The sequence below is a fragment of the Algoriphagus aurantiacus genome (genome assembly GCF_035156405.1).
In the GTDB taxonomy this organism is placed as follows: Bacteria; Bacteroidota; Bacteroidia; order Cytophagales; family Cyclobacteriaceae; genus Algoriphagus; species Algoriphagus aurantiacus.
Map to the genome: position 1 here is coordinate 173,015 of NZ_JAXRUT010000004.1, position 115,343 is coordinate 288,357.

Consider the following 115,343-nt stretch of genomic DNA (forward strand, 5'->3'; position numbering starts at 1 on the left):
AACCATTTAGTGCAGGTCTTGGACAAAGGGAATCCTGTGGATTTTGAAAAATCGTACATGAAGAAATTACTTCGGGAATCACACATTCGAGTTCACTTGGAACTCAATACAGGTGAAGAAGAAGGTATAGGATGGGGTTCCGATCTTACCACAGACTATGTAATGTTCAATTCGGTATATACGACTTAACCGATTGTTTTTGAATCAAATTGTTGTCCTGCTTCTCTTGAAGCAGGATTTTTTTGTCCAGATAAATTTATATCCTGACCAAATCAGTATTATGGAATCGGAATCAATCTATTTTCTCAAAAAACTCTTCCAGATCAATCTCAAAACCAGCGATACAATCTGACTTTAAAATATCACCGTGGGTGAAAAGTCGGGAAGGAACATAATTGCCATCTATAAGCTTATTGATTACTAACGTCTCCTCATCTGGGTGAATGACCCAATATTCTTTTACTCCGGACTCTTCATAAACTTCATATTTGTTCCTTAATTCCTTTTTATTGTTTCCAGGAGAAAGCACTTCTACTATTAAATCCGGGGCTCCGATGCATCCAGCATCATCCAATTTGGACCGGTCACAAACTACACAGATATCCGGCTGAACCACCGTAAATATCTCCTCGTTCTTTTTGGATTTAACTGGTAATCTCACATCAAAAGGAGCAATAAATACCTTACAATTCTTTCCGTCCAGATGTATCAAAAATCGAGAATGTAGTAATCCAGCTATTTCCTGATGCTTTCTCCTAGGGGCAGCAGCTACAGATCGAAATACTTTTCCCTTTATAAGCTCGACCATTTCATCTATCTCCCAAGTCAGATAGTCCGCATAAGAATACACTCCGTATTCTGTAAACGGCTCTTGTACAGTGTCTTTCTCTTCAGGTTTCATGATAGCAATTTAATAAAATGGCGGGCAATTATATCCGTCTATGGCAAAACTCATTTCAGTATGAATTATAGTTGGCTAGATCGAAATGTGATTTTTCAACTAGATATTTTCATTGAATGATTGTAAGAAAAATCACTCTATTCTTCCAAAAAACCCTTCTAGGTCAACTTCAAATCCACCTATACATTCTGATATGACAATATCACCGCGGGTAAAAAGTCGAGATGGTACGTATTTTCCCTTGACCAGTTTATTGATCATCACCGTCTCTTCGTATGGAGAAATAATCCAGTATTCTTGAATGCCCGATTCCTCGTAAACATCGTACTTGTTTTTTAATTCTTTCTTATTGTTTCCAGGAGAAAGCACTTCTACGATTAAATCCGGTGGGCCGACACATCCTGCCTCATCCAATTTTGTGCCGTCACAAACGACGCAGACATCTGGCTGAACCACTGTAAAAATCTCCTCGTTCTTTATAGATTTGACAGGTAATCTTACGTCAAAAGGAGCGATAAATGCCTCGCATGGTTTCTTATCAAGAAACTGTAACAGTTCTGATCCTAATCGTAATACGATTTGTTGATGCTTTTTTCTGGGCGCTGCAGCAGACCGAAACACTTTTCCTTTGATGAGTTCGACCATTTCATCTATCTCCCAAGTCAGATAGTCCGCATAAGAATACACCCCGTATTCTGTAAACGGCTCTTGTACAGTATCTTTCTCTTCATGTTTCATTATAGCAATTTAATGAAATGGTTCAGGTTTTATAAAAAAAAGTCCTTCGAAGTTTTCAAAACCTCGAAGGACTAAGTCTCAAGTACCATAGTTCATTTTTAGCTATATCGCCCCACTTCAAATCCTGTCAATTCCAATGAGGTGTCTCTATGCTGATGCAATTCGCTGATGATTTTACCTGAGGCTGGAGCAAGGCTGATACCCATCATGGAATGACCGCTGTTTACCATCACATTAGAATAGGCGGGAGCAAATCCAATGTATGGAAGACCATCCGGTGAGCAAGGTCTTAGTCCTTTCCATATGTTGTTTTCGTCAGGGAATTTTGCTTCAAATTCTGGGTAATAGCGATTGATGGATTCGTAAATTCCCTTTACTCGATTGAGGTTGATTTTTTGATTGGTACCAGCGATTTCCATCGTGCCCCCAAAGCGAATTTGCTCCCCATAAGGGCTTACTGCCACTTTCATTTCGGTCAGAATTGAGGATTGCATAATCTCCGGCTTATTTTCTTGTAAGAAAGAATAGCCTTTTCCACCCATCATAGGAAGAGTAAAACCTAATAAATCAGCTAATTCCCCGGACCAAGAGCCTCCACAAAGGATTACCTTATCCGCTTCGATTTTCCCTTGATCTGTCAATACCGCTTTTACAGAGTTTCCGACTTTCTCAAAACCCTGAACGCTAGTGTTTGGCTGGAATTTCACACCTTTTTCCTGAAGGAAGCGTTTCAAAAATCCATAAAGCTTTCCTGGATCCAAGTGCGCATCTCCTGGGAATCGAACCGCTCCACGAGCTTTCACTTCCAAGTTTGGTTCAAACGTCCGGATATCTTCAGGACTTAGGATATCTGCCTCCAGACCGTGTTTTCTTGCCAGGTGAGCAAATTCAATTTCTTCTTTTTCAAGGGCATCAGTTTGATAAATCATCATTAATCCTTTCTCCTGCAAAGCAATTGATGAATCGGGATGCTCATCCCGGAATTCCTGATAAAGTGCTTTGCTAAGCAAACTCAGATTCTTTAAAACAGGGACACTGCGCTTCACATGTTCAGGATTTGCAGCTTTATAGAATTGGTAACACCATTTTATAAGTTTGGCGTCCATTCGAGGATGAATGTAGAAAGGGCTTTTGGAAGAAAACATCCATGAAATACCCTTACTGATCATACCGGGAGCAGCCAGAGGAATAATATGACTCGGAACGATCATGCCGGCATTGCCCGTGGAGCAATTCACTTCCATATCTCCCTGATCGATTACAGTGACTTCAATTCCTTCTTTTTGAAGAAAATAGGCTGAGAAAAGTCCCACTATTCCGCCGCCGATAATGATGGTTGGTTTCATGAATAAGTATCAAGTAGTTAGTGTCAAGATGAAATACAATGCATGTTGGGAGTCTTGATACTTAAGTCTTGTTTCTAATGTCTTTTTATATCACTTGGAACCCATGTACATACGGATCATCGTCATCAAGGATGATGGTGTTATATCCGTAAACTTTAGCCCAACCTTCTATACTTGGAATAATGGCAGGTTTACCTGAAATCTCCGTTACTTCTTCGATTCTTCCGATAAACTTGGAGCCTATGAAACTCTCATGAATGAAGTCTTCACCTTGTTTCAGAAGCCCTTTGGCGTACCATTGAGCCAATCTTGCTGATGTGCCCGTACCACACGGGGATCGGTCAATCGCTTTTTCTCCGTAGAAAACCGCATTGCGAGCAGTACTCGTTGGATCTATCGTTTTTCCTGTCCAAAGTATGTGGGAGATACCTTTGATCGCTGGATGCTCTGGGTGCACAAAATCATATTTCTCATTCATCTTCTGGCGAAGGGAACGAGCCATAGCGATCAATTGCTCAGCTTTGAAATGTTCTAGTCCCGGGAAATTATCCTGAGGATCTATAATGCAATAGAAGTTCCCACCATAGGAAACATCCACTCTCAATTTACCCAGGTCCTCGGATTCAATTTCCAATCCTTCTGCGGCTAGAAAGCTTTTTACGTTCGTCAGCTTTACGGATTTCACCTTTTTCCCATCTTGCTTATACTCGACTAGAACCAAACCTGCCGGGGTTTCCAATCTTAGCTTGCCTTGAGTTTTTGGATAGATCAGCCCTTCCTCAATCGCAATTGTCACTGTCCCTATTGTACCATGTCCACACATAGCCAGACAACCGCTGGTTTCAATAAATAACACAGCCACGTCATTTTCAGGATTGTGGGGAGGAAAAAGCATCGAGCCAGACATCATATCATGACCTCGTGGTTCGAACATCAAACCGGTTCTGATCCAATCCAAATTGTCCAGGAAATATTGGCGTTTTTCAAGCATATTCTCTCCTTTTAGAAAGGGAACTCCGCCTGAAACTACCCGCACTGGATTGCCACAAGTATGGGCATCAATGCAAGAAAAGGTGTGTCTTGTAGACATGTTTTAAATTAATATTGGATGACCTTGTCCGCCGTAACTCTTAATCCTTAGATTTTCTCAGCGGTAAACTTCCCATTTATCTGTCTTGTGATTCCAAGTGGATTTTCGTTTTTCAATGCATCAGGAAGCAAAGCGGCTGGCATATCCTGTAAAGCAATTGGTCGAGCAAATCGCTTTATTGCATGAGCCCCAACTGATGTGGTATTTGCGCTGGTAGTGGAGGGAAAAGGTCCGCCATGCTGCATCGCGTAACCAACTTCTACCCCGGTAGGAACGCCGGCAAAAAGTAATCGTCCACATTTCTCTTCCAGTAGACTGATCAGTTCAGTGTTGGCTTTTAGCTCAGACGAATCGGCCCAAAGGGTAATGGTAAGCTGTCCATGAAGTTTTTTGGCGACTTCTTTTAGCTCGGCTTCATTTTCATACACTACCATCAAGGCGAAAGAGCCAAATACTTCCTGCTGGAAAAGATCATCTGCGATCCAATCAGCTGCTTTGATCTCAGCCAATGCCGGGCTTACATTGATTAAATGACTTGCATCTGGCACTTTTACCCAATTTAGCTCTGGTCGCGCTTTAAGATTGTCTAGCGCAGTGTAGTAGGAGCTTGCAATTCCTTCGTGAAGCATAGGGCTATCTGCAGCTCCTTTCAACGCTTCCGATATCGCATTTTCAAATTTAGATGCCAGTTCTTTCGGTACAAAAATCAACCCCGGATTGGTACAGAATTGCCCTGCTCCCAAGGTAAGTGAGCTGACATAGCTTTGAGCCATGGGTACTAATTCATTGTTTAAGCGCTGTGCAAAGGTAAAAATCGGGTTTACTGATCCCATTTCAGCATAGACTGGAATAGGTTCGTCACGATCACCTGCTATGTTAAAGAGAGATTTCCCCGCTCCATAGGATCCAGTAAATGCTACTGCTTTTGCCAGAGGATGCTTCACTAGATCCTGACCCATTTTTACTCCACCTTCCACGTGAGTGAATACTCCCTCAGGTAAACCAGATTTTTTAACCGCTTTAGAAATGCATTCGGCTACGAATTTTGAAGTATCGGGATGTGCTGGGTGGCCTTTGTAGATCACTGGGCATCCTGCTGCCAAAGCTGAAATGGTATCTCCGCCTGCAGTGGAAAATGCCAATGGGAAATTACTCGCTCCAAAAACTACAACTGGACCGATTGGAATTAGCATTCTACGGATATCTGCTTTTGGCAAAGGGGATCTTTTTGGATCTGCGGGATCAATGGTTGCTTCCACCCAACTACCTTCTCTTAGTAGATTAGCGAAAAGCTTTATTTGTCCTGTAGTTCGTCCTAATTCCCCATTAATTCTACCTTCTGGAAGATTCGATTCTTTCACTGCTATAAGCACAATTGCACTTCTATTCTCTTCGAGGATTTCGGCAATTTTTTCAATAAAATCAGCTTTTTTTGTCCCTGAGAGGGTTTTATAAGATAAAAATGCTTCTTGAGCAGCTGAAAATATAGTATCGAGATTCATAAGATTGTAAAATTTATAAGATGAAAGATTAGCGAGTTTTTAGTATTAAGCCTAAAGAAAATAGGTCATGGAATAAATGCTCTTCTGCTTTAATTACAAGGCCTCTTATCTAAACACTCTAAATTACAATTTAGGTCTTTTCGCCAAGCCATCAGTAATGATTTTCTCAATTCTTGCTCTTTCTTCTCCGATCAAAGTCAATCTAGGTGCGCGAACGTGCTCTGAACCTATACCGCAATGTTGCTCGGCAAGTTTGATGTATTGAACCAACTTTGGATGAATGTCAAGTTCCAAAAGTGGCAAGAACCAGCGGTAGATTTCTCTTGCTTCTTCATTTTTGCCTTCGTTGATCAGGTTGAAAATTGTCACCGTTTCCTTCGGGAAGGCGCAAACTAAGCCAGCCACCCAGCCATCTGCACCCATGACCAATTCTTCCATCGCAAGAGTATCTACACCACAAAGCAATTTGAATCGATCTCCAAAGCGATTACGCATGCGAGTTACATTGGAAATATCACGAGTGGATTCTTTGATTGCCTGGATGTTTTCACAGTCTACTAGTTCTGCGAACATATCTAAGGTTACCAAAGTCTTGTAATCCACCGGATTGTTATAAATCATGATTGGCAGCTTCGTGCTGGTAGCGACTGCTTTGAAGTATGCCACAACTTCTCTTGCGTCAGCTGCATATCTCATTGGAGGCAAAATCATCAAGCCCTCAGCACCTAATTCTTCCGCTTTTGCAGCCCAAAAAAGCGCATCTTGAGTAGCTCCTTCTGCGATATTCAAGATTACAGGGACTTTGCCTCCAAGATAATTGACAGTTTCTCGGGTCAATGTGATTTTCTCTTCTTGAGAAAGAACAGAGCTTTCTCCCAGTGTACCACCAAGGATAATTCCGTGCACGCCGGATTCCAGTTGGAAGTCAATATTTTTGAAAAATAACTCCATATCCAAACTTCCGTCAGCATGGAATTTTGTTGTCACAGCGGGGAATACACCTTTCCAGTTCATATCAGTTTTTTCTTTCAAAATTAGATCAATCACTAATTTCATGAAAGGAGTTATTTAGTAAATAATGACTCTATTTTGATCAAAAAATGATTATAATTGAGATTGTTCAGCAATTCAAGCCTATTTTAACATATGAGTAAGGTAATATCGTTTCAGATTCCGAAATCTGAAAAAACGTTTATTCAGTATCAGCAGGATAGAGGGAAGCATTTTTACGATAACCTTCACCAACATCCCCAGGCGCAGTTAACGCTTATTGTAGAAGGGCGCGGCCAGCTTCTAGTCGGTGATTATGTTGGGAGGTTTGAGCCCGGCGAAGTGTATTTGTTGGCAGAAAGTATCCCACATGTTTTTCGGAGTGATGCGGATTATTATAAGGAAGATAGTAATCTCAAGATAGCAGGAAATACAATTTTCTTTGATTTTAGGGCCATGAGTAGAGCTTTTTCAGAAGTGGAAGACTTTCTTGATCTCATACATCTAAATGAAAAAATTTCAGGATGCTTTAAAATTACCGGAGAAACAAGGGATAATTTAACGGAGTTGCTTGCTGGGTTTGGAGAGTTTTCAGGATTGACTAGACTTCGGCATTGCATTCATATTCTATCGCTTTTGGATTTTAATTCTGATAATATGGTGGCACTTAATCAAATTCCAGTTCTTAAGACCATGACCGAGCGAGATGGCCGTCGAATGGATCAGGTGATGAGATTTATCCTGGAGAATAGCAATAGACAGATCAGTTTGGAGGAAGTGGCTGAGCAGGCATATATGAGTAAAGAAGCTTTTTGCCGATTTTTTAAGCTAAGGACGAGAAGGACTTTTACGCAGTATGTACAGCAGCTAAGAGTTACCGAAGCCAAGAAATTACTCTTAGAGACTGATTTGAGTATTTCTCAAATTTCCTTTCAGGTAGGTTTCCAGACATTATCCCATTTCAACAAAACGTTTAAAAGCCTTACTGAAATGACTCCTAAAGATTGGAGGAAGTTGGAGTGATATGGATGGAATACTGGCTCAGTTGAGAAGAATAATCCCCAAGTTAGGGTGGTGATAGTGGATCTGCTTCAATTGTATTATTGTTTGCAGGATTAAGTTAAAAGCTGTTAATGGCCTATAAATGAGAAGTTGGTCAATTTTTGATAAAAATGTATTCGTTTGTGGCATTTGGTTTGGCTATACAGTGAAAAAATTAATCAACTATGAAAAAATTACTATTGTCGCTAACTTTAATGACGGCAGTTTTTGCAACTTACGCGCAGACTACCCGAGATATTGAAGATATTAATGAAGAGAATTCCTGGTTGAAGCTAGGTCTTAATCTTGGAGTTCCGGTGGGAGAAATAGGTGACTATTCTTCTTTTGCTTTTGGGGTTGAAGCAGCAGCACAGTTTATGAGAACTGATAACTTTGGACTTGGTCTGGTCACTGGTTATACCAAATATTTCAAAGATTCAGAGGTAGCTGGAGCACAGGATTTTGGTGCAATTCCTCTTGGCTTGATGCTAAGGTATTATCCTGAGCCAACTGGATTTTTCGTAGGAACTGATTTGGGCTATACCTTTTTAACTGGAGATAGCGCCAGTGATGGAGGTTTTTATATTCGTCCGCAAGTGGGTTACCATAATTACGAATGGAATATTTTTGCCTTTTATAATCAAGTAATTACTTCTGAACCATTTGCTGATGTCCAGACCATTGGAGTAGCAGCGACTTATAATATTAGATTCAAATAAATTAGTTGAGTATCCGCATGAATGCAGGTATCAGAATTAAGGAGAGATTAATAGGGAAAAGTTTCCTGATCTCTTTTGCAACTAGTAGACAAACTAGACGCTTAGCCCTTGATGAAAATAAGGTGCCTGTAGGTATATGGATGCACGGTTAAAAATATTAGATTCAAATAAAAACCAAGTAACCATGAAAAATCAATTGAAAAAGTATTCGCAGAATGTATTTTTATTTGTAATGACTATGTTCTTTTCGGTCGCAGCATTTGCTCAAGACGGCGGTTTAAACATCGATGTCAATATTGGTAAAGAGGAATGGTACCAACAGCCTTGGGCTTGGGTAGTAGGAGGAGCTATATTTGTTTTGATACTAGTAGCGCTACTTCGAAAGAAAAGATAGTATTAAAGGTCGTTTCAATTTGAAACGACCTTTTTTTTATTCGACTTCCACACTGATCGTATTGTCGTCGGGAATTCGATCAATCAATTTATTGTATGGATCTATTCCAGCTTTTGCAGGCTCACCTTTTACTCTGATGGTAAGGGTAGTCTCTCCGGGTTTGAGTTTATACTTTTGAACAAAAAGTGGGTTCACCCGATCTTTTCCATTCTCATCCAGATCATCTGCTGCAAAGATTCCCACATCGATGTAATCGCCTTCATATTCTGCATTTGATTCTTGTCCGGCTGAATCTGCATAGAGTTTTTGAGACTTCAATCTGAGCGTTATCTCATATTCTCCTTCAGATACCTTAGTAGCCGTAGCTTCCTCTACTTTGTTATCATACAAAGCGATTTTGTTCCAAGTGTCATCCAAATAGTATTTCAAACTATCAGGTGTCTGAGCATCCAAATGTCGATACAAGTCTGCACTTCCAGGAAATGGAGGAGTAAGCTTCAAGCCAAACTCAGCATTGAAATTGTACAGTGCACTGTCAATCGCTTCTTCCCCTATCAAATCCCGCAATCCATATAAAATCAGACTGCCTTTTTGATACCATTGATAGGAGCGATTTGTGTTGATAAACACATTCTCTTTTTTGCTCTCACTCGATCTTCCACGCAGATATCCGTCCAGTTCATCTTTCAGGAAGCGTTTCATATTCTCTTTTCCATATTTCCGTTCCGATAAGATCAGCGCAGAATATTCGGCCAAAGCTTCAGAGATCAAATTAGATCCACGCGTATAATTTGGCGGAATCTGATGCCCCCACCACTGATGCGCTAGTTCGTGAGCTGTCACATAATAGACATAATCAAAACTATTGGGATCAGAGAAGTCAGCCACCCATCCGAAGCTCTCTGCAAAGGGAACCGTATTAGGAAAGGATTGTGCAAACCCTGCGTAGCGCGGGAATTCCAGAATCCGCATTTGTCTAAATTGAAATGGACCGTATGTCTCGGAAAAATAGGTTAAACCATCTTTGTATGACTGAACAAATCGATCTAGATTATACTCATGCCCTTTTTGGTAATAAATCTCTATATCAATTTCCTGTCCGCTTGGCAAGGTGGTTTTATCCTTGAATAGTTCATATTCTGCAGATAGTACGGAGAAAAATGATTGAATAGGTGTATCCTGAATGTAATGAAAATACCTTCTATCACCCTCAATCCATTCTTTTTGTAAATAGCCAGGCGCTATGGCGGTTTGACTCGGAATGGTACTTACTGTAGCTTCAAATTGAATAAAATCAGCTTCATCTGAAAACAAAAGCGTTCTTCGCCCATAAGGATCATCGTGTGGAGGTAGATCTTCCGGTTTTTCTGGTAGATCGTATTCCCTTCGCTTTTCATCACTATCCATTTCATTGCCCGATGAATAGCCAATGTCAGGCATGCCGCCTGCTATGAAAGTGCCGTTATAAACTAATTCTCTTCCAAAGCCTGAATTCGGGAATTTATCGTTGATCACTTTACTTTTGATCATTAGCTCAAGTGTGTCACCAGGCATCAGAGTCTGAGGAAGTGCGGTGATCTTATACCATTCCCGTTCTTCTTTTTTGCCAAAAATCTGAAACTTCGCTGGCTCATATACAAGCGGGAATCGGAAAGGTAATTCACCGTCATTATACAAAACCTCAAATGAGGTAAGTCCCGTACTATTGAAATGAACAGAATCTATGGGAGAATCAGTTTTATTCACTAATTCTATCTGGGCTTCGAAATAAGCATCTCTTTCCAGGGGATAGAGATCGGCTTTGAGATTGACTTTGGTAATTTTTGGCTGAGGCAAAAATTCATATTGCTTCAGCTGCTTCTCATAGGCTACCTGTCTTTTTTCACCTTCCTTGGATGTCCTGTAGGTATTCACATAGACTGTGGAATAGTAGATGTATGCTCCTGATAGAATTGCAACCAGCAGGAATACATAAGAAACTAGTGCGTTCTTTTTGCCCAGTTTTTTGCGAGCCGTATTGAATCTGTTTTTTATAGAATTCTCTGTTCCTCTACTGAAGAAAATACTGAAGAATAAGATCAGGAAGATGCCAAAAGCTGTCCAATACAGATTAAACCAGAATAGAGGCTCCCCAAAATGACCCAATCCGTTCATATCGCTCCAGCGATATGCAGGTTTATAGGAAAAGAAGAAAAGATTGAAATTATAATTTGCAAAATCCCGCAGAATGATAATCAATACCCAAATGCCTATAGCTACCGCATGTCCAGCGAATTTGTTATTCACCACTAGATGCACCGCAAATACAAGCATGACCATTTGCAGGTAATCGGGGAGTGAAATAAGGTAGCTATCAACCAGATAAACCCCGAGGTCATAATTGAAATAGCCTTTCAGCGTCTGTATGATGATCCCAACTAGAATGGGAAGTGTAGTGAGCAGCAAGCAAACAAATGCCATCCCGGAAAACTTGGATGCGATCACCGCCCCATCTTTTACGGGGAAGGTGTCATTGATGACCGAGTAGCCAGAAGCCTTGTCTCGATGGAGCGTTTCTCCTGTGAAAAAAACGATGATGATGAATACGAAGATATTGTAATCAAAAGTCTTGTATTCCATGAGGAAGGAAGTGGAAGGGAAATTCGGAACACTATATAGCGTATTTCCAATCCAAAAATCTAAGATTAGAAAGACCATTCCGCCTAATAAAATTGACCTGAAATAAACGTCTTTCGTTATATTCTGGACTTCAATTTTTGTGAGTGTCAGGAAGCTGTTCCATTGATAATTACCTGCAAAGTTGGCTTTGGAATTTACTTGCGAGAGACTGCCTGCGAAAGGTTTGGAGTCCTCTTTTTTTGTTTTTTTCTGGACAGTTTTGAAGAAATAGCTAAAACTGAATCGGAAATATGCAGCTATGAAAAACGCCAGCCCTATCCCTGACCAAAGCAGTCTGTTTAATAGGAGATTTCCCGTCAAAGGAAGAATAAAGTTATTCTGTTCGAAAGGAGTTAAATACCGAGTTTGATAATCGAACGTATTTAGTCCAAATGGATCCAGCAGCTGGACGAGATCTCTGTTCTCTATATCGTTTGCCAAGAAATTGGCTAGTAAATAGGCGATGAAAACTACAATTCCACCAGAGTAAATCGATTTAATATTGCGTGTGAAGACAATCAGTGCAAAGAATAAAGTAGCTGCAAACCAGAGGTTGGGTAGCGTAAGCGTCAGCCAGGGCTGAAGGTAGTTCATCAGTTCATTCGGACCATATCGCAGTGCATCTGTGCCAAAAGTAGGGCCGAGTAAACTTCCCAAGAAAATCCCAATCAAACTTCCTAAGGAAATAAACAGCAGGGTGACAAAAGATCCCCAAAACCTACCCATGAAATAGGCAAATTTGGAAATAGGATAACTGAATAGAAAAGTCCCGGTTTTATGTTCCAGATCTCGATAAAGAGGAACTCCCATGACTGCCGAAGCTATCAGGATTCCAAAAAGAGAAATCAAAAGCTGCAGATTAGCGATGACTATAGGTGCATTGTGATATACTTTTTCGGAAGCAGGAGTATTTCCGAACCCGATCAATAGCAAAGCTACGACCAGCAAAAGTCCAAAGTAGATATAGGTAGCAGGCCGACCAAACCGGTATCTCAGCTCAAAAATGAAGATGTCTAAAAACATAGCTGAATTCTTAGATAGTAATTGGATCTACTTTCTTCGAGATATTACTGAAGTACACATCTTCAAGATCTGCCGGCACTGTCTCAAAACCATTCGCAGGATCAGTGTCACTTTCGATTCGTAAGCTTAGCCGTCCTTCTATCAATTTAGTAGAGATGACTTGGTATTCATTTCTATAGCTAGCCAGTTCATCTTTGTTGATGGCCTTTTTGTAGATTTTCCCTTGCACCATGGCTAATCCATCTTTTGGTTTGCCCTGCATCAGCAGTTCTCCTTGGCAGATGATAGCCATGTTTGAGCAAAGCGTATTTACATCTTCCACAATATGTGTGGATAGAATAACGATGGTGTTTTCGCCGATTTCTGACAGCAAATTGTAGAATCTGTTCCTTTCCGAAGGATCAAGTCCAGCAGTAGGCTCATCCACAATGATCAATGAAGGGCTGCCGACCAAAGCCTGTGCAATTCCAAAGCGCTGGCGCATTCCACCTGAAAAAGTGCCGAGTCCTTTTTTTCGGTCATTGAAGAGATTCACTTTTTGTAAAAGGCTTTCTACCAAGTCTTTTCGTTCAGATTTTTTGCCGATTCCTTTCATCTGGGCTATGTGATCTAGCATCACTTCTGCACTGATTCGAGGGTATAATCCAAAGTCCTGTGGCAAATAACCAAGCCTTTCTCTCACAGCTTGTTTATCTTCTAAGACATTGATTTCATCGAGCATTATGCTTCCGCTGTCTGCATCTTGGAGCGTAGCGATAGTACGCATGAGGGTAGATTTGCCTGCCCCGTTTGGTCCCAGCAAGCCGAACATTCCTTGAGGAATAGTCATCGAGACATCATTTAAAGCCTTAACTCCGTTCGGATAAGTCTTTGAAAGATTAGAAATCTTTAATTCCATAATGATGAGATTTTGTTAGAATTGCTCATTCTTAGGCTAAAAAATTGCCCTGTACAGAAGGAACAATAGGTAAAAATTAGATACTAAATCATTGGTCAAATGCTTCCAAAAATTGCTGTTTGCTTCAATTCAAGAAAAGCATTGAGTTCGGATCAAGGTCAATATAAGTATTTGAGCATAAATTGCTTGTGCGTTTCTGCTAAAAATCATTTTACCGTTAATCAAACAAATGCTTTCGGAGGCCAATATGAGTGGGTGATTAGAAGGATTTTAATACAAAAGATTTAATTTAAGGCTCCACTTTCGCCATCCTTATGAAGAAACTCTATTTACTCCTGATTTTATGTTTCATCTCTACTTTGGGTTTTTCGACGGAGTTAGCCCAAACCATTCAGACCTATCAAGCCGATTATGGCGCTCTACGGAGATTGTATTCCAACGCACTATCTGACGAGTATTTTTTCAGAATTCAAACATTGAATCAGAACTACCTGACTGATCTTGGCAAGGTGAATTACGGCTCACTTTCTGAAGATGGAAAAATTGACTATGTACTTTTTCGGAATTATCTGGAAAAAGAACTTGCAGAATTGGAGATAGAAAAGGCATCCTTTGATGAGGTTTCAGGAGTTCTAGCTTTTGCTCAGCCTCTGGAAGAGTTTTATACAGGAAGGCGTAGAGCGAAGAAGCCTGAACCTCAGGCACTCGCAGCCACTTGGAATCAAGTAGCACAGCAAGTAGATACGCAACTGAAAAACCTTGCTTCAACTCCAAAGTACACGAGCTGGCAAAAGGCGGATCTTGCCGCAAGCGCGGTAGAAGCTATGAACAGGGCGACTGGTGAGGCATATAGCTATTATTTTGATTATGATCCCATGTTTACTTGGTGGATGCCCGAGCCTTGGAAAAAGCTGGATGAAAGTATGAAGGCTTATGCTAAAGAGTTGCGTGAGCACTATACAAACTCGGTGAAAGACGATGGAAGTGGAATCATAGGAAGACCGATTGGCAGAGATGCGTTGGAAAAACAATTGGCTTTTGAGATGATCGCTTATAGTCCAGAAGAACTGATCGCTGAGGCTGAAAAGCAATTTGCTTGGTGTGAGAAAGAAATGCTGAAAGCCTCTAACGAACTGGGGTTTGGAGATGACTGGAAAGCTGCTTTGGAAATGGTGAAAGAATCCTATTTACCGGAGGGAGAATGGCCAGCTGAAGTGATTCGATTTGCTGAAGAAGCTACTGATTATGTAGAATCTAACGATCTGATTACTGTCCCGCCTTTGGCAAAAGAAACTTGGCGGACAGTCATGATCTCAGCTGAGCGCCAACGGGTAAGTCCATTCTTCCTTGGAGGAGAGTCCATACAGATTTCTTATCCTACATCCGAAATGAGCCATGAGGATAAAATGATGAGTATGCGGGGGAACAATCCTCATTTCTCAAGAGCGACAGTTCATCATGAACTGATTCCGGGCCATCATCTTCAGCAATTTATGAATCAGCGGAATATGACTCATCGGCGCATGTTTGGAACGCCATTTTGGACTGAAGGCTGGGCGTTATACTGGGAGTTTATCCTGTGGGACAAAGATTTCCCTAGAGACGCTAAGGATAAAGTGGGAATGCTTTTCTGGAGAATGCACCGTTGCGCACGAATCATTTTCTCCCTGAATTATCATTTGGAAAATATGACTCCTCAAGAGTGTATTGATCTATTAGTGGATAAAGTAGGCCATGAGCGCGCAAATGCTGAGGCAGAGGTGCGAAGATCATTTGAAGGTGGATATGGTCCATTGTACCAAATAGCCTACATGATCGGTGCCTTGGAGTTCTATTCTTTACGAGACGAAGTGGTGAATTCCGGTAAGATGACAGAGAAAGAATATCATGATCTGGTCATGAGCCAAAACGCCATGCCTGTGGAAATACTAAGAGCAAAAGTTACAGGACAAACACTGAAAAAAGACCATAAGGCGAGCTGGAGGTTTTTGGATTGAAGAACTTTATAACATGCCGGGAGTTTAATATATTTATAAGTAGACTTAAATAAATGACTATGAGAAAGGATAAGGCGATAGAAGTATTGAATGAGCTGCCAGTTGAATTTGATGTTGAATTATTAATTGAGCGACTTATTTTTATTGAGAAAGTTGAAGCTGGACTAGAGCAGATTAAGAAGGGAAAAGTTATTCCTCATGAATCTGTTAAGGATATTACCCAAAAATGGTAAAGGTAATTTGGACTGAACTAGCACTTGAGGATTTGAAACAAGTTCATGAATATATAGCAAGGGATTCTAAAAAATATGCCAAAAGGCAAATTGCCAAAATTATTAATAAGTCAGAACAGCTCCAAAATCAACCTCTTTCTGGAAGAATTGTTCCAGAGTTCTCAGATAAGTCTATTCGTGAATTATTTGAAGGTAATTATAGAATTGTGTACAGCATTAGTGAGGAAGTCGTTTTTATTGCAAGAATTCATCATTCTTCAAGATTGCTGACAGAGATATAAATCAAAAAAATGAGCCTGAATCTTCAGACTCCTTTTTCCAATTTAGAAAACCATTAACAATATTAATTTTTAGGGTCTTTCTTCAGCTTGATGATGATTACTCCGTTTTCACCTTTTTCACCAAAGACATCGATTGCAGATTTGTCTTTCAACACTTCAATGCTCTTTATATCCTCTGGATTAATGTCTTTTAAATCCTTCACTTGTTTCATGCCGTCTTTGTCTTCCAGCATGTAGATCGGAGCATTTTCTTGCCCGAAGCCAGCTATCTTTAAAGACATAAGAGGCTTAGCTGTCGCATTGACAGAAGTAGCTGCTTTACTATTAGGATACCAAACTTTATCATTGGACTCAGAAAACTTTGGCACAGTGCCCATTCCTACTACTTTTCCATTAAGGATTTGAGTTAAAGTACCATTATTAGTAGCAAATAAAGATTGCTTCTGCAAAATTTCCTGCTGTTCGAAGCTTAATTCATTTTTGATGGAAACCATTGTGCTGAGCTGTTGTTTTTTCAGTGAGTTTTCCAGGGCTAGCACCTTGTCCATTTGCTTTTGTACTGTCACCTCATCGATTTTTGATTCATCCAGCAGATCCTTCAGCTTAGCAGTGGCATCATCCAGGTCCCATTTCATGGTGCTGAATTTGCCTGCATTTTCGCTATGGATTTTTTTGATCTTGGAGGCCTGGGCCTCTGTGAGCGCTAGCTCATTACGCATATCCATTACCCTGTCTGCGGAGTACAGGTTTCGCTGGAAGACATCTTGATCTGATGATTTTAGATTTTGTACGTAAGCCTGCTGTCCTTGGGCAAAGCCAGCAAAGCAAAGTAGATAAATAAGGAGTATTTTTTTCATGAGTTGAATGTTAATATTCTGTCAATAGTGAAGCAGTAGGTGATTCCCAAGTGTCCAGGAATGTGCTCTCTTCAATGGTGAAATGTTGGTTTTGATTCTCATCTTCCAGTAGCGTAATGATCACCACTTCTGGGGATTCACTTTCTACTGGAGCGGGTTCTTGGATGAATAGAAAGGCAAAGATCATGGAAGCAGCTATTCCTGCAGGAATCCAAAATCCTAATTTCCGTGTTTTGACTTCTGGAAAAGCTGGGATTTCTATGAGCTCATCCTGCTTTTTCATCTGATCAAAAAAGCGTTCTAGTTGTTCGTTATTTTCCATATTCTTCCTGGATTTGAACTTTCGTAATTAATTCTTTGAGTTTCTTTTTCCCGCGGTCGTAATGTGTTCTCGCAGTTCCCAGACCGATTTGTAGGATTTCGGCACTTTGAGCGATGGTCATCTGGTGATAAAAGACCATCAAAATGACTTCCCGCTGCATCTCTGGTAAGTGCTTGATTATTTCCTCATAATCTGTCGTATCTACTTCCTGGTGAAACTCTACTGAATCGTAGGAATCGGAAAGAGAAACAACTTTACCAGCCTTTCTTAGTTCATCAATTGCTGTATATCTGATGATGGAAAAGAGCCAGGTTTTTGCCTTTGAGGCATCCTTAAGCTTGGCCTGCCCTTCCAATATCTTCAAATATGTTTGCTGAAGCACATCCTTTGCCATTTCATCCTCAAAAGAGCAACATTGCCTGGCCCAGAGGTATGCATCCCTGTGGTGGGCTTTTAAGATATGATCTAGCTGGCTGCGATTCATTTACATAGGTTAGTCGGGAAATGAATCCAATATATGACACTCAGAAATAAAAAAAATGAAAACAGTGGAGTTTCAAAATTGAACCGTCCGTAGAAAGTTTAATCTTTTAGCTTTTCAATTTTAGATTCCCTAATCCTGAAAAGGTAAGCCAAGGTAAACTCCAAATTAGTCGAACTCATATCAAAAATACGTTCCTGCCCCTCAGGGTTAGTGAAATCATAAGAAAACCGTACTTCTCCGGCTAAAGTGCTTTTGCCAAAAAGTTTTGAGATTCCTGCCCCGGCTGTGAGTCCATACATGATTTTTCGTGGATTATCGTTTGCACCTCCGTAAGTAGGGATTTCTGAAGGAGTCATATCAGAAAATTCTCGTGTAATATCTTTGGCCTGAAGCATGTAGCCTAGATGTGGCCCTGCTTTGATCTGGAATCTTCCTGATTTTCCAATGAAAAAGCTGGAAAGAATAGGGATTTTTAAATAGTCAAATTGTGTTTCATTGGTTCGTATAGGTTCGAATTCTTCCTCAATTTGTGAAAACCCAATGCTAAGAAATTGCAGGTTGACTTCGATTCCGGCATTTTTGGAATTAAAGTGTTCAAATACCAATGCAAAAGTAGGGGTTCCAATGCCATCTACGGAGACACCTCTACTGCTTGGGGAAGGGCGGTAAGAATAGTTAGAAGTTACATAGCCACCACGGATTCCGACACTGGTCTGAGCCAATGCCACGAAAGATACTAAAATGAAAACGCCTGTCAGCAATACTCTATTCATGTTCAAAAGTAACCAATTATCGATTTTGATAAGATTTAATTAATGATGTTTAAGAACTTCTCAATAAGCTTAGGTAAAGTTGCATTAAAAAAAGCTCCACTGGGGAGCTCTTCAAATGAATGTTAAGTAAAAACTGATTTTAGGATTTCTTCTCCTTTTCATCAGGTTTCAAATCGTCCCTGTCCTTAAGTTTTTTATCCTCTACATTCTTATTGAGAAACTCGTTGATTTTATCAATAGAGAAGGAAGAGGAAATCTCACCAAAGGAGTTGATATTCATTTTGAAGCCATTCAAATCTTCATGCACCTTTGGGTCTTCGTTTTTCTTTTTCTTCTTAGTCATAGCTTGTGTTTTTAGCTTATTACTTCTAGAGTAGCTAACGCAAATCTGATACGTTTGGCCACTTCTTCAGTTCCTAAAATAGCAAAAATCTCCATCAAATCCGGCCCTGCGCCAACTCCCGTTACAGCAAGACGTACCGCCTGCATCACTTTTCCCAACTTAATTTCTTTGGCTTCAGCGGTTTCACCCAGCATAGCTTTTGCCTTTTCTGCGTCATATTCTCCGGTATATCCTTCCAACGTCTCTGCATAAGCAGTCAGTACAGTGACAGCATCCGCATTCCAGCGTTTACCCGCAATCCCTTCATCAAATTCAGCAGGAGCTATTACCACGAATTTACATTCCTGCCATAACTCCTCAGGAAAGGTTACGCGTTCTTTGGTCAAGGACACCATGGCTTCGGCTGTTTCTTGAATGATAGTTATTCCTTCTGCTGAAGCACTTTTGATCACATAGGGAGCTAATTCCGAATTCGTTTTTGCTTTCAAATATTGCTCATTGAACCATTTTGCCTTGGCAATGTCAAACTTGGTTCCTGACTTGCCGATTCTTTCTACCGAAAATGCTTCGATCAATTCTTCCAACGAAAAGATTTCACGATCATCTCCAGGATTCCAACCCAAGAATGCCAAGAAATTCAAGAATGCATCAGAGAAATAGCCTTGCTCACGGAAACCAGCCGCTGTCTCGCCAGTTTCTTTGTTTTCCCAATTCAAAGGGAAAACTGGAAACCCCAATTTATCTCCGTCTCGCTTGGAAAGTTTACCGTTACCGTCAGGCTTGAGAAGCAAAGGCAGGTGAGCAAACTCAGGCATGGTATCTTCCCAACCAAAGAACTTATATAGCAATACATGCAATGGAGCGGATGGAAGCCACTCTTCTCCACGGATCACATGAGTGATGTTCATCAGATGATCATCGACAATATTTGCCAAATGATAGGTAGGCATGCCGTCAGATTTCATTAATACCTTATCATCTAGAGTGGAGGAGTGAACCATCACCCAACCACGGATCATGTCATTTAGACGTACTTCTTCCTTTCTGGGAATTTTTACCCGGATTACATAGGGCTCACCTGAGGCTAATTTTGCTTTCACTTCAGCTTCCGGAAGCGTCAATGAGTTTTTCATCTGCGTTCTGGTAATGCTATTGTATTGAGGCTGGACTACTCGTGCAGCTGTCAATCGCTCACGCATGGCTTCCAGTTCCTCGGAAGTATCAAAAGCATAATATGCGTGTCCGGCTTCTACTAAGTCCAGGGCATATTGCATGTAACTGGGCTTGCGCTCCGACTGTCGGTAGGGACCGCAGTCACCCGGATTCCACGGACTTTCGTCAGGAGAAATCCCAAGCCAGGCCAAAGACTCTTGGATGTATTCCTCTGCACCCGGTACAAAACGTGCCTGATCTGTGTCTTCGATTCTCAAAAGGAATCTCCCGCCCATTTTGCGGGCAAAAAGATAATTGTAAAGCGCTGTACGTACACCGCCGATATGTAATTGCCCTGTGGGTGATGGGGCAAATCTTACGCGAACTTCTCTACTCATGGATTTCTTAGTCAAAACCCCCACAGCAAAGTTGAGGGCTTGTTTTGATTTTATGATCGGGGTGCAAAGATAGGGAATTGTGATGGATGCGGAGGGATTCTGCTAGCTTACTCAGTTAAAAAGTTAAAAGGAAATCCCTAAAATCTTTAATCCTTCCCCTCTACTCAGTTTTTTGCCTTCAACCCATAGTTATTCTTTCGCTAACCATCGTTAAAAAACGATTTGTTGCACAAGATATAAAGCCATTGGATTCGTTGTCAATTGATTCTGAACTCTTATCTCCTTCCCGTGTTTATTAGCAGGGAAAAGCGTCTAGAATTCAATCGTTAGAATTCATAATGCACTAACTTTACCCCACCAACCTACTATTAAAATCACAAGCTATTGGATCGTCAGGACTTTCTTTCCATTTACAAATCAGACCCCATTTTCCAGACCATCGCACATGAAATTTCAAGTGGCGATAAGCTCACACACCAAATTAAGGGGTTATCCGGCAGTTTGGATATGGTGCTATTTGCTGCTCTTTTCGAAACAAAGGGGGGCATTCACCTTATTATAGCCCAAGACAAGGAGGAGGCTGCTTATCTCAATTCTGATCTTCAGAATTTGATGAATACGGAATCCCATATGATCTTCCCGTCCAGTTTTAAACGTGCCTACCAATACGAAGAAATTGATAATGCCAATGTCTTGATGCGCTCGGAGATACTCAATCTAGTGCTGGAGGAGAAGGGGAAATCACGCATTATCATCACTTACCCAGAGGCAATTTATGAGCGTGTAATCAATAAGCGTTCCCTGCAGGAAAATACCTTTTCAGCGAGAGTAGGGGAACAAGTGGACATGGAATTTGTGTCTGAGATTTTGGCAAGCTACGATTTTGAGCGCACGGATTTTGTCTATGAGCCTGGGCAATTTGCTATTCGAGGTGGAATTTTGGATGTGTTTTCATTTTCCAATGAGCACCCTTACAGACTGGAGCTTTTTGGAAAAGAGATAGAAAGCATCCGGACCTTTGACCCGGAGGCGCAACTTTCCATTGCTAGCGTAGAGCAGATCGCGTTGATTCCAAATGTGCAAACCAAGCTACTTCAGGAAGTGAGGCAATCATTCTTGGGATTTTTGCCGGAGCAGACGATAGTTTGGATCAAGGACTATCAGCTGACGTTGGATGTGATGGACGAGTGTTTTCACAAGGCTTCTTTGGCTTTTGATCAAATCATCAAAAATACAAACAATACAAAAATTGTCCTCGGTCCAGAGGACTTGTTCGATAAAGGATCTGACTTTGCTTTGCTTTCCGCCAATTTCTCAAGAGTTGAATTTGGCAGGCAATTTTACCTTAAAAATGCCAAACAATCCACATGGGAATCTCAACCACAAGCTTCGTTCAACAAGAACTTTGACTTACTGGTCACTCAGCTTTCTGACAATGAAAAGAAGGGCTATGTAAACGTTCTGACAGCCGAAAATTCCAAGCAAATCGATAGACTGCTCGGCATTTTCAAGGAGTTGGATCCGACTTTGCATGTACAAAGTATGCTGCTTGGACTTCGGGAAGGTTTTGAAGACAGGCAATCAAAAATTGCTTGCTTCACAGACCATCAGCTTTTTGAGCGTTTTCATCGCTACAAGACCCGTGATAAAGCCAGTAAATCCAAAGCACTTACGATTAAGGAATTGAAAGCTCTTCATCCTGGTGATTACATTGTTCATGTGGACTATGGGGTTGGTCGTTTTGCGGGGCTTGAGAAAGTGGACGTGTCGGGCAAAATGCAGGAGGCTGTTCGATTGGTATTTAGAGATGATGATTTACTCTATGTGAACATCCACTCCTTACATAAAATTTCAAAGTTTTCCGGGCAGGAAGGCAGTGTTCCATCCATGTCCAAACTGGGGTCTCCTGACTGGGAAAACAAAAAATCCAGAGCAAAAAAGCAAGTTAAGGACATTGCAAAGGATTTGATTGCGCTTTATGCCAAGCGAAGATCTGCTTCAGGATTTGCCTTCCACTCAGATTCTGTGCTACAGATTGAACTGGAATCGTCATTCATCTATGAGGATACCCCTGATCAGGCTATCGCCACTCAGGATGTTAAAACTGATATGGAAAAGTCCTATCCAATGGATCGCTTGGTCTGTGGAGATGTGGGTTTTGGAAAGACTGAAGTAGCTATTCGAGCCGCTTTCAAAGCTGTAAATGACAGAAAACAAGTTGCCATATTGGTTCCGACGACCATTCTGGCCATGCAGCATTTTCAGACTTTCAGTGAGCGATTGGAAAATTTCCCGGTGAAAGTTGAATATATTAATCGTTTTCGCACCGCCAAAGAGATTAAGGAAATCATAGCTCAGGTGAAAACCGGAGAGATTGACATCCTCATAGGTACCCATAGGATTGTCAATAAGGACATTGTCTTCAGAGATTTGGGGCTTTTGGTAATTGATGAGGAGCAAAAGTTTGGTGTGAAAGTAAAGGATCAATTGAAAAATCTTCGTTTAAACGTAGATGTGCTGACTTTAACTGCCACGCCGATTCCGAGGACATTACATTTTTCCTTGATGGGAGCTAGAGATTTATCTGTGATCGCCACTCCTCCTCCTAATCGCCAGCCGGTGACTACTGAAGTCCAAACCTTCCAAGAAGAGGTGATTCGAGATGCCATTTCCTATGAGTTGAGAAGAGGCGGACAGGTTTTCTTTGTTCACAATCGTGTGGGAGAGATCGATTCTATTGCCAACTTGATAATGAAGCTTGTTCCAGATGCCAGAGTGGTCGGTGCTCACGGTCAGATGGATGGGAAAAAGCTTGAAAAAGTCATGGTAGAATTTATCCATCACGAGTATGATGTTCTGGTTTCTACCAACATCATTGAATCTGGACTGGACATTCCTAATGCAAATACAATTATCATCAACCGCGCACACATGTTTGGGATGAGTGATTTGCACCAGATGCGCGGTCGGGTGGGGCGAAGTAATAAGAAAGCCTTTTGCTACCTGCTCACTCAGCCCATGTCTGGACTGACAGCAGAAGCACGGAAGCGTATGCAAACATTGGAAGAATTCTCCGATTTGGGAGACGGATTCAAGGTGGCGATGAAGGACTTGGATATTCGAGGCGCAGGAAATCTTCTAGGTGCAGAGCAAAGTGGGTTCATCACTGATTTGGGTTTTGAGATGTATCACAAAATTCTGGATGAAGCTGTACAGGAATTGAAAGAAAATGAGTTTGCGGCTTTATTTGAAACGGACTTGGCTGAGAAAGTTAAGGTGCTGGTTCAGGATTGTACCATTGAAACTGATTTGGAACTCTTAATTCCAGAAGAGTACGTAGGGAATATCAGTGAAAGACTGGGGCTGTATTCTAAACTTGATGCGATCAAGAATGAGGAAGAGTTGGCTAAATTTTCTACAATGCTACTGGACAGATTTGGCCCATTGCCAGATTCTGTGGAAGATTTGATGGAGACTGTTCGCCTGAGATGGAAAGCTGAACAGCTTGGTGTTGAGAAGCTTGTATTGAAAGGCAACTTGATGAAGTGTCATCTACTTCCTTCTACACGTGATGATTACTATTCTTCAGATATTTTCCAAAAAATTATGCGATTTGCACAGATGAATAGTAAATTTTGCAAAATAAAGGAGTACAAGAATCGTTTGATTCTTACATTATCGAATGTTTCTACTATTTCCAAAGCACAGATTAAGCTTAAAGAGATGAATGAAGCATGATTTTGAAAAAAATTTAATGGCATAAAAATTGCAGATTTGCCTACCGATTTTGTTGATTTTCTGGGTTTTTGGCTGTTTTTTGTCAAAAGGTTTCCGAGGACTTCATCTTAAATCATTGGAAGTGCTTGACAATGCAATTATATTAGCACACTGAAAAGGACCTAAAACAATTAGAAATATGCGTCTGAGTAACAAATCTTGGGGAATGTGGGTAGCAGCTTTGGCGATAGTTGGAAGCTCTATCTTGACCTCTTGTAACAAAACTCCTGGGTACGGCAGAAGAACTGCTAATAAGCCTGGCAAGAAAAGTGCTACCACTGGAGCAGAATTCAGTTTTGATGAAAATGATTCTACTCAATTTTTTGTAGCCAAAAATGCCGAGCAAATCCCTGGGCCAAATTTGAAATTTATCCAAGGAGGAAGAGCTGTACTGGGTTCTCAAGAAGAGGATGTAATGGCATTCAGAGATAATCAGGAAAGAACTGTAACGCTTTCTAACTTCTATCTGGATGAAACAGAAGTGACTAACAACGATTATAGAGAATATCTTTTCGATATGAAGAAAAAAGTTAGTTCTGACTCACTTCTCAAACTTGAGCCTACCGACAACGTTTGGGCTGGCGGAGAAATGTCATTCAATGACATGTACCAGTCATACTATTTTAGATTCCCAGGTTTCAACTTCTACCCAGTAGCTGGTGTATCATGGGTTCAGGCAAATGCTTATTCTAAGTGGAGAACTGAATACGTTCAGGAAATTATCAGAGAAGATAGAGGAATTGATTCATCTTTCACTAAAAGTCAACTAATCGAAAGAGGGGTTGCCCTTGCTGATTATAGACTTCCTACAGAAGCTGAGTGGGAATATGCAGCCAAAGCAATGATAGGTACTCAATATCTCGATGAAAATCAGGAATATGGCCGAATCTATCCATGGGATGGAAGAGGAGTTAGAAATCCCTATAACGTAAAAAGAAAAGGTAAACAAGGTGACTTCCTTGCCAACTTCAAAAGAGGACGAGGTGATTACGGTGGGATCTCTGGTGGAGAAAGAAACGATGGTGACATCATTCCTACCAACGTGTATGATATGGCACCTAATGATTTTGGATTGTATCATATGGCTGGAAATATGAATGAATGGGTTCAAGATATTTACCGTCCACTTTCTTACCAGGATGTTGACGACCTTAACCCCGTGAGAAATTCTGGTATAGGTGACGAAGAAGATACATACATGACTTCAATGCTTACAGATGAGCTCAGAGTGTATAAGGGTGGGTCTTGGAGAGATGTAGCCTATTGGCTTGCTCCTGGTACAAGAAGATTTATGCACCAAGACTCTGCTACCAACCATATTGGTTTTAGATGTGCGATGATCTCCATTGGAGAAAAAGGCAATTAAAATTACATAGAGCATTTGGCCCCGTAGAAGAGAATTCTATGGGGCTTTTTTTTTGTCCAAGATGTCCGTATCATCTTGAAAAAATATATTCCGAGTCGGGTGATTATTAGTCGTCAATCAAACCGGTTAATTTTTAATCTGCTCTATATCAGTTGAATAATGTCAGTTTTTTGTAACTTAATAGTGCAACAAAACCCAAATGACATGGAAGCTATATCAAAAATTGAAACTTGGGCGGATCGCCATCATCCTAAATGGATTGATTTTCTCCGCATCCTATTAGGACTCTTTATCCTATACAAAGGCATTCTTTTCATTTCTAATACTAGCGCCTTAATGGAACTGATGAATAATAAGGATCTTCAGTTTTTTAATCTCGGTTTGGCACACTACGTTGCGTTTTCGCATTTGGTAGGAGGATTTCTTATTGCTATGGGGCTAGTGACAAGATTTGCAATACTCTTTCAAATTCCCATTCTCCTCGTCGCTGTATTCTTTGTCAATATCGACTCAGGATTTCTCTCAGTATCAAACAATCTAGAGTTCGAACTATCACTATTAGTTTTGATTTTGTTATTCGTTTTCTTGATTTATGGATCTGGCAAATTCTCTTTGGATAACTATATGAAAGAACATCCAACATGGTAAACATCAAGAGATGAGTTGGTTGCAAGATTTGACTATTCCAGTTCAAAAAAAAGAAGCAATTCTAAATCTGGTGCTGAGTAATTTCAGCACCATTTTTATTCTTCCGACCTTTATTCTACTCTCAGATTAGTTGACATTACACCGGCTTTTATTGCTAACGGCATGTCATTTTCCCTAGGGGGAATAGGACAGGCATAGCCTGTTGCATAGGCACAATATGGATTGTAAGCCTTATTGAAATCCAGTTCAATCGTATCTCCGGAAGGAATTCTCAAGTCCATATATCGTCCTCCACCATAGGTTTCGACCCCATTGGATTCATCAGTAAACGGCAAAAAAAGATAATCCTTGTATTTTTCCTGGGTTCTTAACTGATGACTTTGGTAGATGTTCAGTTGGTATTCCTTTCCATTCAAGGAAAACGTCGCAACTCCATATACATCATAGTCTTTAATTGAATTAGCGGTAGTCCTCATTTGAAATGGACTTTGTGGAGGAAGCTTTTCGAATTTGGCGATTACATGGTATTTTTCATCGATTGGGAAAAAGTTATGCCCTTTAAATGTTTTCCTTTCCTTATTAGATAAGGGGGATTCTTCTGGATTTTTATATTCTTCATTCAACTCATGTTGAAATGCCAGAATAGTCGCTTTGTAGGCATCCTGGGCATGCAGGGGTAGGGAAAGTCCTAATATAGTTAGTGATAAAATCAGAAATGCTTTCATGGGGAGTTAAGAATTGAGCATAAATAATGGAGCTCCCAAATTAGTTTTAGCAGGAACTTATCGGTGTATGATATTCAATTTGATATAAAATTATAATCTTTTCATTTTTAATGGTTAATCAAATCTCATTAAATTAAAATTCTGAATTTTTAACTTTTAATCTCAATAATCATGGAAATCAAAAATGGATTTTTGAAAATGAGTATAGCCGAATTTATTCCTTGGATTCAATCACAGCGAATCGCCCGAACAATTCTTACTGTGCAACAGCATCACACCTGGAGTCCAAACTACACGCATTTCAATGGAAGAAATCATTTCGAAAGGCAATTGGCAATGAAAAATCACCACGTAAGAAATAATGGATGGAGTGATATTGGTCAGCATTTTACCAGCTTTCCAGATGGCACAATTGTGACTGGAAGATCACTGGAATCTACCCCTGCATGTATTTTTGGCGCTAATCGCGATTCAATTTGTATAGAGCATTTAGGCAATTTTGATAAAGATGGAGATACAATGACGAATGAGCACCGGCTTGCCATTCTCCAAATGACGGCTGCATTATGTGATAAATTCAGGTTACCAGTAAATACATTCAGTATCATTTATCATCATTGGTTTGAGTTGAGTACCGGAATAAGAAATAATGGTATTGGGGGTAATAAATCTTGCCCTGGAACCACTTTTTTTGGCGGAAATAAGGTTGAGGACTGCATGACCAATTTTCTGCCGCTGGTTGCCCAGCAACTTCAAAGAACTTCCATTCCTGACAAACCAGTTGGAATTGAAAAGTATGTCGCGGTGACGGCTAATTTACTTAATGTGCGTACTGAACCGCGGGGATCCGCCTCCAAGGCCTCGGATAGAGAAGCTGCACAGTTGGGTGCAATATTGAGAGTTTATGAAGAATCAAATGAATGGCTTAAAATTTCAAATAGTCAATCGCATTGGGTATATGGAAGATATACCACCGATGTAAGAAGAGCCACCGTAAATGCCAACGTACTTAGAGTAAGAAGTGGTCCGGGTACTGAATATGCCATTGTAGATAACCTAATGAAGTCTGAGGAGGTATTTATTTCTGAAGAAAAAGATGGCTGGTGCAAAATGAGTTTAGAGGAAAAATGGCTAAGCAAAGACTTTTTAGACTTCAACTAATCACTAGATAATATACCTGGTATTCTTCCCGATTTTGCGCGTGAATTTCTCAGGTTGTGGAAAAGATATAGATACACTTCACGTTTGAATCCTGTCTTAATGGCTGCTAGGCGGGATTCTTATTTTGGAACAGTGTTGGTTCATTTACTAGTGCTTCCAAACCGAAGCTGCTTTCAGGTTTAGAAAGTAATTGCCAACTTAACCACTAGTATTATGAGTTTATTAAAAGATGTAAGAGTAGCTATTCTTGCTACGAATGGATTTGAAGAATCAGAACTTATAGAACCGAAACGTGTCCTTGAAAAAGAAGGAGCTGAAGTATTTATTATATCCCCACAGAATGATCATATCAAAGGCTGGAAGAATGGGAATTGGAGTGAAGAGATCAAAGTCGATGCACGGGTAGATCAAGTCAGCGCAAGTAATTTCGATGCTTTATTGCTTCCAGGCGGGGTAATCAATCCTGATCTTTTAAGAAGGGATCTTGCTTCGGTTTCTTTTGTCAAGAGCTTTTTCGAAGATCACAAGCCTGTAGCGGCGATCTGCCATGGACCTCAGTTGTTAATAGAAGCTGAAGTAACCAATGGTCGCACATTAACTTCTTTTGCATCCATAAGAAAGGATCTAGAAAATTCGGGTGCACATTGGGTAGACGAAGAGGTTGTCGTGGACAGTGGTTTGGTTACTTCCCGAAGCCCAAAAGACTTGCCTGCCTTCAATAAGAAAATGGTGGAGGAATTTCGAGAGGGAAAACACGCAGGACAAACTGCTTAAAAAATAAAAGCCCGATTCTATTACAGGATCGGGCTTTATTATGATACAGAAAAAGAGCAAATCCAGTTGAAGATTAAGAGGGAAAAGTTATTATTCCGGTTTAAACTCGTGCGATTTAAATCGCAATTCCGATAAATTCCGTTCTGAATTCAGATTCTTTAAGAACATGTAACTTCGTATTCCGTTAAATTTTTACTTCATTAATAGTTCAACTACCACTACATGAAAAAATTTTCTCTATTACTCACCTTAGGTTTGCTTTCATTTTTCAGCTTTTCTCAAGAAATCAAAGAGTCCACCTTCAAGTCTGAAATCCAAGAAGTAACGGTTTTTCTCTCTGGAGCCCAAATCTTCGAAACTTCAAGTGGACAGATTTCCGCAGGAGAGTCATTTGTTTTAGTTAAGGGACTTTCTCCCTATTTGGATGAAAAAAGTATTCAAGTAAAAGGCATGGGGGATTTTACCATTCAGGCAGTGAATAAGCGCATGGACTATCTCTCTGCACAAAAGGTAGGTGAAAAAGTTCAAGTACTTCAGGATTCTATTTTGGCTATCCAAAGAAACCAAAGTAAGGAATTCGCCAGATTGGAAGTATTAAAGGAAAAGGCCAGTCTGCTAAATGCCAACAAAAATATAGGAGGAACTCAGAATGGATCGAGCCTGACGGAATTGAAGCAGGCAATGGATTTTTATGACACGGAGCTGATGAAAATCAAAGCAGAAGAGTTAAAAATCCAAGCGAACATGCAAGAGGAGAATGATGAAATGAATAAGCTGAGCAATCAAATCGCTGCGATGCAAGCCTCTTCTAATGAATCTACCTCCGAAATCCGGATCCGGGTAAAAGCAGATCGTGCCGGTAGTGCCAATTTTGAAATTAACTACCTCGTCGCCAATTCGGGTTGGTATCCAAAATACGATGTAAGGGTGAAAAATGTGAGTTCTCCTCTTTCCTTGACATACAAAGCAGAAGTTTATCAGAATACAGGAGTGGACTGGAAGAATGTGAAACTGAGATTTTCCAATGGCAATCCAAATCAGGGAGGGCAAATCCCTGATCTAGAAAAATGGGAGCTTAATTTTGCGAGATTGACCACATTCAATCCCAGAACTCAGACTTTTGGATCTGTTTCTGGTAGAATTACCAGTGCTTCAGACGGCAGTCCCCTTCCAGGAGCAAATATCTTGGTAACCGGTACCACGATAGGGACTGTGTCTGATATGGAGGGAAATTACTCGCTGACTTTGCCTTCAGGCGCTAACCGACTAAGTGCTTATTTTATCGGCTATCAACCGAGGGATATTGCAATTAATTCATCAAAGGTAAATATTTCACTCCAGGAGGATACTCAGGCTCTAAATGAGGTGGTAGTTACCGGATATGCTCTTCAAGGAAAAGTCGCTGGAATGGAAGTGTCCGATAGTGAGAGAAGGATAAATGCTACTCCTATGAGGAGAGAAGTAGCGAACTCAATTGCCACAACGACAGTTGAAAATCAAACTACAGTAGAGATTGAAGTTGCCGAACCCTATTCGATCAAATCCAACGGTGAGAAAACTTTGGTAGATCTTAAAAACTATGAAGTGGATGCTTCATATAGCTACTCGGTTGTTCCTAAGCTCGACAATGATGCATTCTTGATTGCTGAAATTGCAGATTGGAGTCAATACAGTCTCTTGGAAGGAGAAAGTAACTTGTACTTTGAAGATGGGTTTGTAGGCAGATCAATATTGAACGGGTCATCCCTTCAAGATACCCTTCAGATTTCTATGGGTCGGGATAGAAGTATTGTAATCCAGCGGGAAAAAAATGATGAATTCTCTAAAAAGAGGGCAATTGGCTCAAATATTACAGAAAGTCGAGAGTACAAGATCACTGCGAAAAACAACAAATCTCAAGCTGTAACAATCAATGTGGAAGACCAAATCCCCGTCTCGGTAAATTCCGATATTACGGTAGAAACATTGGAACTTTCTGGAGGGAAACTATATCCGCAAACCGGAAAAGTAACTTGGACTATAACGCTTCAGCCCGGTGCTCAGCAAGAGCTCAAACTTCAGTATGAAGTAAAATATCCGAAGCGGGAAAAAGTGATTTTGGATTAAATTTCCACTGCGCTAGCTATAGTGAAAAAGGGTTGAACCAGCTTGATAAGTTTGCTCAACCCTTTTTATCCTTCGACATTAAATCATCTTATTGGTTCATTACCCAGTAGTTCAAGTAGCCAGATGGAGTTTCTAGTACTACTTTGAAGATTTCGGACTGTGTTCCATTAAGTGAAAAGGTCTTTTTTCTATCTGATAAATTGACTTCACCTACCAGCCAGTAGTTGTCCAAACCTCCAGTTTTGAAATTGTTGGTGGTAGAAACCCAAACTCTTCCTTTTTTACCTTGCGATAATGAGTTCCAATTCATATGAATCTTGCCATTTTTCAATTCAGCTTTGAGATCACTCGCGTCCACAGGCCCGATGAATGGTATTCCATCAAGCTCCATCGCAATCTTTTTAGGAATTTTCAACCCTAAGTGATATGCCATGGAAGGCAGGATATCTACCATTTCGGGAATTTGGCGGAAGTGTGTATTTGTCTCTTTAGCATTAGTTACAATCCAAATCCTTCGTTCACGCTCTGATTGCCCACCATGTCCAAAACCATCGTCTTCCCGGCCATGATCTGTGGTGATGACGATCAACCAATCTTCGCCATATTTATTTTGTCTGTATTGAATGGCATCCCAAACACGTCCTATTTGCACATCTGCTTTTTGTACCCCATCGATCATCTGAGGGCTATTGCCATAGTCGTGCCCCATATCATCTGAATATTCCAGATACATCCAAGAAAGATCAGGAGCCTCATCATAAATATAGCTTGCAGCCTCTTTGGACACTGCTTCATCAATCTTATGGATGTATAGCCGATCCTCTCCATGTGGAAAATTTAGGCTGTCCAGCTCCATTCCATCAAAATAGTAGTCAAAAGTAAAATTTCCTGTTTCTGGTAAATTGGCACCTACCAACTTGGTTCTATTATCCAACCAGGTAGAGAAAATAGCTGTTTTCTTAGTTGGGTCAGCTTCTTTCAGTAGGCGGAAAATCGTCCAGTAGTTGTAATTCGGGGCCTCAATCTCGTTGCCCCAGACATTGTGTTTATTAGCCCATACGCCTGTCAACAGAGAATTATATCCCACAGCCGAAATAGTAGGTGTCTCCGAATATCCTCCTAATTCACCCCCCATACTAGCTTCAGTAAACCCACCAATCGCACTGATCTTATCAATATTGGGAGTGGCTACGGTATCCAGCACATCTGCAGGAATTCCATCCAGAATCACGAACACTACTTTTTTGGCATTTTGCTGAGCAAAACTCTGAGAAAGGAATAGCACCATTGAAGCTGCCAGTATTATTTTTTTCATTAGTTTTTATTTTTGAAAGGTACCAAAGTTACTAGTTGGTATAAAAATGTGGCTTGGCTTACTCAAGCCAAGCCACAGGATAAGTAAGACTAGTGATGTATCAATTCCAACCGAAGATCTGCTTCAGATTAGGGTTCAGTGTCACTTGTTGAATAGGGACAGGGCGGTAGTAATATTTGGGTTCCTCAAAAGTCCTGTCTTTTGTTTCAGTTACCATCATTCCACCGGCTTCACCATTTTCCAAGAACACATCTACGTTCTCATCAATGGTTCCTGCTTTGTAGTAAATCAATGCTACTCCAAGGCTGTTTTTCTCTTTTTCATCTCCTACAGGAATGTTGGAGTCCTTGCTCACCAAGATCACGTCTTCTATGCCATCTCCTGTCAAATCATATTTGCCTAGACCTGCGAAGTACATTCCCTGAGGAATATTCTCGAATAATTTACCTGCATGCCATCTCATTAGATCATCGTATCGATAGCCTTCCACCGCAAGTTCTATTCTTCTCTCTCTTCTGATTTCCAAAAGAACTCCGAGATTTGAGCCGGCTACGTTAGAATATTTCTGGACAAGAAATGGATCAGGGGACATATTGGCATCCGTCATACTCAAATCAGGCATCCCTGCTCTTTTCCTCAGCACATTTACAGTTATATCAAGATCTCCTTGGGTTAACTCGTTCAACTCTACTTTGGCTTCTGCATAAGTCAGGAGAACTTCTGCATAACGGTAGACAGGAAAGTCTGCACTTGCAACTGCAATATTATCAATAGTGTTTTGATACCCTTTGAGCTGATGATATCCAGTGAAGTTTTTATTAAGAGACTGAATATATGGAACTGTATTAGGCTCACGAACCCAACCTGGATAAACCAAGGTCTGCTTCATTCTAGGATCTCTATTTTGAAATTCCTCCACAAAACCTAATTGCATATGATTAGGAATGGAGGAATAATAAGAGCCATCCTTCATCAGATAACTCATCACCAAATCTCTGGAAGGTGATTGCTCATAGTCACCAAAAACTCCTGTGTTTACATTGGAACCTCTGTCTTTATTGGAATCATATGGATTAACCAAAATCACTTCTGAATTGCTCATTAAATCCTGGCTGGTGAAAAGTGTGGAATAATCTGTTTCTGGATTCCCGGAGGAATAGATAGAAAACATTCCGGAGCCCATGATATCCGCTGCCAGGTCTCGTGCCTTTTCTAAGTATTCAGCTGCTGAACTTTCTAATCCTAATTCACTATGATATTTTCTATAGGTTCCTTCATACAAAGCCAGGCGAGAATAGAAGGCTTTGACTGCCCATACCCCGGGAGTTCCAGAAGGAACATCTTCTCTTACATTGCTCACCGCAAACTCCAAGTCTTCTATCACTTTTGTCATCACCATTTCCCTGGAATCGCGGCCTTTATAAAGCTGCTCTTCGTCACTTGGATCAATCGTTTTTTCATACCAAGGCACATCAGAATATCTTTTTACCATTCCGAAGTAAAACATGGCTCTGTAGTACCTTGCTAAGCCAACATAATGGGCAATAGCTTCGTCTGAGGCTGCCGCTTTCTCATAGTTATCCAGGAAATAATTGATGTTTCTCAAAGTTCCCCAATTCCAACCACCGGTAAGTGTTTGAGAACTTGGTGATCCAGTCACTATATTTTTGATTTCAATGGCACCGGTTGTTGCCATATTATCACTGCTTTGATCAGCTTGGTAGCTGCCTGGTCCAGGCATGGTAAGCAGGCCATTTACATAGAGTTCAAGATCTTCTTCAGACTTGAAGAACTCTTCGGGTGCCACAGAAGTTTGCGGATACCTATCTAGAAAATCATCATTGCAGGAAGATAAAGCCAATACTGCACTTAGTAGGACGATATATTTTTTCATGTGTATATAATTATTTTTATTGGTCACATGGAATCTCGTTTGATAGATAATCATCCCACTGTGTGACGTTATCGTCATGCTCGATTTCATGATCTTATTCATTTCTTAATTATAAATCGATATTAAGTCCAAAAGAGAATTTTCTCTGGAACGGGTAAGCCCATCCGTAGCCATCATTGATAGCCTCAGGATCTACAAAGTTCTTAATTGGAGAAAATTCAAAAATATTCTCACCAGACACGAAAAATCTGATTCTGCTGACATTCAGTTTTTCCAGTACTGGTGCAGGGACGCTGTAGCCCAACGTGATATTCTTAACCCGTAAATAAGCTGCATTTTGTAGGTATTTAGTCTGAGAAATATCCAGACCTGCACCATAGTTGTTGTCAGCCAGCCAGGATTGAAGAACAGGGAATTCTGAATCAAGATTTTGCTCTGCCAATCCAGCGTCTAAATAAGACTGAGAATGCTGCGCCATGAGTGCTTCGCTGTCTGCTGCGCCTCTATAAAAGTCTAGGTTCCAAGGGTAGATATTTGCATAAGGCTGCTGATAAGGTCCCCAGTATAGATAGTGTCTAGGATAATAGTCCCTTTTCCCAACTCCCTGAAGGAAAATGGACAGGTCAAAACCACTGTAGCTCATATCGAGGTTAAACCCATAGCGATATCTAGCAGTTGTATTACCTATCAACGTCAGATCTTTTGGATCAGCTTCAGTTTGCCCTCGTTCTATTTTACCATCTCCATTGAGATCTTTATACTTCGGCCAGCCTGGTACTACAGCTATTGCGCCCCAAGGGACAATTGCCGATTGGTCCAATTGAGCGATTTGATCCTCATTTTCCATAACACCATCATTTACCAATCCCCAAATCTCTCCGATCTCTTGACCCACTCTGTAATTAGAAAAAAGTTGATTTTCGTTTTGGAAGCTGGTGATGTATGATCTGGAATCAGAAAGGATTGCTTTTATACCAAACTCTAAAGGCTTGGATGCGCTACCAACTTGGTCTCTATATCCCAATGAAAGCTCAAAACCTTTGGTTCTAAGATCAGCCGCATTTTGTTTTGGAGGACTTGTGCCAAGTACTGCAGGTAGCTCCACCGGGTCAGTTAGCATTCCCTTCGTATCCCTGATGAAATAATCAAAAGTACCGGTCACTCGATCACCCAGCATACCAAAGTCTAAACCTACGTTGTTTGTAATTACTTTTTCCCAAGTGTAATTAGTGGGATCTACTGCCAGAGAAGGCGACGAAGTGATTACCGTCTGTCTGTTACCACCAATCAAATAGCTGGAAAGTCCTGTAGGTAAAGTCTGGATGTAGCCAAAATTGGATACATTTTGATTTCCGAGACTACCGTATGAAGCTCTTAATTTAAACGTGGAGACTACATTGGTTAAGCCTGAGAAAAATTCCTCATCCATCACCAACCAAGAGCCGGATACAGATGGGAAGAAGCCCCAGCGATTGTCACTTGGGAATCTTGAGGAACCATCATAACGACCATTTACTTCAAGGATATATCGGTTTTTGAAAGAGTAATTGATTCTTCCAAAACCACTTCGCAAAGCATAAGTACTATAAGAAGGAGTTACAAAAGCATCTCCAGTAGTCAAACCTATGTAGGGAAGAGAAGAAGAAATCAATACTCTTCTTTCTGCCTGGATGGTGGAGTATTCGTAGTTCTCTTGATTGTAACCAGCCAAAAGGTCGAATCTATGATCTCCTAAGGTTTTCGAATACTTACCAAAAATATCAAATATGGTATTTATCAACGTGCCATTTCTTTCTGTCACAGAGCCTGCCCCTCCTTCGGTTCTGACATCTTCCGGACCATAACCTATGTTGTATTTTCTCTGATCCCAGTGATATTTCCATTGCTCTCTTTTGAAGCTACCACGACCAGTGAAAGTCAGGTCATTATCCAGAAACGAAGCAGTTGCTTGTATGATGTCCTGAAAACCAATCATGTCTTCCTGGTTTCTGCCTCCATCCACTAGTCTAGCTGCCATTCTACCAGCGCCCGTATTTGCCCATGTTCCATCTGGATTTTTAGCTACATCAGTTGGCTGTAAGTAGTAAATATCGGTAATGTTAGTATTAGGATCGGCGCGCTTGGTTTGGTAGATGTTCAAGTTGTTGTCTACAGTCAGCCACGGCAATGGTTTTACATTGATCTTCGCCCTTAATGAGTATCGATCCCAATAATCTGGAGCCAGTTTATTCAGCCCATTTTCTTTGGTATAATCCCCAGAAACATAATACCCAATTGGCGTTTTTCCACCACTATTGCCACTGATTGCGAGACTTTGGTTTGTAGAAAAACTGGATGAATTGAAAAAGTAATCATTCCAGTTTTTGTTGCCCATATAATCCCACAGATTAGGATTGGTAGGATCTAGTCGAGTATCTTCTACAGATGGATCTTCAGAGCGTTCTTTGGCCCATTGATAGTGTGCATCTGAATAATTCACATAATCCCACGGAGTATTGTTAGTGGACGTTTCCAAAACTCTTGAATAAATGTATGGATCGGTCACTGGAGTAGGAAGCACAGATGGCTTGCCCCAAGCAAAATAGCTATTGTAGGAAATTATTTGTTTTCCTTCAGCACCACTTTTAGTAGTAATCAAAATCACACCAAAAGCAGCCCTTGCACCATAAATGGCTGCAGAAGCAGCATCTCTTAATACTGAGTAAGACTCAATATCCGATGGGCTCAGTCGTAATAAATCACTCTCGTTGCCTGGAATACCATCAATCACAATTAAAGGACCACCACCGTTGATTGAGGTAAACCCACGGATATTGATAGTAGGTACTGTACCCGGTTTACCGCCCTGATAGGTGATGTTGAGTCCGGGGCTCATTCCCTGGAGACCTTGAACCACATTAGCAATAGGACGGTTGGCGATATCCTCACCTGCCAATTGATCCACTGCTCCGGTTACATTCACCTTCTTCTGTGTTCCATAACCTACGACCACGACTTGCTCTAGGAGTGTGTCTTCTTCTTTCATCTCCACATCTATCACAGTCATTCCTGCCAAAGGCCTCTCGATTGATTCGTAGCCGATAAATGAGAAAACTAAGACAGCGTCCTCTGATAAGGTGTCGATGGTGTAGGAACCATCAAGGTCCGTAATGACACCTTGTTGTGTTCCCTTGATCAAAACAGATACTCCAGGCATGCCTAGACCAGACCTATCGGTCACTTTTCCGGTCACTTCCCCTTGGGCAAATGACTTAAAACAGATAGCAAAAACCATCAAGGCAATAAGCCCTGCTCCTTTGCTCAACCTGCTCCTAAATGTTGATGTGCGTATTGTTTCTTCCATAAAAGATTGAATTGAATAAGGTTTCTTAACAAATAATTTGCGCTCAAAGGCAAATGAAAGTAGAAAATTTTATTGAACATTCATTCAATATTAAATATTGTTTTCATAAAACCAAAGGAATTATATTTTTTATAACCTTTAATTAATGATTGATTAACAATGAAACCTAAAGCTTCACAGTAAAGCAATGGGGAATTAACAACGTGAAAAAAAGTAACAGGGGAAGTCGGAATACCCAATAAAAAGCACCTATAGCTGAAGTAAAAAAGCTGTCCTGATCAGGACAGCTTTTTGAAAAAAAATTGGGTGATGTATCAGGTAAGTGGGAAATATTCATTTTCTACTCTCCCATCAGGGTGAAGTTTAAGAATCGCATATCCAGGAGGGGTCTCCAAATAATATTGCTTACCCGCAGAATGCTCATCTCCATCACCCCACCAAAAACCACTTAAGGCTCCATTGCAGAAATAATGCACGTCGTTGTACCAGGTACGATCCAATAAATGTTGATGTCCACTTAGGCATACACGTACCTTGTCTTTGTGTTTATAGAAAAGAGTCTTTAATTCTTTATGGTCACTGTGTTGGCCGCCAACTAGATCGTTTGTGATGGAAGTAATCGGGAAATGTGACATAATAAGCGTAGGTGTGCCAGCCGCTAAGACGTCCAGATCATCTTCTAACCACTTCATCTGCTCATCACCTAGACTAATATCTTTATGGTTTCCATCTAGAATTATAAAATGCCAGTGATTTTCATCGAAACTATAGTAAGGAGCCGGCATTTTAAGGCGATTTACTACATAGTCTTTTCCATACATCTCATCTTCCTTGGAGGGAGCATCCCACCAGGGGTCATGATTCCCTATGCAGCTATAGACTTTTGCATCCTGAAGCCCAGCTCTGAATTGATCCCATACTTCCCATTGCGCTAACATACGCCCGCGAGTCACGCCATCGTATGATGCATCATGAATACTATCTCCCCCATTTAAGTAGAAATCAGGATGGTGATTTTTTACCAATTTAACCCAGTCTTTGGCGCGGTCCGGGATATTTTCTTCTGGCCTAATATGCACATCTGTGAGGTGAGCGACTGTCAATACATCAGATTTGTAAGGGGTTTGTAGTGAAGGATTTGAAGCTGCTATGGATGATGTAGCTCCTATAGCCAGCGTGGAACTAGTTGCCAAAAATTTTCTTCTATTCATTTATGTGCTTTATTTGGAGTAAGAATGAGTTAGGAGTGCACAGTTTTTAATTACAGACTATCCCTAATTGAAATAGTATTTTGCAATCGATAATTAAATCATAAATTGAACGCTCATTCAATATTATATATTGATTTTCTTATTTCCAACCAATTTTGCAGCTGGTCTAAGCTATTTAATCTTCTTTTAACACCTTGGTAACATGACAAATAGAATTTCTGATGAAAGAAAAAAAGAAATCATTGAGGGTTTTTATAGGCTATCGGTAGAGCATGGATTGGAGAACACTTCCATTGCAAAAATCGGAAAACATTTAGGCATGCCACCTAGCCTTATTATGCATTATTTCCCTACAAGGGAAATTTTGATTTCCAATCTCATCTCATACATCCTGAAGCAATATCTCCTGATTTACCAACCGGTGATCAAAGAAATGGAAACTCAAAATCATGCAGATCCACAGACCTTCGTAGATCGCCTATTTTCTCGAGATTGGAACTTGCTTTTTGACGACGGAGTATTCTACAGTTGTTATAGCCTGATTTTCAGAAATGATCGTATCAGAAAGGAGTATCGATTACTCCATGACAAATTGCGTGAGTCATTGAAAGGGATTTTAGACCGGGATGAAAATTTGCTGGGAAAAGACACGGGATTACTTTCCGAGCAAATTTTTGTAGTAGTTGAAGGAGCGTATTATTACCTGTCAATGATTGATGACGAGGAAGTCTACAACCGGAAATTAGAAGCCTACAAGAGTCAGGTTTATGATTTGCTTCGAAAGTACGAAGTCCCCCATTTATAAAGCGCCATAAGGGCAATTCCTGCCCATACTCCGTTTACAGCTAGATTTGCAGGGTCTGAGAAATGGAGTGCATTGATGACTAGACATATCGCCCCGATTAAGTTAAACAGGTGATACCTCGGCTGCTCTTGTTTCCAGATGCCACGGGCTAGAAGAAAATAGGAAAGAATAAAGAAGAATGCGCCTAACCAGCCGATTATTTGGAATATCATGGCGTAAAGATATTTTTTATACTCACCCGATCAGCCTAATTCTTCAAAATATAGCTTTTGAAATTTAAGCGGAAACCTATTTCTTATTCAGCGTCATTTCAAAGAATTGATACCATGTGCCTCCGGAATTTGCCTCTCCGATTTCATGCCATTGGCCTTGGTCATTAATGGTGATTACATACCGCACGTTCTCTGCAGGATACCAGTAAAGGACATCATCAATTAATTCAGCTTTGAATGTGCCCTGTTGATTGCTTTGAAGAAAAGAGGTGAACTTATACTTTCCGCTGCTGTCAACCATCGTAAGGACGGCAAGTGCACTATGGATAATTTTCCCATCTGAAACACCCTGGCCCTCAATCAATAGCGCAGTGTCATTTATTTTGAAGCTGACTTTTTCTGTTTGCTCAAAAGTCATTTTCTCTCTACTTTGATTCATCATCCACCCGCTACCTTCCCATTCTCCAACTAAGAATTCGATCTTCTGAATCTCTTTCTGAGCTTCTATATTTGTTTCAAAATTTTGCGCTTTAGTGAATAGCGGCATACAGATCAGGTAAATTATAACTAGATTTTTCATGATATAAAATGGTTTATGATGTAAACTAAATTTTCAAATTTTTTTATGTGATGTAATTTTTAAGCGCTAATACGTAATCTTCAAAAGCCCTAATTCCATGTGCAGTAATTTTGGCTGTCGTCAGGGGTCGCTTTCCCCGAAATGATTTTACAATTTCTAAGTATCCTGCTTTTTCGAGCTTGTCCAGCTGTACGCTAAGGTTGCCGGCGGTTGATTCTGTTTTCTCTTTCAGAAATGTGAATTCAGCAGACTCCACACTGATTAAAAGCGACATTACGGCTAAGCGAAGTTGGGAATGTAAAAGGGGGTCTAAAGGTTTAAATTCGCTCACGATAGGTCTTTTTCAAATAATAACCAGGCACTAGATATCCTAAAACCATGGCAATGCCTGCAACTAAATACTGATCTGACACAGGGACTTGGAAGGCTATAATGGAGGAAATAGCCAAAACCAGCGCACCAAACTTCACCATGGAAACTCTGATCAAACTCCCTGTGGCGAACATTCCGATAGCAGCCAAAATCAAAATCACGGGATTATGATTAAATCCCAGTACTGGCATAAATCCCAGGATTATAATGATTCCGATAAATACCGCTAACCAAACTTGATTCAATACCTGGTCGAGATGAGTTCTGATTTTCGCGGTACTTTTCTTATTATAACTCCAGAAAAAACCGAAAAAAATAGCTGGCAAAACTAAAACCCAGATGTAATATGGATGCTCATAGTTTGCTTTCTCAAGTGCATAAAAGCCAAGACTGCAAATCGAAATCACCCATCCCCAAAGCAGTAAATGGAAACTTCCATCTCCAGCAGCTTCTTTTTTTGCCTTAGCTATCATATCTGTAATAATCGCTAAGGATTCTTTACTAGTCAGTTCTTTTTCCATAGTTGTACATTAATAGCTTAATGATATAAATGTAAATAGGTTTATATTATAAACCAAATTTTTTTAATTTTCTAATTATCTGGCTTGGCCTGCCAAGTGACTAGATTTTGATCCAGTGATAAATTAGTAACTCTTGGAAAACTCATTTTGAGTTCATTTTCTTATCTTCAATATTCAACACTTTTGATGTCAAGCCATGAAAAATATTTTTCACCCTCAGATTACGCAAGAGCTTATCGACCGAATAAATAAGCTGACCCCAGAGACTACGCCTCGCTGGGGAATCATGCGCGTAGATCAAATGCTTGCGCATTGCTCTGTAGCATATGAGATGGTCTATACCGATAAGCATTCCAAACCAAATGCCTTTATGAGATTCATTTTGAAAACCTTTGTGAAAAACGGGGTGGTAAATGATAAGCCTTATCCTAGAAATGCTCGAACAGCTCCTGCTTTTATCATTGCCGAGCGTAAAGATTTCAAAACGGAAAAGGAGCGTCTGATAGGCTATTTAGAAAAAACACGTGACTTAGGCATCCCATATTTTGAAGGGAAAGAGTCTCTTTCTTTTGGTCCGCTTACTGCAGAAGAATGGAATACTCTATTCTATAAACATCTCGATCACCATTTAACCCAATTCGGTGTATGATTCATCCAGCAAAGTCTATTCGTACTTTTATTGGTGCCAAAAATTATGAAGAAAGCATTCGCTTCTATCAAGTATTAGGTTTTGAAGTGAAGCCTGTTGGCGACAAGATGTCTTTAGTGAGAGTTTCTGAAAAGATTGCTTTCTATCTTCAAGATGCCTATTTGAAATCCTGGTGCGAGAATTCCATGATTTTTCTCGAGATCGAGCAAGATCTTGAATCTTATTGGGAGGCAATCAAAGTTCTAGGATTACCGGATAAATTTCCCGGCACCAAACTGAGCACGATTCAACATAACGACTGGGGCAATGAGTTTTTCCTTCATGATCCAGCTGGCAATCTCTGGCATTTTGGGATATTCAAGTAATTTGAAGCTATTAAAAAGTAAATGAAAACTAATTTTTTTGGAACATTTTATTTTTTACTCCGTTCATAGTCAGTAGATTAAATTCTTTAACTCTTTAACCAAAAAAGCTCTATGAAAAAATTATCTGCATTATTCCTCCTAGTTTTTCTTTTTAGCACCAGTGGTACTTATGCTCAAGAATCGGGTTCTCTTGACGAGATGAATAGATTTCTTTCCAAGACCCTTAAATATCCTACAGAATTGAGGGAAACAGGTACAATGGGTCCGGTGGTTATTTCCCTCCAAATAGATAAAGCTGGCTATATGACAGGGGAAATTGATTTTATTTCGGGGGATCCGGCATTCGAAGGTGAAATAAATAGAACGATGAGTCTTCTAAAGGAAAAGTGGAATCCTTCATTTTTGGAAGGCAAAAGCTTTGGGCAAGAATACCTCATGAGCTTTGATTTTAAAATGACTTCAGGTTCCCAGTTTCCTCCAAATCCTTTTATCAAATCATCTGAAGACGCGAAGCCAATAACGCCACTTGAGACTGTCAATTTGGCATTGGAAGAAAATCCATATTCACCAAAACTCCTCAATAACAGAGCGGAGATCTTTGCACAAAACGGAAAACAATTACTTTCGGACTTGGATTTGAATCAAGCTAAATTCATAAAGGACAAAATGTTGACTGAAATAGTAATTGTAGGTTACGGGCCTATGGGGCCAAAATCCCTTTAAATAATTACATTTAAAAAAAAATTGGAAGGAGGTGGTCAAGACCATCTCCTTTTTTTATTGTATTGCTTTAAATTACAATTTAAGACTTGCCTAAAAGGGGCTAAACTTTCAGTATGGCTCCTATTCGGTCTGATTGTTGATGTTTTTGGTGGAAGTAATCAGGAATTTAAAAACATGAACAAAACCCTAATCACGATTAGCCTTTTAGCATCACTGGCCACAGCTACTTCCTGCTCTAACCCAGAAGAAAAAGTGCAGGCTCAAGAAGAAATCAGCACTGAGGAAAACATACTATATAAATCGGACAATTCCGCCACTTCTTTGGACTGGAACGGAACCTACAAAGGCACTGTACCTTGTGCAAGCTGCGAAGGAATAGAAACAACCCTGACACTCAACACTGATCTTACCTATAAACTAGTCACCCATTATTTAGGAAGAAACGATGCATTGGAACAAGAAAACACCGGCTCATTTGCCTGGGATAAAACTGGCTCTATTATTACTCTGGAAAAAGTAGCTCAAGGTCCTACTCAATATAAAGTAGGTGAAAACCGGATTTGGCAACTCGACATGGAAGGGAATATGATTACGGGAGACTTGGCAGATCATTACATCCTTACCAAAAAATAATTCTTATTTAAACCGTACGATTTTGCCATGGGCCCTGGAAGTCATTTCTTGGGGAATGGAATCTGAAATTTCCTTGAATAATAACTCTACTAGTTTTTGTTTTAGGAAACTTCGGTTTAAAATAATGCTCACTTCCCGTGTAGGAGCAATTCCATCGAACGGTCTTAACCGGCTTTTTTCTTCTTCTGAAAGTTCCAATGTTGCCAGCTCAGGTAAAAGAGTTACTCCTTTATATCGATTAACCATGTTTTTCAAGCCTTCCAGAGAGCCACTTTCGTAGTGAAAATTCTTTGGACCACTCAGGCTTTGATCACAGAGATTGAGCACCTGATCCCGGAAGCAGTGACCTTGCTGCAGTACCCAAAAATCCTCCTTGAGTACTTTCTCAGGATGGAACACAGATTCCTCAAGTAAAGGGTGATCTTTGGACAAATAGGCGAAAAACTTCTCATAAAACATGGGTTTCTCCACAATGCCTGATTCGTGCAAAGGAGTTACAATTATCCCAAGATCCAATTCGTCATTTTTCAGCTTTTTTACCACTTCTTCGGTAATCATTTCCTGTACTTCCAACTTTACATTAGGGTATTTCTCCAAGAATTTTCGAATGAACAAATGCAACAAGTAGGGTGCAAGGGTAGGAATTATTCCCAGCTTAATCAACCCTGAAATATCTCCTTTCATATCAGCGACCAATTCAAAAATCCCCTTACTCTCTGATACAACTTTCTTGGCTTGCTTGATGATGTGCACACCCATTTCGGTGGGGATCACAGGCATTTTACTTCGATCAAAAAGGATAACACCCAAGTCACGCTCCAGCTTGCTGAGCTGAGCACTTAGAGTAGGTTGTGTTACAAAACAGCTTTCCGCCGCATGGCCAAAATGTCGGTGTTTATCGACAGCAATAAGATACTCTAGTTGTTGGATCGTCATAAGATTAAGCTTCTCTTTGATAAAAGTAAAAATTCCTCGCAAGAGTTTCCTTCTAAATGAAAGCCAGCAAACACCTTTAGTCAAATAGCTACTTGAATATTTTTCAATGGCTCAGAAAATCAGTACTTTATTTCACTAAAAACAAATGACCCATTCATAAACCCAATACCTCTTGTAATGAGCAAATCAAATTTTTCCCGAAGGAAGTTTTTAAGTGCTTCCATTCTAAGTACAGTCGGCCTTGGTGCTATTCCTACTCTAAGCTTTGGTAAAAGTACTACTGCAATTGCTGATTCTTCCAAAATCCGGCTTGGCTTCATCGGAGTGGGACGCCAAGCCATGGGTTTACTTAGCAACATGATGAAAAACCCAATCGTAGATGTGGTAGCAGGTGCAGATATCTATGAAATTAAGTTGGATAGATTCAAAGAACGGGTGGCGAAACAATATGCTGACGCAAAAAGAGAAGCTCCGGCACTAAACGTTTATGCGGACTACAAAGAGATGCTTTCAGATCCAGAAGTAGATGCGGTGGTGATAGCTTCACCTGATCACTGGCATGCAATGATGGCAATCGATGCCTGTAATGCAGGCAAAGACATTTACTTGGAAAAACCCCTCACCTTCACCATTCATGAAGGTCAGGAATTAGTTAAGGCAGTTCGCTCAAATGGAACTGTCCTAGCAGTAGGAAGCATGCAGCGATCGGGTGCAAATTTCCAACATGCTGCGCGAATGGTTCAAAAAGGAATGCTGGGCAACATCAAGCAAGTGTTGGTCAACGTAGGGACACCTCCCCACCCCAAACCTTATGATTTGCCGATTCAGCCGGTTCCCGCTGGGTTAGACTGGAAAACTTGGGTCGGACCACTACCTGATATACATTATAATGAAGAATTAAATCCTCCAATTAGCCTAAAGCCTGAGCAGAATGAGAAAGTCTGGGGGGCATGGAGATGGTTCAAAGAAACAGGCGGCGGACTGATGACTGACTGGGGAGCCCATATGATTGACATTGCTCAGTGGGGACTTGGTATGGATAGAAATGGTCCCGTGGAGGTTATTCCTGGTACCGATACCACGCCTTTGACATATAAGTACGCCAATGGAGTCGAAATGATTATTGCTCCTTTTGAGGAAGGAAGGCAAGGAGTAAAATTCCTGGGGGATAAAGGCTGGATTAAAGTTTCCAGAGGACAGTACGACACGGATTTGCAAGCCTGTGAGCGAAAATTCTCCGATGATGAACTGGGGTATGGAGCTCACCATGTAGATTTTATTGATGCTGTTGTGAAGCGAAAAGACCCGGTTGTCCCAGTCGAAATTGGTCATAGTTCTTGTACCGTTTGTACTATTGGAAACATCGCACATGAATTAGGCAGACCTCTTAAATGGGACCCTGTCGCACAAGTATTTGAAAATGATTGGGAAGCCAATTCCAAGCTTCATTATACCTACCAACATGGCTATTCATTGAAAAGCTAGTACGCCAAATTTGACCTAAAACCCTGAAAACCTATGAACTCTAAATTGAAATTAGTCTTATTATTCGAGGCTATCTTGGGAGTAACGCTCTTGCTTAGCCAGTGCACAAATACTCCCAAGGGAAATGTTGAAAGCACGTCAGAAGTAGCACCAGACGCAGTATTTGTATCCAATCCACTTGTGGTGGAGGAGCAACCTATTGGGAAATTGGCAATTGGTGACCAGGCACCTCCATTCAATCTGCCGGGAATTGATGATAAATTCCACATGCTGGAAGACTACGCTGATGCAGACGTGCTCGTCATCAACTTCACCTGCAATCACTGTCCCACAGCACAGGCATATGAAGACAGATTTATTGAGGTGGTGGATGATTACAAAGATCAAAAAGTCGCTTTTATAGCGATCTCTTCCAATAGCCCGATTGGTATTCTTCCAGAAGAACTGGGTTATACTGATCTCAGTGACACCTTTGAGGAAATGAAAATCAGAGCGAAGGATAAATCTTACAATTTCCCGTACCTGTATGACGGGGATACGCATGAATTCTCCTTGGCCTATGGGCCTACAGCAACCCCACATGTTTTCGTTTTTGATAAGGAAAGAAAACTTAGCTATTCCGGTAGAATAGATGCTTCTGAAAAACCTGGAACTGCCAACGCTGAAGATCTGAGAAAAGCAATTGATTTGACTTTAACGGGGGAAAGTCTTCCAGAGGCTGAAGCCCAAACCCCAGCTTTTGGATGCTCGATGAAATGGGCATGGAAAAATGAGTACACGATCAAAACCAACAAAGCCTGGAAAGAAAAAGAAGTAGCTATCGAAAAGCTTTCACCCGATGGCTTAGCAGATCTTTTGAAAAATGACACGGATGAATTGCTCTTGGTAAATTTTTGGGCCACTTGGTGCGGACCATGCATTATTGAATATCCAGAATTTGTCACCATTCAGCGAATGTATGGGGAGCGCGATTTCCAGTTTGTTTCCATAAGCATGGACAGCCCAGATCAATCTGAAAAAGCGCTCAAATTCCTTAAGGGCAAAGCATCAGCCCTTCCAAACTATATCATGGACACAGAAGATAAATATAAAGTAATCAATGTGGTCGGAAAGGAATGGGATGGGAGTTTACCAATTACTTTACTCATAGAGCCAGGCGGAGAAATAGCTTATCGGGTTCCCGGTACCATTGATGCGAATGAACTCAAACGGCAGATTGTTGATCATCCGATGATTGGAAGGTATTACTGACAGAATGATTCCTATTTAAGATTATACAGTTAAATTGTATAAAATCTTAATTGAATACCTATGTCACAAATTCATCAGCTTTCGCTCTCACTTTATTCAAGTTCTAGATTACTTATTCAGCTTATTCAAAAGGAGTTGAATGAGCTGAATTTGACTTATCCACAGTTTCTTGTGCTCTCAGTATTATGGGAAGATGATGGGCTTAAAGTCAACGAAATAGGTAAACGTCTTCATCTTGACTCAGGTACATTGACTCCCTTGTTGAAAAAACTTGAGGCTATGAATTATGTGAAAAGACAACGAGGGGAAGCTGATGAAAGAACTGTACGTGCGGAATTAACATATCCTGGCAAATCACTACAAACAAAAGTTGAAGAAGCTCTCAGTCCCTTAAACGAAAAATTCATTGAGAATTCAGAAATAAACCTAACCGACTTAAACCAGTCTCTTGAAGCAATGTTAGAAAGCATTAAATCACTTAAAGGCACAGACTAAAATGGAAAACCTTAAAACATTTGAGATTTCAGGCTATGTCAAAAGCAAGCCATGTCTGTAATTTCTACTTTATTATCTAACGCTTTGCGATTGAGCAATTTCTACCACTGCTAAAACTTCCATATTCATTTTATCAGCCATAAGTTGATCCTCTTTTGCCCCTTCCTCATCGCCTAATTCTTTTTTGAACTTTGCTCGCATGGTATAATAAACAGGATTGAAGGGGTAATTCTTAATTGCATCATCATAGGTCCTCACTGCTTTTTCAAGCTTCCCTTTTTCTTCAAATTTTTTGGTCATAGCATGATAGTCAAGTGGCAAGGCATTATAAAAGATTTTGTAACTGAAAACCAGTAAATAACCTCGATCAACGGGCTTTCCATGTAATTTACTTGGAGTCCATGATCCCGTCAATGCTTCAATACTTTCTCTAGCTTGTTTCGCAAGTTCATCTGAAATCCGCTCCTTTGCTTCGTATGAAACCAATTTACCCGTTTGATCTATTTTGAGAAGATAAATAACATCCCCTTGGGTGCCATTTGCAGCGGCATCTTCAGGATAAATAAAATCCTGTCCCAGAATGCTTACCAAATTACCTTGTAAATAAGTAGCTTTTACAAAATCCGATTCCGTCTCTGGATTAAATGGAGTTTGACCATGGGAGAATAATGTGACTAAAAATGAACATAGCAAAAGGAGACTTCTAAGCATAATTGACTAGGTAAATTATAATTTCTGAAACAGTAGAGGTTACGCAAAAAATGAAATAATGTTTAGTTAAATACTCAAATGATTCGTACAAGTCCTTTAGAAAAGGTTTGTCTTTGCTGAAGGGCTAATAGGGCATTTTTCGCATTTTTCAGCTCATATTCTTGGACCGGTTGACCCGATATTTTTCCGTCTTCTAACCACTGATACAGTTGATTCATATTATTCCTGTTCAGTTCAGCTTCTTTTTTCAAAAAATTACCCCAAAATACACCAACAATAGCACAGCCCTTAAGCAAAGGCAAATTCATAGGGATTTGAGGGATTTCTCCATTTGCAAAACCTATAATTAAATAGCGCCCTTTCCACGCAATTCCTCTAAGAGCAGGCTCTGTATAGTTTCCACCAACAGGATCCAAAACCACATCCACCCCGGTTCCATTGGTAAGTTCCTTGATTCGGTTTTTCAGGTCTTCACTTTCATAATTGATTGTCTCATCTGCTCCTTTACTTATGCATAGAGCTAATTTTTCATTCGAAGAGGCTGCTGCAATAACTTTTGCTCCCATGGCTTTTCCCAATTCTAGAGCTGCCAAACCGATTGCTCCTGCTGCTCCTAGCACAAGTAAGGTTTCTCCTTTGAGAAGATTAGCCCGGTCTTTCAACGCATGATAAGATGTACTAAACGAATACAGAGAACTTGCCGCAACTTCTGAAGAAATACCATCAGGTAACACAAAAATTCGATCAATATCCACCGCTACTTTTTCCGCAAAACCTCCCCAGCGACATAGTGCCAGCACACGATCACCCACTTGGAGGTTTCCTACATTATCACCTAACTCAATAATTTCCCCTACAACTTCACCACCTGGAGAATATGGAAGTTCCGGCTTAAATTGATACTTGTTTTGGATGATCAGCAAGTCAGGGTAACTAACTCCACATAAGGCCACTTTAATCAAAACTTGATTTTTTTCAGGCTTTGGATCAGGCAATTCTCCCAATTTTAAATTCTCCAATGAGCCGAACTCTTCGCAAATCATTGCTTGCATAACTTAATAAGTTGGTTTTTGTAGTGTTGAAAATTAGGGATAAAATAGGCATTTCATGCTTAAAAGGATAATTTTGAGCCTTTACCAACTAATCCCTAGATATATGGCTGTTAATGATTTTATCCGCGATAATAAAGATCGCTTTCTCAATGAATTATTGGATTTACTCCGCATTCCTTCAGTAAGCGCTGACCCAAAATTCAAAGATGATGTTTTTGCAGCAGCCAATTTTGTGAAAGAGAGTCTGGAAAAAGCAGGTGCAGATGTAGTGGAAATCTGCCAAACCAAGGGCTATCCGATAGTTTACGGAGAGAAAATCGTCGATCCTGCACTAAAGACGGTTTTGGTGTATGGACATTATGACGTGCAGCCTGCCGATCCCTATGAGCTGTGGGACTCACCGCCTTTTGAGCCGGTCATCAAAAAGACTAAAATCCATCCTGAGGGGGCGATTTTTGCACGTGGATCTGCTGACGACAAAGGCCAGTTTTACATGTATGTGAAAGCATTTGAAGCAATGATGGCTTCAGGGGATTTGCCGTGTAATGTCAAATTTATGATTGAAGGGGAAGAGGAAGTCGGATCTGACAATCTTGATAAATTCGTCATCGAAAATAGAGAGAAATTAACCGCTGATGTCATCCTGATTTCTGATACTCATATGATCTCCATGCAAGATCCTTCCATCACGGTCGGCCTTCGTGGTATGGCTTATATGGAGGTGGAAGTTACCGGTTCAAACCGGGATTTGCACTCAGGTACCTATGGAGGAGCTGTAGCCAATCCGATCAATGTGCTGTGTGATATGATTGCATCTATGAAAGATGAAAACGATCACATTACTATTCCTGGATTCTATGACAAAGTGCAGGAGCTTGCTGCTGCGCAAAGAGAACGACTGAACGAAGCTCCATTTGATCTTAATGAATATCAAGATAAACTGGATATCGATGCGGTACATGGAGAAAAAGGCTATACAACCATCGAGCGAGTAGGCATTCGCCCTACGCTTGATGTGAACGGCATCTGGGGCGGATATATAGGAGAAGGAGCGAAGACTGTTTTGCCTTCCAAAGCCCATGCAAAAATATCAATGAGACTTGTTCCGGATCAGGATTGGCATGAGATCTCAGAATTGTTTGAAAATTACTTCAAGTCTATCGCTCCCAAATCCGTAAAGGTGAAAGTCCGTGCACATCATGGAGGAGCGCCAGCGGTAGTTTCTGATTCTTCTGTTGGATATAAGGCTGCTGAAGCTGCGATGGAGGAGACTTTTGGGAAAAGACCGATTCCTACACGTGAAGGTGGATCTATTCCTATCGTTGCGCTGTTCCAGAAGGAATTGGGTTCTGATCCGATTTTATTTGGTTTTGGATTGGATACGGATGCATTGCATTCTCCCAATGAACATTATGGTGTAAAAAATTACTTTATAGGAATAGAAACCATTGCTGCTTTCTTCCGTCAGTTTAAAAAGCTCAGCGAGTAATAAATCTCTTATTGCTATTAATTCCCATCTCATCTGCAACCCAGCTTCATGACTAAAGCCCAAGGAAAATCAGGAAAACTACTGCTACTGGCATTGCTTTTCTTCAGTTTCTACGCCAAAGCACAAATTATCGCTCCACCAAAATGGACTATTTCCATCGAGCCAACTAATCTGATGCAAGGTGAAGCAGCTACTTTGGTATTCGAGGCACAAATTCCAATTGGCTGGTATATATATGCCAATGATTTTGATCCGGATCTTGGGCCTATTTTGGCGACTTTGAAGTTGGATAAACCAGAGGGTTATGAGTTAAAAGGTGACTTCACAGCCATTGATTCCAAGAAAAAGTACGAGGATGTCTGGGAAGGAGATATCAAGTATTTTATGGGCAAAGGGAGGTTTGAACAGACATTAATTCCTAAGACAGCCAACGGGAGAATTACTGGGTTAATAGAATATCAAATGTGCTCTGACTTGACAGGTCAATGCGTCAATTATGAAGAAGATATTCTGTTAGCTTTTACAGCAAAGAAAAAAACAAACAGTCCGGCTTCTGGAGAAGCAGGACAACAGGAAGCAGAACAACAAGGGATTATCGCTCCACCAAAATGGACTATTTCCATCGAGCCAATTAATCTGGTGCAAGGTGAAGAAGTTACTTTGGTGTTCGAGGCACAAATTCCAATTGGCTGGTATATTTATACCAATGATTTTGATCCGAAACTCGGACCTATTTTGGCGACATTGAAGTTGGATAAGCCAGAGGGTTATGAGTTAAAAGGTGATTTCAAAGCCATTGATTCCAAGACAAAGTACGATGATACCTGGGAAGGTGATGTCAAGTATTTCATGGGAAAAGGGAGGTTTGAACAGGCAATCCTCCTAAAAACAGAATCAGGCACCATTCAAGGTACATTAGAATATCAGATGTGTAATGATGTAACCGGAAAATGCACTCCACCCTATGAGGAGGAGTTTGAAATTACTTTTCATTTAAATTCGTCTAACCCGACAACTGATTCAGCTGACAGCGATGAAAATCTATTTAATGAAGTTGGAGTAGAAAAGACCGATTCATCCATTGAGATTGTCCCAATCCAGGAAAATGAATCGCTTTGGGGCTTTATGGTTCTGGCATTCCTTGCCGGTTTGGCGGCCTTACTGACTCCATGCGTTTTTCCTATGATTCCTATGACGGTGAGCTTTTTCACAGGTCGTGCAGGTAGCAAAGCCGCAGGAATAAGGAATGCTATCATTTATGGTTTTTCCATCATTGCTATTTATACCATAGCAGGAACTGCAGTAGCAGCTATTCAAGGTCCTGAGTTCGCCAACTGGTTGGCCACACATTGGCTTCCAAATCTCTTTTTCTTTGGAATATTTATCTTCTTCGCACTGGCTTTTCTTGGTATGTTCGAGATTACCCTACCTTCAGGATTGGTTAATAAGGTAGATGAGAAAGCAGAAAAAGGAGGATTGACAGGTATTTTCTTTATGGCATTTACCTTGGTATTAGTCTCCTTTTCCTGCACGGGCCCTATTGTAGGTTCAATTTTGATCTCTTCGGCGGGAGGTGAATTGCTTAAGCCTATCTTGGGTATGTTTGCCTTTTCACTGGCCTTCGCGATCCCTTTTACACTATTTGCCATTTTTCCGGAATGGATGAATCGACTGCCAAAATCTGGCGGATGGCTGAACTCTGTAAAAGTGGTATTAGGTTTCCTCGAGCTTGCGCTGGCATTCAAATTCTTGTCCATGGCTGACTTGGTTTATCATTGGGGAATCCTAGATCGTGATATTTTCTTGATTATTTGGATTGTTATTTTCAGTGGACTGGGGATTTATCTTCTAGGGAAAATCCGCCTTCCTCACGATTCTCCATCCGATTCCATAGGTGTTCCAAGATTGCTTTTGGCCCTAGTTACTTTCATGTTTGTGCTTTACATGATTCCAGGACTTTTTGGCGCTCCGCTAAAATACCTAAGTGGTTTCCTTCCTCCCATGTCCACTCAGCAGTTCAAAATGACCGGAGGACTCAGTATGACCGAAGCTGGGGAGAATATCCTGGGTGAACCTGTGAAATATGCCGACATTCCATTGGAAATTCCTCATGGGATCCAAGGGTATTTCGACTATGAACAAGCCATGCGAGCAGCCAAAAAAGCGAATAAACCACTGCTGATTGACTTTACAGGTCACGGTTGTGTGAATTGCAGGAAAATGGAGGAGAATGTCTGGGTGGATCCACAGGTATTGAAAAGACTGAAGGAGGATTTCGTGATGGTGGCCCTGTATATCGATGAGCGATTGGAACTTCCAGAAAGTGAATGGTACACTTCGGAATACGACGACAAAGTCAAAAAAACACTTGGGAAACAAAATGCAGATTTCCAGATCACTCGTTTTCAAAACAATGCACAACCATACTATGTGATCTTAGATCATAATGAAAATCTCCTCGCTCAGCCCAAAGGATACGATACCGATATTCAGGTATTCATTGAGTTTTTGGATGGAGCGAAGGAGAGATTTAAGGATGGGAATTAATCCTGCTTAAAATTGTAAGAAAGTAATCTGGGATTGATGATCAGCTGCACCCAGCCCCAATTATTCGTATTGTCAGGGCTTACTCCTCCCTTGAGTTCACTCATGTTATCGGTGGCAAACAGCTGAGAATAGCCCGCATTCATTTTAATGTTTTTGGCGATGGTTTTAGAGAAAACAAGATCGAATTCTGTTCCTAATCCTGTCCCAAGACCATCCGCCAAATCGGCGTTTGTAGAGAAATAGTGCGTATTCAGCGCGATGTTTGATTTCTCTCCAGTAGGAATTTGCACCTTTCCATAGACATCATTTAGTCCTACATTATTTGCATGATTGCCTACATAAAAGTAATCCATATAGCCATTGAACTTATGGTTTGTTCCATACAACGGGAAGAATGAGTTGTTCTTTTCCCCGCCAACCTGATCTGTGCCGCTTAGCGATTCAAATCCGAGAATAAAAGCCACTTTGCCAGGCTTATATTTAGCCTCGACCATATATTGATAAGCAGATAAATCAGTGGTGGCATTTGCCATACCAGTTTGCAGATAGGCCGATCCGGTTACATTAAGGAATGCCAGTGGAAAAGTGAAGTAGGTTCCGGTAGTCTGTCGGTTATAATTACCGTCCGTTAGCGGCACCGGATCGCTGGTGTATTTTTGAAAACCGTTGTTCATAAACAAAAAGCTGAAGGAAGCTTTATCCCAGGTTTTCGTCAAATGCGCCATCTGCATAGTTTTATAAGAAAATGCACCTGTGATCGTGTAGTCTGTACCGAGTGTATTCTGTGTTTCCTGATTGTATGCAAATGCCAAGTCCAATTTAAACTTGTTTTTGGAATATTGGATCATAGCTGCATCATGAAACCTTCCTTGCATCGCCCAATCAACTTCTCCCAAAATCCGCTGATCATCGTAGGAAATGGTCTGCCTTCCCAGCTTTAACGCCCAGTTTTCAGTGAATGCATAGCGGATCCATGCCTGGAATAGTGAAAAGGAATTGTTGCCATCTGTTGCACTGAGCTGCTGTGTATCACCTCAGGTGCTTACATCCTGAACGCTGAAGTACAGGCTTAATTTTTCTTACTTAAAGCCCAAATTTAGCCTTGAACGTTGGGTGACAAATGCCGCAGCTTTGGAGTTATCAGGAAAGAGGCTTCCAAATCCGTGACGATATTCAAATCGTGGACGTATATCTGCGTCAAGTGTAAATTCCTGTGCTTTTAGCTGACTGATAAGACATAATGAAAGCAAGACGAGAGTTAGAATTCTTTTCATAGTTCGAGTGTGATAACGTTAAACCCGAACGAATATAAGTATAAATACTTAATTATATCTATCTTTTGTACGTAATATTTCTAAGTATTTTATGCTTAGGATTTCAGTCCGGATACTTTCTGCCAACTGAGACTGTGACTGCCAACTGACTATCAATCATTCAATCTGTTTCTCAAATATCTTTAAGGCAAACTTTGCCTTCGGAGCTTCACATAAGGAGCAATGATATGTTTCAGGTAAATCTTCGAAAGGAGTCAACGCGGGAATATTCTGAACCAAATCCCCATACTGAGGATCATACACGGTGAGACAGTCAGCGCACTGGTAAGCTTCTATTTTGATCGTTTCTTTAGGGCTGTATAGCTTTTTAGACCGTTCTGATTTTTTTCCCAACTGCTCGAAATACATCTTACTCAACTCAATCAAAAGTCCCGGCAATTCGACTTTATCAACTTCCTGCACATAGACGATGTATTGCTGTGTATTCGGATCGAAGTTTTTGGCATAAAGCAAATTGTAGGTATTGCGGATTTTTATTTCATCCAGATCTGCAGGTGGGAGGTTTTTCTCCACAATAATCGAGGTGAAATAATATGCTTTTCTGGTATAATCTGTGATCCCAAAAGTCAATCCATAGGTACTGATGTCCCTTTTATCAAAGTTCTCTACCAAATATTCCTTCAACTTGAGAGCCGATTTATTGTTGACCGGAAGGTGCCAATTCAGCTCAAGCATAGAGTGCCGAACGTTGATTCCATAGCGGCCAAGCAATCTTTCCCACTCAATTTTTGAATTTTCAGGTATTCCTTTAATAATGATGGATTTCCAAGGGGTAATGGAGATTTTACCTATGCGACTGTCTGCACAGAGATCGCAAAGTACTTTAAGGAAATCTGTATAATACTTGTTGTTTCTCCAGTATAATCCCAGCCAATAACGGTCATCACCTACACGATTGATTCCCTCATAGTATGGAAATGGGTAAAAAGGTACCTCCAATGGATTATCCACCGTCCTGTTATTGGAATCCACAGCATCATTTACCAGCTCAAAAAGGAATTCCACATTCTCTGGTTCTTCCTGCAGAAGATCTTCGATAGCTGAAGTCACCTTTGCCATATCCCAACTGTAAATAAGAGCAGGATACATCATCGTATCTTCCCACTCCGGCAAGCGCACATACAAATACCAATAATCCTCATGCTCGGAGGCGATAAAATTTAAGTGACCAGTAAATAGGGGGACTAATCGCTGCCTGGGATCCGTTATGTTTATTTTCAGATTAGGCGGAACACGAAATTGTTCTAAAATATAAAGGTATCGATCGCCTGTCAGCCAAGGGGTATTTGGGAAAATATCTGCCGATACGTACGAAGAGACAATGTTTTCTGCTCCAATTTCCTCAGGCGAGACTAATTGAAATTTGTCTTGAGTATCGATCTGCAGATTACCATCCTCTTTGATAAAAAGAATATCCTGCCGGGAGCCGAAGGAAATCGTGTCCAATCCGGCACTTTCTGCCAATTCCAAAATCTGCTTCAATTCGGCTGGCGATAGCACTCCGCCTTTCACCACTATTCTCGAATAGGTCTGTTTCATCTGTTTATAATTTTCTTTCAAAGGCCATCCCGATAGCTATCGGGAGGAATCTCGCAGTGGATAATCATCCCTCTGTGTGTCGCCTTCGACATGCTCGATTTCATGCCAGTACTTTTGATTGGTGAAGAATTTCTCTAACCTCCGTTTTGCAGCTGCCACAACCCAAACCGGCTCCTGTTAGCTGGCAAAGTTCGGTGAAATCTGAACATCCGCCTGTGATGGCTTCCTTAATATTTCCTTCTCCCACACGGCTACAGCTACAGACTAATTTACCTATGACAGGACGCGTGTCGGAGGAGCCCATTAAAAGGGATTTTCTTTTTTCGGAAAGCTCTATTTTGTTTTCGATCAGGGATTTAAACTCAGCGAATTCATTTTTGTCCCCCATCAATACCGCCCCGATCAGCAGGTCATCCTTGACGATGCATTTTTTGTAATAGCGGCGGCTCATATCTGTGAAAATGATTTCCTCATAAGAATCATCATTTTCAGGAATCAGAATGTCGCCAATACTGCAAAGTTCCAGATCCTTGAATTTTAAAATATTCATCAACACCGAACCTGAGTAAATACTACTCACATCCCCGGCAATGTAATTTGCTAAAACCATGGCCTGCTCTTCAGCTGCTGATGTGATCCCGAATAGTTGATTTTGAAATTCTGCGATTTCGCCTATGGCAAAAATGTTGGGATAATTCGTCTGTAAATGCTGGTTTACCTTGATGCCCCGACCGCACAAAATGCCATTATCGCGTGCAATTTTTATGTTGGGCTGGGTTCCAATGGCGTATACCACCGCATTGGCATAAATGATTTTACCGCTCTTCAGTGTAATAGATAAGGATTTATTTTCTTCATCATCGAATACGGTACTCACCTCGTTATCGAAATACACGTGTATTCCACGCTCTTGCACATCCAGTGATAGTAGCTTACTGGATACTTCATCCAGCTGCCGCTCCATCAATCGGGAAGCACGCTGCACAATAGTTACTTTCACATGATTGTGCTGCAATGCTGCCGCTAATTCCAGCCCGAGCAGTCCTCCCCCGATTATTACCACATGCTGGTTTTCGGGCGGAAGTTTGGTAGTTTCCAGGTAATCTTTAAATCTGTCTGCGTCTATTTTGCTTCGCATCGTGAAGCGCCCCGGCAGATCCAATTGTGCATCTTTCGGAATAAAAGCGCGGCTTCCCGTGGCCAGGATCAGTTTGTCAAAGGAATATTCTTTTCCTTCATCGTCCACCACCACTTGTTTTTCGGGATCAATTTTATCTATCGAAAGTCCGGTATGCAGGCTTATTTTCAGCTTTTTCAGTTCCTGCTCTTTGATCTTCTGTAGCTGCTCCCATGTCAATTCCTCTGTAACATATTCCGGTAGAAGAACCCTGTTATAAAAAGGATGCGGCTCTTTGGAGAACACATGGATTTGATCGGATTCGTTATGCTCCCGATAATTCTGGACAAAGCGGAATGCCGCTGCTCCAGCTCCCACTACCACTATTTTCTCTTGAACCTTTTTGTATTTGGAAACAGAAACTGTCGTGAATTTAAAATCCGGTTCTTTGGACTGGGGATCCACCACAGTTTTGGTCAGATTATTTGCCCGATTGAGATCACTTTGCAATTGTTTTCCCCAGTGCATGGGAAGAAAAACCACTCCCTCACGAATGCTTTTTGAAAGTTTCGCCTTTACCCGGACAATCCCATTCTTGCTTTTTACTTCTACCACATCTCCGTCTTTCACCTTGTCCAAGTAAGCATCGATTGGGTTGATTTCAAGTATTGGACTAGGATAATGGGTGCGCAGTCGGGAGACTTTTCCAGTCTTTGTCATCGTATGCCACTGATCTCTTACGCGTCCCGTGGTAAGGATCAGCGGAAATTCTTTGCTGGTTTTTTCAGAAGTATTAGTAATCTGAGCAGGGATATTAAAGACTGCTTTTTGTGAAGGAGTATAGAATTTGTTGTCTGCAAAAAGCCGCGGAGTACCTGTATGTCTATAGGCTGGTACTGGCCACTGGAATGTGCCTTCACTCTTCAGTCTATCATAACTCAGGAAGGAAATATCGATGTTTGTGCCTTTCGTCATGGCGCAATATTCCTCGTATATTTCCTCTGTATTGGTATAATTGAACCCTCGGAAACCCATTATGCGTGCAAAATCACAGAGAATCTCCACATCAGGCCTAGCTTCACCCGGAGGGTTGATGCCTTTGTTTAAGTAGGAAATCCGACGCTCCGAATTAGTCATCGTACCTTCCTTTTCCAGCCATCCAGCTGCAGGAAGTACCAGGTCGGCATAGGCTACTGTATCTGCTTTGTGAGAAATATCCTGCACCACCACAAATTTGGCGTTTTGAAGTGCCTTCTCGATTCTCTTCGAATTTGGCAAACTCACCATAGGATTGGTGCAGATAATCCACACAGCTTTCATTTCCCCACTTTCCAAGGCATCAAACATTTCTGTGGCTGTATACCCCGGTTCAGGGGAAATCTCATTTACCCCCCAAAAATTGGCTACTTCCTGACGATGTACCGGGTTATTCAGGTCCTTGTGCACTGCGAGTAGATTCGCCATGCCACCTACTTCACGACCGCCCATGGCATTTGGTTGCCCAGTAAGTGAAAATGGACCATTACCAGGCTTACCGATCCTCCCTGTCACCAGAGAAAGATTCAAAAGTGAAAAGTTCTTATCCGTTCCTATTGCGCTTTGGTTCAGTCCCATAGCCCACATGCTGATAAATCCTTTAGACTCGCCGATGATCTCGGCCACTTTCTTAATATCATCAATAGAAATTCCGCAGAGCTTGGAAGCTTCTTTCAGGGAAGTTGCCATAACCTGCTTGCGGTATTTCAGGTAGTTTTCGGTATGTTTTTCTATAAATTCTTTGTCAGCCAGTCCGATATCAATGATTCTTCTGCCGATGGCATTGTACAAAATGATATCTGTGCCCGGAATTATTTGAAGGTGAATATCCGCGAAAGTAGCCGAATCGGTTTTACGCGGATCCACCACGATTATCTTCACATTCGGGTTTTTCTCTTTGTGTTTTTCCAGTCTGCGAAAGAGGATAGGATGACACCAGGCTGGATTTGCGCCTGCGATTAGAAAAGCATCTGCGAGCTCGATGTCCTCATAAGAGATCGGAACAGAATCTTCTCCAAAAGTTTTTTTGTAAGCCACCACCGCTGAGCTCATGCACAAGCGACTGTTTGTGTCGATGTTATTGGTGCCAAGAAAGCCTTTGGTCAGCTTGTTGGCAATGTAATATTCTTCGGTCAGGCATTGGCCAGAGATATAAAAACCCACACTTTTTGGCCCGTATTTCTGAATCAGGGATTTGAATACACCCGCTGCTCTATCTAGCCCCTCATCCCAGCTTACCCGCTCCCGAGGATGGGATCGGCTCCAGCGCATTTCAGGATAGAGAATTCTATCAGAGGTATCATTGACTACATAGTGGAGGTTCATCCCTTTGGAGCACAGCATGCCTTGGTTCACCGGATGATCTTGATCGCCTTCGACCTGAACTTTGTTTTGAGCGTCCACTCCAGCTACTATTCCACAGCCAACGCCGCAGTAGGAACAAGTGGTTTTGACTTTTTTATCTGGGATCACAACTCAGAAATTACTATTGAAAATAGGATAAGAACAAAATAGCTCATCTGCAAGGTAAGTGGTTCCTTGCAGAGGAGCTATTTTGTCGTTGATGTTACAAGTTAATTATCTATTCGGACTAATTCAGGCTGTAGTTTGCTTAATTCTACTTCAGCTACTTTCTCATCTTCTGTGCTAAATCGGATAGCTAATGCCACCACACCCGAAACCACGATCATCCCTCCAATTACTAGATATCCGGCAGAAACAGCACTTGCAGCAGCAGCTGATTGAGCAGCTGCAGCAGCTTCTGCCCCGAGGGTTTCGCTTGCAATAAGAGCGGCTTTTTCCGCCACAGCGGACTTTGAACTCAAGAAAAGGGCTGCCAAAAATGCGCCGAAATTCCCCCCGGCTCCCACAATTCCGGAGATGGATCCAATGGCTTTTCTGTTAACAAACGGCACAACAGAGAATGTCGCTCCCTCTGCCATCTGTACAGTCAAGCTGAATGCCACAAGTAACCCAAACCCAAGAACCAGGCTGGTTGTTAGGGAAAATAAACTCAGCATCAGACCCTCGGCAATTAAGATTGCAGCCAAGAACCAGACTCTTCCTTTCAATCCTTTTGTTTTCCCAAATTTGTCCCCAAAAAATCCGCCCAATGTTCTTGCAAAAATATTCATCAGGGCAAAAGAAAGCACGATATTTCCTGCAGTGATCCGTTCGAGTTGAAAAGTGTTTTGTAGGTAATCATCCATGGTACCATACACCGTCAGCTCTATTCCAAAGCATGCAGCGTAAACGATGAAAAGCAGCCAAACGCGGTAGTCTTTCATGGCTTCCATAAAACCGACTTTGTCTTTCTTGGTGGTTGGTACTTTTATTCCTCTTGCTTCCAATTCTTTGAAGTTGCCCTCCGGAGTGTCTTTGGTAAAGAAATAATATACCAATCCCATGGCAAAGCAGACGATTCCGGCAATCACCATAGCATATCTCCAGGCATCAGCTTCCGCTACTCCCAGCCCGATGACTATCGCGGCAATGATCGGCATACCCAGTCTATTTGCTCCACCACCGAGATTTCCCCAGCCTGCAGAGGTTGCATTGGCCGTCCCGACTACATTGGAGGCAAACATCAGGGAAGTATGCACCTGAGTGATCACAAAGGATGCCCCGATGAATCCTGTCAATAGTCGGCAAATGTAAAACTGCATCGGAGTTTGTACCAGCCCACTGAAAATCACAGGAATAGATCCTAAGATAAGCAACCAGGTATAGCAAAGTCTCGGGCCATACTTATCGCAAAGTTTCCCGATCAATAACCTGGCGAAAATTGTTCCCGCTACGGCAAGAACTGTTGCATTCCATTTTTGCGCTGGAGTAAGACCCAGATCCTTGACTACGTCGGGCATAAAAGGCACAATGCCGAACCATGCAAAAAAGCAGATGAAGAATGCTATAGAAGTGATCCAAAAGGTGCGGATCGGGACGGTTTTAAAATCTAATAGATTTAACCGTGTTGCTTTGTGTGTAAGTAGTGGCTGCATAATACTTATTTTTATCTTGGTTAAAATTAAGTATTAATACGTAATTATAATACGTAATACGTAATTTTTTTTGATAAAAAATAAAAAATCCACTTAGATCGGCTCTAAATGGATTTTTAGCCACGTATAAAATTAACTCTTCTACTTAGATTAGGTTTAATTCTCTGGATTTTGTGGTCAGCTCCACAAGATTCTTGACGTTCAATTTTTTCATGAGATTAAAGCGGTGTACTTCAGCAGTTCGCTTGCTGATTTCCAGTGCATCTGCAATTTCGTTGTTTCCTTTGCCTTCGAGTATTTGCTCTAGGATCTGCTTTTCTCTGTTAGTCAAGTTGGCAAGTTCCTCGGAGTAAACCTCAGTTTTACTGGATGGTTTGGTTTTTCCATTGACGAAATTATTGATGATATAGGCGGATACATCTCCGGCGAAGAATTTTCCGCCACTTGAAATCGTGTGCAGGGCCTTCAAAAACTCACTTTTGGAAGATCCTTTCAGCAAGTAGCCATCTGCTCCGGCTTGGATGGCTTCCACCACATATTCTTCCGAATCGTGCATGGAGAGTACCAATTTTTTGATATGAGGAAAGGTTTTGCTCATTTCCTTCACCACCTCTAGGCCATTCATTTTTGGCATCCGTATGTCCACTATCAATAAATCAGGGTTTCTGGCTGCAATTACCTCGAGTGCCTCCTCCCCATTAGAGGCTTCATCGATTACCTCGAATTCTTTCTCACTCTCTAATAAGGACTTGATTCCATCACGGACCAATTCATGATCATCAGCTAAAACTATCTTAATTGGGTTCATATGTGCTTAAGTAAATACGTAGTAAAGAAACTGAATTTACGTATAAAAATCTAGAAAATCTAAGTTAAAGGTACGTTGAGGGTAACTTTGGTTCCTTCATTTGGAGAGGAGTTGATAAAGAGTCTCCCGTTGATGTATTTTACCCGTTCTTTCATAAAAGTGAGACCCATGCCACCCTCTTCATCTGGTTTTGACTTCAATTTCGATTTATCAAATCCTTTTCCATTATCATCCACGATGATGCTGAGAATATTCTGGCTGTGGGAGACAGTGACGATGATATGAGATGATTCAGCGTATTTAATGGCATTGTTGATTGCTTCTTGCGTGATGCGGTACAGGTTGATTTCGACCAAAGAATCCAGCCGCTGGTTAAAATCAGATTTATTGAAAAGCACAATGTCTTTCCCGGTAAGTTTGGAAAGCTCTTGGGTCAGTTCAGTCAAGGCAGGAACGATTCCATAATCTTTTAATTCCGGTGGAGTAAGGTTAAAAGTCGCTGTTCGCACACCTTTTATAATATTCGAAGTGAGTTCTTTTAGTTTTATGATCTTCACTTCGGCCTTCTCTGGATTAGAAGAATCTACACTTTCGAGCAGGTATTTCAATCCGGTGAGCATCTGCCCAATACCGTCGTGAATATCTTTTGCAATGCGGTTTTGCTCATTTTCCTGATTCTCGATGATTTGTCTTGAAATGATCTTTTGCTGATGCATTTTCTCCTCAAAACTCTCCTTTGTCAACTGCTCCACCTGATGCATAAACTCCTTCCGCTTGGTGATATCTAAGCAGATCAAAATCAATTCGGACTTGTCCTCGGCCGAATTGTAAGGAATCATGGATACATCCAGCCAGATGTCTTCTCCTGTCTGAGAGGTGGTTTTTAATTCACCTTCCCATCCGGCTTTTTTGTTTTCGGTAATAATGCGATCAATGGTAAGCTTCTCATTCTCCAAAGGAGAGAGGACATCGGAAATTTTGGCGTGGATATTGAATTTTTGAGCTTTATAAAGTCTGCTGAAGCGCTCTCCCATGTGAGTAATGTATCCTTCGGGAGTGATTCTGGCAAATAACAGAATCTGATCCATGGCTTTGCTAAGAGCCTGTAATTCCCTTACAGACTTTTCTTTTGACTGACTGAGAATATCTGCATTTTTGGCCATTTGGATTGCTTTTTCCTTAGCGTCCATTAGCTCGTAAATACTTGCTTTCATGGCTTTTGCCGATGGCCAAAAGATGATCAAAAACTCTCCGACTAAAATTAGAAGTGTAAAAAGTGTGATGAGCAGTTCCAAGCGCTGCAAGCTCGCGACCTTCTCCTTGGCCTCGTGATCATACTGATTCACGATCTCGTCCATTTTTATAAGAAAGCTATTCGCATTAGTCTCAATAATCTTTAATTGGTCTGCGATGGCGGTGGAATCATCAGAAGGATTGGATTTGAGAAAAAGGAAATTCTGAGTAGCCTCAGACACCTGTTTGAAATACGGATTGATCTTCTCAAACATTTTGGTTACCTCCGGGCTATTGTCCACACTGAAATCCTGAGATTCATCTCCCAACTGCAGGACTTGGTGAGCTTCTGTCCATCGATCCAATGTATTTTGGACCGAGTCTATCAGTGCGGTGGAAGCTTCAGCAGACGGCGCATGGGAAAGTAAGAGCACTTCCTTATTCAGCTTTTGGCTTAACATGCGCTGCCGACCTGCCACATTGACCAGACGGCTATCGTTTTCCTGATCATTCAGGTATTGCCTGATGAGAATCTGGCTTGCGATCAGTGAGATAGCGATTGCCCCCAGGGCAATGATGTAAAGTCTGCGGAGACGATTAAAAGTTTCTTGATCCAGCGATCGCGGTGTACCGGTCATTTGATTAGGTAATGGCTTCTTTGACTAATTGTAAGCTTGAAGGAGATAGTGGTAATTGCAGTGCGGCCCGATGTCCTTTTTCAGACATTTTTGCCCATGTTTTTTGGAGGATATCGATGATTTTGGCAGACTCATGTTTGGCAGCAAATTCTTCGAAATAATATTCCAGAAATACCAGACAAATGACATCTTCCATGGTTTGGGTTTCAGGATCCGTTTTAAGTTGTTTCTTTCTGATCAGAAATTTCGTCCGTTCGATGACCTCCTCATCGAAGCCCACTTCCTTAAGAATCGAAGCTGCCATGTCGGCATGCATTTTTTTCAATTCCTCTCTCCACTTAAGATATCCCACTCTATCCATAGGGTAATCAGATCTAGGTATCTTCCATCTTCCAATATGTTGTGCCCTCACGGCCAGCCGCATAGCTTCCGAAGCCTCGGGATCAAATTGATCAAGCTTTTCTGTCATGCGGATGGAGTATAGCAGTTCTTTTGAGATCTCTTTGCCGGTTACTTCTTCTCTGACGGGGTCTTCCGCGTTGACCTGATCGATCAGCGAGATCGCTTTCTGGAATTTGTTCATGTGTAAATTGGATTAATCTGCGAATCCAATATATACATTTCCCTCCTGAATCCTGACCGGATAGGTCGCAATGCTGTATTCTTCCCCATTCAAATTGCTGCCGTCTTCCAAGGAAAAAGTCTTCTTATGTAATGGACAGGCAACTTTGGGAATTCCCTGAGAATCGCCAGTCATGCCCCTTGATAGCACCATTTCCATCCTATGGGGACAGAGGTTTTGACAGGCATACCAGGAATTTGTCCTTGTAAAATGATAAACAGCAATTTGCTTGGAGTTGTATTTCACGCAGGCTCCTGCATTCTCTGGAAAGTCTTCTGTCAGACCAACTTTGATCCAATGAATAGCTTGCTGCTCGGCTACGGATTGATAGTTTTTTAATAATTCTTCCATAATCTTATTCTTATTGGATTACCAAGGTCTAGGCATTTTTTGATCTCGCATCGGTACAAATACCAAGCTCTCATCTGTCTCTTCTGAATTCACAAATGGCTTAAACCGCTTCATTATCTGTGGATCTTCGATAGCTTCTTTCCATTCACAGGCATATCTCTGCACCAGTTCCTCCATTTCTGCTTCCAGTTCTTCGGCAATTCCCAGGCTATCTTCCACGACTACTTTTTTCAAGTATTCTATCCCACCCTCGAGTTTGTCCAGCCATGGAGCTGTGCGTTGCAAAGGAGCGGCAGTTCTGATATAGTAAACCAAGAATCTATCGAGATATTTGATGCAGGTTTCATCATCTAATTTTTCGGCAAGAAGTATAGCATGCTTGGGAGTGGCACCGCCATTACCACATACAAAGAGATTCCAGCCACCTTCTACGGCGATGACTCCAAAGTCTTTTCCTCTGGCTTCTGCACATTCACGGATACAGCCCGATACGCCACCTTTTAATTTGTGTGGGGAGCGAAGTCCTTTGTATCGCTCTTCGATTCGTATGGCAAAGCTCACGCTATCGTGTAGTCCGTAGCGACACCAGGTCGATCCTACACAGCTTTTCACTGTTCTGAGTGATTTGCCATAAGCATGCCCACTTTCGAATCCCGCATCGATGAGCTCTTTCCAGATCATTGGTAACTCATGAAGCTGTGCGCCGAAAAGATCAATTCTTTGTCCACCGGTTATTTTGGTGTAGAGATCGTATTTCTTTGCGACCTGTCCCAGCACCATCAATTTGTCTGGTGTAATTTCTCCTCCCGGAACTCTCGGAACCACAGAGTAGGTTCCGTTTCGTTGGATGTTGGCCAGGAATCTATCATTAGAATCCTGGATAGGAGCCTGCCGATTGGCAGTTTCCATGTAAATACTGGCGAAAATCGAAGCCAACACAGGCTTGCAAGTCTCACAACCGTGACCTTTGCCATGACGATCCAGTGCTTCGTCAAAATCCAGAATGCTGTGGAGCTTCACCAAATCGTACATTTCCTGACGGCTATACTCGAAGTGTTCGCAGATAGTTTCTTTCACTTCCTGCCCCATGGACTTTAGCGTAGCAGTAACCAAATCTGTCACCATCGGCTTACATCCACCACAGGAGCTAGAAGCTTTTGTTTTCTTCACTACATCTGAAAAATTGCAGCAGGCACCACTTGTGATGGACTCGCATATCGTTCCTTTACTCACGGCTTCGCAAGAGCAAATCTGGGCAGTATCCGGAAGATCCAGCACAGAACCCAATGCGCTTTTGCTTTCACCGCCTCTAGAACCCAAGATCAGATCTTCTGGATTCTCAGGTAGTTTCATCGCGTTGATGTACAGCTGGAAAAGTGTATTGTAGTCAGAGGAATCTCCGACCATGATACCTCCAAGTAGCCGAGATCCGTCTTTGGTGATGTTGATTCTCTTATAAACGCCGCGCTGCTTGTTTTCATAGACTATCGCGGTGATCTCTTCATTTTCGATAAAAGGATCGCCGAAAGAAGCCACTTCCGTTCCCACCAATTTCAGTTGTGTGGACATATCAATGGAAGGGCTCATAAGCTTTTCACCTCCGGTGATTTGATCTACAGCGATTCCCGCCATCTCATAGCCTGGAGCTACTAGTCCGTAGATGCCATTATTATAAAGTGCTACTTCTCCGATGGCATAGATAGACGGATCGGAAGTTTCCATTTTATTATTCACATATACTCCGCCTCTTTCGCCGGTTTTCAGACCGCATTTTACCGCCAATTCATCGCGGGGACGGATACCTGCAGATATGATCAACATGTCCGTAAGCAGGGACGTATCATCTGTAAACTGAATTTTTTCAATTCCTTCAGCACCTACGATTTCCTGGGAGTTTTTGCCTAAGTGAATTTTCATACCCAGACTCTCGATCTTGCTTTGAAGCATATCACTGGCCGCTTTGTCCAGCTGGCGTGGCATCAGGCGTGGAGCAAATTCGATCACATCGGTCTGCATTCCCAGCTCTTTGGCTGCATTTGCAGCTTCCAAACCTAGCAGTCCGCCACCTAATACCGATGCCTTAAATTTTCCTTCATGCTTAAGTTTCTGGGAATAATCCTTAATAGCATCGAGATCTTCGATAGTTCTATAGATAAATACGCCCGGCTTGTCTACCCCCTTGATATTAGGCACAAAGCAGGAAGAGCCTGTAGCCAAAATAAGGTAGTCATATTCGAAATAGTCATGCTTGTGGGTGAAAACACGTTTAGTTTCCACATCAATAGAAGTGATCATTTCTCCGGTCCGAAGTGTAATGCGGTTCTCAGCATACCAATCACGTGGTGCTAAAAGCAGCTTATCCGCTGAGTCTAGTGAGAAGTATTCGCTTAGGTGAACGCGATCATATGCCGGTCTGGATTCTTCCCCGAAGACGACAACCTCAAACTGATCAGCAAGAGGGTGAGCAGCTAGTTTTTCGCAAAACTTGTACCCCACCATTCCATTTCCTATGACAATAACTTTTTTCATGGCTACGTATTTTAGAACTCAAATATAAGTATAAATACGTAATTACAAATAAAATTCTAAATAAATACCTATTGAGGATAAGTAGTTTTTAGTAGACTTATAATGGGGAAAGCCTGTATATGAGTTTACAGGCCATTTATTGCTTGGTTAAGTATCTAGATACTTGTTTTAGGAATTAGATGAATTTTACTTCTACGTAAGTGGTCTTTATAAACGAAATCTTATCCGGTTCATGTCTCATGACCTGCCTTCCGGTAGGCAGGCTTGGCCCCAGGAATGCAGTCTTCAGACTGCCCTGCCAAATATTCATTAAGGTGAACCTCTCCTTGGGGGATGAAAGGGTATAGTAGATCCAGCTTCTGGAGAAGCAGGATAACACAGAATGTAAAAATAAGCGCAGGATAGCACCTAAACTGTGTCCTCCGAGTAAACCTCTGTGTCCACTGCGGTTAACTTGCCTTCAAACAAAAAAAGCACCCCAAAAGGAGGTGCTTTATAAAATATTTTTATGGTAGAATTAACCTACTCTTTCGATCTGAGAGAAGTAGAATGATCCTTCGATAGCTGCGTTTTCGTCTGAGTCAGAACCGTGCACAGCATTCGCTTCGATAGATTTAGCAAAGATCTTACGGATAGTTCCCTCGGCTGCATCAGTTGGGTTGGTAGCGCCGATCAACTTTCTGAAATCTTCTACCGCATTGTCCTTCTCAAGAATAGCTGCAATGATAGGTCCAGAGGACATATAAGCGCAAAGATCAGCATAAAACGGTCTTTCTGAGTGTACTTCGTAGAATTTACCAGCGATATTTTCAGTCAATTGGGTAGCTTTCATGGCCACGATTTTGAAGCCTGCTTCTTCGATCATTTTCAAAATTGCTCCTGAATTTCCTTCTGCGAAAGCATCAGGTTTGATCATGGTGAATGTTCTGTTGGTTGCCATGTTGTTCGTTTTAATTGGTTTAAATCGGCTGCAAAAATAGGCTTTTTCGCAGCATTCTGCACAAAAACTTTTGTATTTATCCGCTACCCGCTTCATTGTCAGTGTACTAGTATAATTGGGAATTGTCAAAAATTTCCTGACCTTTGCGAACTACAAGAGCCAAAAAGCAGCTAAATGTATAAAATGGAAGCTTTAGCCTCGTTTAAGAGAGAGATATCTTCACCCAAGAAAATATTCATCACAACACATGTCAAGCCCGATGCCGATGCATTGGGTTCTTCGTTGGGAATGGCTAACTACCTTCTCAAAAAAGGACATGAGGTAACTGTGGTGACTCCTACGGATTATCCTTCATTTCTTAATTGGATGAAAGGCAACGATTCTGTGCTGGATTTCAGTAATCCAACACAGATGGAATTAGCCACCAAAAAACTAAATGAAGCCGATATTATTTTCTGTTTGGATTTCTCTGTCTTGAACAGGGTAAATGAATTAGGCGAAATGATCCGCAAGTCGGATGCATATACCGTCAATATCGATCATCATCAAGATCCTGAGAATTTTGCTGATTTCCGTATATGGAGCACAGAAGCCGCAGCTACTTGTGAACTGGTCTATGAACTGATCGTGCAGCTAGGTGATGAACAGCTTCTGGATAAAGACATTGCCGAATGCCTTTATGCTGGTATAATGACCGATACAGGTGGATTCAGGCATCCTAATACGACAAAGAATGTACATCTGGTGGTGGCTGAGCTATTGGATTTGGGCGCTGATAGTTCTCAAATTTCAAACTGGATCTACGATTCCAACTCGGTCAACAGATTGAAGTTTATCGGTTTTGCGATTAGCCGCCGTTTGGTAGTCCGCGAAGACCTTCATATGGCCTATTTTGCAATCAGTAAAAAAGATCTTAAAAAATATCAAAGCCGCACTGGCGATACAGAAGGTTTGGTCAATTATGCATTATCTTTGGACGGGATAAAGCTGGCGGCCTTATTTTCGGAACGCGAAGACGGTGTCAAAATTTCTTTCAGGTCATCCAGCGAAGTAGCTGTCAATAAGTTTGCGGCAGAATATTTCGATGGTGGTGGACATAAAAATGCCTCTGGAGGCAAATCCACTTTGAGTCTAAAAGATACAGTAGAGCGATTCGAATCGTTGGTAGATGAGCACCAGGAAGAATTATTCCGAATTGTCCCTACTATAGCAGATTGATTAGCCTGAAAGCCCTCCTTATTACCTTGAAAAATCACACAACCTTTATGAAATCGAGCAGGACTCAAGAGTCACACATTGAGATGATTATTATGTCTGCGAGATTCTCCCGAATGAAGTTCGGGACAGGCTATATGTCCATTGAAAAACAACTATAATCAGATGAAAAATTCAAAAAGCCTTTTGGCAATCCTTGCTCTCTTGGTTGGAGCGAGTACATTGACTTCATGTAAAAAAACTAAAGTCACAGAAAAAGATGGTATAGAATATACCTACATAAAAGAAGGAAATGAAAAAGCTCCAAACAGGGAGTTTCTGCTTTACAATCTTGAGATCTCAACAGCATCTGATTCAGTGATTTTCTCTACAGCAAATAACCCTTTTCCAGGTTATGTGCAAGTGAACGATTCCCTACCGATAAATAATGGGATGGAGGAGATTTTCAGTGGTTTGCGAAAAGGGGACAGCATCACCCTTGAGTCGAACGTAAAAACTATATTTGGTGACAATTTCCCCCCATCTCTTAAAGAAGAGGACGTGGTTAAAGTAAGGTTGGGTGCCTTTGAAATCATGAATGAAGAAGCTATTCAGGCATACTACGAAAAACTAATGGCTGCAGAAGAAGTGAAAAGAGAAGAGAGAGCTAAAGAAAGACTGGTAGAAGAAGACAAGATCATTCAGAATTATATCAAAGAAAAAGGTCTAGATGCTCAGAAAACTGAAAGTGGTCTATACTATGTGATAGAAGAAGAAGGAACAGGTGATCCAGTGACTCCTGGTACTACCATGACTGTGGATTATGCAGGGTATTTACTTGATGGAACTTTGTTTGACACGTCGATAGAGTCTATAGCCAAAGAAAACAACATGTTCAAAGAAGAAAGACCTTACGCTCCGCTTCCTGTTACTGTAGGTATGGGGCAGGTAATTCCAGGATGGGATGAAGGTTTGCTATTGTTGAAAAAAGGATCTAAGTGCAAGTTTCTTATCCCATCTCCGCTGGCCTATGGAGAGAATGGTGCAGGAGCGATGATTCCAGCAAACTCAGTGCTTGTTTTTGACGTAGATGTAGCGGATGTACAGTAAGCCACGTACGGTATTTATATCTAAAACAAAAACAAAACCAACACCAATGAAAATTAGAATATTTGCCCTTTTAAGCCTGATTGCAGGGAGTCTTTCGTTAGCATCTTGTATCGATGATGAGGCTACAAATGATGTAATACTTGCCAACGATAAGGCAGCTATTAATGCATATATTGATACCACATCTATTGTCAATTTGAAGGAACTTCACGATGAGGTTACAGGCCTGAGGATGATTTGGCAAGAGGTAGCACCTAGTGACACTATTGAGACATTTTTTTTAGGCGATACAATTACTGTCAATTACACAGGCAAATTTCTTTCTGATAAGGTGTTCGAAACAACTCTTGAGTCTGTTGCCAAAGCCAATGGAATTTATAAGGAAAATGGGAAATATGAGCCAGTAGAGTTTCTTTTAGGGGGAGTTATTTTGGGATTTCAGTATGGGATTTCTAATATGGAAATTGGTGAAAAGGCAACAGTATTTGTCCCATCAGAATTTGCTTACGGAAGAGACGGAAATAGAAATATAGGGCCAAATACTCCACTAATATTTGAACTGGAGTTGGTTCAAGTAAATCCAGTAAAAAGAGAACAATAATATGATTTTACAAAGAGCTAGTATTTTCTTCTTCTTGATTTTCGCAGTGGTACTGATCAGCTGCGAGCCAAACAATCCCTTCGATAGAGGGCCTGTTTATGATGAAGAGGGCAATCTTGCAAAGGACAGCCTTTTGATCGTGGATTACTTGGAAACTGCTGAGATCGATAGCCTGTATCGCATCCATGACCCTAGTGGGGTGGTAATCATTGTACAAGAGGAAGGAACAAGCTCACGTCCTGGAAACGGAAATTTAATTCATGTTAATTATACAGGCTCACTGCTGAGTGATGGAAGTGTTTTTGAAACCACTATAGAACAAGTGGCAAAGGATAATGATATTTATGATGAAGATGCCACATATCGCCCCATTAGCTTCACGCTGGGAGGAAATGTTATAACTGGTTGGAATATTGGATTTAGCCGCTTAAGGTCAGGATCCAAAGCCAAGTTGATTATTCCGTCAACTTGGGGATATCGGGATGATCCGGATAGGGCTAAAATTCCTGCTAATTCGGTATTGATATTTGATGTAGAGTTCAAAGGGATGGACTAAGAATAATCAGAGGGCTTCGGCCCTCTTTTTTTTTGGTTTTTCTGGAAGTCTTTTATAACCAGGGTGGGCACGGAGGTGTTCGTAGAGCACACATTTTAAAATAATTTTTTATCAAAGTCAAACTCCTATGTTATCCTGCTTCTCCAGAAGCTGGATCAAATATACACTTTCATCACCGTGGGGATTAATCAATGTTTTGGTAGGGAAGTCTGGTGACTCCAGTGAGATGGGTCCAAGTCTGAAGACTTGAACTGGATAAAGCAGTGCTGTTTTTGCCTCCAGGAACACAGCTGGCAGGATCCAGTTCGCTCTTTCATTTCCAGCTGTCAAATTTTTAATACAGTCAAATAATAAACTCTCTAGCTACTTTTCTTACGACGCCAGTTTCTGGGTTTTGTCTTCCATTTGAATCCTTTTTCCCAACCATCCCAATACAAAAAAGCTCACTATAAATCCAATAATCGGAATAGTAAGGGTGGCCATCTGCCAAATGAATGGAGTTGTTTCGAGTTGGAACTCGCCAAAAGTTGACTGAATTTCCATGTCCCACTCTTGGAAGATCCCTAACGACGCGAGATAGATTAGGTAGATAAATAAAGCTACCATTACAGCACAAAATACCATACCCAGACGTATAAAAACCTTGGCAAGCTGGAAGCTTGGATCGAGAGAGATTGAATTGCTCATGGCTGAAAATTTTATATAAAAATGGGATTCAATTTACTGTTAACCAATTATTTAACGTTAAATACGTTTAAAATTATCTGAGAACTCATTTTTTTTCTTTTTAAAAGCCATCCAAAAGAGTGGATTGGTAAGGACAATCAGAAGAAGAATACTATGTTTCAGAGCCTTTTGGTAATTTAATCTGAATCTATCCAATAAAAAAAGGAACCCATCGCTGAGTTCCTTTTTGATTTCAGGAGTGTGAAATCTTACTTTCTCACTCTGATTTTTTCCTTGATACGTGCAGCTTTACCCTGACGTCCTCTTAGGTAGAATAGACGGGCTCTTCTTACTTTACCTTGTCTCAATAGATCGATTTGCTCGATAGCAGGAGAGATGATAGGGAAGATTCTTTCTACTCCGATACCATTGGATATTTTTCTTACAGTGAAAGTCTCACCGTTAGAGTTAGGGTTTCTACGCTGGATTACAGTTCCTTGGAACTGCTGGATACGCTCCTTGCTACCTTCTTTGATACGTACGTGTACGTTGATGGTATCGCCAGCTTTGAATGAAGGGAACTTAGCTCTCGCTTCGCTGTATTCCGCTTCTACTATTTTCATTAGATCGCTCATAGCTTTATGTTTTTATGCTTTCGCTGTTTGCCAACGCGTGGCTTATGTAATTACTTCTTATACGATTCTGCATCGCTTACCCCAGTTCCTTTTTCGCGGAGCAAATCAGGTCTTCTCTCTTGGGTTCGGCGAACCGATGCTTCAAATCTCCACTCATTTATCTTGGCCTCATGTCCTGACAACAATACTTCCGGTACTTTCATCCCCTCATACTCTGCGGGGCGAGTGTACACCGGCGGTGCCAGCAGTCCATCCTGGAAAGAATCAGTCAATGCTGAGGTCTCATCATTCAATACTCCCGGGATCAGGCGAATCAACGCATCAGCCACTACAGCCGCTGCCAATTCTCCTCCGGAAAGCACATAGTCACCAATACTGATTTCTTTGGTGATGAATCGCTCTCTAACACGCTCGTCTACTCCCTTATAGTGACCACAAAGGATCAACAGGTTTTGGCTGAGCGAAAGTGCATTTGCCATGGGCTGGTCGAACCTAGCTCCATCGGGCGTCATGTAGATGATCTCATCGTACGTGCGTTCCTTCTGAAGTGCTTCTATACATCGAGCGATTGGCTCAATGGACATCACCATCCCGGCTCCCCCTCCAAAAGCGTAGTCATCGACCTGCTTTTGCTTGCTTGTTGAATAATCCCGTAGATTGATCACGCGAATACTGGCTAGTCCTTTGTCCTCCGCTCTTTTCAGAATGGAGTGTGCAAATGGCCCTTCCAATAATCCCGGAACTACAGTGACAATATCAATGTGCATGGGTTAGTCTTCCAGATAAATTTCAAGTAAACCTTCGGGTAATCGGCAGTAAACTTTTTTAGCTGCCTTGTCCACCTTCTGGATAATTCCGTCCTGAATTGGTATCAGTACTTCTTTTTCCTTATGTGTTACTCCGAGGAGATTCTGTGTCTCCAGATCATATACGATCTGAATAGGTCCGATCAGGCCCTTAGTCTCGTCAAAGACTTCGAATCCAACCAATTCATGGAAGAAATATTGATCTTCTTTCAGTTCAGGCAGTGCTGTCAGGGGAAGATAAACTCCCAATCCAACCAAATCTTCTACCTGACTAATTGAGTTCAAATCCTCAAACTTCGCCAATGCCTTATTTCCGGGTTGGAGTACAAAGTGCTCCAGGAAAAACGGTACCAGCCGGGATTTTTGCTCTAAGAATAGGTGCTCTAACGTCTCATAATCCTCAGGATAATCGACATCAAGCATAATCATTACTTCTCCACGAAGTCCATGAACTTTAGACACGTAGCCTAATTGAAAGCTTTGGTCTTTATTCATGGGGATTTATATTAAGCTTTTGCTTCGTCTTCGCCAGCTTCAGGAGCTTTCTCTTCAGTAGGAGCTTTAGCTTCAGGCGCTTTTGCTTCTGGTGCTTCTTCAGCTACAGGAGCTTCAGGTTCAGCAGCAGGTGTTTCTTCAGCAACAGGAGCCTCTTCAGCAACTACTTCTTCTACCTTAGGAGCAGGATTGTTAGCAGCTTCAGCAGCAGCTAGCAGTGCTTTCTGCTCGTCCTCTCTTGCTTTGATCGCATCAAGTCTAGCTTGGTTCTTCGCAGTTTCAGCATCCAATGCTTTCTTACGAGCATCAGCTTTAGCAGCAGTGATACCTTCTGCCTTACCGGCAATCTTCGTGTCTTTCTCGTTCAACCATGCTTCGAATTTCGCATCTGCTTGTTCTTGCGTGATTGCACCTTTCAATACACCGATCTGAAGGTGTTTTTTCAACATCACACCTCTGTAAGAAAGCATCGCTTTCACAGTGTCTGTTGGCTGAGCTCCGTTCAACAACCATTTAAGAGCGCGCTCATTGTTGATGTTGATAGAAGCAGGATTCGTGTTTGGATTGTAAGATCCGATTTTTTCGATGAAGCGTCCATCACGTGGAGCTCTTGCATCAGCTACAACCACGTCGTAGATAGCCATTTTTCTTCTACCTCTTCGTGCTAATCTGATTTTTACTGACATAAATTATAATGTATTTAGTGAGTGAATGGAACCCGTCCATCCTAATTTTGGAGTGCAAAGATACGGTAAATCCTTGTAAAGCCATAAGTTGGCTAAAGAATATTTGCCTAAAGGGAAGGTTTTGGGTTATCTTGTGCCTGAAATCTATTTGGCCCCGTAGCTAAGCTAACTAGGCAGGGTTCAATAAATGGTACTTAAAGAGTAAGCGTTTCCTAAACGCTGGATTAGCTTTAACCTTCGAAAGGGAGGTTTTTGTAAATATGGCCCCGTACCCACCGAAGGTAGGCAGGGTTCAATGGATATCTACCTTCGGTAGACAGGGAACAAGCGTTTCCTAAACGCTAGATCTAGGTTCCCTGCCTGCCGGCAGGCAGGGATTCATAGCGAGGCTACAAATGATATATTATGTTTACTGTTTATGCTTTAAAAAGTGAAAAGGATGGTAGAATATACGTCGGGTTTACGCAGGATTTATCTAGAAGATTAAAAGAGCATAATTCTGGTAAAACTCGGTCAACAAAGGGCTGGCTTCCATGGAGAGTGATCTATACGTATGAAGTTGATAATAGAGAAGAGGCAAGAGCGAGAGAAATTTATTTGAAATCGGGTATAGGTAAGGAGTTTTTGAAATCTTTGAAGTAATATAGTTTCTTCGGAATCTTTGCAGACAAGGAGGATATAATATGGCCCCGTAGTTCAATGGATAGAACAAGCGTTTCCTAAACGCTAGATCTAGGTTCGATTCTTAGCGGGGCTACTTTTTCAATACTCAAACCGATTCGCTTCAAACCCCTTCGTATCCGTCTTCACCAAAAACACATCTCCACTTTTGGGGAATTCATTCAACTGTTCAGAGCTCATATTTTCCTGAGCTGTGGTGATCAGAAGCACATCTAGATTTTCTCCCCCAAAACAACAGGAAGTAATGTGAGGAACCGGCAATTCTATTTTTTCGATTAATTCTCCATTGTTTGGATCCCAGCAGTATACACCTGAACCTCCATAATGTGCCACCCAAAGCATTCCTTCTTGGTCTATACACATGCCATCAGGCATTCCCATTTCTTTGGGGATCGCCACAGCAATCCGCCTAAATTCGATTTTCCCGGTTTCCAGATCAAATGAATATTCTTTTATCTCTCGGGTAGGTGTGTCGATAAAGTAAAAAGTCTGATTATCTTCAGTCCAGGCCATTCCATTGGAAATGGTCAACTGATCCAGTTGCATTGCTGGACTTAGATCCTTACCCACTTTATATAAACTTCCTGAGCCTTGTGTGAACTTTGTACTAAGTGTTCCAATCCAAAGCCGCCCTTTTGCATCGCATTTTCCATCATTGAAGCGATTGAGTGGGAGCTCTGTTTCTACTTCTGCCAGCCATTCTAGTTTTTCGGTGTCCAAATCATATGATGCGATTTTACGATCCAGTGCTAGGATCAACTCATTTTCCTTCCCTGTCAAAACTAAGGTTAGCCTATGGGTAAATGATTTTATCGATGTGCTTCCAGAAGCCAACCGGTGCTCAAATAATTTACCGTTTTCTATATCTACCCAGAAAAAACTTTGGCGTGTTGCATGCCAAAATGGACTTTCTCCAAGAAAGCATTGGGCCGGAATGTGTATGTAACTGTGCAAGATTTGTTAAAATTAAAATGTTGAGTTGTAAGGTGGTAAAGTTACAATGAGGTTTTAAAACCTTGGAGGTTTCAAAAGTTCTTAAGAAGGCCGTAAATCGTATTTCTAAAATCTTAAATCACTGATGCCAATATTGAGAAATTTTCTTTTTCAAGAAAGACACACTCCGCTGAAGTTGATCCATGCCGTCCACTCCATCTTCTATACTGATCCAATTGTCAAATCCCACGCGCTTCAATTCAGTGAAAATCGCATCGTAATCATTCAATCCTTTGCCAACTTCCCCATGACTAAGCCGGGCGGCATAGCCAGTCACGCCACTTTCCTCCTTCTTCAAATCTTCAATAGTGCCATATTTCAAAAACCGGTCACTTGCATGCATGGTGACCACACGCTCCGACATTTCATACAATAAATCCAGCGGATCCTCGCCAGCCAAAAATGCATTGCTAGGATCGTAGTTAACTCCGAAACTTGGATCTTTGATGCTATTGACGAGCTTGGTGAATAATTCTCTTTTCTGAGCAAATTCAGGGTATTCCCAAAAGTCATCTTTATAATGATTCTCCAGGATTAAGGTGATTCCAAGGGATTTGGCATAGGGAAGACAGGCTTGAATGGATTCGGAGGCAAATTTGATTCCCTCATCTACGGAAAGCTCGGGTCGATATTGTCCTGACAGAACTCTGCAATATTTCCCCCCAAGTTCGTCTGTCATCTCTATCCATCGCTTCTGTTTCCGGATTTCTTTTTCCCGAAATGCCTTGTCGGGATGTGTGAAATCCGGTGAACAGCACATCATGGGAATGACCATTCCCTTATCTTCGACCATCCTTCGGAAGAGACGCCAGTTTTCTTCTTTTTCCATTTCCAGAAAACCTGCATACCATTCCAATCCATCAATTTCCAGTGCTGCGGAAAGTTCTATCCATTCCGACAGTTTCATGCTTCCATCTTTGCAAAGTGCCTGCATGAAAGCTTTGGGAAAGGCTGCTATTTTCGGCATTTCATTAAGTATTAGGTGGTTGGGATTACTTATGAGGAATTGTACTTGGGTCTTTTGGAATGTTTCTACCGATCATAGGGAATTGCTCCAGATCAACAACCTGACCGCTAATCGGGCCACTTTCATCCGAAAGCCAATAAATCGTTGCTGCAGCGATTTCTTCTGGCCAAATAATTCTCCCTGCTGGAGCGTAGAGTTTGGATAAATCCTTGTACCAAGTGTCGGAAAGTCCATGTTCTTTTTTGCGCTCAATTTCCTTTTCAGTGAGTACCCAGCCAGGATTTATCTGATTGACACGCACACCATTTTCGCGGAAAAGAGAATCTCCAAGATTTCTGGTCATGGTCATTAAGGCTCCCTTGGAAATACTGTAGGCTAACAGATTGTGTTCCCCGCTCCATGCATTGATCGAACCGATATTCAAAACAGCTCCACGACTTTCAATCAAATAAGGAAGAGCGTCTTTTATCAGGAATAATGGAGCCATGGTATTTACTTCCAATAAGCGAGATAAGAATACCTTATCAGTAGTCAAAATAGTCGATGCAGCAACTATTGCAGCATTATTGACAATAGAGTCAATTCGCCCCCAAGAATCAATTGCAAAATCAACCAGTCGTTGAGTAGCACCTTCCTTGGAAATGTCTTCTATATACAGTCTTGCATTCTCTGAACCTAATTCGCTTACGACTTTACTTCCCAAGTCTTCTTCCAAACCATGGATAATCACTTTGGCTCCTTCGGTTACAGCCCGTGCAGCAATGGCTTTGCCTATTCCCATTGTGCTTCCTGTGACGATAATAACTTTGTCTTTCAATCGCATATCAAACGGGTTTTAGTACACTCTTCACAACTTCCCCACTATGCATTTTTTCAAATGCCTCATGCCATTCTGTAATCGGCCAGATGCCTCCGATTATGGGTTTTACATTTAACGTTCCGCTAGCAAGCAAGCCGATTACTTTTTCCCAGATCGGCCAGTTGTGACTGAAACTTCCTTGTAGCCGTACATTTTTTTGCACCAAAGGATCAATAGAGAAATTGCATGGGGTTGGGCCCCAGCCAACTTTGGTGATTTGTCCATTGGGGCGAACCAGATCCATGGCAATTTTCAATGTAGCACTAATTCCTGCTGCATCGATAATCAGATCTGCTCCAAGTCCATCAGTTTTTCTTGCCCATGCTGAAGCATCGTTAATAAGAGGAGTAACTCCATAGCTTTTGGCTATTTTCAGCCTTCCCCGGTCTTTTTCTAGCCCTAAGATGACAACCTCTCCACCACAAATTTTGGCTACTGCAGCACAAAGAATACCGATGGTTCCCGGGCCGATTACTATTACCCGATCTCCGGGCTTGATATGGGAGTTGACTGCGACGGCGTTGTAAGCAACAGAGCAGGGCTCGGTCAGGCAGGCTTCTTCAAATGAAAGCCCATCAGGGACGCGGTGCAAACATCTGGCAGGAACTCTCACAAATCTGGTCATGGCTCCATTCACCCCGTAGCCAAATCCTTTTCTGGTAGGATCCAGATTGTATAAGCCAATTTTGCTCATGGGGTTTTGAGGATCGATCACAGCGGCGGTTTCACTGACTACCCGATCACCTACTTTCCAGCCCGTCACTCGATCCCCAACTGTCGCTATTTTCCCTCCGAATTCATGCCCCAAGACCACCGGATAATTAACGGGCCAGCTGTGATCAGATGTCCACTGATGCAGATCGCTTCCGCAAACTCCCACATTTTCTACTTCCAACAGAATGTCCTCATCTCCGATTTCCGGAACGGAGATTTCTCTGATTTCTACCGAGCCTTTGGCTTCTGAAAAATTAACTACGGCAGCTGATTTACCTGATATTGACATGAAATAATGGGTTTAAGAATTGCTGATTGATTGAGAATGTATGGCTGCGCAAATTTTCCTAAGAGAGGCTTCGAGGTCGCCATCGGCAGTTTTGAAAGCGTCCGCGTCAATAGTCAATGGCGCGCCAAGTACCACAAGTGGCGCTCCATATTGCGGACATTGAATAGCTTGTTCTAATGAAAGTCCACCCACGGCCTGAACTGGAATTTTTACGGCATTCACCACTTCCCGCAATTGATCCAGCGGACTTGGCATTCGATGGCCGGCTGCGGCGATTCCCCGCCGCTCATCGTAACCGATATGATGGATCACATAGTCACAGCCCAAATCCTCTAAAAATCTAGCTCCCTCGATCATATCTGGGCAACCTAAGTTATCTCCCATGACCTTCACTCCATAATCTTTCCCAGCCTGCACCACGCATTTGATGGTTTCTTCATGCGCTCTAGCCATTACCACCACGTGGGTTGCCCCGGCTTTTGCCATCATTTCGGCTTCCAGATAGCCACCATCCATGGTCTTTAAGTCCGCTACAATTGGAATTCCGGGGAAAGCTTCCCGCAGTTTTCTGACTCCATGAAGTCCTTCCGCGAGAATCAGGGGAGTACCTGCTTCCAGCCAGTCTACCCCTGCCCGCATCGCTAAAGCAGCTGTTTCCAGGGCTTCATCAATGTCAGTAAGGTCTAAAGAGATTTGTACTATAGGTTTCATTTTGGGTTGGGTTAAAAGTAGGTCAATGAAAAATGAGTAGCGTACTAAGATTTTTAAGATAAGGAAAATTGAAAAAGATACTTTCCTGCTTTGAGCTATATGGAGTGTTTTATTCTGAAAAATCTAAAAATATTCTTCGCTGTAATAAGCCTAAAGAATTATAGGTGATTGGTCAGCTCTAGTTTTCTTTCAAAAAAGCTCCCCGAAACTTAATTGTACAGTAAAAAAATATGATTCAGGGGGATTTTTTTCTTTTAGTCTTTGTATCTTATATAGGAATTTTCAGACTTAGAGATGGGAAACTTTTAGGATGACCAGGAATGGGGATTGGCTGATAAAAGGATTGATTTTGAATTGATAATTTTGCCGCTGTTCTAGCATTTTGTCCTGCACTTAAGAATAGGGGTAAACTTGTAATTATAGCAGCAACTCCTGTCCACGCCAAAACACTAATAAGAGTATGGTTGCGTGATTCATAATAATAATCATCATACTGATCAGGGAGAACAAGAGCAGTTATTATTAGGGCAGTACCAGTACCACTCAAAATCAAGCCTACCTTGTATTGAGTATCACTTTTCTTCATCAAACTAGCAGGAGTGATATCCAACTTTTTTGTCTGACCTACTGTCTGAAAGATAATTCCACTTAGAAAAATTGCTATTAGTATCTTTTTCATCGGGATGTTGAATAAAGTGGAATGGATATTTTTAATGCGGGATAGGTTGGGTTACTGGTTCCACGCTGATGGATCACTCTTGCTGTATTTAAGTCCAGGCTTAATTTCCCTGCCTTTCGCGCTTTAGAGGCCGAACTAATTATAATTGGAATTCCAACAATTGCAGATACTGATCCTGCTAGAAAGACAAAACCGCCTGTATCTAAGCCATAGCCGTACCAATTTGATGAAGTAGCTATCAGAAGCCCCAATGCCGCAGCTGCTGCGCCTGCACTAATCATAATTATTCCTGTTTTCTTTTGGTTTTCGCTTTGACGCAGGTACTCTTCAATTAGAGATTTTTGATTTTCATTTTGAGCAAAAATCTCTGAAAAAGTAAAGATCAATAGCGCTAGAACAATGACGGGTTTTATCATAAAAAGTAGTTAAAATTGAGGAAAGGATATAATTAAAAACGCTAAATAAAGATACTTAATATTTAGATAATGTGGTACTAAAAAAGGCTTCAATTTTACAATTGTTTTTTCTCGTAATTGCCTAATTTATTGGGAGTTAAGATGCGATTTTAGTAATATCGTTCTGGTTCAATCACTTATCCTTTTTCCAGAGAGAAGTGAGATATAGAAAAAGTAATCAAGGACTTTAAAATCATTTATAAACTAAAGCCAGGCTTTCTTTAGGAATTTCAGCCAGTTGCCATGCATAACTTTCGTGATGTCCTTTTCGGTAAACCCTCTTTTTCGAAGTAATTCTGGGATAGTATTAAGATCTGAGATCGTTTTGAGTTCAGCAGGACACTGCTCGGTTCCAAAAGCTCCATCTAAATCTGATCCTATTCCTATGTGGTTGGAATTTCCGGCGATCTGGCAAATATGCTCCATGTGATCAAGAACCGTTTCCAAGGTCACATTTCGTTCTTGTGGAGTGGATTTTCCTCTTTCCCAACCAGGGCTTAGCATCCAAGCATCCATTGCGCCACCAATCACTGCGTCGCGATCAATCAGCGCTTTGATCATTTCATCCGAAAATTGTCTGTTGTGATTGACTAGAGCCCGGCAATTATTATGACTTGCCCAGACGGGACCTTTGTAAATCTCTAGTGCATCCCAAAAAGCCAAATCACACAAGTGGGTAACATCCAGAATAATTCCCAGCTCATCCATTTTACGGATCAGTGCTTTACCCTGTGCATTGAGGGGAGCAGAAGCATCTGTGCCATGTGCATATCTTCCTGGCCCATAGTGGGCTGGGCCAAGAGCACGAAGTCCATTTTCATAGGCTTTTTCCAAGTAATCAATCTTCACAATGGAGTCTGCTCCCTCAAGAGAAAGTATAAAACCCACAGGCTTACTGGCATTATCCTCCCCATTTTCCCATAAAGCCACATGTGCTTCCAGTTCCTTGAGATTTCTGATTTGAGCCATTTCCCCTTTATCCACCATCGCCTGATACCAAGCGAGCTGACCTTGGGTTTGTGCCCATGCCTGCTCTGGAGAATGCCATCCCGGAAGGGAGTTTCCCGGAGCTACATAGCGGGCAATCTGTGTGGCGACGACCAACCCAATATTTCCTTCTCTAAGTGCTGGAAGAGAAACCACCGCATTTCCACGGTCTGGCTTATCAGTCAATCCCTCTTCTCGGGCATTGATTTCTGAAACAGCAAGCGTTAGATCACGATTCCATTCCAGTGAATTCATACTCAGATCAAGGTGGGCGTCAATTGTAAACATGGTCTAAAAGCTTTGAATAATGAAAACAGTCGGGATTTTATGAAGATCGAGTGGGAGTTCTTTCCATTCTTGAGCAGTTTTAGTCAGGATCATTTCGTCAGAACCTGTTATATTTTTTGCGATGCAAAGCTTGGTCTGTGGCGAAAGTACACGCAGTAAATCCTCCAGCAATTGATTGTTGCGAAAAGGAGTTTCCATAAAGATTTGAGCTCTTCTTTCACGGAGAGACTCGGCTTCCAGCTTTTTGATTGCAGTAGATTTGTCTTTTTTGTCAATGGGCAGATAGCCATGAAAGGCAAAGGACTGACCTGAAAATCCAGAACCCATCAAAGCCATGAACATAGAGCTTGGTCCTGAAAGCGGTACAACCTGGATCCCTTTTTTATGTGCATGCTCCACTGCCAGCGCGCCAGGATCTGCAATACCGGGACAACCAGCTTCTGAGATTATCCCGATGTCAGCGCCATTGATAAGGGGTTGCATCAGTCTGTTTATGAACTCTGGAGAAGTGCCTTTGTCCAGAATTTCCATATGGACATGGTCTAGGTTTACTCCTAGTTTGAGGCTGCTGATGTAGCGACGGGCAGTCCGCATATTTTCCACCAGATAGACTTTGGTGTTTGTGATTACCTCTTTTACCTGTGGTGTGATGACAGCATCTTGTGTATTGTCTGCCAATACATTGGGAATGAGGAAGAGTTTTCCTTTGGGCATTTTAGGTTGGTTGTTTAAAAAAGGAACGAAAAATTAGGGTAAATAAGGCTAGAAGATGACAGAAACTTTTTTTAATATGTATATCCTCTTTTCTACCAGTAAAGGGACTAAATCAATATAGGCTTTGGTTAACAATAGCATTGAGGCCACTTCGGTCACCCGTCTTCGGTCATCCGACCGGGTGAGCAAAGAAATTTTGGCTACTGGCATCATTGTGGATAACCATATTTTTTAATGAATAAACACTTATTCCATGCCTATTTCAAAAACTTTCTAATTTCCTCTACCACAGCTTCTGGTTGCTCGGCATGAAGCCAGTGTCCGGCATCTGCGATAAATTCTACTTTATTGTCAGGGAAAAACGCATCAATATCCTCTAGATCGGATTGCTGAATGTAGCTTGAATTTGATCCAGCCAGGAATAGCGTGGGTCCGGAGTAACTTTTCCCGTCCGGAAGCGCTTTGCCCACTTCGTTGATATTTTCAGTGATCACCGGAAGATTGATTTTCCACATAAATCCATCTGTATCTCTACCCAGGCTTTTGAGTAAAAATTGGCGGACCCCTATTTCAGGAATATAGTTAGCTAGCTCCTCGTCGGCCTCCTTTCGGGACTGGAGTTCATTCAAATCCAGTGCATTCAATCCTTCTAAGATAGACTGATGATGGATTGCATAAAAGCGAGGTGCAATATCAGCAACGATCAATCTTTCAACCATTTTAGGATATTTAAGCGCGAAGTTCATCGCGGTTTTGCCTCCCATAGAATGCCCCATCACAAATGCTTTTTCAAGGCCTTCACTATCCATCAGCTCTTTCAAATCCTCAACCATCACCTCATAATTCCATTCATCTGACTGTGGGGAATCACCATGGTTTCGTTGATCGACTAGGTAAAGTGTAAAATTATCCTTGAGGTCTTTAGAGATGGTAAACCAATTATCTGCCGAACCGAAAAGACCGTGAAGAATGATTAATGGCTTTCCTGAGCCTATTTTTTTGAAGTTTAATTTCATTTTGAATTACGATATGCGAAATACGATTTACAAGATTCTTTGAACCTATAACCTTCATTCCTGTTCTCTAACAATTTTTTAATTTCAAATCTTCAGTTATTGCCCCAGCTTCCTTCTATACATCTGAATAGTATTCTCTAAGCCATAATAAAGTGCATCACAAATCAATGCGTGACCGATGGAAACTTCGTCCAAGTAAGGTATACTTTGTTTAAGGAAAGCGAGGTTCTGCAAATCCAGGTCGTGGCCGGCATTTAGTCCAAGTCCCAATTCCCTTGCCACTTCTGCAGCTTCTACATAAGGTTTGACTGCAGCATCACGGTCTTTGTGATAAAGGGAGGCGTAAGGCTCGGTATAAAGCTCTACCCGGTCGGTGCCCGTGAGTTTGGCTGGCTCAAAGTACTTGATCTCCGGATTGATGAAAATAGATACTCGTATACCAGATTCATGAAGTTCAGCTACGATATCTTTCAGCATGCCTTGATTTGAAATAGTATCCCAACCGTTATTTGAGGTAATCGCAGTCGGCGGATCGGGCACTAGTGTAGCTTGTGCAGGTTTCACTACACGTACCAGTTCCATAAATCGATGATCAGGATAGCCTTCGATGTTGAATTCAGTCGTGACTACTTTCGCCAGATCAAGTACATCCTGGTAGCGGATGTGGCGCTCATCCGGTCGTGGGTGTACTGTAATTCCCTGTGAGCCAAAGCGCTCTGCATCCAGAGCAACTTTTACTACATTTGGATTATCGGCTCCGCGGGCATTGCGCAGGGTGGCGATCTTGTTAATATTTACGCTTAGCTTGGTCATATCCGAGTCGAAAAAGGTATTTTTGTCTGAATTATTAGAAGTGTAACACAAACTTAGGACTAATGAGTTTAAAGCAGAAAATAGAAAGTGAAATTAAATCAGCAATGATTGCAAGAGACAAAACCCGTTTGGGAGCTTTGAGATCTATCAAATCACTGATTCTTTTAGAAGAAACCAAAAGTGGAGCCAAAGCTGACATCACTGAAGAAGATGAATTAAAGTTACTCACTAAAGCTGCCAAGCAACGTAAGGATTCTGCGGATATCTATGAGCAGCAGTCCCGAACTGATTTATATGAGGTAGAAATGGCAGAGTTGAAAGTACTTCAGGAATTCCTTCCAAAAGCTATGACTGATGAGGAAATTACCGCAGCGATTAAGGATATTATTGCTCAAACCGGAGCTTCAAGTCCAAAAGACATGGGAAAAGTAATGGGCGTGGCCAGTAAGCAATTGGCAGGTAAGGCAGATGGCAAAGTGATTTCTGAAAAAGTAAAAACCATACTGAACAGCTAAGTTGAGCATCATCGACATCATTATCGTTGTAATTCTTGGTCTGGGAGCTTTTGAAGGATTCCGCACTGGTTTCCTTCTAGGTGTCCTAGGCCTTTTTGGATTTGTGATCGCAGTGATCTTAGGACTTTATTTCATGTCTCCAATGAATGAATGGCTGGCCGAAAATGTCACAGAGTTCAATCTGGGTTTTCCGATTTTTGGTTTTATAGTAATTTTTGTTCTTACACTGCTTATTATCAGGATAGTAGGATGGATACTTAAGCAAATCATGGACATGGTACTCCTTGGTCCGCTGGATGCTACGGTCGGGTCGATTTTTGGGGTAGTGAAAGCAGCATTCTTTATTAGTTTATTCTTTTGGCTGGCAAGTCTCTTCAAATTGGAGATGCCTGTAAAATGGACCAAGGATTCTGAAATGCTCTACTTCATTGAGCCTATAGCACCGGGTATTGTAGCGGCAGTAGAGCCCTTTTTCCCGAGTATAGAGGAGAGTTTGGCCAAGTTGGATGAGATCGTTGAGAACATCAAAGATGCTGCTGCTGATAGATAATTTTGATTCCTTTAGTCACATGCTGGCAGATTTGCTTAGACAGACGGGGGAGGAATTGCTTGTTTTACGAAATGATATACCGCTAGAAGAAATCAAAAAGCTTGAGTTTGATGGCTTGGTTTTGTCTCCAGGGCCCGGTATTCCTAGCGAGGCAGGAAATCTAACCACTATCCTAGCTCACTATCACAATCAGGTGCCGATTTTAGGAGTTTGTCTTGGTCATCAGGCAATAGGTGAATTTTTTGGAGCAAAATTGAAGAAGAATACTATTCCTACGCATGGGAAAGTGCATCAAATCAGAAAGGTGAATGTGCATTCCATGACATCTTTATTGCCTGATCACTTTTATGTAACCCGATACCATTCTTTGCAATTGCATGATTTGCCAAAGGAACTAGAAGTGATTTTGGAAACTGAGTCAGGGGAGGTAATGGGAATTGTGCATAGAAGTTTACCAATCTTTGGGATCCAGTATCATCCGGAAGCACACTTGACGGAGTACGGATTGGACCTGGTGAAGGGTTGGGTGGAAAGCATAAAAGTTAGGAGTTCGAAGGTCGAAGTATGACAGCTCTCTGGTTGTAGTTGGATAATTTCACTAGTAGCTGATGTTGAATACCACTTTTGAGAAGCTCTTAAAAAATCACTTATTCAACTCCTGCGAAATTCTTACCTTTGTCATTGATTATGAAATCGAGCATGTCGTAAACGACACACAGAGAGTTGTTTATTCATCGTGCGAGATTCCATCTGACAATTGAAAAACAATTAATAACAGATGAAAAAGAAGCCATTCACAGTTGTCTATGAAGACAATCACCTTTTGATAGTAAATAAAGCTGCAGGCATATTGGTGCAGGGAGATAAGACTGGGGATAAGACGTTGACCGACTACCTCAAGGAATATATTGCTAAGAAATACGACAAACCGGGTGCAGTTTTTCTTCACCCTATTCATAGATTGGATAGACCGGTAAGTGGATTGGTGGCTTTTGCCCGCACTTCCAAAGGGCTGGAGCGCATGATGGAGCTTTTCCGCAAAAGAGAAATTCATAAAGTGTATTGGGCACTTGTCAAGCGAAAGCCAAAAGAAGAATCCGGGAAATTGACCCATTACCTAGTCAAAGACGAGCAGAAAAATGTAGTGACGGCCCATGACCGTGAAGTTCCAGGGTCGCAAAAGGCAGAGTTGAATTACAAGACTTTGGGTTTTATGAATGATCATTGGCTGATCGAAGTTCGACCTGTTTCGGGTCGTCCACATCAGATCCGTGTACAATTGGCATCTATGGGTTGCCCTATTCGTGGAGATATTAAGTATGGCTTTGCAAAGCCAAATCCAGATGCCAGCATCAACCTACATGCGTTTAACTTGGTCTTCGTTCACCCAATCAAAAAGGAGAAGCTTTACCTAAGAGCTGCTGTACCTGAGGAGGAATTCTGGGAGCAATTCCTAGAATATGAAAGTATCAAGACTAAAGACCAGCACTTGAATAATTCATTTAGCGGGTAAACATTCAAGACCTTTGGGATTTCATTAATCTCAAAGGTTTTTTTTAAACCACAAAGTGCACAGAGGGCTTTACAGAGTTGGCACGGAGGTTTTGATGTTACTATGTCTTTTCATCATAGGACTGGGTAAATCTAAAAGTTGGCCTACTTCGACCCACCCGACCTGACGGGGTCATCCTGTCTTTAATGACTCTTGATTCTTGCAGACAATAGTAAAAATCGTTTTGAGAATTGTTTAACTTTTGGGCATGAAATATATCGTCCTCTTATTAATCATATCATTATTTGCTGCATGCTCAAGTGAGCAAAATCCAAAAACCATCTATATCGTCCGTCATGCTGAAAAGCTGTTGACCGGAGATGATCCTGAGCTTTCTGTAGCGGGAAAAGCCCGTGCGGTGAAACTCTCTCAGATCCTTGGTGACAAGGAGATCAAGCATATTTTTAGTACTGATTACCGAAGGACAAGATTAACTGCCGAGCGCACCGCAAAAGAAGCAGGCATAGCCATAGAAGTATATGATCCGAAAAACCATGATGAGCTAGTGGATCAGCTGCGGAGTTTGGAAGGGAATATCCTTGTGGTAGGCCACAGCAATACCGTTGGCCAATTGGCTAATTATTTTGTGGGAGAGGGTGAAAAATATACTGATCTCGAAGATTCGGGATACAACTATATCTACATTGTCACACTTGAAAAAGACGGGACTTCTTCTGTGGCGCGGAAAATGTATAAGGATTATTGATATGAGGAAGTCTATGTGATTCTATCCACGATTCACACTTTGCTTTCCTGATTTTTTCCTTACCTTAAATCGGTATTTTAATTTCTATGAATCGCCCAGAAAACCTCAAACAACTACAGGACAATACTAAAATTTGGGACATCGCCGTCATCGGCGGCGGATCCTCTGGCCTCGGAGTGGCATTGGATGCGATATCCAGGGGACTTTCAGTTGTTCTTTTCGAAAAAGCTGATTTTGCCAAAGGCACATCCAGCAGAAGTACCAAGTTAGTCCATGGAGGGGTGAGGTATCTTGCCCAGGGTGATGTAGGATTAGTGTTCGAGGCGCTTAAGGAACGAGGAAAACTTCTGCAAAATGCACCTCATTTGGCCCATAACCAGCCTTTTATAATTCCAATTTATACCTGGAAAGACCGCATGATGTACAGTGTTGGTCTGAAAGTGTACGACTGGATGTCTGGTCGACTGAGTCTGGGAAAATCACAGTTTATTTCGAAAGAAGAGACCCTCAAGCGACTTCCGGGTCTGAAATCTGAAGGGCTCTATGGTGGCGTAGTCTATCATGATGGGCAGTTTGACGATGCACGATTGGCACTAAATCTCGCTCAATCAGCAGATGAAGCTGGTACCTGCGTATTGAATTATGTCAGCGTGGATAATTTGGAAAAAAATGATGCTGGCAAAATCACCGGATTACACGTTTCTGATAAGTTATCCAGGAAAAAGTATCAAGTGAATGCCAAAATGGTGGTGAATGCAACAGGGGTTTTTGCCGATAAAATTCTGAAAATGGATAATCCTGAAGCTTCGAAAATGATTCAGCCTAGCCAAGGAATTCATTTGGTTTTGGATCTTGATTTTTTGGGTGGAAAAGACGCGTTGATGATCCCAAAAACCAGAGATGGGAGAGTTCTTTTTGCAGTTCCCTGGCATGGGAAACTCGTAGTTGGGACTACGGACACACTCCGGGAAAAGCCAAAACTTGAACCTGAAGCGCTACAAAAAGAGATTGATTTTGTACTTGAAACTGCCGCTAGTTATTTGGCAAGAAAGCCAACGAGAGCAGATGTGAAATCTGTTTTTGCAGGTCTCAGACCCCTTGCCAGACCCAAGGAAGGCAGTACTAAAACTAAAGAGATTTCACGTTCCCACAAAGTGATTTTATCTGAAAGTGGCTTAGTCACATTGACTGGAGGCAAGTGGACTACATTCCGGAAAATGGGAGAAGACACAGTAGAGTACTTTACGAAAGTCACTGGAGAGAAGCTCAAGGAAAGTAAGTCACTGGATATGAAAATCCATGGAGCCACCAATCGGATTCCTGACGGACATTGGGGGATTTATGGATTTGATGCCCAACCTATTCAAGACTTGACAAATGAGAACAAAGCCTGGGAAGCAAAACTGCATCCTGATTTTCCCAATATAGAAGCCGAGGTGATTTGGGCGGTACGGGAAGAGATGGCGGTGAAGGTGGAAGATGTATTGGCGAGAAGGATCCGCATACTTTTCCTAAATGCTCAGGCTGCCATAGATGCAGCACCCATAGTTGCCAAGTTGATGGCTGAAGAAATGGGGAAAGATGAAAAATGGATAGCATCAGAATTGGCTGATTTTAATAAGACAGCTTCGAAGTATTTGATAACAAAATAACCCAACATGAGCCAAAATAAACCCTATTTAATGGCTCTGGATCAAGGCACGACCAGTTCCAGAGCTATTCTTTTTGACAAAAAGGGCAAAATCGTTTCGGTAGCCCAAAAGGATTTTAAGCAGCATTTCCCTAAGCCTGGATGGGTGGAGCATGATCCCAATGAAATATGGACTTCCCAATCTTCAGTGATGATCGAATCTCTGGTCAACAAAAGTATTCGCGCAAACCAGATAGCCGGGATCGGAATCACCAATCAGCGGGAGACGACCATCGTCTGGGATAGGAAAACAGGTGAAGCGATTTATAATGCAATCGTTTGGCAGGATCGGAGAACTGCTGAGTATTGCAACGAGATCAAGGATCAGGGACATGCAGAATTGGTAGCCTCGAAGACAGGGTTGATTGTAGATGCCTATTTTTCTGCTACTAAAATCAGATGGATTCTTGAGCATGTAGAAGGGGCCAGAGCACGCGCAGAAGCTGGTGAACTTGCTTTTGGGACGGTGGATTCTTGGTTGGTTTGGAAGCTGACGGCAGGCAAAACCCATATTACTGACATTACAAACGCCAGCCGTACCATGCTTTTCAATATCCATTCCCAGGAATGGGATAAGGAATTATTGGATTTATTTGAGATTCCTGATTCACTTTTGCCAGAAGTGAAATCATGCAGTGAGATATATTGCGAAACTGCCGGAGATGTGCTTAGCGTGAAAATTCCAATCGCAGGTATTGCAGGAGATCAGCAAGCGGCACTTTTTGGCCAGCTTTGCACCAAACCGGGAATGGCTAAAACTACCTATGGTACCGGGTGCTTTTTAGTGATGAATACGGGCAAGGAGGCAGTGAGATCAGCTAATAAATTGCTCACTACTATCGCTTGGAAGATAGGTGATGAAATTAATTATGCCTTGGAAGGATCTGTCTTCATTGGTGGTGCTGCAATTCAATGGTTACGGGATGGTCTAGAACTTTTCAAGCATGCACGCGAAAGTGAGCGCTTGGCTGAAAGCATTGAAAGTAATGACGGAGTATATTTTGTGCCTGCACTTTCTGGATTAGGTGCTCCTCACTGGGATCAAAATGCACGAGGGGCTTTTTTTGGAATTACTCGCGGAACTACCAAGGCTCATATGGCTAGGGCTGCATTGGAAGCGATTGCTTATCAAGTTCACGATGTGTTAAAGGCCATGGAAAAAGACAGTGGGAAACCTGCCCAAGAGCTTCGGGTAGACGGCGGAGCTACTGCCAACAGCTTTCTGATGCAGTTTCAGGCAGATTTGTTGGATTGTGAAATCAAACGACCGGAAATTATAGAAACTACCGCAATTGGTGCAGCGTTTTTGGCAGGTTTAGCCGTAGGGTTTTGGAAAGACCAGGAAGAGATTAATTCGCTTTGGAATGCAGATAGAAGCTTTACTCCTAGAATGGAAAAAGGAGAACGAGAAAAATTGATACACTTTTGGCAGAAAGCGGTAGAACGTTCTAAAAACTGGGTAGAATAATGAACGTATATCTAGCAGAATTAATAGGGACAGGGCTATTGTTACTATTGGGCTCAGGAGTTGTTGCCAACATGCTTTTACCAAAGACTAAAGGAAATGGTGGCGGAATCATGGAGATCAGTACGGCTTGGGCATTGGGAGTTTTTGTAGGAGTAGTTGTCGCTGGGCCATATAGTGGGGCACATTTAAATCCTGCGGTCACGATTGGATTAGCCTTGACTGGCCAATTCGAATGGGCAATGGCTCCAGGGTATATTATTGCGCAGGTATTGGGAGCGATGATCGGTGTAGGGATAGCCTGGTTAATCTATAAGGATCACTATGATGCTTCGGAAGATGCGGGAGCTAAAGCTGCCCCTTTCGGCACTTCGCCAGCGATAAGAAATCTCCCCTTAAACTTCTTCTCGGAAGTAATTGGTACGTTTGTTTTGGTTTTAGTCATTCTGTACAATGATGGAGTAGAAATAGGGGACGGCAATAAAACGCCTATTGGCATGGGGTCTTTGGGAGCAATTCCAGTTGCATTTCTGGTTTGGGTGATAGGCTTATCGCTTGGTGGTACCACCGGCTATGCAATAAATCCAGCCCGTGATTTTGGGCCAAGGCTGATGCATCAGATTTTGCCTATAAAAGAAAAGGGAAGTTCGGATTGGGGATATGCTTTGGTTCCCATATTGGGACCATGCGTAGGCGCGGCTTTGGCGGCAGGATTGTTTTTGGTGGCAGGGTCGTAAGGAAGTTTGAGAGCCTAGCTTTGGGTTTTAGAATTGACTGGAAAGTCAGTATATTGAAATCGAGCATGAAGAAGAACGTCACACGGAGGGATGATTATCAACCATGCGAGATTTTCCCGAATCGATCCCGATAACTATCGGGACGGGACAAGCTATGTGGCCAAATAAAATCAAATTATGAAAACATGAAAAAGGCATTGCATAAAATAAGCGCTATGAATATCGAGCAAAAAAAAATAGAATTGATCCACTGGATCACGGAGTTGGAGAATGAAGAATTGTTGCAAAGCATTGATGAGTTGAAATCAAAAACTCTTTCGAAGGAAGATGAAGTATTGTTGAAAATTCTTAAGATGTCCAATGAATCGAAAACTTTAATTCCTCACACTTCAGTGCGCGAATTATTGAATCGAAAATGAATCCTATTCCGATTAATTGGTCGAATGAAGCACTACAATCATTGACTGATTGTGTGGATTTTTTAGAAAAAGCGTGGAATGAAAAGATTATCGATGATTTTCTGAGATTATTGGATGAAAAAGTTTATCTGATCAGTTTAAACCCGAGAATTGGAGAGAAAGTATTTTATACAGATTTCAGAAAAGCGCTTGTTCATAAAAATGTTTCAATTTATTACAAAGAGAGTTATCAAGAAATAAAAATTCTTTTGGTATGGGATAATCGTCAGAATCCTGAGAATCTCTATAAAAAGCTAGCGTCAATATGAGGTCTTTGTTTTAGTAAGTTTGGTGATCGTAATCACTAAAAATATGTCTATTTGGTGATTACGATCACCAAATAGACATCAAAAAGCCTGAAATCTCTACAGATCGCAGGCTTTTTGATGTTGTTGAAGAAGGGGTTATTTCAAAATCTCTCTTGCAATTACCATCTTTTGTATCTCTGACGTTCCTTCGCCTATAGTACACAGCTTGGAGTCACGATAGAATTTTTCCACCGGATAATCTTTGGTAAAACCATAGCCACCAAAAATCTGCACCGCATCATTGGAAACGGAAACAGCGACTTCTGAAGAAAAATACTTAGCCTGAGCTCCTGCCAAGGTGACTTTTTCTCCTCGGTTTTTGAGATCTGCAGCTTTAAATATCAATAGGCTAGAAGCCTCTACCTGCGTGGCCATATCTGCCAATTTGAAGGAAATTCCTTGAAATGAACTGATCGGCTTGTTGAATTGATGCCTTTCTTTTGAATATTCTACGGAAGCTTCCAAAGCACCTTCAGCAATTCCTTGACCAAGCGCGGCAATAGAAATCCTACCGCCATCCAACACCTTCATAGATTGGATAAAGCCATTGCCAACCTCTCCTATTACTTGACTCTCATGAATTTTGCAATCCGTGAAGATCATCTCTGCGGTTTCGGAAGCGCGCATACCCAATTTATCCTCTTTTCTTCCGCCTTCAAAGCCAGGAGTACCGCGTTCCACAATGAATGCCGTCATTCCATGCGAATCCCCTATTTCTCCTGTACGTGCGATAACTACCGCCACATCTCCTGAGACACCATGAGTGATGAAATTCTTTGCTCCGTTGATGATCCAGCGGTCGCCTTCTTTTGTTGCGACGGTGCGCATATTGCCGGAATCAGAACCTGTGTTGGGCTCGGTTAATCCCCAAGCGCCAAGCCATTCGCAGGTAGCTAATTTGGGAAGGTATTTTTGCTTTTGTTCCTCGGAGCCAAAAGCCATTATATGACCTGAACAAAGGGAGTTATGGGCAGCCATAGAAAGTCCAACTGAAGGGTCAAGCTTAGAAAGTTCCACAATCGCAGTAACATATTCTAGATATCCGAAACCAGAGCCTCCATACTCGGTAGGGATCAAAACGCCCATCAATCCGAGTTCGCCGAGTTTCTTAAATAATTCATGGGGGAAAAATTGCCTTTCATCCCAGTCCTTGCGGAAAGGAGTGATCTCCTTGGCTCCAAAATCACGAATCATCTGAGCGATCATTCGTTGGTTTTCATTTTGGTTAAAATCTAGCATTTGTGTCTTATTTGGGTTTATTTTCTTCTATAAGAACCCTAAGATTCAGAAATAGTTTCGATTCAGCAAATCGTAAAAAATCATATTATATTTTTATTTTAACCATTTCTCAATCAAATAAGTCGGTGTTTTGAAAAGTGAGCTTTGTATTCTAGCTTTCAATACATCTTTTCCCACTTTTAATTGCCTCTTCCGGGAGAAAGATTTTTTGATTTATTTCCCATCAAATCAACTATTTATGCATTCTTTCTGCCGTTTCGCACTCCCTTTTTATCTACGCAAATTCTATTTGTCCAAACAACTTTAGAACTGTTCGATAATCTTAGACTCGAATGGTTGGTGTGATTAATTGATTGGGATAAGGGAACCTTTAAGACTGATTTTTTTCTTATTGAAGAAATATTTTTTATGCCGGAAATCATTGACCTCTCACAGGAAATATACGAGGGTATGCCTATGCACCACAGCATGGCTCCTGTCAAAATCAGTGTTCACGCCACGCATGAGCAATGGGCAAAGGAAATAAATCCACAAACCCATACCCCAAGTGCACTTAAGCTCGGGATGAGTGAGCATACAGGTACTCATGTCGATGGACTCAATCACATGGGAAAAGAATTTGCTACGCAGACAATAGATCAAATGCCGCTTTCCATGTTTTATACGGAGGGTATTTGTCTTGATTTAACCCATAAGGGATTGCGGGAATTAATTACCGTGGAGGATATTCTGCAGGCAATTCAAATCGCTGAATTATCCATTCTTCACGGAGATACTGTTTTACTTTGCACAGATCATTATCGGAAATATTTCGGCACAGATAACTGGGACAAAGGCCCTGGACTCACTGTCGAAGCTACCCGCTGGCTCGGTGAGCAGGGAGTTTCCGCCTTTGGAGTAGAGACAATGTCTCCCGGAATTCCCAGGCTTACCAACCAAGAAGTGCATCAAATCTGTGGAGAGATGGGGTTTACCCATTACGAAAATTTAATCAACCTCCATCTTTTGATCGATAGAGGTAGATTTAGATTTATAGGGCTTCCTCTGAAGATCAGAGGCGGAACCGGCTCTCCGGTACGGGCAGTGGCTGTGTTTGAATAATGTTTAGATAGCTCAAATGGAGGATTACCAGTTAATCGGACCTTTTCCTAAGTACTTCTCTGCAATCGGCAGGTAATACTCTTTCACATCATCCAAATCATAGATTTTTGGAGACTTGGTGTATAGATCGTATTGATTGAAGTCCAAAATCCATTCTTTGTATTGTGCATCTTGTGGAGCTTCAAACTGAGAATAACTACCTCCATTGTGCCAAGGATAAAAAGAATGATAGCGGACCATCACCATTCCTGCTTCAGGGATTGTGTTTTCTTTGTGGTTTTGCAATACTTGGTAAAAGTACTCATCGTGTCCCCAAGCCAATTGCAGGTTGTCAAGACCACAGCCCTTTTCATAAATTCCCATTTCGGTATTGTAGCGGGGATCTTTCATGTCCGGGTTTAGCTCGTTGAACTCAGGGTAAACGCAGGTATCAGGCAATTTCGCGCCAACTACGAATACATCTCCCACAAGTCCCCATTGCTCTGCCTGACTTGTGCCGTCTTCATCACTTCCAAATAAATACATGACTTTGCCGAGGTCATGAATCAAACCTACCAGCTGCATCCAATCAGGACGATTGTCATGTCGCAAAGCCTCCGCCGACTGGATCAAGTGCTGCACATTGGGCAAATCAAGATCTGGATCGCTTACATCGATCAGTGCATTGAGCTTCTCCATAGCATCCCAAAGATTCATCGGCTTGTCAAATTTGAGATACTTGGATTTCATCCGTTGGACATAATCATAGGTCTGATACATCCGCATTTTTCTATAATGTTCACGCACCGCGACTTTCACATCGGCGTGGTCATAATTCCTGAATTCCTTTTCTGTAGTTTCCATAGTATTAAGCGATTGTGCCTAAAATTACATAAATAATTACTGTGATTGCAATCAAAATCCAACCCAGCGTTTTGGCATGTTTCCAGGGAATAATGTTCAACTTGCCTGAATCTGCCATCACAAATGGGACGGTGACCGGATATTTTGCCGATACCAGATGCATTACGATCAGATTGAGGATAAATTCTATGCCCCAGATATGAACGAAATGAATATTGACTTGAAGTATCAAATCCATTAGAATATAAAATCCCAGTCCAAATACCAGCCCTGCTTTAGCTCCTGCTGAAGATACTTTAGGGAAAAAGAACCCTGCAATAATTACTGTTGCCATAGGGATAAAGAAGATTCCGTTGAGCTGCTGCAAAAGTTGATAAAGTCCGGCCGGTGCATTGGCTACAAAGGGCGCAACTAGTATAGAGACTACCGCCAAAATCGCTGAAACCCACTTTCCAATTCGTACAAGCTGTCCTTCTTTTGCAGCTTTGTTGATATAGACTTTGAAAATATCTAAACTGAAAATAGTAGCTGCGCTGTTCAAAGCACTATTGAAGGTGCTCAAAATAGCACCCATAATTACTGCTACAAAAAATCCCGTCATCCAAGGAGGAAGTACACGCTTGACCAGCTCTGGATAAACGCTGTCCTGTGAATCAAAAAGTGTATCTCCGAAGTAGTAAAAACCAATAATTCCCGGCAATACAATTACCAGCGGGATCAGGATTTTTAGAATCCCGGTGAACAACAAGCCTTTTTGGGCTTCTTTCAAACTCACTGCTCCCAAAGCACGCTGGACGATAGATTGATGCATGGTCCAGAAATACAGTTGATTGATGATAAGGCCGGTGAACAATACTTCAAAAGGCAGAATGGAATCTCTGGACCCTGGGCCAATTGAAGGCTCCTTACTGATCACATTAAATTTTTCCGGAGCATTATTAAACACCTTGGTAAGCCCCTCAATTATACTTCCCTCTCCAATATCCCAAAGCGCAAAAACAGGAACCAACAATCCCGCGATAAGCAACCCAAAACCATTAATCGTATCTGTGTAAGCCACCATTTTCAGTCCTCCAAAAATTGCGTAAACTGCACCGATGACACCCACCACGACAACAGTGAGCCAAATTCCTTCTGTTTGGGTAATTCCCAGCGTTTCCGAAATCCCAAAAATAGATTCAATATTTATCGCACCTGTGTAGAGTACGATTGGCAACAGTGTCACAACAAAAGATATAATCAACAGGAGGGAAATCAGGGCCTGTGTCATTTTATCAAATCTTTTCTCCAAAAACTCGGGAATGGTAGTCAATCCCATTCTCAAGTACTTTGGGATAAAATACAGCGCACCGATCACTAATGCAATCGCTGAGGTAACCTCCCAGGCGATGATAATTGCCCCGTTTTTATAGGCTGATCCATTCATTCCCACAAGATGTTCGGTAGAAATATTGGTAAGCAACATAGATCCGGCAATGACCACTCCGGTCAAGCTTCGTCCTCCTAAGAAATAACCGTCTTGGGTTGTCAGGTTTTGCTTGCGTAGCATCCAGGTGGAATAGATGGCTACAAAGCCTGTGAAAGCTAAGAAACTGAAAAGTGTAAGCAATTATTTGGGGCTAAGTGGGTTTATCAAAATTGTATTCTGGAAAAATAGGGAATAAGAGTTATTGTGGCAAAAAAAGATTAGCCTTTCAGTAGTATTGTTCTATGAGAGATGATTTGGGGGAAATATATACTCCTAAAATTTCCTTACTTTCCCTTCTGGATTCAAGTTACAGAATTCAATAGAACTGCTAACCATTTTTGTTATGAAAACCATTTCTTTAGGATTACTCAGTTTTGTGATCTCAATTTTCAGCTTTGCCCAAGACATCACCGGTCAGTGGCATGGTGCTCTGAAAGTTCAGAGTGTCCAGCTTCGACTGGTATTCAATGTGAAGAAAACTGAAAGTGGCTATAGCTCGACAATGGACAGTCCAGACCAAGGTGCATTTGGTATTCCTTCGACTTCGACCAGCTTTGAAAATGGCACCTTAAAAATAGCCATCACCAATGCGAATATAAATTACGAGGGAACGTTGGGAGATGACGGAGTAATTATCGGGGTTTTCAATCAGGCAGGGCAATCTTTTCCAATGAATTTGTCGAGAGAGGAGATTGAAAAAACAGTTTCCAAAAGACCTCAGGAACCTAAAAAACCTTTTCCTTATCGTTCTGAAGATGTGATTTTTGAGAATAAACAAGCAGAAATTTTACTGGCAGGTACGCTGACTTTACCTGAAGGAACAGGCACATTTCCGGCAGTGGTACTTATCTCGGGAAGTGGACCACAAAACCGCGATGAAGAATTGATGGGCCATAAACCATTTCTGGTTTTGTCTGATCATCTAACTAGAAATGGCATTGCTGTTTTACGCTTTGATGATCGGGGAACAGCGGCTTCTACAGGAACTTTCGGTACAGCTACCTCAGTGGATTTTGCCACAGATGTAGCTTCGGCTGTTCAGTATTTGCAGTCTCGATCGGAGATAGACAAAAGCAAAATCGGACTTATCGGACACAGTGAAGGAGGTATTGTCGCGCCGATGGTAGCAGGGAATTCAGATGATATCGACTTTATCGTGTTGCTCGCAGGAACAGGGATTCGAGGAGATAAACTACTTCTTGCCCAGCAAGCACTTATCGGAGAAGTATCGGGAATGAGCCCCAATCAGCTTGCAGAAAATGAGATGATCAGTAAGAAAACTTTTGAAATCATGATGAAAGACCAGGGTGATGAAGAGAGGAAAGGTGAGATTAGAAACTATATGACTCAGGTTTTTAGGAATATTCCAACTGAAAATATCCCAGGGGGAATGAGCGAAGAAGAGTTTGTTACTGCACAAGTAAATCAGCTCACCAGCCCTTGGATGCAGTATTTTATCAAGTACGATCCTGCTCCTGCATTGGAAAAAGTAAGCTGTCCTGTATTGGCGATCAATGGAGAGAAAGATCTGCAAGTTCCTCCAAAAGTGAATCTGGAAGCAATAAAAACAGGCTTGGAAAAAGGAGGAAATACAAATGTGACTACGCTGGAATTACCCGGATTAAATCACCTATTTCAAGAAGCACAAACAGGCGCTCCAAGTGAGTACGCCACGATAGAGCAGACTTTCTCTCCAAAGGCGCTAGAAGTTGTGACGAGTTGGATCAAAGAGCAGGTGGATTAGGGCTTACCTATGTGAGTTGAGGACATTAAGAATATTTCATCTCAAAATTCAAAATTTAGCTGCTTCAGCGCTACTTCCTCAGCTGTAAAAGGAATGGTAGCAATCGTATCAAATTTATGGATTCGTTTAGTATGTGGACGTCTCAAAAGTGTAACTTCCCTAACTTCAAAAGATGCTTTTATTTCATGGTTTTGCCAATCAGCCCATGCTAGGGCATGTTGCTCTGGAGTCATTTCTCGGGCGATTGAGATATGAGGAGTTTTATGAAATTGCGGTCGATATAACAGAGGCTTAGCAGACTGACTGAGTTCTGTAATAATTTGGACGAGGTGATTTTTGTTGGCGACATCGATAAATACAGTCTTCTCAAATTGTCCAATTCCGTTTAATTGTACGGTAAATGGCTCCATGCTTTTTCCAAAACGGTTAAGATTTTCGATGAGTTGGGATTCTTGATGATTTGATTGTAGGCAGTTCATAATGCTAATGTGAGGTTTGAAAATGTCTGCCATTGTGCAACCGTATTTTTTAGTAAAATACTCTTTGTACTGCATGATCAATTCACAGATTTCTTTGTTTGGTGAGATAATCAAGAAATATTCGTAGAGAGGGAGTTTCATGGTTTTATAATTAAGTTGTTTGTTTTATAGTGATACTGCAGAGAGTATGGACATCGGAGGCACTTCTTTTTTATCTCTTAGCCCTACCTTCCACATGCCGTATACATCTACCGCAAAGACACCAAATTCCTCCACGACTTTGCCTTGGACTTTGTAGAACCCCTTGCCTTGAAATGGGAACCGTTTCAGAGAATTGGGAAAATGGACTGTGTCCAGCCAGTCACCTTTGGTATCGAGAAAGGTTCCAAAAGCCATGTGCTCTCGATTGATCGTACGCACATCTTTGGTGGTGACAAGTTGGCCGAGCATTTCCACATTCTTGCCCAGCAAGCCCGGTAACTGATGTGCCAGAGCCATTCCTTTGCCGTCGTTGGCTGCAAGCCGGAACATGTCCGTAAGCGCAAAACCGAGCACGTTGATCTCATCAATTGCATCTTCGAGCGGGTAATCTGGAAAATCTGGAAGGGTAAAATCCATTGGAGGTTCCTTGAAAAGAGCAGGGGAATCCGGAATGGCTGCCAGATATTTTTGGGCGAAATTGGCTTTCCAAAGCAGTTTTTTCTTGCCCAATCCCGTGAATCCAAAAGCCCCCACGCTGATCAAAATATTCAATTGCTCTGGTCCTGCATGGGTGCGTTCAATGAAGTCTTCTAGGCTTAGGTAATTTCCATTTGTCTCCCTTTCCTGCAGGATCAAATCACAAAGCTTTTTCTCCAGCTGCTGTACATGGATCATGCCCACGAAAACTTCTCCTCCACGGATGTTGGTCAGATATTCACTCCGGTTTACACAAGGTGGGTTTACCTTAGCTCCGGTGCGCTTTAGCTCATGGAAATAGAATTCCGTGGCATAAAACCCCCCGAAATTATTGATCACTGCCACCATAAACTCCATGGGGAAATAGGTCTTTAGGTAGAGGCTCTGATAGCTTTCCACCGCAAAAGATGCTGAATGTGCCTTGGAAAAGGAATATCCTCCAAAGGATTCCATCTGCCGCCATACTTCTGCGCTGACAGTCTCTTCATGGCCTAACTCCTTGCAGTTTTTGAAGAAATTTTCCCTGATTTCATTAAAACGATTGTGTGATCTATACTTGCCGGACATGGCCCGGCGTAGAATGTCCGCTTCACCCATATCCAATCCCGCAAAGTGATGGGCCACTTTGATTACATCTTCCTGATAGACCATCACACCGAAAGTTTCCTCTAGCAGTTCTTTCATCTTGGGATGGAGGTAGACGATCTTCCCAGGGTCATGAAAACGCTCAATGTACTGCTTCATCATGCCCGACTGTGCCACACCGGGACGGATGATGGAACTTGCTGCCACCAGCGTGAGGTAATCGTCACATTTCAGCTTGGTGAGTAGCTGTCGCATCGCCGGGCTTTCGATGTAAAAACAGCCAATCGTATCTGCTTTTCTGATCTGCTCGGCCACCTTAGGGTCGCTCATGAACTGCTCCACCCGATGAATGTCAATGTCAACTCCACGGTTCTGCTTCACGAGTCGGATCGCGTCTTTGATGTGACCCAATCCACGTTGACTGAGGATGTCAAGCTTGAAGAGCCCGATTTTCTCTGCCAAAAACATATCTATTTGAGCGGTGCAAAATCCTTTCGGCGGCAATTCATTTACCGTGTACTGGTAGATAGGCTTTTCGGAAATCAGCATGCCACCGGGGTGAATAGAAAGATGGTTCGGGAAATTCTCCAGCATCCCACCGTATTTCAGAATGGTACGCTGGATTTTATCCTCATTCATCGGCTGATCCTTGCCTCTCACGAGTTGATCAATTTCTTCTTTTGGCAGTCCAAAAACCTTTCCCAACTCACGGATCACAGCTCTCCGCTGAAAGGTGCTGTACATGCCCAGCAGTGAAACATGATCTTTGCCGTAACGCTTGAAAATATAATCAATCACCTCATCCCGGTCTTTCCAGGAGAAATCAATATCAAAATCCGGAGGGGAAGTTCGGTGGGGATTGAGAAAGCGCTCGAAATACAAGTCGAGTTTGATGGGGTCCACATCAGTGATTTTTAGACAATAGGCCACAATGGAATTGGCACCGCTTCCCCTGCCGACGTAGTAGAAGCCACGGTTTTGGGCATAGCGGATCACGTCCCATACGATGAGAAAGTACGCGTTGAAATTCAGGTCATTGATAATTTTCAGCTCTTTGATTACTCGGGCTTTGGCCGTAGGATTAGTACCATAGCGGTATTTCAAGCCTTCCAGAGCAAGTTTTTCCAACAAAATCCGATCATCTTCCGCGCTGACGCTGTAGTGCTTTTTGTTTTTGTCGGTGTTGAGCTCGGTCTTGATCTCACAGGAATCGATCAGCTGTAGCGTGTTACTGATCATTCCGGGAAAATTCCGAAAAGAACTCATCAGGGCGGCTTCCGAAACGAATATTTCATCCGGCGAAGCAAAGTCCCCTTCCACCAGTTTACTGATGAGTGTATTCTTAGCTATGGCACGTAGCAGGCGATGTACATTGAAGAAGGTTTTGTTCTGGAAAGTCACCGGATGCCGGATGGTCCATTTCTTCGGTGCAGCTTCTACTTCCTGCTTTTTCACACGATTCAGCTCGCTTGCCAATACACCGATAAATTCATATTCTTTTAGATCCTGCGCAGCAAAACTTCCAAAAGGATAGACAATCAGTACCTCAGAAAAGCAATCAGGCCGCTCGGGAAAGGGCAATTCCTCCTGCAAATGCAGCGAGAGAAAGCGGTTGATTTCGAGTATACCCGTGTCATTTTTCGCCAGTAAGATATAGCAGAACCTATCTTCGTTTTGGATTTCAGTTCCGACAATGGGTTTGATTTTCTTGTCTCTACAGAAATCCACGAAATCCCACATATCAGCAGTGCTGTTGATATTGGTGAGGCCAAGAGAAGCTAGTCCAAGCTCTGCAGCGGCGTCCACGAGGTCTTGGGTGCTGTAGGTGCCATAGCGGTAGCTGAACCAGGTTTTACAATTGATAAACATCTTAGGCGCGGGTTAGGGTGATGGCTCGGGTCAGGCTTTTTTCGCCGTAGCGGTTTTTGATCCAATCGATAGCTTGGTAGAGACTTACGCCTTCCTCAGTGTCGTGGAAAAGATCGATCTGCTGATGTCCCTGGACGAGATGACTGACTTTCACACCGATCAAACGCACGAGCATTCTCTTTTCATAGAGCTTCGCAAACAATTCCTTGGCCCGCACGAGCAACACCTCGTCCGAACTGGTGTAGGAAATGATAGACTGACGGCTGACTGTGTCGAAATTTGCATAGCGAAGCTTCACTGTGATACATCCGCAGAGTTTATGCTTTTGACGAAGTTCAAAGCCGACTTTCTCTGTCATCCGTACCAATTGACTGTTGAGAAAGGCCATGTCGATGGTGTCCGATTCAAAGGTGTTTTCGGTTCCGATGCTCTTTTGCTCGGTGTAGGGAATGACCGGAGACTCATCGATTCCGTTGGCTTTTCGTGAGAGATCAATGCCTGATTTTCCCAGGAGGTTTTGCATCATCCGGGGAGGAATCTCACTGAGTAGCCTGATGTTTTCTACTCCCATCCGCTCCAGCAATGCGGATGTTTTTTCACCCACGCCTGGCATCCTTCGAATGGGGAGTGGGGCGAGGTAGCCTTTTTCTCCACCAAAGGCAATGGTGGTCTGTCCGTTGGGTTTGGCATCATGAGTAGCGACTTTGGATACCAGTTTGTTTACTGCCAAGGCACAGGAAATCGGCAGACCCGATTGCTTATAGATCTTTTCCCGTAATTCTTTGGTGAATTTTTCACAGCCAAAAAATCGATCCATCCCTGTCATATCGATGTAAAACTCATCAATGGAAGCTTTCTCCATCACCGGCACCTGCTCTTGGAGCGCCTCAGTAATCAGGCGTGAATGCTGGCTGTAGCTATCATGGTCTCCTTTGATGTAAAATGCCGAAGGGCAGAGCCTTCGCGCCAACTTCATCGGCATAGCAGAATGCACCCCAAATTTTCGGGCTTCGTAACTGCACGAAGCCACCACCCCCCGGTCGGAGCTCCCGCCGATGATGACGGGTTTGCCTTTGAGGGCATCGTTTTTCAACCGCTCCACAGACACAAAAAACGTGTCCAAATCCAAATGCACGATATGCCTTTCCATTTCTCAGGTTATTCTCTATATTTGATATTATTAGTATCAATTTATTGTCATTAATTCTATCGAATAAAAATGAGAAGTCAAAGCTTTTTCTGGGCGGCCAATCTGAAATTTCTCAGAAAGCGACGCAAATTGAGTCAGGATATGCTGGCCGAAAATCTTGGCATGAGCCGAGCCAAGCTGAATTCGCATGAAAATGGGCATAGCAAGTCGCCGGCGATTGAGGATTTGCTGCTTTGTGCGGATTACTTCAGGATGAGTGTGGATACGCTGCTGCGGGTGGATCTGTCAAAACTCAGCGAATTGAAAATCTGTGATCTGGAAGCTGGGAATGATGTATTTCTGAGCGGCTCGAAAGTCAGGATTCTAGCCACCACCGTGAGTTCAAGTAATGAGGATAATATCGAACTCGTACCGATCAAAGCCAAGGCTGGATATTTGGGAGGCTTCGGGGATCCGGAGTATTTGAGTACACTGCCTGTTTTCAATCTGCCAAATCTGTCAAAAGACAAAAAGTACCGCATGTTTCAAACCGAAGGTGACAGCATGCTGCCGATTGCGGATGGGGCTTATGTGATTGGCTCGTATCTATCCGAATGGAGGCTCGCCAAAGAAACTCCCTGCGTGGTAGTGACGGCAAGCGAAGGGATCAGTTTTAAAATGCTAAGTTTTCAGGCCGAGGGAAGAAACTTTTTGCTGCGCTCACTAAATCCTGTTTATACACCTTACACAGTTCCTGCGGAAGAGATTCGGGAGATCTGGAAGTTTGAATATTATATGAGTGACGAGTTTCCACTGGAACCATTGACGCTTCAGCAGGTCGGAATTGAGATCTCGGAGATCAACAGGAAGTTGGGATTGCTGCAAGGACGGGATGATTTGTAGTGATTTCTCTCCCGCGAAGGCGCAACGGCACGGCGATTATATATGGGGAAATGTCTTCTTACTAGTTATGTCTCCCGCAAGAGGCGCAAATTCTATTGATAATAGTAAGGAACTGTTTTTTTAACCGCAGTGAACGCAGAGGTTTTCGCAGAGTGCGCAGTTTGCAGGGATCCTGCATGTATTTTTAATTGTATGTTATCCTGCGTCTACAGAAGCTGAATCTACTATACTTTCATAGCCTTGGGGAGGGAATTGGCCTTAATCACTGTTTCGGTATGGAAGTCTGGAGACTGCATTTAGATGGGGAGAAGTTATGAAAACCAGAGGCCTCATTTTTAGCAGGGACTTTATTTTTCAAAACGGGTAATAACAGACGAATTATTCACTTTAAATTTCCCTAGTTTTGGTAGGCTAAGCAGAACTAAAGAGGCATACCTTCGGTTTGAATTGAAACTTATAGACATTCAGCTCTCTGGGTTTCTCACTTAAATCAGTCGCTACTATTCACCATAGTATTTAATTTTTACATCGCTGTTTTGAATAAATCATTTTCCTCCCAATCACTCCTTATCACTGGGATTATCTTGGTCTCGATCAATTTGCGCACATCGATTGCGTCGGTTGGGCCATTGATCCCGTTTATCCGCGAGGATTTGGGTTTGTCCAATGGTCTGGCAGGATTTCTCACCACGCTTCCTTTGCTGACATTTGCTACTTTTTCACTTTTTGCTCCCAGCATAGGAAAGCGATTGGGAATGGGAAGAGCAGTGTTCTTGGGAGTTGCCATTCTTGCAACAGGCGTGATTCTCCGTGTGTTGGGAGGAATTGAGTTGCTGCTCTTTGGTACAGCACTTACCGGAATAGGTATAGTGATCGCCAATGTGCTGCTAATTCCTTTGATCAAAGTTAGATTACCTGAGAAGTTGGGTTTGATGACAGCATTGCTTGCGACGATGATGTCACTGTTTGCTGCAATTGCAGTAGGGGTGAGTGTGCCAATTGCAGTAGATTGGGATTTCGGATGGAGGGGATCTTTGGCATTCTGGGCTGTCTTTATGGTATTGGCGATGATCATATGGATTCCTCAGCTACAGCGGCCCAAGGCAAGTATTCATGAGGTCACTGATCCTGCAAAGAATGTTTGGCGATCCAAATTGGCCTGGCAGATTACCATTTTCATGGGATGTCAGTCAGTGATGTATTTTACGATGGTGACCTGGCTGCCCGATATGCTGATTTTTCGTGGTTGGACTCCAGTCCAGGCTGGGGTTGTGACTTCCATGATGCAGGTAGTTTCTCTGCTGGGATCTTATTTTGCACCCAATTTATTGATCAAACTCAGGGAGCAAAGCGGTGTGGTATTGACCGTGGGTATTGCTTATGTAGTAGGCTATCTGGGATTATTTATAGAGAATGAGTTCGTAACCTACGCTTCCCTGGGAATTGTGGGACTCTGTATGGGGTCGAGTTTGAGCATCGCTTATATACTGATTGCGCTGCGTACCGCTGAGGATCAGACTACTGCCAAGCTCTCTGCCATGGTGCAGTCTTCCGGGTATTATTTGGCAGCTTTGGGGCCATTACTTTTTGGTGTGTCGCTGGATCTTTTTGACAACTGGAATGTCCTGATTTTCTTCTTGTTATTCTTTGCTTTGGCGTTTACCTTTTTCGGTATGTCGGCAGGCAGGGATCGTAAAATCTAATTCCAAATATTATTTCGCTCTCAGGGGAATAGGGTGTAGTTTTGCGCTCAAATTAAGCCCTTGTTTGCTATGCAAGAATTCCTTCAATCTCTAGGCGTTTCTGAACAATTATTCGATTACCTGATCATGCCCTTGCTTATCTTCTGTGCGAGAGTGGGTGATGTGTCTATCAACACCCTGAGGATCATGTTTATGATGAATGGGAAAAAGAATATTGCTCCGGTTTTAGGCTTTTTCGAAGCCTTGATTTGGCTGCTCGCTATTGGTCAGATTTTTCAAAACATAGATAATCCGCTATCCTACGTAGCCTATGCAGGCGGATTTGGTACAGGGACTTATGTGGGGATGTATTTTGAGGAGAAATTGGCTTTTGGTAGAGTGCTGGTTCGTGTAATTACGCCACAGCCACTTCCTGAATTGATCGAGTACATGAAGGCCCGTGATTTTCGATTTACAAATGTCGGGGGAGAAGGAAGGTTTGGAAAGGTGAATCTGCTTTTCACAGTGATGAAAAGAGATAGTCTAACTGACTTTATTGCGACAGTCAAAAGCATTGACGAGAAAGCATTCTACACCATTGAGAGTGTGAAGCGTGTGTCTGAGGATGAAGTTAATGTGATGGACGATAAGCCAAGATTCAACATGAGTTTCTTCAGCAAAGCCCGTACTTAATGGCCAATTCTTGGTTTCAGTTTCAGCAGTTTCGAGTCAATCAGGATAGATGTGCGATGAAAATCAGCACGGATGCTGTAATGCTTGGAGGGTTGGCTGAGGCTACTTCACCGCGAGAAATTTTAGATGTGGGTACAGGCACGGGAGTGATTGCTTTGATGCTTGCTCAGCGATTTCCAGAAGCAAACATCCAGGGAGTGGAGATAGATCCACTTGCTGCTTCTCAGGCTTTGGATAATTTTCGGTCCAATGCATTTTCGGAGCGCATGCAACTTTGGGAAGGCAGGTTTCAAGACTTCGAAACTCAGAAGAAATATGACCTGATCGTAAGCAATCCGCCTTATTTTCCTGATCATTTGAAATCACCTGACTTGCAGCGCAATTTGGCTTTGCATACAGACGAGCTCTCCTTCCAGGATTTATTGGAAAAAGTGGTTCAGCTTTTAAAAGAGGATGGGCAGTTTTGGATTATTCTTCCACCAAGACAAATGCAGGATTTCCAGAAACAGGTGGAAAAGCATGGATTGTTTCTTGGTACCAAATTCACGCTGCAAGACAAGCCTGGAAAGCGAGTGCTAAGGGATATTTGTGCTTTTTCCAGAAATCAATCTGAAGTCAAAGTCACCGAGATTTTTATCAAAAATGAAGATGGAATGCCTCATGATACGTACGCTAGTCTAGTCTCAGATTTTCTGCTGGGTTTCAAAGCTTAAAGTATTCGTATTTCTTCTCTGAAGCTAATTCCATGACTTTTTAGCGCAGCCAAAATCGGATCATAAATCTCTGGAAGCACTGGAACGTGGAGGCCTTTTAAGTCGATTTTTCCATCTAGAAATAAATCAACAGCAATTGCTAGCGGAAGTCCCACCGTTTTTGCCATGGCGGTGTTGGTGACATCTTCACCAAAGCATACCAGACTTGATCGGATTTCTTTGATGCTTTCTGCAGATTTGATTTCGAAAAGATGCTGCATTACGATCATATCTTTGTCTTCTGGGTAAAGCCTCCAGTTTTTCTCCAGGATTGCTTGCAGAATAACAGCAGGAGAGCCCTTCGTCTGTGGTAGCAAGTCGTTCCCGAAAAATCCCAGCCATTGGATTTTCTCCCAGGTCGGGAAATCAAAATCAGGGATCAAATTGCCGATTTTTTCCTCCACTGAAAGTGCTGGATCGTAAGGTAAAAATGAATTTAAAAACTGTCTTAGCGTAGTGTCTTCAGGTAGATTCATCTGAAAACTATCATCACACATCCCCAGTTGCACGAATACATTCCAGGCTTTGCAAAAGCCTGCCCTCCGTAGAGTCCCCCGCAACATGGTTCTGATATTCTCCAATCCATACACCCGCCTGTAGCTGAGCGAATCCCGGTTGGGATAGCCGTCAAAGTCTCCCAATCCTGGAAGTTGAACGGTTTCAAGACGATTGAAAAGCTGATGATAAGGGACAAATTTTAAATCACCTTGTTCTATGTAGCGGGAAGTTCCCTGACCTGCGAGCACCACGTTTCTTGGGTTCCAGGTGAATTTGTATTTCCAGGGATTATCTTCAGACTCCGGAGCGAGAAGTCCCCCACAATAGGATTTGAAAGAGATGATTTCTTCGCCTTTTGACTTCGCCAAGTTTATGATCTGCATGGCAGACATGTGGTCTATTCCCGGATCCAATCCGCATTCATTCAGGAAAAACAGTCCTTTTGCTTCGATTTCCGGCTTCATTTCACACATTTCCCCAGATTCATAAGAAGCAGAGAAAAAATGAACTCCAAAATGCAGACAATCTTTTGCCACCAATGGATGCATAAAAGCAGGCAGCATAGAAATCACCACATCGGCTTCTCTGATAAGTGACTGCCGGGACTCCACATCTTCAATATCCAGTTGGCGGGCTTGGGTATTTGCCTGATTTTTAAGCTTTTTGGTTGCGGAATCCAGATCAATGTCCGCCAAGATTAATTGACGGTCTTTTGATTGGCAGCTTTTTGCCAAAAAATCGATCAGGAAGATAGCGGATTTCCCACCGCCTAAAATCAGAATTGTATGCATGGAATAGTAAATTATCCGGACTAAAATGGAGAATTAATTTTAGGGTAAAAAATTGAGGTGGGAATAATAAAAGGAACAAATTCTTACCTTAATCGTTAGGAAAACTCCAATTAGAGAAAGATGAGCAAGAAAATAAAAATTGAAGCTGAGTTTGAGGAGCTTGGGTGGGAGGAACTGAATGTGGAAGAACAGCAGCTGATGATGAGGGCGAGAAAAGTATCTGAAAAAGCTTATGCGCCATATTCTGACTTTCATGTAGGAGCTGCTGTCCGGCTCGAGTCCGGCGAGATTCTTCAGTCCAGCAATCAGGAAAATGTGAGTTTTCCGGTGGGTGTTTGTGCCGAACGATTGGTGCTTGGATATGCGGGAGCCAATTTTCCGGATCTTGCAGTGAAGGAAATTGCAATTGTAGCACGTAGAAAAGGAGAGGAGATTTGGGCAGGAGTTTCGCCATGTGGGCTGTGTCGTCAGACGATCAACGAAATGGAAATGCGATTTAATCGACCCATTACCATTCTAATCCAAAATCCGAATGGAAGTGTACTTCGATTCGAAGGGATTCAAACGCTTTTGCCTTTTAAGTTTGACGATTTGAACGCGTAGTGTTTTGAAGAAAAGTATCACTTTCCAATATCAAGCGCAATACGCTGTCTCACATGAGCCTACTTTTCAAGAGAAGGAGATCTGGTTAGTGTTGCATGGGTATGGACAATTAGCGGAGTTTTTTCTCAGAAAATTTCAGGGTTTTGATTCACCAGATCGGCTTTTTATCGCACCTGAAGCCACGAATTACAACTATCTCGATGGTTTTGCAGGTAGAGTTGGCGCGAATTGGATGACTAGGCATGAACGCGAAATAGCCATTCAAAACAATCATAAGTACTTGGATCTGTTAATGGACAATCTACTCTCCCAGTATAAAGAAATACCAAAAATCAATGTGTTGGGTTTTTCTCAGGGTGCGGCCACAGCCACACGTTGGGGAAGTAGATGGACAGGTGAAGTGAGTCAGTTGGTGCTTTGGGCTGGAGGTTTTGCCGAGGATTTGATTTTGGAAGATGCGAGAGAGAAATTTTTGAAGACAAAACTCACCTTGGTTCTGGGAGATAAGGATGAATTTGTGACTCCGGAAAGCATTGAGAAACAGCAAGATTTGATTAAAAGACTGGGCAAGGGAGTGAAAAAACTGACTTTTCAAGGCGTACATGAGATTGATGTTAAAATGCTTTCAAAAATTCTTGATTCAAGTGAGTAAATCCAACTATATTGGTGACTCAATTGCTTAATTAATAATAGAATTTGATCAGAATTCGACTTTCACTATTTTTCTGAAAATTTTGTAAACCATCAATGCTTTCGCTTACTGAAAAGGAGATAGACTATATCTCAACACAACTACTCAAAGGAATGATCTGTTTCTATCAGATCGACAAGAAAAGAATTCATCAGATGCCGGATGATGAGGATTATTATAATTATGATCTCACTGAGGCAGAAGAAGATGTACTGGATGAAATTGAAGAAAACCCGGATAATTATGCCGAGTTTACCCAGATGGAGCCTTCTCAAGAGCATCAGATGATGCAGGACTTTATTGATCGCCGTGTCAAAGAAAAAAACCTTGCCGAGGATCTGGTAAGCTCACTGACCAAGCCAAAAGCCAACACAGCATTTAAGTTTTTGATAGAAGACTCTAAATACAAAAAGGAATGGGCAGAGTTCCGCAAAGAAAAGTATTACGACTGGATTAAGGAACAAGTTGATAGTTTCAACTATACTGAAGAATAAAGAATAGCTGTCCAGTTTTGGGCGGCTATTTTTTTGGTTTTAACCGCGGTGGACGCGGAGGTTTTCGCAGAGGACGCAGTTTAGGTATAATTGCAAGTGAAGTCGAAATGTTATTTCACGAATACCCTTTTCTCTCTGTGTTATTCTGCTTCTCCAGAAGCTGAATTTGATTTGCACTTTTATCTCTCTGGAGGAAGTTTTTAATAAATGTTTTGATAAGGCAGTTCTGATATTAACCGCAGTGAGGGCGGTTGTCCTGCTAAGGGATCAATCCAATTACATAAGCTATTTACCTCTTGCAAAAAAAAACTCCGCCCCTGTATTTTAATTCGGGCAGTGTCATCAAATTTTTTAGTTTAAACTATTCTTTTAACCAAAACAATTTTATTATGAAAAACAAAATGAAAGCATTCGGTCTCAGTTTGGGGATTATGGCTATGGCATTTGGATTATCCCTAAGTAACCCTCCTGTTGCTAAAGCCAATGTCCCTGTTGGATCCTGTTATATGCATATGGCTAGATGCAATGGCGGTAAAATGTCATTAGATAATTGCAGGACACGCAGTACTGCAGAAACATGTAGAGGGGCTAGTTGCTCAACATGCTAATAATTGATTTCTAAACGCCAATCAAATTTATTTGATTGGCGTTTTTACTAAATTAAAAAATGCATAAAATACTGATACCTGCTTTCTATATATTCCTCTTACTTTCTTGTACTAGTAACAAAGAAGCGGCTGAGGATTTGAATCTTAAAGAGATTGATTTAATTTCAGATAATCTACTAATTACCAAAATATTGCCTTTGGCTACAACTCAATCTAATCTACTAGGGCCATTTTTGAATGTCAAATACACTAGGGAACATATATGGGTTCTTGATAAAGATAATAGCGACGCTATTCATGGATTTAATTGGAAAGGTGAGTCTATTGGATACGTAGCAGAGAGAGGCGAAGCGCCAGGGCAGTTATTAGGTTTATTGGATTTTTCACTTAAAGGAGAGCAGATTTTGGCACTTTCTAATTCTGGCGATGAGATTGAAATTTCTAGCTTTTCTACTGATAACAACATGTTATCACAGGTTCGTATCCCCTTTAATTGTTTTACTTTTTGGGAAAATGAAGCAGGTGGATATTGGTTGTATTCTGGTTATAATAGTGTGTCTGGTGAATACAGGCTATTGTCAACAGACTCCCAAGGGGAGATTGTGGAGAAATACCTTAAAAATGATTTTAATGACAAAATGATACCCCTAAGCGAATCCTCTTTCTTCCATGGAAGCCAAGAGACTTTATTTAGAGAGTCTTTTAAACAAGAAATTTATAGTATAACAGAAAATGGTCTTGATTTAAAATATCAATTTGATTTTTCTGAGCTTAAAGTTCCTGAGTCATACTGGGAAATGGATGCTATCCCAGGATTTGAAATGATTGATCGGAATGGCTTTGCGAACATTGAATTCGTAGCAGAAAATAGTCAATTTGTAATTTTTGATATTTTTCTTCAAAAAGAAGGTGTGATTTGGAAGGAATTTGTAATCCAAAATAAGGACTCAAAAGAAGCTCGAAAAATAAAAGTAAATACAGAAATAAATGGTCATTTAATGACTCCAATAGGTTTGGAAAATGATACTATATTATTTATTAGCTATGCGCCGTACCTAGTTCAAAATAAACAAAATTTGAATCTTTCTCAGGAAGCTCTATCAGTAATTGATACCATTAATGAAGATGATAATCCAGCAATCTTTTATGCTAAAATTCCTAACCTATAATACCCTATTTTTTCTTGTTCTGATGGTTTCTCTAAGTTGCACAAATTCTGGAAATCATCAGGAGGAGTATATTCCTATACTTCATACAGATCGTGTGAAGGTAATTAGAGTTCCTGAAACTAAACGAGAGACACCTAATTCATCCAGCAGGTATCAAGTAGTTACTTATACCACGGGTGTTGGAAAGTGGTCATTCTTACAGTATCCCTGGGAGGAGAGTCATATGGATCATCCAGAATTTGAATATATTTTTTATTATGCAGGAAAAGATACTTCTGGATTGAAAGAATGGATGTCATCAAGTCAATTCCCATACCCTATTTTATTCGATAGTGAAGGGGAGTTTAAAAAAGCAAATATTAGAGATAATTCGTTAACAAGTATTTCTTTTGTAGTGAAGGACGGCGATATCATAGAGTTTTCAAATCCTTCTCTCAAAAATTTTGATGAAGTGCTCACCGCATTGTATGATGAAAACTAGATTTCTCTAGACTTAAATTTTAGATTTTTTTATCTTCCTACTGGGAGAGATTCCATCAATATTTCATATTTTAATTGGATGCAAGATAGCTCTGATTTTTTGATCCGAAATACACTTGAGCCGGGTGATCTTGGGCAGGTCGCTGCCTTGCATGGGAAAGTGTATTCAGAAGAGCATGATTTTGGGTTGGGATTCGAAGCCTACGTAATGGAAAGCTTACTGGAATTCTATCGTGCATATGATCTGAAAAAGGATCGTGTGTGGGTGGTAGAAAGTGAAGGCAAATTGATAGGCTTTGTATTACTCATGCATCGCCCAGCTAACCGCGCACAGTTGAGGTATTTTATCTTAGCGAAAGAATTTCGTGGACGTGGAATTGGAAGCAGGTTGATGAAAGAGTGGATGGAGTTTTACAGAGCTTCTAATTATGATGCAGCCTATTTGTATACTACCTCAGGGTTAGATGCGGCCGTTAGTTTGTATGAAAAAATGGGCTTCAAAAAGATCAGCGAAATGAAATCGATGAATTTTGGAATGCCCATGCTGGAACAGTATTATGAGTTAATCACTCATCCGAAAAAGTAGGCTTCGACTTATATCGTGTCATGAAAAATTTGTAAGTGGTTAGTAGTTTCCTTAAACCACTAACCGCTTACATCAACTACTACCTACACTTCTCTATGATCTTCAAAGTCTCCGTTATTTTAGTCTCCAGAAGATCGAATTGCTGATTTTTGATCCAGTCTTTTTTGAAGAGTTGAGATCCCATTCCTACACAATATACGCCTGCGTCAAACCATTCTTTCAGGTTTTCTTCAGTGGGTTCCACCCCGCCAGTTGGCATGATATGCAAATCCGGATATACTGACTTGGCGGCTGCAACAAATGCAGATCCTACGACATTTCCCGGAAAAGCCTTTACCAAATTTGCTCCAAGTTTTTTTGCTTTGAAAATCTCAGTCATAGTCGCACATCCGGGAATCCAAGAAACTTCCTTGGAATTGCAGTAGACAGCCAGTTCGGGTATCAAAGCCGGAGAAACGATAAAATCTGCCCCGGCTTCTACAAATGCATTTGCATCTTCAGTTGTGAAAATAGTGCCAATGCCCATGACCATATCCGGATATTTTCCCGCAGCATAAGTGTATAGCTCTTTGAAAATATCCAGGGAGTTGGTCGCCCGATTTGTGAATTCAAAAACTCGAATTCCTGCTTTGTAAGAGGCGTCAAGTACGCCCTTTGCTACTTCAATATCTTCATGATTGAAAACAGGGATCATCCCTGTGTCACTCATGGCTTGTAGCATTTCATTGTTTGAAAATTTCATATGTTTATAATAGTTTTTCAATGGTCATACCTGCCTACCGGCAGGCAGGTGGAATCTCGCAGAGTTTAAAATTATTCTAGTGTGTGCCACTTGAGTCATGCTCGATTTCATACTTATTTTTAGCGTAAAAGTTTACCAACATTTTTTCCTTCTACCAGCTGATTTACCTCATCAATGGAGACGAAATTT

At 41.7% G+C, this 115,343-nt stretch carries 112 protein-coding genes, 1 tRNA gene and 1 pseudogene (2 of these 114 running past the window's edge); 51 read left to right on the forward strand and 63 right to left on the reverse strand.

From position 1 onward, the window contains the following. Positions 1-189, forward strand: the final stretch of a protein-coding gene (gene argJ / locus SYJ56_RS05920; protein WP_323832719.1) for a bifunctional glutamate N-acetyltransferase/amino-acid acetyltransferase ArgJ. The gene continues 1,023 nt to the left of window position 1, outside the view; 189 of the gene's 1,212 nt are visible here — the last part of the coding sequence; its start codon lies beyond the left edge, outside the window; it ends in the stop codon at positions 187-189. Between the two features lie 103 nt (positions 190-292). On the opposite strand, the gene SYJ56_RS05925 is transcribed toward argJ, so the two are convergent. The 6 genes from SYJ56_RS05925 to SYJ56_RS05950 all read right to left on the reverse strand — a co-directional run bounded on the left by SYJ56_RS05925 (position 293) and on the right by SYJ56_RS05950 (position 6,591). After that, on the reverse strand, positions 293-901 hold the full coding sequence (locus SYJ56_RS05925) for a Uma2 family endonuclease (RefSeq protein ID WP_416377786.1): 609 nt from the start codon (positions 899-901) through the stop codon (positions 293-295). 132 nt (positions 902-1,033) lie between these two features. Next, entirely contained in the window at positions 1,034-1,642 is a 609-nt protein-coding gene (locus tag SYJ56_RS05930) for a Uma2 family endonuclease (RefSeq protein WP_323832858.1), read from the reverse strand. Between the two features lie 95 nt (positions 1,643-1,737). Next, positions 1,738-2,985, reverse strand: a complete 1,248-nt coding sequence (locus SYJ56_RS05935; RefSeq protein WP_323832720.1) for an NAD(P)/FAD-dependent oxidoreductase — start codon at positions 2,983-2,985, stop codon at positions 1,738-1,740. Positions 2,986-3,070: 85 nt separating this feature from the next. After that, on the reverse strand, positions 3,071-4,075 hold the full coding sequence (locus tag SYJ56_RS05940) for a 4-hydroxyproline epimerase (protein ID WP_323832721.1): 1,005 nt from the start codon (positions 4,073-4,075) through the stop codon (positions 3,071-3,073). A 47-nt stretch (positions 4,076-4,122) separates the two neighbouring features. Next, the gene (locus SYJ56_RS05945) at positions 4,123-5,577 is read right to left on the reverse strand and encodes an aldehyde dehydrogenase (NADP(+)) (RefSeq protein WP_323832722.1); all 1,455 of its coding nucleotides are present in this window, start codon (positions 5,575-5,577) and stop codon (positions 4,123-4,125) included. Between the two features lie 123 nt (positions 5,578-5,700). Continuing rightward, a complete protein-coding gene (locus SYJ56_RS05950) occupies positions 5,701-6,591 on the reverse strand; it encodes a dihydrodipicolinate synthase family protein (protein WP_323832859.1) in 891 nt (296 codons plus the stop codon). A gap of 132 nt (positions 6,592-6,723) precedes the next feature. On the opposite strand from SYJ56_RS05950, the gene SYJ56_RS05955 reads away from it, so the two are divergent. From SYJ56_RS05955 to SYJ56_RS05965, 3 genes are all read left to right on the forward strand, one after another. After that, on the forward strand, positions 6,724-7,590 hold the full coding sequence (locus SYJ56_RS05955; RefSeq protein WP_323832723.1) for an AraC family transcriptional regulator: 867 nt from the start codon (positions 6,724-6,726) through the stop codon (positions 7,588-7,590). 203 nt (positions 7,591-7,793) lie between these two features. Continuing rightward, on the forward strand, positions 7,794-8,327 hold the full coding sequence (locus tag SYJ56_RS05960) for a hypothetical protein (protein ID WP_323832724.1): 534 nt from the start codon (positions 7,794-7,796) through the stop codon (positions 8,325-8,327). Between the two features lie 184 nt (positions 8,328-8,511). Then, positions 8,512-8,721, forward strand: a complete 210-nt coding sequence (locus SYJ56_RS05965) for a hypothetical protein (RefSeq protein WP_323832725.1) — start codon at positions 8,512-8,514, stop codon at positions 8,719-8,721. A 36-nt stretch (positions 8,722-8,757) separates the two neighbouring features. On the opposite strand, the gene SYJ56_RS05970 is transcribed toward SYJ56_RS05965, so the two are convergent. Together SYJ56_RS05970 and SYJ56_RS05975 are read right to left on the reverse strand one after the other, a co-directional pair. Further along, positions 8,758-12,402, reverse strand: a complete 3,645-nt coding sequence (locus SYJ56_RS05970; RefSeq protein ID WP_323832726.1) for an ABC transporter permease/M1 family aminopeptidase — start codon at positions 12,400-12,402, stop codon at positions 8,758-8,760. A gap of 10 nt (positions 12,403-12,412) precedes the next feature. Continuing rightward, on the reverse strand, positions 12,413-13,300 hold the full coding sequence (locus SYJ56_RS05975; RefSeq protein WP_323832727.1) for an ABC transporter ATP-binding protein: 888 nt from the start codon (positions 13,298-13,300) through the stop codon (positions 12,413-12,415). 314 nt (positions 13,301-13,614) lie between these two features. Between SYJ56_RS05975 and SYJ56_RS05980 the strand changes: the two genes are divergently transcribed. From SYJ56_RS05980 to SYJ56_RS05990, 3 genes are read left to right on the forward strand one after another with little or no spacing between them, the layout of a single operon-like run. Beyond that, entirely contained in the window at positions 13,615-15,297 is a 1,683-nt protein-coding gene (locus SYJ56_RS05980) for a DUF885 family protein (RefSeq protein ID WP_323832728.1), read from the forward strand. 59 nt (positions 15,298-15,356) lie between these two features. After that, positions 15,357-15,530 (forward strand): hypothetical protein, encoded by a 174-nt coding sequence (locus SYJ56_RS05985; protein WP_323832729.1) that lies wholly within the window; start codon positions 15,357-15,359, stop codon positions 15,528-15,530. Continuing rightward, positions 15,524-15,811, forward strand: coding sequence for a type II toxin-antitoxin system RelE/ParE family toxin (locus SYJ56_RS05990; RefSeq protein ID WP_323832730.1), 288 nt, complete (start codon positions 15,524-15,526; stop codon positions 15,809-15,811). Before SYJ56_RS05985 ends, SYJ56_RS05990 begins: the two co-directional genes overlap by 7 nt. A 62-nt stretch (positions 15,812-15,873) precedes the next feature. Here the strand turns inward: SYJ56_RS05990 and SYJ56_RS05995 are convergent, their stop codons facing one another. The 6 genes from SYJ56_RS05995 to gltX all read right to left on the reverse strand — a co-directional run bounded on the left by SYJ56_RS05995 (position 15,874) and on the right by gltX (position 20,140). Then, positions 15,874-16,668, reverse strand: a complete 795-nt coding sequence (locus SYJ56_RS05995; protein ID WP_323832731.1) for a Spy/CpxP family protein refolding chaperone — start codon at positions 16,666-16,668, stop codon at positions 15,874-15,876. 10 nt (positions 16,669-16,678) lie between these two features. Continuing rightward, positions 16,679-16,990, reverse strand: a complete 312-nt coding sequence (locus SYJ56_RS06000; protein WP_323832732.1) for a hypothetical protein — start codon at positions 16,988-16,990, stop codon at positions 16,679-16,681. Then, positions 16,980-17,474: an RNA polymerase sigma factor gene (locus tag SYJ56_RS06005; RefSeq protein WP_323832733.1), complete on the reverse strand. Its 495-nt coding sequence runs from the start codon at positions 17,472-17,474 to the stop codon at positions 16,980-16,982. The genes SYJ56_RS06000 and SYJ56_RS06005 overlap by 11 nt, the downstream gene beginning before the upstream one ends. Positions 17,475-17,572: 98 nt before the next feature. Beyond that, complete coding sequence (locus SYJ56_RS06010; RefSeq protein ID WP_323832734.1) at positions 17,573-18,247, reverse strand: outer membrane beta-barrel protein; 675 nt, start codon at positions 18,245-18,247, stop codon at positions 17,573-17,575. A 139-nt stretch (positions 18,248-18,386) separates the two neighbouring features. Further along, positions 18,387-18,590, reverse strand: coding sequence for a hypothetical protein (locus SYJ56_RS06015; protein WP_323832735.1), 204 nt, complete (start codon positions 18,588-18,590; stop codon positions 18,387-18,389). An 11-nt stretch (positions 18,591-18,601) separates the two neighbouring features. Next, on the reverse strand, positions 18,602-20,140 hold the full coding sequence (gltX, locus tag SYJ56_RS06020; protein ID WP_323832736.1) for a glutamate--tRNA ligase: 1,539 nt from the start codon (positions 20,138-20,140) through the stop codon (positions 18,602-18,604). A gap of 384 nt (positions 20,141-20,524) precedes the next feature. On the opposite strand from gltX, the gene mfd reads away from it, so the two are divergent. The 3 genes from mfd (at position 20,525) to SYJ56_RS06035 (ending at position 25,931) form a co-directional block, all read left to right on the forward strand. After that, a complete protein-coding gene (mfd, locus tag SYJ56_RS06025) occupies positions 20,525-23,878 on the forward strand; it encodes a transcription-repair coupling factor (RefSeq protein WP_323832737.1) in 3,354 nt (1,117 codons plus the stop codon). Between the two features lie 178 nt (positions 23,879-24,056). Beyond that, positions 24,057-25,283: a gliding motility lipoprotein GldJ gene (gldJ, locus tag SYJ56_RS06030; RefSeq protein ID WP_323832738.1), complete on the forward strand. Its 1,227-nt coding sequence runs from the start codon at positions 24,057-24,059 to the stop codon at positions 25,281-25,283. A 204-nt stretch (positions 25,284-25,487) separates the two neighbouring features. Then, complete coding sequence (locus tag SYJ56_RS06035) at positions 25,488-25,931, forward strand: DoxX family protein (protein ID WP_323832739.1); 444 nt, start codon at positions 25,488-25,490, stop codon at positions 25,929-25,931. A 110-nt stretch (positions 25,932-26,041) separates the two neighbouring features. On the opposite strand, the gene SYJ56_RS06040 is transcribed toward SYJ56_RS06035, so the two are convergent. Next, on the reverse strand, positions 26,042-26,656 hold the full coding sequence (locus SYJ56_RS06040) for a DUF1684 domain-containing protein (protein ID WP_323832740.1): 615 nt from the start codon (positions 26,654-26,656) through the stop codon (positions 26,042-26,044). A gap of 171 nt (positions 26,657-26,827) precedes the next feature. Here SYJ56_RS06040 and SYJ56_RS06045 point away from each other — a divergent pair, with 171 nt between their 5' ends. From SYJ56_RS06045 to SYJ56_RS06055, 3 genes are all read left to right on the forward strand, one after another. Then, positions 26,828-27,817, forward strand: coding sequence for an N-acetylmuramoyl-L-alanine amidase (locus SYJ56_RS06045; protein WP_323832741.1), 990 nt, complete (start codon positions 26,828-26,830; stop codon positions 27,815-27,817). Positions 27,818-28,030: 213 nt separating this feature from the next. Then, the gene (locus tag SYJ56_RS06050) at positions 28,031-28,591 is read left to right on the forward strand and encodes a type 1 glutamine amidotransferase domain-containing protein (protein ID WP_323832742.1); all 561 of its coding nucleotides are present in this window, start codon (positions 28,031-28,033) and stop codon (positions 28,589-28,591) included. Between the two features lie 222 nt (positions 28,592-28,813). Further along, positions 28,814-30,697 (forward strand): DUF4139 domain-containing protein, encoded by a 1,884-nt coding sequence (locus SYJ56_RS06055; RefSeq protein ID WP_323832743.1) that lies wholly within the window; start codon positions 28,814-28,816, stop codon positions 30,695-30,697. Positions 30,698-30,785: 88 nt separating this feature from the next. Here the strand turns inward: SYJ56_RS06055 and SYJ56_RS06060 are convergent, their stop codons facing one another. The 4 genes from SYJ56_RS06060 to SYJ56_RS06075 form a co-directional block, all read right to left on the reverse strand. After that, positions 30,786-32,012 (reverse strand): alkaline phosphatase family protein, encoded by a 1,227-nt coding sequence (locus tag SYJ56_RS06060; protein WP_323832744.1) that lies wholly within the window; start codon positions 32,010-32,012, stop codon positions 30,786-30,788. A 100-nt stretch (positions 32,013-32,112) separates the two neighbouring features. Continuing rightward, complete coding sequence (locus SYJ56_RS06065; RefSeq protein WP_323832745.1) at positions 32,113-33,906, reverse strand: RagB/SusD family nutrient uptake outer membrane protein; 1,794 nt, start codon at positions 33,904-33,906, stop codon at positions 32,113-32,115. 109 nt (positions 33,907-34,015) lie between these two features. Then, a complete protein-coding gene (locus SYJ56_RS06070; RefSeq protein WP_323832746.1) occupies positions 34,016-37,249 on the reverse strand; it encodes a SusC/RagA family TonB-linked outer membrane protein in 3,234 nt (1,077 codons plus the stop codon). Positions 37,250-37,563: 314 nt separating this feature from the next. Then, positions 37,564-38,460, reverse strand: a complete 897-nt coding sequence (locus tag SYJ56_RS06075) for a metallophosphoesterase family protein (protein WP_323832747.1) — start codon at positions 38,458-38,460, stop codon at positions 37,564-37,566. 202 nt (positions 38,461-38,662) lie between these two features. Here SYJ56_RS06075 and SYJ56_RS06080 point away from each other — a divergent pair, with 202 nt between their 5' ends. Then, positions 38,663-39,265, forward strand: a complete 603-nt coding sequence (locus SYJ56_RS06080) for a TetR family transcriptional regulator (RefSeq protein WP_323832748.1) — start codon at positions 38,663-38,665, stop codon at positions 39,263-39,265. Here SYJ56_RS06080 and SYJ56_RS25920 read toward each other — a convergent pair. From SYJ56_RS25920 to SYJ56_RS06095, 4 genes are all read right to left on the reverse strand, one after another. Then, on the reverse strand, positions 39,226-39,477 hold the full coding sequence (locus tag SYJ56_RS25920) for a CBU_0592 family membrane protein (RefSeq protein WP_416377787.1): 252 nt from the start codon (positions 39,475-39,477) through the stop codon (positions 39,226-39,228). The two genes, SYJ56_RS06080 and SYJ56_RS25920, sit on opposite strands and share 40 nt — an antisense overlap. Positions 39,478-39,553: 76 nt before the next feature. Next, positions 39,554-40,057, reverse strand: coding sequence for a hypothetical protein (locus SYJ56_RS06085; protein ID WP_323832749.1), 504 nt, complete (start codon positions 40,055-40,057; stop codon positions 39,554-39,556). Between the two features lie 43 nt (positions 40,058-40,100). Continuing rightward, a complete protein-coding gene (locus tag SYJ56_RS06090) occupies positions 40,101-40,388 on the reverse strand; it encodes a winged helix-turn-helix domain-containing protein (RefSeq protein ID WP_323832750.1) in 288 nt (95 codons plus the stop codon). Continuing rightward, entirely contained in the window at positions 40,375-40,950 is a 576-nt protein-coding gene (locus SYJ56_RS06095; protein ID WP_323832751.1) for a hypothetical protein, read from the reverse strand. Before SYJ56_RS06095 ends, SYJ56_RS06090 begins: the two co-directional genes overlap by 14 nt. Before the next feature lie 196 nt (positions 40,951-41,146). Between SYJ56_RS06095 and SYJ56_RS06100 the strand changes: the two genes are divergently transcribed. The 4 genes from SYJ56_RS06100 (at position 41,147) to SYJ56_RS06115 (ending at position 43,320) form a co-directional block, all read left to right on the forward strand. Beyond that, entirely contained in the window at positions 41,147-41,599 is a 453-nt protein-coding gene (locus tag SYJ56_RS06100; RefSeq protein WP_323832752.1) for a DUF1569 domain-containing protein, read from the forward strand. Further along, positions 41,596-41,964 (forward strand): VOC family protein, encoded by a 369-nt coding sequence (locus SYJ56_RS06105; protein WP_323832753.1) that lies wholly within the window; start codon positions 41,596-41,598, stop codon positions 41,962-41,964. Before SYJ56_RS06100 ends, SYJ56_RS06105 begins: the two co-directional genes overlap by 4 nt. A gap of 111 nt (positions 41,965-42,075) precedes the next feature. Then, positions 42,076-42,687, forward strand: coding sequence for a hypothetical protein (locus tag SYJ56_RS06110; RefSeq protein WP_323832754.1), 612 nt, complete (start codon positions 42,076-42,078; stop codon positions 42,685-42,687). 174 nt (positions 42,688-42,861) lie between these two features. Continuing rightward, positions 42,862-43,320, forward strand: coding sequence for a copper resistance protein NlpE (locus tag SYJ56_RS06115; protein WP_323832755.1), 459 nt, complete (start codon positions 42,862-42,864; stop codon positions 43,318-43,320). Between the two features lie 3 nt (positions 43,321-43,323). Here the strand turns inward: SYJ56_RS06115 and SYJ56_RS06120 are convergent, their stop codons facing one another. Beyond that, complete coding sequence (locus tag SYJ56_RS06120; protein ID WP_323832756.1) at positions 43,324-44,256, reverse strand: hydrogen peroxide-inducible genes activator; 933 nt, start codon at positions 44,254-44,256, stop codon at positions 43,324-43,326. Between the two features lie 177 nt (positions 44,257-44,433). On the opposite strand from SYJ56_RS06120, the gene SYJ56_RS06125 reads away from it, so the two are divergent. From SYJ56_RS06125 to SYJ56_RS06135, 3 genes are read left to right on the forward strand one after another with little or no spacing between them, the layout of a single operon-like run. Continuing rightward, a complete protein-coding gene (locus SYJ56_RS06125) occupies positions 44,434-45,741 on the forward strand; it encodes a Gfo/Idh/MocA family protein (protein WP_323832757.1) in 1,308 nt (435 codons plus the stop codon). Between the two features lie 33 nt (positions 45,742-45,774). After that, positions 45,775-46,992, forward strand: a complete 1,218-nt coding sequence (locus SYJ56_RS06130; RefSeq protein WP_323832758.1) for a redoxin domain-containing protein — start codon at positions 45,775-45,777, stop codon at positions 46,990-46,992. Positions 46,993-47,052: 60 nt separating this feature from the next. Then, a complete protein-coding gene (locus SYJ56_RS06135) occupies positions 47,053-47,487 on the forward strand; it encodes a MarR family winged helix-turn-helix transcriptional regulator (protein ID WP_323832759.1) in 435 nt (144 codons plus the stop codon). A 72-nt stretch (positions 47,488-47,559) separates the two neighbouring features. Here the strand turns inward: SYJ56_RS06135 and SYJ56_RS06140 are convergent, their stop codons facing one another. Next, on the reverse strand, positions 47,560-48,198 hold the full coding sequence (locus SYJ56_RS06140) for an energy transducer TonB (RefSeq protein ID WP_323832760.1): 639 nt from the start codon (positions 48,196-48,198) through the stop codon (positions 47,560-47,562). Positions 48,199-48,272: 74 nt separating this feature from the next. Then, the gene (locus tag SYJ56_RS06145) at positions 48,273-49,250 is read right to left on the reverse strand and encodes an NADPH:quinone oxidoreductase family protein (protein ID WP_323832761.1); all 978 of its coding nucleotides are present in this window, start codon (positions 49,248-49,250) and stop codon (positions 48,273-48,275) included. Positions 49,251-49,353: 103 nt separating this feature from the next. Here SYJ56_RS06145 and SYJ56_RS06150 point away from each other — a divergent pair, with 103 nt between their 5' ends. Then, complete coding sequence (locus SYJ56_RS06150; protein ID WP_323832860.1) at positions 49,354-50,739, forward strand: dipeptidase; 1,386 nt, start codon at positions 49,354-49,356, stop codon at positions 50,737-50,739. Between the two features lie 48 nt (positions 50,740-50,787). Then, positions 50,788-53,286, forward strand: a complete 2,499-nt coding sequence (locus SYJ56_RS06155) for a protein-disulfide reductase DsbD family protein (protein ID WP_323832762.1) — start codon at positions 50,788-50,790, stop codon at positions 53,284-53,286. Here the strand turns inward: SYJ56_RS06155 and SYJ56_RS06160 are convergent. From SYJ56_RS06160 to SYJ56_RS06210, 11 genes and pseudogenes are all read right to left on the reverse strand, one after another. Then, a pseudogene (locus SYJ56_RS06160) lies at positions 53,283-54,287 on the reverse strand (alginate export family protein); the annotation flags it as partial. The gene SYJ56_RS06155 and the pseudogene SYJ56_RS06160 overlap by 4 nt on opposite strands. Before the next feature lie 78 nt (positions 54,288-54,365). Continuing rightward, positions 54,366-54,560 (reverse strand): hypothetical protein, encoded by a 195-nt coding sequence (locus SYJ56_RS06165; RefSeq protein ID WP_323832763.1) that lies wholly within the window; start codon positions 54,558-54,560, stop codon positions 54,366-54,368. A 156-nt stretch (positions 54,561-54,716) separates the two neighbouring features. Continuing rightward, on the reverse strand, positions 54,717-56,159 hold the full coding sequence (locus SYJ56_RS06170; protein ID WP_323832764.1) for a rubredoxin domain-containing protein: 1,443 nt from the start codon (positions 56,157-56,159) through the stop codon (positions 54,717-54,719). A 100-nt stretch (positions 56,160-56,259) separates the two neighbouring features. Next, on the reverse strand, positions 56,260-59,781 hold the full coding sequence (locus SYJ56_RS06175) for a molybdopterin-dependent oxidoreductase (protein ID WP_416377788.1): 3,522 nt from the start codon (positions 59,779-59,781) through the stop codon (positions 56,260-56,262). Positions 59,782-59,885: 104 nt separating this feature from the next. Further along, complete coding sequence (locus SYJ56_RS06180; RefSeq protein WP_323832766.1) at positions 59,886-61,310, reverse strand: MFS transporter; 1,425 nt, start codon at positions 61,308-61,310, stop codon at positions 59,886-59,888. A 145-nt stretch (positions 61,311-61,455) separates the two neighbouring features. After that, on the reverse strand, positions 61,456-62,118 hold the full coding sequence (locus tag SYJ56_RS06185) for a response regulator transcription factor (protein ID WP_323832767.1): 663 nt from the start codon (positions 62,116-62,118) through the stop codon (positions 61,456-61,458). Between the two features lie 59 nt (positions 62,119-62,177). After that, positions 62,178-63,989: an ATP-binding protein gene (locus SYJ56_RS06190; protein ID WP_323832768.1), complete on the reverse strand. Its 1,812-nt coding sequence runs from the start codon at positions 63,987-63,989 to the stop codon at positions 62,178-62,180. A gap of 4 nt (positions 63,990-63,993) precedes the next feature. Beyond that, positions 63,994-64,572, reverse strand: a complete 579-nt coding sequence (locus SYJ56_RS06195) for a DUF4202 domain-containing protein (RefSeq protein ID WP_323832769.1) — start codon at positions 64,570-64,572, stop codon at positions 63,994-63,996. 12 nt (positions 64,573-64,584) lie between these two features. Continuing rightward, complete coding sequence (gene nirD / locus SYJ56_RS06200; RefSeq protein WP_323832770.1) at positions 64,585-64,962, reverse strand: nitrite reductase small subunit NirD; 378 nt, start codon at positions 64,960-64,962, stop codon at positions 64,585-64,587. Between the two features lie 18 nt (positions 64,963-64,980). Beyond that, positions 64,981-67,491 carry a nitrite reductase large subunit NirB gene (gene nirB / locus SYJ56_RS06205; RefSeq protein WP_323832771.1) on the reverse strand — a complete coding sequence of 837 codons (2,511 nt, stop codon included), beginning with the start codon at positions 67,489-67,491 and terminating at the stop codon, positions 64,981-64,983. A 517-nt stretch (positions 67,492-68,008) separates the two neighbouring features. Beyond that, the gene (locus tag SYJ56_RS06210) at positions 68,009-68,431 is read right to left on the reverse strand and encodes a nucleoside-diphosphate kinase (RefSeq protein ID WP_323832772.1); all 423 of its coding nucleotides are present in this window, start codon (positions 68,429-68,431) and stop codon (positions 68,009-68,011) included. Positions 68,432-68,614: 183 nt separating this feature from the next. Here SYJ56_RS06210 and SYJ56_RS06215 point away from each other — a divergent pair, with 183 nt between their 5' ends. The 4 genes from SYJ56_RS06215 (at position 68,615) to SYJ56_RS06230 (ending at position 71,892) form a co-directional block, all read left to right on the forward strand. Further along, positions 68,615-69,649, forward strand: a complete 1,035-nt coding sequence (locus tag SYJ56_RS06215) for a DHH family phosphoesterase (RefSeq protein WP_323832773.1) — start codon at positions 68,615-68,617, stop codon at positions 69,647-69,649. A 162-nt stretch (positions 69,650-69,811) separates the two neighbouring features. Next, the gene (locus tag SYJ56_RS06220; protein WP_323832774.1) at positions 69,812-70,735 is read left to right on the forward strand and encodes an FKBP-type peptidyl-prolyl cis-trans isomerase; all 924 of its coding nucleotides are present in this window, start codon (positions 69,812-69,814) and stop codon (positions 70,733-70,735) included. Positions 70,736-70,781: 46 nt separating this feature from the next. Then, positions 70,782-71,336 (forward strand): FKBP-type peptidyl-prolyl cis-trans isomerase, encoded by a 555-nt coding sequence (locus SYJ56_RS06225; protein ID WP_323832775.1) that lies wholly within the window; start codon positions 70,782-70,784, stop codon positions 71,334-71,336. A gap of 1 nt (position 71,337) precedes the next feature. After that, entirely contained in the window at positions 71,338-71,892 is a 555-nt protein-coding gene (locus tag SYJ56_RS06230) for an FKBP-type peptidyl-prolyl cis-trans isomerase (protein WP_323832776.1), read from the forward strand. A 117-nt stretch (positions 71,893-72,009) separates the two neighbouring features. Here SYJ56_RS06230 and SYJ56_RS06235 read toward each other — a convergent pair whose 3' ends face one another. The 6 genes from SYJ56_RS06235 to SYJ56_RS06260 form a co-directional block, all read right to left on the reverse strand. Then, entirely contained in the window at positions 72,010-72,222 is a 213-nt protein-coding gene (locus tag SYJ56_RS06235) for a hypothetical protein (protein WP_323832777.1), read from the reverse strand. 42 nt (positions 72,223-72,264) lie between these two features. Then, the gene (locus tag SYJ56_RS06240) at positions 72,265-72,579 is read right to left on the reverse strand and encodes a hypothetical protein (RefSeq protein ID WP_323832778.1); all 315 of its coding nucleotides are present in this window, start codon (positions 72,577-72,579) and stop codon (positions 72,265-72,267) included. 248 nt (positions 72,580-72,827) lie between these two features. Further along, entirely contained in the window at positions 72,828-73,193 is a 366-nt protein-coding gene (gene rplS / locus SYJ56_RS06245) for a 50S ribosomal protein L19 (RefSeq protein WP_323822121.1), read from the reverse strand. Positions 73,194-73,243: 50 nt separating this feature from the next. Next, positions 73,244-73,960 carry a tRNA (guanosine(37)-N1)-methyltransferase TrmD gene (gene trmD / locus SYJ56_RS06250; protein ID WP_323832779.1) on the reverse strand — a complete coding sequence of 239 codons (717 nt, stop codon included), beginning with the start codon at positions 73,958-73,960 and terminating at the stop codon, positions 73,244-73,246. A 3-nt stretch (positions 73,961-73,963) separates the two neighbouring features. Further along, positions 73,964-74,494, reverse strand: coding sequence for a ribosome maturation factor RimM (gene rimM, locus SYJ56_RS06255; protein ID WP_323832780.1), 531 nt, complete (start codon positions 74,492-74,494; stop codon positions 73,964-73,966). An 11-nt stretch (positions 74,495-74,505) separates the two neighbouring features. Then, positions 74,506-75,180: a 30S ribosomal protein S16 gene (locus SYJ56_RS06260; protein WP_323832781.1), complete on the reverse strand. Its 675-nt coding sequence runs from the start codon at positions 75,178-75,180 to the stop codon at positions 74,506-74,508. A gap of 405 nt (positions 75,181-75,585) precedes the next feature. On the opposite strand from SYJ56_RS06260, the gene SYJ56_RS06265 reads away from it, so the two are divergent. Beyond that, positions 75,586-75,822: a GIY-YIG nuclease family protein gene (locus tag SYJ56_RS06265; RefSeq protein ID WP_323832782.1), complete on the forward strand. Its 237-nt coding sequence runs from the start codon at positions 75,586-75,588 to the stop codon at positions 75,820-75,822. Between the two features lie 43 nt (positions 75,823-75,865). Beyond that, a tRNA-Arg gene (locus SYJ56_RS06270) sits at positions 75,866-75,937 on the forward strand. A gap of 5 nt (positions 75,938-75,942) precedes the next feature. On the opposite strand, the gene SYJ56_RS06275 is transcribed toward SYJ56_RS06270, so the two are convergent. The 11 genes from SYJ56_RS06275 to SYJ56_RS06325 form a co-directional block, all read right to left on the reverse strand. Then, positions 75,943-76,815: an SMP-30/gluconolactonase/LRE family protein gene (locus SYJ56_RS06275; protein ID WP_323832783.1), complete on the reverse strand. Its 873-nt coding sequence runs from the start codon at positions 76,813-76,815 to the stop codon at positions 75,943-75,945. Positions 76,816-76,933: 118 nt separating this feature from the next. Beyond that, entirely contained in the window at positions 76,934-77,821 is an 888-nt protein-coding gene (locus tag SYJ56_RS06280; RefSeq protein ID WP_323832784.1) for a sugar phosphate isomerase/epimerase family protein, read from the reverse strand. Between the two features lie 25 nt (positions 77,822-77,846). Beyond that, on the reverse strand, positions 77,847-78,644 hold the full coding sequence (locus SYJ56_RS06285; protein ID WP_323832785.1) for an SDR family oxidoreductase: 798 nt from the start codon (positions 78,642-78,644) through the stop codon (positions 77,847-77,849). A 1-nt stretch (position 78,645) separates the two neighbouring features. Then, entirely contained in the window at positions 78,646-79,683 is a 1,038-nt protein-coding gene (locus SYJ56_RS06290) for a zinc-binding dehydrogenase (protein WP_323832786.1), read from the reverse strand. Between the two features lie 12 nt (positions 79,684-79,695). Continuing rightward, positions 79,696-80,394, reverse strand: a complete 699-nt coding sequence (locus SYJ56_RS06295) for an orotidine 5'-phosphate decarboxylase / HUMPS family protein (protein ID WP_323832787.1) — start codon at positions 80,392-80,394, stop codon at positions 79,696-79,698. Positions 80,395-80,662: 268 nt separating this feature from the next. Further along, positions 80,663-81,073, reverse strand: coding sequence for a hypothetical protein (locus SYJ56_RS06300; protein WP_323832788.1), 411 nt, complete (start codon positions 81,071-81,073; stop codon positions 80,663-80,665). Next, complete coding sequence (locus SYJ56_RS06305) at positions 81,070-81,489, reverse strand: hypothetical protein (protein WP_323832789.1); 420 nt, start codon at positions 81,487-81,489, stop codon at positions 81,070-81,072. The genes SYJ56_RS06300 and SYJ56_RS06305 overlap by 4 nt, the downstream gene beginning before the upstream one ends. A gap of 243 nt (positions 81,490-81,732) precedes the next feature. Then, positions 81,733-82,803 carry a dipeptidase gene (locus tag SYJ56_RS06310; RefSeq protein ID WP_323832790.1) on the reverse strand — a complete coding sequence of 357 codons (1,071 nt, stop codon included), beginning with the start codon at positions 82,801-82,803 and terminating at the stop codon, positions 81,733-81,735. A 3-nt stretch (positions 82,804-82,806) separates the two neighbouring features. Continuing rightward, positions 82,807-83,517, reverse strand: coding sequence for an SAM-dependent methyltransferase (locus SYJ56_RS06315; RefSeq protein WP_323832791.1), 711 nt, complete (start codon positions 83,515-83,517; stop codon positions 82,807-82,809). A 257-nt stretch (positions 83,518-83,774) separates the two neighbouring features. After that, the gene (locus SYJ56_RS06320; protein WP_323832792.1) at positions 83,775-84,533 is read right to left on the reverse strand and encodes an alpha/beta fold hydrolase; all 759 of its coding nucleotides are present in this window, start codon (positions 84,531-84,533) and stop codon (positions 83,775-83,777) included. A gap of 96 nt (positions 84,534-84,629) precedes the next feature. Next, the gene (locus SYJ56_RS06325; RefSeq protein WP_323832793.1) at positions 84,630-85,346 is read right to left on the reverse strand and encodes a pyridoxine 5'-phosphate synthase; all 717 of its coding nucleotides are present in this window, start codon (positions 85,344-85,346) and stop codon (positions 84,630-84,632) included. A 62-nt stretch (positions 85,347-85,408) separates the two neighbouring features. On the opposite strand from SYJ56_RS06325, the gene SYJ56_RS06330 reads away from it, so the two are divergent. From SYJ56_RS06330 to SYJ56_RS06375, 10 genes are all read left to right on the forward strand, one after another. After that, positions 85,409-85,861: a GatB/YqeY domain-containing protein gene (locus tag SYJ56_RS06330; RefSeq protein WP_323832794.1), complete on the forward strand. Its 453-nt coding sequence runs from the start codon at positions 85,409-85,411 to the stop codon at positions 85,859-85,861. A gap of 1 nt (position 85,862) precedes the next feature. Beyond that, positions 85,863-86,411: a CvpA family protein gene (locus SYJ56_RS06335; protein ID WP_323832795.1), complete on the forward strand. Its 549-nt coding sequence runs from the start codon at positions 85,863-85,865 to the stop codon at positions 86,409-86,411. Continuing rightward, entirely contained in the window at positions 86,392-86,979 is a 588-nt protein-coding gene (locus tag SYJ56_RS06340) for an anthranilate synthase component II (RefSeq protein WP_323832796.1), read from the forward strand. Before SYJ56_RS06335 ends, SYJ56_RS06340 begins: the two co-directional genes overlap by 20 nt. Positions 86,980-87,189: 210 nt before the next feature. Then, a complete protein-coding gene (locus SYJ56_RS06345) occupies positions 87,190-87,924 on the forward strand; it encodes an RluA family pseudouridine synthase (protein ID WP_323832797.1) in 735 nt (244 codons plus the stop codon). 247 nt (positions 87,925-88,171) lie between these two features. Beyond that, on the forward strand, positions 88,172-88,669 hold the full coding sequence (locus tag SYJ56_RS06350; RefSeq protein ID WP_323832798.1) for a SixA phosphatase family protein: 498 nt from the start codon (positions 88,172-88,174) through the stop codon (positions 88,667-88,669). 86 nt (positions 88,670-88,755) lie between these two features. Further along, positions 88,756-90,321: a glycerol-3-phosphate dehydrogenase/oxidase gene (locus tag SYJ56_RS06355; protein WP_323832799.1), complete on the forward strand. Its 1,566-nt coding sequence runs from the start codon at positions 88,756-88,758 to the stop codon at positions 90,319-90,321. 6 nt (positions 90,322-90,327) lie between these two features. Then, entirely contained in the window at positions 90,328-91,827 is a 1,500-nt protein-coding gene (gene glpK / locus SYJ56_RS06360; protein ID WP_323832800.1) for a glycerol kinase GlpK, read from the forward strand. Then, a complete protein-coding gene (locus SYJ56_RS06365) occupies positions 91,827-92,561 on the forward strand; it encodes an MIP/aquaporin family protein (protein ID WP_323832801.1) in 735 nt (244 codons plus the stop codon). Before glpK ends, SYJ56_RS06365 begins: the two co-directional genes overlap by 1 nt. 185 nt (positions 92,562-92,746) lie before the next feature. Next, positions 92,747-92,980, forward strand: a complete 234-nt coding sequence (locus SYJ56_RS06370; RefSeq protein ID WP_323832802.1) for a hypothetical protein — start codon at positions 92,747-92,749, stop codon at positions 92,978-92,980. Beyond that, positions 92,977-93,288 (forward strand): type II toxin-antitoxin system RelE/ParE family toxin, encoded by a 312-nt coding sequence (locus tag SYJ56_RS06375; RefSeq protein ID WP_323832803.1) that lies wholly within the window; start codon positions 92,977-92,979, stop codon positions 93,286-93,288. Before SYJ56_RS06370 ends, SYJ56_RS06375 begins: the two co-directional genes overlap by 4 nt. Before the next feature lie 135 nt (positions 93,289-93,423). Here SYJ56_RS06375 and SYJ56_RS06380 read toward each other — a convergent pair whose 3' ends face one another. Continuing rightward, positions 93,424-94,566, reverse strand: a complete 1,143-nt coding sequence (locus tag SYJ56_RS06380) for an acyl-CoA dehydrogenase family protein (RefSeq protein WP_323832804.1) — start codon at positions 94,564-94,566, stop codon at positions 93,424-93,426. 408 nt (positions 94,567-94,974) lie between these two features. Here SYJ56_RS06380 and SYJ56_RS06385 point away from each other — a divergent pair, with 408 nt between their 5' ends. Continuing rightward, positions 94,975-95,667 carry a cyclase family protein gene (locus tag SYJ56_RS06385; protein ID WP_323832805.1) on the forward strand — a complete coding sequence of 231 codons (693 nt, stop codon included), beginning with the start codon at positions 94,975-94,977 and terminating at the stop codon, positions 95,665-95,667. A gap of 24 nt (positions 95,668-95,691) precedes the next feature. On the opposite strand, the gene SYJ56_RS06390 is transcribed toward SYJ56_RS06385, so the two are convergent. Both SYJ56_RS06390 and SYJ56_RS06395 read right to left on the reverse strand, forming a co-directional pair. Next, positions 95,692-96,510 (reverse strand): inositol oxygenase family protein, encoded by an 819-nt coding sequence (locus SYJ56_RS06390; RefSeq protein ID WP_323832806.1) that lies wholly within the window; start codon positions 96,508-96,510, stop codon positions 95,692-95,694. A 4-nt stretch (positions 96,511-96,514) separates the two neighbouring features. Next, positions 96,515-98,119, reverse strand: coding sequence for a solute:sodium symporter family transporter (locus tag SYJ56_RS06395; protein ID WP_323832807.1), 1,605 nt, complete (start codon positions 98,117-98,119; stop codon positions 96,515-96,517). A gap of 202 nt (positions 98,120-98,321) precedes the next feature. On the opposite strand from SYJ56_RS06395, the gene SYJ56_RS06400 reads away from it, so the two are divergent. Beyond that, positions 98,322-99,722: an alpha/beta hydrolase family protein gene (locus SYJ56_RS06400; RefSeq protein WP_323832808.1), complete on the forward strand. Its 1,401-nt coding sequence runs from the start codon at positions 98,322-98,324 to the stop codon at positions 99,720-99,722. Between the two features lie 41 nt (positions 99,723-99,763). On the opposite strand, the gene SYJ56_RS06405 is transcribed toward SYJ56_RS06400, so the two are convergent. The 3 genes from SYJ56_RS06405 to dinB are packed head-to-tail and all read right to left on the reverse strand — an operon-like array spanning position 99,764 to position 104,483. Then, a complete protein-coding gene (locus tag SYJ56_RS06405; RefSeq protein ID WP_323832809.1) occupies positions 99,764-100,342 on the reverse strand; it encodes a 2'-5' RNA ligase family protein in 579 nt (192 codons plus the stop codon). 24 nt (positions 100,343-100,366) lie between these two features. After that, complete coding sequence (locus SYJ56_RS06410) at positions 100,367-103,333, reverse strand: DNA polymerase III subunit alpha (protein WP_323832810.1); 2,967 nt, start codon at positions 103,331-103,333, stop codon at positions 100,367-100,369. Position 103,334: 1 nt separating this feature from the next. Continuing rightward, entirely contained in the window at positions 103,335-104,483 is a 1,149-nt protein-coding gene (dinB, locus tag SYJ56_RS06415; RefSeq protein WP_323832811.1) for a DNA polymerase IV, read from the reverse strand. A gap of 69 nt (positions 104,484-104,552) precedes the next feature. Here dinB and SYJ56_RS06420 point away from each other — a divergent pair, with 69 nt between their 5' ends. From SYJ56_RS06420 to SYJ56_RS06435, 4 genes are all read left to right on the forward strand, one after another. After that, positions 104,553-105,365, forward strand: a complete 813-nt coding sequence (locus SYJ56_RS06420; protein WP_323832812.1) for an XRE family transcriptional regulator — start codon at positions 104,553-104,555, stop codon at positions 105,363-105,365. A 536-nt stretch (positions 105,366-105,901) separates the two neighbouring features. Continuing rightward, positions 105,902-107,068 (forward strand): CynX/NimT family MFS transporter, encoded by a 1,167-nt coding sequence (locus SYJ56_RS06425; RefSeq protein ID WP_323832813.1) that lies wholly within the window; start codon positions 105,902-105,904, stop codon positions 107,066-107,068. A 69-nt stretch (positions 107,069-107,137) separates the two neighbouring features. After that, a complete protein-coding gene (locus tag SYJ56_RS06430; protein WP_323832814.1) occupies positions 107,138-107,740 on the forward strand; it encodes a DUF2179 domain-containing protein in 603 nt (200 codons plus the stop codon). Further along, entirely contained in the window at positions 107,740-108,453 is a 714-nt protein-coding gene (locus tag SYJ56_RS06435; protein ID WP_323832815.1) for a tRNA1(Val) (adenine(37)-N6)-methyltransferase, read from the forward strand. The genes SYJ56_RS06430 and SYJ56_RS06435 overlap by 1 nt, the downstream gene beginning before the upstream one ends. On the opposite strand, the gene SYJ56_RS06440 is transcribed toward SYJ56_RS06435, so the two are convergent. Beyond that, entirely contained in the window at positions 108,450-109,781 is a 1,332-nt protein-coding gene (locus tag SYJ56_RS06440; protein WP_323832816.1) for a saccharopine dehydrogenase family protein, read from the reverse strand. The genes SYJ56_RS06435 and SYJ56_RS06440 overlap by 4 nt on opposite strands. Positions 109,782-109,901: 120 nt before the next feature. Between SYJ56_RS06440 and SYJ56_RS06445 the strand changes: the two genes are divergently transcribed. The 6 genes from SYJ56_RS06445 to SYJ56_RS06470 all read left to right on the forward strand — a co-directional run bounded on the left by SYJ56_RS06445 (position 109,902) and on the right by SYJ56_RS06470 (position 114,412). After that, complete coding sequence (locus SYJ56_RS06445; RefSeq protein WP_323832817.1) at positions 109,902-110,384, forward strand: cytidine deaminase; 483 nt, start codon at positions 109,902-109,904, stop codon at positions 110,382-110,384. 4 nt (positions 110,385-110,388) lie between these two features. Further along, positions 110,389-111,036 (forward strand): alpha/beta hydrolase, encoded by a 648-nt coding sequence (locus SYJ56_RS06450; RefSeq protein ID WP_323832818.1) that lies wholly within the window; start codon positions 110,389-110,391, stop codon positions 111,034-111,036. A gap of 95 nt (positions 111,037-111,131) precedes the next feature. Then, the gene (locus SYJ56_RS06455) at positions 111,132-111,569 is read left to right on the forward strand and encodes a UPF0158 family protein (RefSeq protein ID WP_323832819.1); all 438 of its coding nucleotides are present in this window, start codon (positions 111,132-111,134) and stop codon (positions 111,567-111,569) included. Between the two features lie 667 nt (positions 111,570-112,236). Continuing rightward, on the forward strand, positions 112,237-113,346 hold the full coding sequence (locus tag SYJ56_RS06460) for a 6-bladed beta-propeller (RefSeq protein WP_323832820.1): 1,110 nt from the start codon (positions 112,237-112,239) through the stop codon (positions 113,344-113,346). After that, positions 113,324-113,827 (forward strand): hypothetical protein, encoded by a 504-nt coding sequence (locus SYJ56_RS06465; RefSeq protein WP_323832821.1) that lies wholly within the window; start codon positions 113,324-113,326, stop codon positions 113,825-113,827. The genes SYJ56_RS06460 and SYJ56_RS06465 overlap by 23 nt, the downstream gene beginning before the upstream one ends. 78 nt (positions 113,828-113,905) lie before the next feature. Further along, positions 113,906-114,412 (forward strand): GNAT family N-acetyltransferase, encoded by a 507-nt coding sequence (locus SYJ56_RS06470; protein WP_323832822.1) that lies wholly within the window; start codon positions 113,906-113,908, stop codon positions 114,410-114,412. A gap of 79 nt (positions 114,413-114,491) precedes the next feature. Here SYJ56_RS06470 and SYJ56_RS06475 read toward each other — a convergent pair whose 3' ends face one another. Then, positions 114,492-115,154, reverse strand: a complete 663-nt coding sequence (locus SYJ56_RS06475; protein WP_323832823.1) for a bifunctional 4-hydroxy-2-oxoglutarate aldolase/2-dehydro-3-deoxy-phosphogluconate aldolase — start codon at positions 115,152-115,154, stop codon at positions 114,492-114,494. Positions 115,155-115,273: 119 nt separating this feature from the next. Further along, positions 115,274-115,343, reverse strand: partial view of a sugar kinase gene (locus SYJ56_RS06480; protein ID WP_323832824.1) — the final stretch only. The gene runs 926 nt beyond the window's last position; 70 of the gene's 996 nt are visible here — the last part of the coding sequence; the start codon falls outside the window, past its right edge; it ends in the stop codon at positions 115,274-115,276.

What these genes read in the sequence shown, in the direction of transcription:
- trmD (WP_323832779.1), bottom strand. Translation starts at nt 73,960, where the DNA reads ATGCACATTGATATTGTCACTGTAGTTCCGGGATTATTGGAAGGGCCA.
- SYJ56_RS06225 (WP_323832775.1), top strand. Translation starts at nt 70,782, where the DNA reads ATGAAAATTAGAATATTTGCCCTTTTAAGCCTGATTGCAGGGAGTCTT.
- SYJ56_RS06060 (WP_323832744.1), bottom strand. Translation starts at nt 32,012, where the DNA reads ATGAAAAAAATAATACTGGCAGCTTCAATGGTGCTATTCCTTTCTCAG.
- SYJ56_RS06310 (WP_323832790.1), bottom strand. Translation starts at nt 82,803, where the DNA reads ATGTTTACAATTGACGCCCACCTTGATCTGAGTATGAATTCACTGGAA.
- SYJ56_RS06150 (WP_323832860.1), top strand. Translation starts at nt 49,354, where the DNA reads ATGGCTGTTAATGATTTTATCCGCGATAATAAAGATCGCTTTCTCAAT.
- SYJ56_RS06470 (WP_323832822.1), top strand. Translation starts at nt 113,906, where the DNA reads ATGCAAGATAGCTCTGATTTTTTGATCCGAAATACACTTGAGCCGGGT.
- SYJ56_RS05925 (WP_416377786.1), bottom strand. Translation starts at nt 901, where the DNA reads ATGAAACCTGAAGAGAAAGACACTGTACAAGAGCCGTTTACAGAATAC.
- SYJ56_RS06455 (WP_323832819.1), top strand. Translation starts at nt 111,132, where the DNA reads ATGCTTTCGCTTACTGAAAAGGAGATAGACTATATCTCAACACAACTA.
- SYJ56_RS06230 (WP_323832776.1), top strand. Translation starts at nt 71,338, where the DNA reads ATGATTTTACAAAGAGCTAGTATTTTCTTCTTCTTGATTTTCGCAGTG.
- SYJ56_RS06195 (WP_323832769.1), bottom strand. Translation starts at nt 64,572, where the DNA reads ATGAACAAATTCCAGAAAGCGATCTCGCTGATCGATCAGGTCAACGCG.
- SYJ56_RS06435 (WP_323832815.1), top strand. Translation starts at nt 107,740, where the DNA reads ATGGCCAATTCTTGGTTTCAGTTTCAGCAGTTTCGAGTCAATCAGGAT.
- SYJ56_RS06185 (WP_323832767.1), bottom strand. Translation starts at nt 62,118, where the DNA reads ATGAACCCAATTAAGATAGTTTTAGCTGATGATCATGAATTGGTCCGT.
- SYJ56_RS05950 (WP_323832859.1), bottom strand. Translation starts at nt 6,591, where the DNA reads ATGAACTGGAAAGGTGTATTCCCCGCTGTGACAACAAAATTCCATGCT.
- SYJ56_RS06190 (WP_323832768.1), bottom strand. Translation starts at nt 63,989, where the DNA reads ATGACCGGTACACCGCGATCGCTGGATCAAGAAACTTTTAATCGTCTC.
- SYJ56_RS06460 (WP_323832820.1), top strand. Translation starts at nt 112,237, where the DNA reads ATGCATAAAATACTGATACCTGCTTTCTATATATTCCTCTTACTTTCT.
- SYJ56_RS06375 (WP_323832803.1), top strand. Translation starts at nt 92,977, where the DNA reads ATGAATCCTATTCCGATTAATTGGTCGAATGAAGCACTACAATCATTG.
- SYJ56_RS06260 (WP_323832781.1), bottom strand. Translation starts at nt 75,180, where the DNA reads ATGTCAGTAAAAATCAGATTAGCACGAAGAGGTAGAAGAAAAATGGCT.
- SYJ56_RS06240 (WP_323832778.1), bottom strand. Translation starts at nt 72,579, where the DNA reads ATGAGCAATTCAATCTCTCTCGATCCAAGCTTCCAGCTTGCCAAGGTT.
- SYJ56_RS06100 (WP_323832752.1), top strand. Translation starts at nt 41,147, where the DNA reads ATGAAAAATATTTTTCACCCTCAGATTACGCAAGAGCTTATCGACCGA.
- SYJ56_RS06350 (WP_323832798.1), top strand. Translation starts at nt 88,172, where the DNA reads ATGAAATATATCGTCCTCTTATTAATCATATCATTATTTGCTGCATGC.
- SYJ56_RS06290 (WP_323832786.1), bottom strand. Translation starts at nt 79,683, where the DNA reads ATGTCAATATCAGGTAAATCAGCTGCCGTAGTTAATTTTTCAGAAGCC.
- SYJ56_RS06325 (WP_323832793.1), bottom strand. Translation starts at nt 85,346, where the DNA reads ATGACCAAGCTAAGCGTAAATATTAACAAGATCGCCACCCTGCGCAAT.
- SYJ56_RS06410 (WP_323832810.1), bottom strand. Translation starts at nt 103,333, where the DNA reads ATGTTTATCAATTGTAAAACCTGGTTCAGCTACCGCTATGGCACCTAC.
- SYJ56_RS06105 (WP_323832753.1), top strand. Translation starts at nt 41,596, where the DNA reads ATGATTCATCCAGCAAAGTCTATTCGTACTTTTATTGGTGCCAAAAAT.
- SYJ56_RS06125 (WP_323832757.1), top strand. Translation starts at nt 44,434, where the DNA reads ATGAGCAAATCAAATTTTTCCCGAAGGAAGTTTTTAAGTGCTTCCATT.
- SYJ56_RS05990 (WP_323832730.1), top strand. Translation starts at nt 15,524, where the DNA reads ATGGTAAAGGTAATTTGGACTGAACTAGCACTTGAGGATTTGAAACAA.
- SYJ56_RS06405 (WP_323832809.1), bottom strand. Translation starts at nt 100,342, where the DNA reads ATGAAACTCCCTCTCTACGAATATTTCTTGATTATCTCACCAAACAAA.
- SYJ56_RS06300 (WP_323832788.1), bottom strand. Translation starts at nt 81,073, where the DNA reads ATGAAAAAGATACTAATAGCAATTTTTCTAAGTGGAATTATCTTTCAG.
- SYJ56_RS06340 (WP_323832796.1), top strand. Translation starts at nt 86,392, where the DNA reads ATGCTGCTGCTGATAGATAATTTTGATTCCTTTAGTCACATGCTGGCA.
- SYJ56_RS06210 (WP_323832772.1), bottom strand. Translation starts at nt 68,431, where the DNA reads ATGGCAACCAACAGAACATTCACCATGATCAAACCTGATGCTTTCGCA.
- SYJ56_RS06115 (WP_323832755.1), top strand. Translation starts at nt 42,862, where the DNA reads ATGAACAAAACCCTAATCACGATTAGCCTTTTAGCATCACTGGCCACA.
- rimM (WP_323832780.1), bottom strand. Translation starts at nt 74,494, where the DNA reads ATGAATAAAGACCAAAGCTTTCAATTAGGCTACGTGTCTAAAGTTCAT.
- SYJ56_RS06155 (WP_323832762.1), top strand. Translation starts at nt 50,788, where the DNA reads ATGACTAAAGCCCAAGGAAAATCAGGAAAACTACTGCTACTGGCATTG.
- SYJ56_RS05935 (WP_323832720.1), bottom strand. Translation starts at nt 2,985, where the DNA reads ATGAAACCAACCATCATTATCGGCGGCGGAATAGTGGGACTTTTCTCA.
- SYJ56_RS05995 (WP_323832731.1), bottom strand. Translation starts at nt 16,668, where the DNA reads ATGAAAAAAATACTCCTTATTTATCTACTTTGCTTTGCTGGCTTTGCC.
- SYJ56_RS06055 (WP_323832743.1), top strand. Translation starts at nt 28,814, where the DNA reads ATGAAAAAATTTTCTCTATTACTCACCTTAGGTTTGCTTTCATTTTTC.
- SYJ56_RS05970 (WP_323832726.1), bottom strand. Translation starts at nt 12,402, where the DNA reads ATGTTTTTAGACATCTTCATTTTTGAGCTGAGATACCGGTTTGGTCGG.
- SYJ56_RS06000 (WP_323832732.1), bottom strand. Translation starts at nt 16,990, where the DNA reads ATGGAAAATAACGAACAACTAGAACGCTTTTTTGATCAGATGAAAAAG.
- SYJ56_RS06145 (WP_323832761.1), bottom strand. Translation starts at nt 49,250, where the DNA reads ATGCAAGCAATGATTTGCGAAGAGTTCGGCTCATTGGAGAATTTAAAA.
- SYJ56_RS06070 (WP_323832746.1), bottom strand. Translation starts at nt 37,249, where the DNA reads ATGGAAGAAACAATACGCACATCAACATTTAGGAGCAGGTTGAGCAAA.
- SYJ56_RS06285 (WP_323832785.1), bottom strand. Translation starts at nt 78,644, where the DNA reads ATGCGATTGAAAGACAAAGTTATTATCGTCACAGGAAGCACAATGGGA.
- SYJ56_RS06010 (WP_323832734.1), bottom strand. Translation starts at nt 18,247, where the DNA reads ATGAATAGAGTATTGCTGACAGGCGTTTTCATTTTAGTATCTTTCGTG.
- SYJ56_RS06445 (WP_323832817.1), top strand. Translation starts at nt 109,902, where the DNA reads ATGAGCAAGAAAATAAAAATTGAAGCTGAGTTTGAGGAGCTTGGGTGG.
- SYJ56_RS06315 (WP_323832791.1), bottom strand. Translation starts at nt 83,517, where the DNA reads ATGCCCAAAGGAAAACTCTTCCTCATTCCCAATGTATTGGCAGACAAT.
- SYJ56_RS06345 (WP_323832797.1), top strand. Translation starts at nt 87,190, where the DNA reads ATGAAAAAGAAGCCATTCACAGTTGTCTATGAAGACAATCACCTTTTG.
- SYJ56_RS06085 (WP_323832749.1), bottom strand. Translation starts at nt 40,057, where the DNA reads ATGAAAAATCTAGTTATAATTTACCTGATCTGTATGCCGCTATTCACT.
- SYJ56_RS06280 (WP_323832784.1), bottom strand. Translation starts at nt 77,821, where the DNA reads ATGCCGAAAATAGCAGCCTTTCCCAAAGCTTTCATGCAGGCACTTTGC.
- SYJ56_RS06050 (WP_323832742.1), top strand. Translation starts at nt 28,031, where the DNA reads ATGAGTTTATTAAAAGATGTAAGAGTAGCTATTCTTGCTACGAATGGA.
- SYJ56_RS06130 (WP_323832758.1), top strand. Translation starts at nt 45,775, where the DNA reads ATGAACTCTAAATTGAAATTAGTCTTATTATTCGAGGCTATCTTGGGA.
- nirB (WP_323832771.1), bottom strand. Translation starts at nt 67,491, where the DNA reads ATGAAAAAAGTTATTGTCATAGGAAATGGAATGGTGGGGTACAAGTTT.
- SYJ56_RS06430 (WP_323832814.1), top strand. Translation starts at nt 107,138, where the DNA reads ATGCAAGAATTCCTTCAATCTCTAGGCGTTTCTGAACAATTATTCGAT.
- gldJ (WP_323832738.1), top strand. Translation starts at nt 24,057, where the DNA reads ATGCGTCTGAGTAACAAATCTTGGGGAATGTGGGTAGCAGCTTTGGCG.
- SYJ56_RS06420 (WP_323832812.1), top strand. Translation starts at nt 104,553, where the DNA reads ATGAGAAGTCAAAGCTTTTTCTGGGCGGCCAATCTGAAATTTCTCAGA.
- SYJ56_RS06040 (WP_323832740.1), bottom strand. Translation starts at nt 26,656, where the DNA reads ATGAAAGCATTTCTGATTTTATCACTAACTATATTAGGACTTTCCCTA.
- SYJ56_RS05980 (WP_323832728.1), top strand. Translation starts at nt 13,615, where the DNA reads ATGAAGAAACTCTATTTACTCCTGATTTTATGTTTCATCTCTACTTTG.
- SYJ56_RS06320 (WP_323832792.1), bottom strand. Translation starts at nt 84,533, where the DNA reads ATGAAATTAAACTTCAAAAAAATAGGCTCAGGAAAGCCATTAATCATT.
- SYJ56_RS06075 (WP_323832747.1), bottom strand. Translation starts at nt 38,460, where the DNA reads ATGAATAGAAGAAAATTTTTGGCAACTAGTTCCACGCTGGCTATAGGA.
- SYJ56_RS06215 (WP_323832773.1), top strand. Translation starts at nt 68,615, where the DNA reads ATGGAAGCTTTAGCCTCGTTTAAGAGAGAGATATCTTCACCCAAGAAA.
- SYJ56_RS06440 (WP_323832816.1), bottom strand. Translation starts at nt 109,781, where the DNA reads ATGCATACAATTCTGATTTTAGGCGGTGGGAAATCCGCTATCTTCCTG.
- SYJ56_RS06110 (WP_323832754.1), top strand. Translation starts at nt 42,076, where the DNA reads ATGAAAAAATTATCTGCATTATTCCTCCTAGTTTTTCTTTTTAGCACC.
- SYJ56_RS06165 (WP_323832763.1), bottom strand. Translation starts at nt 54,560, where the DNA reads ATGAAAAGAATTCTAACTCTCGTCTTGCTTTCATTATGTCTTATCAGT.
- SYJ56_RS06385 (WP_323832805.1), top strand. Translation starts at nt 94,975, where the DNA reads ATGCCGGAAATCATTGACCTCTCACAGGAAATATACGAGGGTATGCCT.
- SYJ56_RS06295 (WP_323832787.1), bottom strand. Translation starts at nt 80,394, where the DNA reads ATGAAACCTATAGTACAAATCTCTTTAGACCTTACTGACATTGATGAA.
- SYJ56_RS06305 (WP_323832789.1), bottom strand. Translation starts at nt 81,489, where the DNA reads ATGATAAAACCCGTCATTGTTCTAGCGCTATTGATCTTTACTTTTTCA.
- SYJ56_RS06135 (WP_323832759.1), top strand. Translation starts at nt 47,053, where the DNA reads ATGTCACAAATTCATCAGCTTTCGCTCTCACTTTATTCAAGTTCTAGA.
- rplS (WP_323822121.1), bottom strand. Translation starts at nt 73,193, where the DNA reads ATGAGCGATCTAATGAAAATAGTAGAAGCGGAATACAGCGAAGCGAGA.
- nirD (WP_323832770.1), bottom strand. Translation starts at nt 64,962, where the DNA reads ATGGAAGAATTATTAAAAAACTATCAATCCGTAGCCGAGCAGCAAGCT.
- SYJ56_RS06095 (WP_323832751.1), bottom strand. Translation starts at nt 40,950, where the DNA reads ATGGAAAAAGAACTGACTAGTAAAGAATCCTTAGCGATTATTACAGAT.
- SYJ56_RS05975 (WP_323832727.1), bottom strand. Translation starts at nt 13,300, where the DNA reads ATGGAATTAAAGATTTCTAATCTTTCAAAGACTTATCCGAACGGAGTT.
- SYJ56_RS05965 (WP_323832725.1), top strand. Translation starts at nt 8,512, where the DNA reads ATGAAAAATCAATTGAAAAAGTATTCGCAGAATGTATTTTTATTTGTA.
- gltX (WP_323832736.1), bottom strand. Translation starts at nt 20,140, where the DNA reads ATGAGTAGAGAAGTTCGCGTAAGATTTGCCCCATCACCCACAGGGCAA.
- SYJ56_RS06170 (WP_323832764.1), bottom strand. Translation starts at nt 56,159, where the DNA reads ATGAAACAGACCTATTCGAGAATAGTGGTGAAAGGCGGAGTGCTATCG.
- SYJ56_RS06080 (WP_323832748.1), top strand. Translation starts at nt 38,663, where the DNA reads ATGACAAATAGAATTTCTGATGAAAGAAAAAAAGAAATCATTGAGGGT.
- SYJ56_RS06065 (WP_323832745.1), bottom strand. Translation starts at nt 33,906, where the DNA reads ATGAAAAAATATATCGTCCTACTAAGTGCAGTATTGGCTTTATCTTCC.
- SYJ56_RS06220 (WP_323832774.1), top strand. Translation starts at nt 69,812, where the DNA reads ATGAAAAATTCAAAAAGCCTTTTGGCAATCCTTGCTCTCTTGGTTGGA.
- SYJ56_RS05985 (WP_323832729.1), top strand. Translation starts at nt 15,357, where the DNA reads ATGAGAAAGGATAAGGCGATAGAAGTATTGAATGAGCTGCCAGTTGAA.
- SYJ56_RS06140 (WP_323832760.1), bottom strand. Translation starts at nt 48,198, where the DNA reads ATGCTTAGAAGTCTCCTTTTGCTATGTTCATTTTTAGTCACATTATTC.
- SYJ56_RS05960 (WP_323832724.1), top strand. Translation starts at nt 7,794, where the DNA reads ATGAAAAAATTACTATTGTCGCTAACTTTAATGACGGCAGTTTTTGCA.
- SYJ56_RS06370 (WP_323832802.1), top strand. Translation starts at nt 92,747, where the DNA reads ATGAAAAAGGCATTGCATAAAATAAGCGCTATGAATATCGAGCAAAAA.
- SYJ56_RS06380 (WP_323832804.1), bottom strand. Translation starts at nt 94,566, where the DNA reads ATGCTAGATTTTAACCAAAATGAAAACCAACGAATGATCGCTCAGATG.
- SYJ56_RS06265 (WP_323832782.1), top strand. Translation starts at nt 75,586, where the DNA reads ATGTTTACTGTTTATGCTTTAAAAAGTGAAAAGGATGGTAGAATATAC.
- SYJ56_RS06400 (WP_323832808.1), top strand. Translation starts at nt 98,322, where the DNA reads ATGAAAACCATTTCTTTAGGATTACTCAGTTTTGTGATCTCAATTTTC.
- SYJ56_RS05955 (WP_323832723.1), top strand. Translation starts at nt 6,724, where the DNA reads ATGAGTAAGGTAATATCGTTTCAGATTCCGAAATCTGAAAAAACGTTT.
- SYJ56_RS06465 (WP_323832821.1), top strand. Translation starts at nt 113,324, where the DNA reads ATGCTAAAATTCCTAACCTATAATACCCTATTTTTTCTTGTTCTGATG.
- SYJ56_RS06330 (WP_323832794.1), top strand. Translation starts at nt 85,409, where the DNA reads ATGAGTTTAAAGCAGAAAATAGAAAGTGAAATTAAATCAGCAATGATT.
- SYJ56_RS06355 (WP_323832799.1), top strand. Translation starts at nt 88,756, where the DNA reads ATGAATCGCCCAGAAAACCTCAAACAACTACAGGACAATACTAAAATT.
- SYJ56_RS06120 (WP_323832756.1), bottom strand. Translation starts at nt 44,256, where the DNA reads ATGACGATCCAACAACTAGAGTATCTTATTGCTGTCGATAAACACCGA.
- SYJ56_RS25920 (WP_416377787.1), bottom strand. Translation starts at nt 39,477, where the DNA reads ATGATATTCCAAATAATCGGCTGGTTAGGCGCATTCTTCTTTATTCTT.
- dinB (WP_323832811.1), bottom strand. Translation starts at nt 104,483, where the DNA reads ATGGAAAGGCATATCGTGCATTTGGATTTGGACACGTTTTTTGTGTCT.
- SYJ56_RS06045 (WP_323832741.1), top strand. Translation starts at nt 26,828, where the DNA reads ATGGAAATCAAAAATGGATTTTTGAAAATGAGTATAGCCGAATTTATT.
- SYJ56_RS06180 (WP_323832766.1), bottom strand. Translation starts at nt 61,310, where the DNA reads ATGCAGCCACTACTTACACACAAAGCAACACGGTTAAATCTATTAGAT.
- SYJ56_RS06005 (WP_323832733.1), bottom strand. Translation starts at nt 17,474, where the DNA reads ATGAATCGCAGCCAGCTAGATCATATCTTAAAAGCCCACCACAGGGAT.
- SYJ56_RS05945 (WP_323832722.1), bottom strand. Translation starts at nt 5,577, where the DNA reads ATGAATCTCGATACTATATTTTCAGCTGCTCAAGAAGCATTTTTATCT.
- SYJ56_RS06035 (WP_323832739.1), top strand. Translation starts at nt 25,488, where the DNA reads ATGGAAGCTATATCAAAAATTGAAACTTGGGCGGATCGCCATCATCCT.
- SYJ56_RS06390 (WP_323832806.1), bottom strand. Translation starts at nt 96,510, where the DNA reads ATGGAAACTACAGAAAAGGAATTCAGGAATTATGACCACGCCGATGTG.
- SYJ56_RS06475 (WP_323832823.1), bottom strand. Translation starts at nt 115,154, where the DNA reads ATGAAATTTTCAAACAATGAAATGCTACAAGCCATGAGTGACACAGGG.
- glpK (WP_323832800.1), top strand. Translation starts at nt 90,328, where the DNA reads ATGAGCCAAAATAAACCCTATTTAATGGCTCTGGATCAAGGCACGACC.
- SYJ56_RS06015 (WP_323832735.1), bottom strand. Translation starts at nt 18,590, where the DNA reads ATGACTAAGAAGAAAAAGAAAAACGAAGACCCAAAGGTGCATGAAGAT.
- SYJ56_RS05940 (WP_323832721.1), bottom strand. Translation starts at nt 4,075, where the DNA reads ATGTCTACAAGACACACCTTTTCTTGCATTGATGCCCATACTTGTGGC.
- SYJ56_RS06365 (WP_323832801.1), top strand. Translation starts at nt 91,827, where the DNA reads ATGAACGTATATCTAGCAGAATTAATAGGGACAGGGCTATTGTTACTA.